Below are 112100 nucleotides of genomic sequence, written 5' to 3' on the forward strand. Positions count from 1 at the left end.
CGCAGTGTCCCCACACTGCCTGTCAGCGCGCTCGCCACTCTCCCAAACGCCCCCGCAAGCGGGCTGCGCACTGGCTGTGTAACTGGCTGACCCGCGATTCGCTGACTCCCAGGACCTCACCGATTTCCTTGAGGTTCAGCTCTTCGTCGTAGTACAGCGCCAACACCAGTCGCTCACGCTCCGGCAAATTGGCAATCGCGTCCGCCAGCGCAGTCTGGAAGCGTTCATCTTCCAGATCGCGTGACGGTTCGAGATGGGCACTCGCGCCGTCCTCGTGCAGCCCTTCATGTTCGCCGTCCTGTAAAAGGTCGTCGAAACTGAACAGGCGGCTGCCCAAGGTATCGTTCAAAATCCCGTAGTAATCGTCGAGACTCAATTGGAGTTCGGCCGCAACTTCGTGATCTTTAGCGTCGCGACCGGTTTTTGCTTCAATTGAGCGAATTGCGTCACTCACCATCCGCGTATTGCGGTGCACGGAACGCGGCGCCCAATCACCTTTACGCACTTCATCGAGCATGGCCCCACGGATACGGATACCCGCGTATGTCTCGAAACTTGCGCCCTTGCTCGCGTCGTACTTGGTCGACACTTCGAGCAAGCCGATCATCCCGGCCTGGATCAAGTCCTCGACCTGGACGCTGGCTGGCAGGCGTGCCAGCAAGTGATAGGCAATTCGCTTGACCAGAGGCGCGTAGCGCTCGATCAACTCGACCTGACTGTCACGTGCCGACTTCTTGTAAAGGTTGTAGCCGCTGGCTGTCATAGCACCGGTCCTGCGCTCGTCTGATGCACCAAACGCTCGACGAAAAACTCCAGATGCCCCCGGGGATTGGCGGGCAGCGGCCAGGTATCGACCTTCTGGGCAATAGCCTTGAACGCCAATGCGCACTTCGAACGGGGGAACGCTTCATAGACCGCACGCTGCTTTTGCACGGCCTTGCGTACGCACTCGTCATAGGGAACTGCGCCGACGTATTGTAAGGCGACATCGAGGAAGCGATCCGTGACCTTGGTCAACTTGGCGAACAGATTTCGCCCCTCTTGCGGGCTTTGGGCCATGTTGGCCAGTACGCGGAAGCGGTTCATGCCGTAGTCACGGTTGAGCAGTTTGATCAGGGCGTAGGCGTCGGTGATCGAGGTGGGTTCATCGCACACCACCAGCAGCACTTCCTGGGCTGCGCGCACGAAGCTGACCACGGACTCGCCGATCCCGGCGGCGGTGTCGATCACCAGCACGTCGAGGTTGTCGCCGATGTCGCTGAACGCCTGAATCAGGCCGGCGTGTTGCGCCGGGCTCAGGTGCACCATGCTCTGGGTGCCGGAGGCAGCCGGCACGATACGAATCCCGCCGGGGCCCTGCAACAGCACGTCGCGCAGCTCACAGCGGCCTTCGATCACATCGGCCAGGGTATGTTTGGGCGTCAGTCCCAGCAGAACGTCGACGTTCGCCAGACCCAGGTCAGCATCCAGCAGCATGACCCGACGGCCAAGCTCTGCCAGGGCCAGGGACAAATTCACTGACACGTTAGTTTTCCCGACGCCACCTTTGCCGCCGGTCACCGCGATCACCTGTACGGGATGCATGCTGCCCATTTTATTTCTTTACCTTGTCTTGCTTAGACGCAGGCTACATAAGTTGGCCGCGGGAACTGCTGGCAGACCATCGATGTAGATACTTTGCACTGTGTTCATGTTGACCTCAGCCGACTCGTTTGTTCGGGCTGTGGTAGAGGTCAGCGAACATGTCGGCCATCGCTTCCTCACTGGGTTCTTCCTGCATTTGCACGCTGACAGCCCGGCTGACCAACTGATGACGGCGCGGCAGATGCAAATCATCCGGGATCCGCGGCCCGTCGGTCAGGTAGGCGACCGGTAATTCATGACTGATCGCCAGGCTCAATACTTCACCCAGGCTCGCCGTTTCATCCAGTTTAGTCAGGATGCAGCCCGCCAGCCCGCAGCGCTTGTAGCTGTGGTACGCGGCGGTCAATACCTGCTTCTGGCTGGTGGTGGCAAGTACCAAATAGTTTCTGGATTTGATCCCGCGCCCGGCGAGGCTTTCCAGCTGCATGCGCAGGGCCGGGTCGCTGGCTTGCAGGCCGGCGGTGTCGATCAGTACCACGCGCTTGCGCAGCAGCGGGTCGAGGGCGTTGGCCAGGGACTGGCCCGGGTCGACGTGGGTCACCGGAACATTGAGGATACGGCCCAGGGTCTTGAGCTGCTCCTGGGCGCCGATGCGGTAGCTGTCCATGCTCACCAGGGCGATATTCTGCGCGCCGTACTTGAGCACATAACGCGCCGCCAGCTTGGCCAGGGTGGTGGTCTTGCCCATGCCGGCAGGGCCGACCATGGCAATCACGCCGCCTTCTTCCAGGGGTTCGATTTCCGGGGTAACGATCATCCGCGCCAGGTGAGCCAGGAGCATGCGCCAGGCCTGCTTGGGGTCTTCAATCTGGGTGGTCAGTTGCAGCAGGTCGCGGGACAACGGGCCGGACAGGCCGATGCGTTGCAGGCGACGCCACAGGTTGGCCTGTTGCGGCTGGCTGCCCTGCAACTGGTTCCAGGCCAGGGAGCCCAACTGCACTTCCAGCAATTCACGCAGGCCGTTGAGCTCAAAACGCATCGAGTCGAACACACGCTGGTCCACCGTCGGCGCCGGGGCGGGCGCAGCAGGACGCGGCGGTTCAACGAAGGTCGGCTCTACCAGAGGCTCGGACGCCGTCAGCGGCAGGCCGGCAAACAGCTGGCGATTGGTGGTGGCATCGCTGTCGCCACGCATGCTCAGTTCGGCCTGGGCCGAGACAATGCGCGAAGCGGTCTTGCGCAGCTCGTCTTCCAGTTCCATGTTCGGCACACGCGGCGCCAGGGCCGAGGGCTTGTAATCCAGGGCAGCCGTCAGCTCGACGCCGCCGGCAATACGACGGTTACCGATAATCGCAGCGTCGGCGCCCAATTCATCACGTACCAGTTTCATGGCCTGACGCATATCGGCGGCGAAAAAACGCTTCACTTGCATATCCCACTACCTCAGCCGTTGGGCCCTACTGTCGCGACGATAGTCACTTGCTTATTGTCAGGAATTTCCTGGTAAGCCAATACATGCAAATTCGGAATAGCCAGGCGTCCAAACCGCGACAACATCGCCCGCACCGGCCCTGCTACCAGCAGGATCACCGGATGACCTTCCATTTCCTGGCGTTGGGCGGCGTCAATCAGTGAACGCTGCAGCTTCTCGGCCATGCTTGGCTCCAGCAACACGCCTTCATCAGCGCCCTGCCCTGCCTTCTGAATACTATTGAGCAATATTTGTTCCAACCTTGGTTCCAAGGTGATCACAGGCAGCTCGGAGTCAAGCCCTACAATGCTTTGGACGATTGCACGCGACAATCCGACGCGCACCGCGGCCACCAGCGCGGCAGTATCTTGACTCTTGGCGGCATTGTTGGCGATAGCCTCGGCAATGCTGCGAATGTCCCGCACCGGCACCTGCTCGGCCAGCAGCGCCTGCAGCACCTTGAGCAGTTGCGAGGTGGACAACACCCCCGGTACCAGCTCTTCGGCCAGCTTTGGCGAGGCCTTGGCCAGCAATTGCAAGAGTTGCTGGACTTCTTCGTGGCCGATCAACTCGTGAGAGTGCTTGTACAGAATCTGGTTGAGGTGGGTGGCAACCACGGTACTGGCGTCTACCACGGTGTAGCCCAGCGACTGCGCCTGGCTGCGCTGGCTGATTTCGATCCATACCGCGTCCAGGCCAAAAGCCGGATCTTTGGCGGTAATCCCGTTGAGGCTGCCGAATACCTGGCCAGGGTTGATCGCCAGTTCGCGGTCCGGGTAGATCTCGGCTTCGGCCAGGATCACCCCCATCAGGGTCAGGCGGTAGGCGCTCGGGGCCAAATCCAGGTTGTCGCGGATGTGCACGGTGGGCATCAGGAAGCCCAGGTCCTGGGACAGCTTCTTGCGCACGCCCTTGATCCGCGCCAGCAATTGACCGCCCTGGTTGCGATCCACCAGGGGAATCAGGCGGTAGCCGACTTCCAGGCCGATCATGTCGATCGGGGTCACGTCGTCCCAGCCCAACTCCTTGGTTTCCTGGGCCCGGGCCGGCGATGGCAGCAGTTCCTGCTGGCGCGCCACTTCCTGCTGGGCAATCACTTTGATGTTGTTTTGCTTTTTCCAGAACAGGTAGGCACCACCGGCGGCCATGGCGGCCATGCTCAGGAACGACACATGGGGCATGCCCGGCACGATCCCCATGATCGCCATGATGCCCGCCGCCACGGCCAGCGCCTTGGGCGAGGCAAACATCTGCCGGCTGATCTGCTTGCCCATGTCTTCGGAGCCCGAAGCACGGGTCACCATGATCGCCGCAGCTGTAGATAACAACAGTGATGGCAATTGCGCCACTAAACCGTCACCGATGGTCAGCAGGGCGTAAACCTTGCCCGCATCGCCGAAGGTCATGCCGTGCTGGAAAATACCGACCGCCATGCCGCCGATCAGGTTGATAAACAGAATCAGCAGGCCGGCGATGGCGTCACCGCGCACGAATTTGCTGGCACCGTCCATGGAACCGTAGAACTCGGCTTCCTGGGCGACTTCAAGACGGCGGGTCTTGGCTTGGTTCTGGTCGATCAAGCCGGCGTTGAGGTCGGCGTCGATGGCCATCTGTTTGCCGGGCATCGCGTCGAGGGTGAAACGTGCGCTCACCTCGGAAATCCGCCCGGCGCCCTTGGTTACCACCACGAAGTTGATGATCATCAAGATGGCGAAAACTACGATACCGACCACGTAGTTACCGCCGATCACCACCTCACCGAAGGCCTGGATCACCTTGCCCGCGGCGGCGTGGCCATCCTGGCCGTGGAGCATCACCACCCGGGTGGAGGCCACGTTAAGCGCCAGCCGCAACAGGGTGGCAATCAGCAGAATCGTCGGGAACACCGCGAAATCCAGCGGTCGCAGGGCGTATACGCACACCAGCAGCACCACTACGGACAGGGCGATGTTGAAGGTGAAGAACACGTCCAGGAGGAACGGCGGCATCGGCAACATCATCATTGCCAGCATCACCAGCAACAACAACGGCACACCCAGATTGCCTCGCGAGAGGTCAGTCAGGGTGCCACGGGCCGTGCTGAGCATTTGAGAGCGATCCACCGGTATTCCTCGTGTCCTTGAAGCAAACTTTTGACGCCGGGAGGCGTCCTGGAGGCGCTATTGCAAGAAGCCTTCCAACTTTTGCTTGGGGAGGCAGATCGGTCCCACGGACAGCAAAGAGCTACCGCCATACACACATCACCTGTGGCGAGGGAGCTTGCTCCCGTTGGGCTGCGCAGCAGCCCCAGAACGGCTTACGCGTTTTGCCTGAATAACCGCGATAGCTTTATTGGGGGCGCTTCGCACCCCAGCGGGAGCAAGCTCCCTCGCCACACACGCTCGTTCGCGGGTGATGGCGAAACGTCCGACAGGTACGCAGCGGGCGGGCGTCGAGCGTCCTCGTCTGCGACTTAAACGTTGCTAGATGCAATTGCGGGAGCGCTCAGGAGATTTTTGTTGCCTGGGCGGACGCCATCGCGGGCAAGCCCGGCTCCCACTGTTGAGCGAGTTGGCTGGAAGAACGCGGTCAACAGGTGGGAGCCGGGCTTGCCCGCGATGAGGCCGGGGGCGGCGCAACAAGATCAGGAATCCCGACGTAAGTCCGGCGGAATCGGCAGATCCTTGAGCGGATCCGGCCGCTTGCCCTTGCCCGCGCGGTACTGGCGGATCTGGTAGACGTACGCCAACACCTGCGCCACCGCCAGATACAACCCGGCCGGGATCTCCTGGTCCAGGTCGGTGGAGTAGAAGATCGACCGTGCCAACTCCGGCGACTCCAGCAGCAAAATGTCGTTGGCCACGGCAATCTCACGGATTTTCAACGCCGTGAAGTCGCTGCCCTTGGCCAGCAACATCGGCGCCCCACCCTTCTCCGGGTCGTATTTGAGCGCCACGGCGTAGTGGGTCGGGTTGGTGATGACCACGTCGGCGTCGGGCACCGACGCCATCATCTTGCGCTGGGACATCTCGCGCTGCAGTTGGCGAATCCGCTGTTTGACCTCGGGGCGACCTTCCTGGTCCTTGTGCTCGTCGCGCACTTCCTGCTTGGTCATCAGCAGTTTCTTGTGGCTCTCCCATAGCTGGATCGGCGCATCAACCGCAGCAATGATGATCAGCCCGCAGGCCATCCACAGCGAACTCCAGCCCACCACTTGCACGCTGTGGATGATCGCCAACTCGATTGGCTCGTGGGCGATGCGCAGCAGGTCGTCGATGTCGGATGACAACACCGTCAACGCCACAAACAGGATAAGAATGAACTTGGCCAACGCCTTGAGCAGCTCCACCAGGGCCTTGGTGGAAAACATCCGTTTGAGCCCGGGGCCCGGGTTCATGCGGCTGAACTTGGGCGCCATGCTGCCAGCAGCAAACAGCCAGCCGCCGAGGGAAATCGGGCCGATCAAGGCCGCCAGCAGCAAGGTGATCAGGATCGGCTGTACCGCCAGGATCGCGATCTTGCCCGAATGCAGCAGGTACAGGCCCATGGCACCCGGGCTCAGCAGCACGTCACGGGGCAGGGAAAAATTCAGGCGCATCAACTCCATCAGGTCCAGGGCCAAACCACCGCCATAGATCAGCAGGCCACCGGAGCCTGCGAGCATGATCGCCAGGGTGTTGAGCTCTTTGGAGCGAGCAATCTCGCCCTTTTCCCGGGAGTCCTTTTTTCGTTTCTCCGTGGGGTCTTCTGTTTTGTCCTGGCCACTCTCGCTCTCGGCCATGGCTTACCGCGCCCGCGCCAAGTCACGTAAAAACTGCAAGGCGTCGGTGGCCAGCGGCTGATACTGATTGAGAATGTCAGCCATGCCGACCCAGAAAATCCCCATGCCCAGCACCAGGGTCAACGGGAAACCGATGGAGAAGATGTTCAGTTGCGGCGCCGCCCGGGTCATCACGCCAAAGGCGATGTTAACCACCAGCAGCGCGGTGATCGCCGGCAATACCAGCAACAACGAGGCACCCAGCACCCAGCTCATGCGCCCCACCAGTTCCCAGAAATGATTGACCACCAGGGCGCTGCCCACCGGCAAGGTGGTAAAGCTTTCGGTCATCACCTCGAACACCACCAGATGACCGTTCATGGCCAGGAACAGCAAGGTCACCAGCATGGTCAGGAACTGCCCGATCACCGCCACCGACACGCCGTTGGTGGGGTCGACCATGGACGCGAAGCCCATGCCCATCTGGATCGAGATGATTTGCCCGGCGATCACGAAGGCCTGGAAGAACAGCGTCAGGGAGAAGCCCAGCAAGGCGCCGATAATGATTTGCTCGGCGATCAGCATCAGTGCGCTGAGGTCCAGGGCATTCACCGGCGGCATCGGCGGCAAGCCCGGGACGATGACCACGGTGATCGCCACCGCGAAGTACAGCCGAATGCGCCGCGGTACCAGGGTGGTACCGAACACCGGCATGGTCATCAGCACGGCCGTGACCCGGAACAGCGGCAGGATGAACGACGCCACCCAGGTGCTGATCTGGGTGTCGGTCAACGCCAGCATCGAATTCACGGGGTCAGCCGATCAACTGCGGAATACTGCCGTACAACTGCAGGATGTATTCCATGAAGGTTTGCACCAGCCACGGGCCGGCGACGATCAGGGTGATCAGCATCACCAGCAGGCGCGGCAGGAAGCTCAAGGTCTGTTCGTTGATCTGGGTCGCGGCCTGGAACATCGCCACCAGCAGGCCCACCAACAGACTGGGCACCACCAGCACGGCAACCATCATGGTGGTCAGCCACAGGGCTTCGCGAAACAGGTCGACCGCTACTTCTGGCGTCATGCGCTAAACCCCACCGAAACTGCCGGCCAGGGTGCCGATAATCAGCGCCCACCCGTCCACCAACACGAACAACATAATCTTGAACGGCAACGAAATGATCAACGGCGAGAGCATCATCATACCCATGGCCATCAGCACACTCGCCACGACGAGGTCGATGATCAGGAACGGGATGAAGATCATGAAGCCGATCTGGAACGCGGTCTTCAGCTCCGAGGTCACGAACGCCGGCACCAGGATGGTCAACGGCGCCATGTCGGGGCTGGCGATGTCGGTACGCTTGGACAGCCGCACGAACAACTCAAGGTCGCTGGAACGGGTCTGCGACAGCATGAAATCCTTGATCGGGCCTTGCGCCTTGTCGATCGCATCCTGGGCGGTCATTTTCTCCGCCAGGTACGGTTGCAGGGCTTGCTGGTTCACCTTGTCGAACACCGGCGCCATGATGAACAACGTCAGGAACAGCGCCATGCCGGTGAGGATCTGGTTCGACGGCGTCTGTTGCAGGCCGAGGGCCTGACGCAGGATCGAGAACACGATGATGATGCGCGTGAAGCTGGTCATCAGCATCACGAACGCGGGGATGAAGCTCAGCGCGGTCATGATCAGCAGGATCTGCAGGCTGACCGAATACTCCTGCGCGCCCGCCGCATTGGTACCCAGGGTGATCGCCGGGATCGACAACGGGTCCGCCGCGTACGCCAGCGGCGCCGCGAGCAACAGCATGAGCGTCAATAAAACGCGCATTACTTCTTATCCTTCTGATCCTTGCCCAGCAACTCCATGAGGCGTTGGGCGAATTCCGGCGTGGCCGCTTGAGTCTGGGCCACTTCCACAGGCGTCTTGAGCACGTGCAACGGGGTGATGCGGCCGGGGGTGATGCCCAGCAGAATCTGCTCGTCGCCTACTTGCACCAGCACCAGCCGGTCCCGCGGGCCAAGGGCACGCGAACCTACCAGCTCGATGACCTGGGCATTTCCCGGGCCGATGCGCTGTACGCGGCGCAACACCCAGGCGAGCACGAAGATCAGCCCCACCACCAGCAACAAACCCAGCACCAGCTGGGTCAGTTGCCCGCCCACGCCACTGCCCAGCGCCGGCGCGGCCGCCTGGGCGACCGGCTCTGCTGCCATTACGCTCAAGGGCAGCGCCGATAACAGTCCTACCAGTGAGCGCTTCATATCAACGCAACTTCTTGATGCGTTCGCTCGGGCTGATCACGTCGGTCAGGCGAATGCCGAACTTCTCGTTGACCACCACCACTTCGCCATGGGCGATCAGCGTGCCGTTGACCAGCACGTCCAGCGGCTCGCCGGCCAGGCGGTCGAGCTCGATCACCGAACCCTGGTTGAGTTGCAGCAGGTTGCGGATGTTGATTTCGGTACTGCCGACTTCCATGGAGATCGACACCGGGATGTCGAGGATCACGTCCAGGTTCGGACCATCCAGGGTCACCGGCTCGTTGTTCTTCGGCACGCTGCCGAACTCTTCCATGGGGATGCGATTACCGACCGGGGCGGTGGCCGCATCGGCCGCCAGCAGCGCGTCGATATCGTCCTGGCCGACATCGCCGGTTTCTTCCAGGGCAGCCGCCCACTCGTCAGCCAGGGCCTGGTCTTCGGCGGAAGTGTTTTCGTGTTCAGTAGCCATTACATGTCCTCGGCGGAGCAGAAATTAGTGTGGATCAGCGACGGTTGATCGGTTCAATCACTTGCAACGCCAGGTTGCCTTTGTGAGAGCCGAGCTTGACCTTGAACGACGGCACGCCGTTGGCGCGCATGATCAGTTCTTCCGGCAGTTCGACGGGAATCACGTCCCCCGGCTGCATGTGCAAAATATCCCGCAAACGTAGCTGGCGACGGGCCACGGTGGCGCTCAGAGGCACGTCGACGTCCAGCAGGTCTTCGCGCAGGGCCTTGACCCAGCGTTCGTCCTGGTCGTCGAGGTCGGACTGGAAGCCCGCATCGAGCATCTCGCGCACCGGCTCGATCATCGAGTACGGCATGGTCACGTGCAGGTCGCCGCCACCGCCATCGAGTTCGATGTGGAAGGTGGAGACCACAATGGCTTCGCTGGGGCCGACGATGTTGGCCATGGCCGGGTTCACTTCCGAGTTGATGTACTCGAAATTGACTTCCATGATCGCCTGCCAGGCTTCCTTCAAGTCGATGAAGGCCTGTTCCAGCACCATGCGCACCACGCGCAGTTCGGTGGGGGTGAATTCACGGCCTTCGATCTTGGCGTGACGGCCGTCACCGCCGAAGAAGTTGTCCACCAGCTTGAACACCAACTTGGCGTCGAGGATGAACAGCGCCGTACCGCGCAGCGGCTTGATCTTCACCAGGTTGAGGCTGGTGGGCACGTACAGCGAGTGCACGTACTCACCGAACTTCATCACCTGCACGCCGCCCACCGCCACGTCCGCCGAGCGGCGCAGCATGTTGAACATGCTGATGCGGGTGTAACGGGCGAACCGTTCGTTGATCATTTCCAGGGTCGGCATGCGTCCACGGACGATGCGATCCTGGCTGGTCAGGTCGTAGCTTTTGACGCTGCCGGGCTCGGCAGCCATTTCGGTCTGTACCAGACCATCGTCGACGCCATGGAGCAGCGCATCGATTTCATCCTGGGACAGCAGGTCCTGCACGGCCATGTCGTGATCCTACTGCAATACGAAATTAGTGAAGAGCACCTGCTCGATCACAGGTTTGCCGACTTCCTTCTGGGCCACTTCCTGCACGCTGGCAGTGACCTTCTGGCGCAGCATTTCCTGGCCCACCGGGGTGACGAGGGTGTCGAAGGGCTGGGCGGAGAACAGCATCACCAGGTTGTTGCGGATCACTGGCATGTGCACCTTGAGGGCATCCAGGTCTGCCTGGTTACGCGCCAGCAGGGTAATGCTCACCTGCAGGTAGCGTTGACGGCCGTTCTGATTGAAGTTGGCGACAAACGCCGGAAGCATCGGCTCGAAGATTGCCGGTTGCTTGACGTTGGGGTTGATCTCGGCAGTCGCTGCCGGTTTGCTTGCGGCACTGTGCATGAAGTACCAGGTAGCCCCCACGGACACGCCGATCGCCAGGAACAGGCCCAGTACGATCAGCAGGATAAGCTTGAGCTTGCCCTTGCCTGCGGGTGCTTTTGCTGCGTCGTCGCTCTTCGCCATGCCAATAATCCGTCACTATTCGGGGATTCATAGTTCTGGGGAAAGGCAAGAGCAAGTGTTATGCCAGAGTTGTCACGAAGACTGACGAAACAGGGACGACCCCTGTGGCGAGGGAGCTTGCTCCCGCTGGGCTGCGAAGCAGCCCCAAATCAGAGAGCAAGGTTTAAACAGGTGTGCGGCGGCGAAAAGCCTGGGAGGGCTTCGCCCTCCAACGGGAGCAAGCTCCCTCGCCACAGGATGTTTGCCAACCTCAGGTCAGGCGTAGTAGTCCACCGCGCTGGAGCCGACCACGGACTGCACAACCGGCGCCGCAACTTCAGCCACTTCACCGATACCGCCGCCATCAGCCCCATCACCCCGCCCGCCATTGCCACTGACGCCGCGTGCCTGGTTCTGCTGTTGCTGGTCCTGGCCCTGCTGACCCTGCCAGCCACGGGACTGGTCGGATACGTTGACGTCGACCTGGCCCATGCCCTGCTGGGCAAACATCTCCCGCAGGCGGCCCGACTGGCTTTCCAGGGCTTCACGGACCACCGCGTGGCCGCTCATGAAAGTGACCTGGGCCTGTTGGTCGGCGGACATTTTCACGCTGATGTCCAGGCGGCCCAGTTCAGCAGGCTGCAACTGGATTTCGGCCGACTTGAGGTTGGCGCTGGACAGGTACATAACGCGGTTCACTACCTCGTCGGTCCAGCCGCTCTGGTGCATCGCCAGGGGCGCATTGGCCACCGGTGGCAGGGCATTCGCGGTTTTCGGCGTGGCGGCCTGGGTCAGCGCGGCGAGGCGGTTGGCGAAGTCATCGACACGGGTGTCGCTGCTGGCGCTCTTCAAGTCCTTGAGGCCGCCGTCGATCAGGCTGCCGAAGGCTTTGTCGCCGCCCTGGTCGGTGCTGTCCTTGGACGCTTGCTGATCGACCATATTGGCCAGGCCAGTGGCAAAGTTTTGCGCGAGGGTGGGCTGATCGTCGGTCGAGGCCTGCACCGGGGCATTTTTTGCGGTGCTCTGACTGCTGGCGGAAACGTGTCCGCCCTGCTCCATGGCCAGGCGCACGGCGGGCATCGCGTCCAGCGGGTCGGCTTCGGGGTCGAAGGCGGGCTTGGCGTCGTCGGTCGCGGCAACCGGTGGGGCCACGACAGGCTGGGACTTGTCGTCTTTCGTCGCGGTTGCGGCCGGGGCCGGGGTTTCGACGGGCGCCGGCGTTACAGGGACCGGAACCGGGACAACCGCGGCCATCAGCGCCGGGTCGACGGCTGGGTCGGCCGGGGGTTGCTGGGCCAGGGTTGGGTCGTCTGCCGGGGCTGTGTCGTCGGTCTTGGCGGTGGTGTCCGGGGTGTCGGACTTGGCCGGCGGGGTGGCAGGCAAAGTCTTGCCGTTATCGGCAACCGATGGGGTGCCGGCGGCAGGCTTATCGTTGGTGGCGACGGGCTTGGCGCTGTTGTCCGCCGGCTTGTCGCGGGTCGACCTGGTGGTGTTGTCGGCAGGTTTTGGCGCCGGCGCGGAAGCCTGGTTGGCGAACACCTGAGCGAAGCCCGGGGCCTTGTCCCGCGGGTCCGCAGCCGCTACCAGTGGATTGGCAGCGGGCGCTTGAGGCTTGGCCGCAGGGGCCGCCTGAAGAAGCGAATTCGGGGTGATTGCCATATATAGAGTCTCCGCCGCACAGGGGTCGAGGGTGCGGTTACTGGAGGTAGAGCAAGAGTTGGGCCAGGTTTTGGTTTTGGGGTGTATATCCGTTATTTCGTTGTTGCTGATATGGGTTCCGCGCTTACACCGGCCTGCCGGCCGGCTTGAGTGTTAGAAGCCAGATCAAAAGCCAAAGCAGAGCTGCTTTTCTGTGGGAGCTGGCTTGCCTGCGATGCAGACAACTCGGTACATCAGACACACCAAGGTGATGCCATCGCAGGCAAGCCAGCTCCCACAGTTGACCGTGCCAGTTAAAAAACTGTTACCTATGTGCGTGAACTAATTTGTAACCCATGTGGTTGAGTCATACCGGGCAGAGCGTTTTGGTGACTTTTGACTGGGACGGATATACACACCAACAGCGTCAAAGCCCAAACCGCTCCCGCTCATGCTCATACAACGGCCTGACCAGCGCGAATTCATGGTCAATTTCATCCACCAACTGCCCCAAATCCGCAACCACAGGCTTGGCCGACTTATCCTCAAGCAACTGACAAAGCTCAGCCAACCGCACAGCCCCAAGATTACCGCTGCTGCCTTTAAAGCTATGCGCAATCCGCCCCAGGGCCTTGGCATCATCCCGCGCCCTGCGCAGCGCCTCTACCCGCTTTTGCGAGTCATCGAGAAAGGTGTCGAGCAACTTCGGATACTCGCCCTCCATGACCTCCTGCAAGCCGGTCAGCACATCGGGGTCCAGATGAATCTCTGCCACTTGTTCGCTCCTTGATCAAGAATCGGCGGATTATGCCAGAGCCTTCCATGAAAACTCCACGCACACACACCGCCCGCCGTCGGACCAGCCTACATCGCTGCTCAACTGGCGCACCAGGCTCAACCCCCTACCAGACAGACGGTCAACATCCAGCGGCCTGGCCAGCACCTTATCCACATCAAACCCCGCCCCACTGTCCTCGATTCGCAGCGTCAGGCAACCGCCCTCCCCGGTCGGCACCACATTCAGGTGCACCCGCACATACCCGCTGTTCAACTGCGCCAGCCGCTCATTGCGCTCGCGGTAATAGGCGGCAAACCCCTGGGCATCGCGCTTGAGCCGCGAATCCAGCCCCAACACGCCATGCTCCAGGGCATTGGAATACAACTCCGCCATCACGCTATACAACGCACCGCTTTGCTCCCGCAGCCCATGAATCTCCAACAACAGTTGCAGTAAATAGGGCAAAGGGTTGTAGGACTTAAGCGTCTCAGCCCGAAATTCAAAGCTGACCGACCAATCCAGCGGAGACGACTGGCCGCTGTCGGAATACACCACCGACGGCGAACGCAAAACCTCGCCCGCCTGCAGGCTGATCTCCACCATGCTGATGTCATCGCGCACCTCGCCGCGAAAACCAGCCAGGGCCTGTTCGATCTCTTCAAACAACCGATCCGGCTCGCGGTTGGCGGCGAATACCTGCTGCAAGCGCTCGGCGCCAAACAACTGCTCATGGGCGTCGGCCGTATCCAGCACGCCATCCGACAGCAAGAACACCCGGTCGCCCAACGCCATCGGCCAGACTTCCGTGCGGTCATCAAACGCCTCGGCCGCCAGCACACCCAATGGCAAATGCCGCGACACCAGCGGCGTGCGCTTGCCGGTGGTGACTTCATGCACGTAGCCCTCGGGCATCCCGCCGTTCCACACTTCCACCGCCCGTCGCTGGGCACTGAGGCACAGCAAGGTGGCGCAACAGAACATGTCCACCGGCAGGATGCGCTTGAGCTTGGCGTTCATCTCCCGCAGCGTCTGCGCCAGGCCGTAGCCCTTGGCGGTCATGCCGTAGAACACTTCCGCCAGCGGCATGGCGCCGACCGCCGCCGGCAAGCCGTGGCCGGTAAAATCCCCCAGCAGCACATGCATATCCCCCGACGGCGTGTAGGCGGCCAGCAGCAGATCGCCGTTGAACAGCGCATAGGGTGATTGCACGTAGCGAATATTCGGCGCGGCATTGATGCAGCCGGAGTGGGCCACCTTGTCGAACACCGCCTTGGCCACCCGCTGTTCCTGCAGCAGGTAGTCATGATGCCGGGCGATCAGGTCGCGTTGCTGCAACACCGTGGCCTGCAAGCGACGCAGGCGGTCCATGGCGTTGATCTTCGCCGCCAGGATCACCTGGCTGTAGGGCTTGGCCAGGAAGTCGTCGCCGCCGGCATCCAGGCACTGGGCCAGGGCTTCGCTCTCGCGAAGGGAAGTGAGAAAGATGATCGGCACCAGCGCCTCCCCCGCCAGCTGCTTGATTTGCCGGGCCGCCTCGAAGCCGTCCATCACCGGCATCAGCGCGTCCATCAGCACCAACTGCGGCCGCTCGCGGATGAACACGGCCACCGCCTCTTCACCGTTGCTGGCCGTGATCACCTGGTGGCCCTGTCGGCGTACGATGGTCGACAGCAACAGCAGGTCGGCGGCGCTGTCTTCGGCGATCAATACCGTCAGCGCCTCAAGGACCGGGGCCAGGACGCTCAAGTGAGGTCGAACAGTTTGTCGAAGTTGGAAATGGCGAGGATCTTGCGCACATCGGAGTTGCTGTTGATCACCTGCACTTCGGCATTGTCGCCACCGGCATGGTCACGCAACAGCAGGAGCATGCCCAGGGCCGAGCTGTCCATGTAGGTGGTTTCCTTCAAGTCCACCACGTAGATCTCGGGCACCTTGTAGAACCGCTCGTAGGCATCACGAAAGGCCTGGTGGCTACCGAAATCAAATCGCCCCCTGACGGTGATCGTCAACTTCGTCCCGTCCAGGGACACTTCTGATTCGACTGACATACGACTGCTTCCTTGTCATTGGCAATGTGCAACAAGGTTTAGCAGGTGATGGGGCAGTGGGCAAATCCATGTAGGAGCGGCGGCGTGGTTAATAGGGGTTTTGGCGAGGAAGACGCTGGGACAGCTCATCGAGCAACTTCTGCTCGCGCTTGTCTTCCAGCGCCCGGGCTTCGTCGATGTAGCGCTGCACCAGTTTGCGCAGGCCCTCGACCCGGGCATAGGCCTGTTGCCAGCTGTCGCGGGCCTTGTCGACGTTGGCCTGGTGCCAGGCCAGGCTCTGGCGCTGCTGGCCCACGGCGGTCTCAAGCTGGTTGAGAAAGCCCTGGTAACCCATCAGCCATTGACCGGAGACGCCCTTGCTGCCGCGCTCGATCCACTGCTGCTGATACTCGCCGCGAAAGCGCTCCAGGTCACCCAGCTTGCTTTCCGCCAGGCGAACCTGGCCCTGGAAGTAACCCAGACGCTGGACGGCGGTCTTTTCGGCTTTTTCGGCCATGTCCACCACCGGGGCAAGGCGTGCGGCGCGGGTGTTGGCCATGGCTTATCCGCCCGGCGCCGGCGCGAAGATGGTGCCCAGGTGCGCCTCGCTTTCACCCATGCTGATCTTGTCGTTGAGCCCCTGGCGCAGGTAGGTCACCAGTTGCGGTTGCAAGGCGATCGCAAGATCAGTCTCGCGATCACCGCCGGCCACGTAGGCGCCCACGCTGATCAGGTCGCGGCTCTGTTGATAGCGCGACCACAGCTGCTTGAACTGCTGCGCGCGCATCATGTGCTCAGGGGTGACCACCGACGGCATCACCCGGCTGATGGAGGCTTCGATGTCGATGGCCGGGTAGTGTCCTTCCTCGGCCAAGCGCCGGGACAGCACGATGTGCCCGTCGAGTACGCCCCGCGCCGAGTCGGCAATCGGGTCTTGCTGGTCATCGCCTTCCGACAGCACGGTGTAGAACGCGGTGATCGAACCCCCACCGGCCTCGGCATTACCGGCGCGCTCCACCAACTTGGGCAGCTTGGCGAACACCGACGGCGGATAGCCCTTGGTGGCCGGCGGCTCGCCGATGGCCAGGGCGATTTCCCGCTGGGCCTGGGCGAAACGGGTCAGGGAGTCCATCAGCAACAGGACGTTCTTGCCCTTGTCGCGAAAATATTCGGCGATGCGTGTGCAGTACATCGCGGCACGCAGGCGCATCAGCGGCGCGTCATCCGCCGGTGAGGCGACCACGACAGAACGCTTGAGGCCTTCTTCGCCCAGGCTGTGCTCGATGAATTCCTTCACCTCGCGGCCCCGCTCGCCGATCAGCCCTACCACGATGATGTCGGCCTCGGTAAAGCGCGTCATCATGCCCAGCAACACTGACTTACCCACGCCGGTACCGGCGAACAGGCCCAGGCGCTGGCCGCGACCCACCGTCAATAAACCGTTGATGCTGCGAATGCCCACGTCCAGCGGCACGCTGATAGGGTTGCGCTTGAGCGGGTTGATGGTCGGGCCGTCCATGGGCACCCAGTCTTCGGCCTTCATCCCGCCCTTGCCGTCGAGGGCGCGACCGGCGCCATCCAGCACGCGGCCGAGCATGCTCATGCCCATGGGCAGGCGGCCGGTGTCGGCCAGTGGCACCACACGGGCACCGGGGGCAATCCCGGCAACACTGCCGACGGGCATCAGGAATACTTTGCTGCCGGAGAAGCCCATCACTTCGGCTTCGACCTGCACCGGGTGGTAGCTGTCGTCGTTGATCACCATGCAGCGGCTGCCCATGGCGGCGCGCAGGCCTTCGGCTTCCAGGGTCAGGCCGACCATGCGCAGCAGGCGGCCCTCCAGGATCGGCTGGCCCGGCAACTCGGTGACTTCGGCATAGCCACCCAGGCGCTTGGCGAAGCTGGTGCGATCAAGGCGCATCGGGGGTGTCCAGTTCGACGCTCAAGTCCGGCTCTGCGGGGTGCAGCGCCTGCTCGTGCAACTGGTCGAACAGCTTGGCCATGATCTGAGTGATGCGCGTCTCTACCGTGGCGTCGATGCGGCTGTGTTCGGTCTCCACCCGGCAACCACCGGGCAGCAGCGCGGCGTCTTCGACGATGCGCCAGGTTTCTTCATGGCGCTCGCGCAGGGCTTTGACCTGTTCGAAATCCTGGGGGTTGATGTACAGCCGCACGTTGCCGACGCCCAGGGGCAGCAGCTTGAGCGCTTCGCGCATCACACCTTCGATTTGCGTGGAGTCCAGGGCCAGCTCGCGCTGGATCACCTGGCGGGTGATGTGCTCCACCAGCCCGACCATGGCTTTTTCGATCTGCGAATCCTGCTCGGCAATCGGATCGAACAGGCTGCCCATCAGGGTTTCCAGGCTGGCGAGCTTGACGCTGAGCGCCGCCTCGGCTTCCTGGCGGACCTTCAGCGTGGTGCTGCGAAAACCGTCTTTCTCGCCGGTGGAAAAGCCTTCGTTGTAGGCTTCCTGGCGAATGCTTTCCAGCTCTTCCAGGGTCAGTGGCTGGACTTCTTCCAGCGGCACCTCTTCCATCTCGGCCGGGGGCTCTTCTACCGGCTCGGGCTCAGGCTCCGGGCGATGCGGGTCGAAACTGGGCAGCGACCAGACGTCGAACCCTCCGACGTCCCGTGCGCGAATCAGATCGCTGGGCGTCTCATCTTTGTTCGACATGCGCGGCGCCTTAAATCATTTCTTCGCCGCCCTTCCCGCCGAGAACGATTTCTCCGGCTTCGGCCATACGGCGGGCAATGGTGAGGATTTCTTTCTGCGCGGTTTCCACGTCGCTGACGCGCACCGGGCCCTTGGCCTCGAGGTCGTCGCGCAGCAGTTCGGAAGCCCGCTTGGACATGTTCTTGAAGATCTTTTCCTTGACGCCTTCATCGGAGCCTTTGAGGGCCAGCACCAGCACGTCGGAGGAGACCTCGCGCAGCAACGCCTGGATGCCACGGTCGTCGACATCGGAGAGGTTGTTGAACACGAACATCAGGTCTTCGATCTGCACCGACAGGCTGTCGTCGATCTCGCGGATCGAGTCCATCAACTGGCCTTCTACCGAGCTGTCGAGGAAGTTCATGATGTCGGCCGCACGCTTGATGCCGCCCAACGTGGTACGCGAAGCGTTGGAATTGCCCGAGAACTGCTTCTCGAGAATCGTGTTCAGTTCTTTCAAGGCCGCCGGCTGCACAGTGTTCAGCGACGAAACGCGCAGGATGATGTCCAGGCGCACCTTGTGGTCGAAATGGCCAAGCACTTCACCGGCCTGGTCGGGGTCGAGATACGCCACCACGATCGCCTGGATCTGCGGGTGTTCGTAGCGGATCACGTCGGCCACGGCCCGCGGTTCCATCCATTTGAGGCTGTCGAGGCCGCTGGTGTTGCCACCCAGCAGGATGCGGTCGATCAGGCCGTTGGCCTTGTCTTCGCCCAGGGCCGAGGTGAGCATCTTGCGAATGTAGCTGTCGGAGCCGACGCCCAGGCTGGTCTGGTCGCCGACGATCTCGACGAACTCACTCATCACCTGCTCGACCTGCTCGCGGTGCACATTGCGCATCTGCGCCATGGCCACGCCTACCCGCTGAACCTCTTTGGGGCCCATATGACGCAGCACTTGGGCTGCATCGGTTTCCCCAAGGGACAGCAACAGCACGGCGGCTTTGTCGACCCGGGAGAGTTTGGCTACGGCGACTCGAGCATCACTCATCTGCGTTAATCCACTCTTTCACGACCTGGGCCACACGACCCGGGTCTTCGGCCACCAGGCTCTTGATTGCGTTCAACTGAGCGTCATAACCCTCGCTCGGGCTCGGCAACAGAATGCTTTGCGGGCCACCAAGGCTTACGCGGTCGTTGGCCAGTTCGCCATCGAGACCACCCATGCCACCCAACTCGACGTCGCCACCGGCCAGGGCCAGCTGTTTTTTGCCATGGCCGGTGATGTTGTTGAGTACCGGACGCAGCACGCCGAACACCAGCACCAGGATAAACAGCACACCCAGCACTTGCTTGACGATGTCCCAGAACCACGGCTGAGTATAGAACGCTGCCTCGGCGATGACTTCGCCACGCTCGGCGGAGAACGGCATGTTGATCACGCTGACGCTGTCGCCACGGCTGGCATCGAAGCCCACCGCGTCCTGTACCAGGCGAGTGAAGCGCGCCAATTCATCGGCGCTCCACGGTGCACGGGTGACGGCGCCGTCAGCGGCGTTGACCTTGACCTGGTCATCCACCACCACCGACACCGACAGGCGATTGATCCGGCCCTGTTGCTGTTTGGTGTGGCTGATGGAACGGTCAAGTTCGAAGTTCTTGGTGGATTGTTGACGCTTGTCGGCCGGGTACGGCGCCAGCATCGGCTGGCCGGTGGCCGGGTCCATGATCTGCTGGCCGTTGGCGTCCAGCAGCGGCTGGCCAGGTTGCACTGCGCCTGCGGTAGCGGCAGCGCCACCGGTGGTTTGCGGGGCGGTAGCCGGGGTTGGCGGCTGGTTGCTCAGGGCACCCGGCACGCCTTGCGGGCCATTGCTGGCGGTGCGTTGTTCGGTGGTCGACTGCTCGCTGCGCAGGGCCGGCTGGTCCGGGTTGAACTGCTCGGAGGTCGATTCGACCGCGCTGAAATCCACGTCGGCCGACACTTCAGCCTTGTAGCGATCATTACCCAACACCGGTTGCAGGATGTTGTGCACGCGCTGGGTCAGCATGCTTTCCATGCGACGGCTGTAGTCGAACTGCTTGCCGGCCATGGTCAGCGAAGAGTTCTCTGCCATGTCGGACAGCAGGTTGCCCTTCTGGTCGACCACGGTGATTTGCGACTTGCTCAATTCGGGAACGCTGGTGGCCACCAGGTTGATGATCGCCAATACCTGGCCAGGCTCCAGGGAGCGGCCGGCAAACAGTTCCACCAGTACCGAGGCGCTGGGCTTGCGCTCGTCGCGCACAAACACCGAGCTTTTCGGAATCGCCAGGTGCACGCGGGCGCCCTTGACGTTGTTCAACGCGGAAATAGTACGCGCCAGTTCGCCTTCCAGGCCGCGACGGTAGCGGGTGGCTTCCATGAACTGGCTGGTGCCCAGGCCCTGGTCCTTGTCGAGGATCTCAAAGCCGATATTGGCGTCGGACGGGGTGACACCGGCTGCCGCCAGTTTCATCCGCGCCCGAGCCACGTCATCAGCCTTGACCAACAGGGCGCCGGAATTCGGTTCGACGGTGTAGGCAATATCTGCTGCCGCCAGGGTTTCCATGATCTGCTTGGAATCCATGCCCGCCAGGCTACCGTACAACGGGCGGTAATCCGGTTGCTGGGACCACAGCACCACGGCAAAACCAATCGCCACGCTGGCAGCCAGGCCGACCATCAGGCCCACCTGACGCAGCATGGTCATCTCGGAGAGGTTTTCCAGGAACGACAGGCCAAACAGCGGCGGCTTGCCGTCTGCCTTGGCGGGTGCGTTATCCACGACTGCTTCTGCCATGACTCAAATCGTCCTTAAACCGGCATCTGCATGATGTCTTGATAGGCTTGAACCAGCTTGTTGCGCACCTGGGTCAAGGCCTGGAATGAAACGCTGGCTTTTTGCGAGGCGACCATCACGTCGGTGAGGTCCACGCCGCTTTTGCCGATCTCGAAGGCAGTCGCCAACTGATTGGAAGCCTGCTGGGTATCGCTGACCTTGTTGATGGCCTGGCCGAGCATGTCGGCAAAGCTGCTCTGGCCCAATTCCGGTACGGCTTGCGCGGCGGATTTCGGTTGAGACATGGCATCCATTTGCATGGACCGCATATCCAACATCAACCGATTGAATTCAACACCTTGGCTCATGAACGTTCTCTCCGACGACCCGCAATTTTTTGACACTACGCAACGGTTACTGGGGTGGTAGCAACAAGGGTGCCAGCTCCGTGGCAATTCGTAAGAAAAGGCGACTAACCCTGTCGGCTTCGAGAATTCTCAAGTGGCGTAAAGATAGGCTTCCACGTCCATCCCGGCATCGCGCATCTGTGCCAGCTTGTAGCGCAAGGTGCGCGGGCTGATGCCCAGGCGCTCGGCGGCCTCTTTGCGGCGGCCGCGCTCGGAGCGCAGCGTGTCGATGATCATCTGGAATTCGCGGCGGCGCAGGTCGTCGCCCAAGGCACCGGCGGACTCGGCAGGCACGGCCTCAACGTGCGGCGCGGTCGCCAGCGTGGGGAGCGGCGCGCCGCCTGTGCCCATGGCCAGGCAGAAATCCTGAGGCTGGATCAAACCGCCCTGCTGCAAAATCAACGCCCGCTGGATCGCATTGTCCAGTTCCCGCACATTGCCGGGCCATGGGTAGCTGACCAGGCAGGCCTGGGCGTCGGCCGAGAGGCGCGCCTGGGCATGCTTCATTTTATTGACGTGCTTGCTCAGCAGGCGCTCGGCCAGCGGGATGATGTCGGCCGGGCGCTCGCGCAACGGGCGCCAGGCCAGCGGGAACACCGAGAGCCGGTAGAACAGATCCTCACGGAAGCGCCCCGCCGCCACTTCGCCCGCCAGGTCGCGGTTGGTGGTGGCAACCACGCGGATGTCCAGCTGGATCGGCTTGCGCGCGCCCACCCGCTCCACTTCGCGCTCCTGCAATACCCGAAGCAATTTGGCTTGCAGGCCCAAGGGCATTTCGGAAATTTCGTCCAGCAGGATGGTGCCGCCGTCCGCCTGTTCGAACTTGCCGGCCTGGGCCGCGATGGCGCCGGTGAACGAGCCCTTTTCATGGCCGAACAAAGTGGCTTCGAGCATGTTGTCGGGGATGGCCGCGCAGTTGATCGCAATGAACGGCTGGCTGGCACGGTGGGATTGCTGGTGAATGTAGCGCGCCAGCACTTCCTTGCCGGTGCCGGATTCGCCGGAGATCAACACCGTGGAATCGCTGCGGGCGACACGGGCCGCCAGCTCCAACAGTTGCGCACTGGCCGGTTCGAAGGCGATCGGGCCTTCGCCGTCGGCAACGCCCAGGGTGCCCAGGGCATGCCGGGTAACCAGTTCGATCAAGGCTTTGGGCTCGAAGGGTTTGACCAGATAATCCGCGGCGCCCTGGCGCATCGCGTCGACGGCACGCTCTACGGCGCCGTGGGCGGTCATCAACAGCACCGGCAATTGCGGCTGGCGTGCACGCAACAGGCCGAGCAACTGGTGGCCATCCATGCCCGGCATGTTCACGTCACTGACCACCAGGCTGAAGGACTCCTGCTCTACCGCGTCCAAGGCCTCTTCGGCAGAACCGACCGCCCGGTAGTCATGGCCCGCCAGCAACAGCGTGTCAGCCAATGCTTCACGCAGGGCGCGATCGTCTTCAACCAATAGAACCTTGATAGCCATGACCTTTTACTCCGCGCCGACAGCGCATGAAAACAGCGGCAGCGTGATCATCGCGCACGTGCCGCGACCCAACCGGGAACGCAGCTGCAATTCTCCCTGATGTGCACGGGCGACGGCCTTGACCACGGTCAGGCCCAGGCCGGTACCGTTGGTTTTGGTGGTGAAAAAAGGCTCGCCCAGGCGTTGCAGCACCACCGGATCAATCCCGCTACCGCTGTCGCTGATACCCAGGCGCAGGGTGTCGCCGCGGTTATACAGGTGCACTTTGAGCCGCGCCCCGGGGCCACTGGCTTGGGTCGCGTTTTCGATCAGGTTGAGCAGCGCGCCCACCAGGGTGTCGCGGTTGCACAGCAACTCGCCGTGATGGCTGTCGCACTGCCAACGGACTGACGCTTCCTGGATGTGGGTGGCGGCAGCAGCTTGCAGCGATTGCATCAACGCGGCCGGGGTGACGCGGTCGGTCAGCGGCAATTCGCCACGGGCAAACACCAGCATGTCGCGAACCTGGTGCTCCAGTTCATGCAGGCGCTCCTTGAGGCGACCGGCAAAACGCTGGTGAGTGGCGACCGGCAATTGCTCATCAGTCAAATGACTGGCGTAAATCAGCGCGGCGGACAACGGCGTACGAATCTGATGCGCCAGAGAAGCAACCATCCGCCCCAGCGATGACAAGCGCTCATGGCGTGCCAGTTGGTCTTGCAGGTGACGGGTTTCGGTCAGGTCGTTGAGCAGCACCAACTGGCCGGGCTCGGCATCCAGGGAGCGGGTGGCGATGGACAGGCGGCGCCCGTCCTTGAGGGAGATTTCGTGGCCGTCGTCTTCTCGCGGCGCGAAGCAGCGGGTGATGACCTCACGCCACAACTCGCCTTCCAGCGGCAGGCCCAGCATGTCGCAGGCTGCCGGGTTGGCTTCGCGCACGCGGCCCTGGTCGTCGATGACGATGACGCCACCGGGCAACAGGTCGAGGAGGTTTTGCAGACGGTTGGCCAGGCGCTCTTTTTCGGCCAGCTCTTCCATGCGCTGGGCGCTGACCACCGCCAACTCGCCTTTAAGCTCGGACACCCGCGCTTCCAACAGGCTGTAGGAGTCAGTCAACTGGCTGGACATCTGGTTGAACAGGGAAAACGCCTGCTCAAGTCCAAGGCGGCTGATCTGTTCCACGGAGGGGGCAGGCCCCTGGGTGTCGGGGACCGAAGATAGTTGGGCGGCGTGGGGCATCATGCTCTCTCGCTTGGCTGACCGTCAGTTAAACGGAACGTTGCGAGTGCTGTAGCAATACCCGTGCCGAAAAAAAACCGCTGAAAATTCAGCGGTTTGAAAAACAGGCGTCAATCATCCGCCTGTTCATCACCTTCTTTTCGGCTCATGCCGTACTTGCGCATCTTTTCCACCAGGGTGGTACGGCGGATGCGCAGGCGTTCGGCGGCACGGGCGACGATGCCATTGGCGTCGTCGAGCGCCTGCTGGATCAGGCCTTGCTCGAGACTGCCGAGGTAGTCCTTCAAGTCCAGGCCTTCCGGCGGCAGCATGGCGGTTGAACCGAAGTCCGGCGTATGGCCGTTGATGGCCACGCGCTCTTCCAGGTCGCTGCGCAGGCTGTCCACCAACTGCTCGTCTTCGTCGTCGACGTAGCGGAATTTCTTCGGCAGCTCGACCACGCCAATCACCCCGTACGGGTGCATGATCGCCATGCGCTCCACCAGGTTGGCCAGCTCACGGACGTTGCCCGGCCAGCCGTGGCGGCACAGGGACATGATCGCCGCCGAGTTGAAACGGATCGAGCCGCGCTTTTCGTGCTCCATGCGCGAGATCAGTTCGTTCATCAGCAGCGGGATGTCTTCGACGCGCTCGCGCAGGGGCGCCATTTCGATCGGGAATACATTGAGGCGGTAGTACAGGTCTTCGCGGAAGCTGCCGACCTCGATCATGCTTTCGAGGTTTTTGTGGGTGGCGGCAATGATGCGCACGTCGACGCTTTGGGTCTTGTTGCTGCCCACACGCTCGAAGGTACGCTCCTGCAACACCCGCAGCAGCTTGACCTGCATCGGCAGTGGCATGTCGCCGATTTCGTCGAGGAACAGGGTGCCGCCGTTGGCCAGCTCAAAACGCCCGGCACGGCTGGTGATCGCCCCGGTAAAGGCGCCCTTCTCGTGGCCGAACAGTTCGCTTTCCAAAAGCTCTGCCGGGATCGCCCCGCAGTTGACCGGCACAAAGGGCCCGTCGCGACGCTTGGAATGGTAATGCAGGTTGCGCGCGACCACTTCCTTGCCGGTACCGGACTCGCCGAGGATCAGCACGCTGGCGTCGGTGTCGGCCACTTGCTGCATCATCTGGCGCACGTGCTGGATCGCACGGCTGGTGCCGACGAGGCTGCGGAACAGGTTGGGTTCGCGGTGACGGCCGCGCTCGCGGGCCTGGTCGTACATCTCGCGGTACACCTGGGCACGGTGCAGGGAGTCGAGCAATTTGCTGTAGCTGGGGGGCATTTCGAGGGTGGAAAGAACACGGCGGCGCTGATCTTCCGGAAGGTCCACAGAAGAAATATCGCCCATCAGCAACACCGGAAGGAACTCATCCCAGGTTGACAGTGTCTTTAACAAGCCCAGCAATGCGCCAGGAGCGTTTACCGTCCCGATCAGCACACAAATGACTTCACGGCTCGACGACAAAGAGCTGACCGCCTGCTGCCAGTCATGGCTGCCGCAGGGTAGATTTTCTTCGCCAAGAAAATTCAGGATCACCGCCAGGTCGCGGCGCCGAACGCTATCGTCATCGATCAGCAGAATTTTGGTTTCACGCCACATGCAATAGCAACTTCCCTAGTAAAACTTAATGCCCTCGAGTTGGGGCAATCTAGATTGCTGTAGGCATTTTCTGCGCTACGGCTTTCTGACGTCTGAAAATAGCACTAGTTAAGTCAAAAAATCGTGCACAGTCAAATTTATGACGCGCTTTGTTCGGATTAACTGAGCCTTCAGCCGAACAGATGGTAAACCTTTGACGCGCTTTCCGCTCGGTTGATCTGCGACATCTCCTCGAAAATCGCCTGACGCTCCCCGGTCGTCACCTCAAGCAGCTGCTGATACACCGCCAGCAGGCTCTCCAGTTTTTCCCGCAGGGCATCCTCGTCCACCGGCGCGTTCACCAGCGCCTCATCAATCACTGCACGACACCCCAGGTCCAGTTCGCCAATGGCGTCCCAGTTACGTGCGGCCAATGCGTCCATCAAGGCTTCGCGGGTCTCGTCAATCCGTTGCAGGGCGTGACTCATAACATCTTCCTCAGGCCAGCAGGCCTACAGTGTTGCAATACCGTCCCAGCCTTCCTTGAGTGTAATCATCAAGCCGGCCACTTCGTCGATCATCGCGACATCGCTCTTGGTATTGGCTTCGAGCAAACGCGTGGTCATGTAGGCGTACAGGTTATCCAATTGCTGCAAGGCGGCCGGATCATCGGTTTTTTCCGGGTTCAGGCCGTCACGCAAACCAATCAAAATATCGATCGCCTTGCCCAGCAACAGGCCCTTTTGCGCGATATCGCCACGAGCCATGGCGCCCTTGGCCTGGGCCATGCGGTCCAGCGCGCCTTCCATCAGCATTTGAACCAGACGGTGCGGGCTAGCCTCGGAGACCTGGGCATGGGAATTGACCTTCTGGTATTGGCGAAGGGCTCTCATGGGATTCATGTTTCTACCTCGTGACAGGCAACAGCTAAAAAGAATGGGCTCTGACCAATATGTCGACGGCGTCGCAAAAAACTTTAAGCCGGCGGTCTGCTGGAGGTCGCGCCCGCTAAAGCCTTCACTTCAGCGGGCGACCTCACCGAGGATCAGGTGGTCTTGGGATTGTTCAGCGCGTCGAGGGTGGTCATTACGCTGGAGCGTTGAGCGGTGAGCTGTGCCACCAGGCTGTTCATCGTGGTGTATTTGGCCGTCAGGCTGGTCTTCAGGGCGGCCATGCGCGCGGTCAGGGTGTCCTGCTGGTTTTGCAGGTCCTTGAGGTTTGCCGACAGAGTCGAAGAACGTGTAGCCAGGACGCCGGTGTTGGTCACTGCATAGCTGTCGGTCGCGGTTTTCATACGCGCCAGCAGGCCATTGTCACCGTTGAAGATACCGCCGATGTCGGTGGGGTTGGTCAAGATAGCCGCACCGAACAGCTTGTCGTCGATGCTCAGCTTGCCGGTTGTCTGGTCAGTGTTCACGCCAAACTGGGCCAGGGACTTCAGCGTGCCAGTGCCCGCCAATGCGTTCAACTGAGTACGCACGGCGGTCTGCAGGCCGCGCAGGGTGGAATCGCCGGTCAGCGCAGCCGCCGTGGTGGAACCGTCCGCGTTGGTGGTGACGGCGGTCTCCGTGTTCATCGCGGTGATCAAGGCGTTATAGGTGTCGACAAAACCCTTTACCGAACTCTTGAGGGTGTCGGTGCTGCGCGTGACGCTGATGGTCGAGGCTGTCCGATTGGCGTCTCCTGTCTGCCCCGTGGGCAAAGGCGACACGGCAGTCAACTTGATACTCACGCCACTGATCGCTTCGGTCAGGGTATTGCTCTTGGATTCCTGGGCGGTACCGTCGATGGTGTATTTCGCATTGACCGGTGGGCCGTTGACGACCGTAGTGCCGGTTTCCAGGCCGGTATTACCGCCAAGGGTAATGTCCGTGCCGGCGCCGGTATTGGACGACGTCACGACCAGGCGCGAACCGGTGGCGTCAGTCAGGATGTTGGCACTCAGGCCTGCGCTGCTGTATTGCGCGTTGATCGAGTCACGCACTTGTTGCAACGTCGCGCCCGGTGCAACGCTGACCCCATAACTCTGACCCGACTGGGAAATCTCCAGGGTCGTCGCGGTAGAACCTTTATTGACGACGCTATTGGCCCCACCCGCGAACGTCGTGGTAGCAATCTTCGAGGCCGTTGCCAATTGAGTGACCACCAATTGGTAGCTACCCGTGGAGGCACCCGCGCCCAACGTGACGGTGGAAACACTGGCATCCGAGGTCGCTGCCGTCAGGCCGCCGATACTGGCGTCCTTGGCCATGGTGTCCATGGCACCGCGGAACGCATCCAGAGCCGCTTGAATCTTGCCAATCGAGGACAACTGGGCGGTCTGCGTCTGCGTCTGCTTGTTGATCTGCGACTGCTTGGGCGCCTGCTCAGCGTTCACCAAGGCCGTAACGATAGACTGGGTGTCAATGCCCGTGACCGGGCCGCTGACGGATATATCACCCATGATGTTTCTCCTGATACGGGGCTGGCGCTTTCTTGACGGACGGCGCCTCAAGCAGCTACAGCAACAAAATTCATGCCAGCTCAGACTTTGGCGTCAAACAACAAGCTGCTGGCGTCGTGAAGACTTTGTGCGAGTTTCAATGCGGTTTCCGAAGGGATCTGGCGAATGACTTCGCCGCTCTCGGTTGCAATGACTTTGACCACCACCTGATGGGTGGAGTCATCAATGGTGAAATCCAGTTTGCGCTGGGCAGCCTGGACGAATTCTCGAATATCCTTGACGGCCTTTTCCAGGTCATCCGGTTTCGTTTCCTGCTTGGGCTTTACTGCTGCGACGGTTGCGTCGACCTTGGGGGTCTGCGCGTCGGCAGTCACAGGCGCAGGCGCACTCTGTGGCGTTGGGGCAGCAGGATAAGACAGGTTCAACTTGACGCTCATGTCCATGTCCAATCTCCTCATCACGCAAAAGACAAAAGGGCACGTAAACGCGCCCTTCCGTCATTCATCTACCGATGGCTATTACTGAAGCAGCTTCAGTACAGCGGATGGCAGTTGGTTGGCCTGGGACAGGATCGCAGTGGAAGCCTGTTGCAGGGTTTGTTGCTTGGTCAGTTGAGCAGTTTCAGCAGCGTAGTCAACGTCCTGGATCTGACCGCGAGCGGCGCTGGAGTTGTCCGAGATGCTCTGCAGGTTGGCAACGGTGTTGTCGAAACGGTTTTGTACAGCACCGAGGCCGGCACGCTGGGAGTCGATGTCCGAGATCGCCTGGGTGATCACGTCGATCGAGTTCTGTGCGTTGGCAGCAGTGGTGATGTCAGTGTTGTTGACGGTGGTTTTGGTGGAGTTGGCAGCGTTGGTACCGGTTGCTGCGAAGATACCAGCCACACCAGTGCCGCTCAGCGAGTAGCTGCTGGAGGAGTTCAGCGAAACTGCACCAGTGGCGATGATCGGACCAGCGTCCAGAGCAACGGCAGTACCGGCAACACCGCTACCATCCAGGGTCGCAACCTTGATACCGGCAACAGCACCGGCGTCGCCAGCGTTGAAGGTCAGGTTCTCACCGGTATCGGACTTGACCGACAGGGCTTGAGTGGTCGAATCGTAGTTAACGGTGATGCCCAGCTTGGCAGCGTTGGACTTCAGTTGGTCTGCCAGGTCGGAAGCACTGGTCACGCCAGTGAACTGGACCGCAGTACCGGAGCCTACTTTCAGGGTGAAGTTGGCGCTGGCAGGCGTTGCAGCAGCAATGGCAGCGTCGTCAACGGTGAACTGGGCAATGGTGCTGGCAGTTGCAGCCAGGCCACCGACAGCGCCGTTCATTTGAGCAGCAATCTGCTTGGCAGAAGCACTAGGAGCGATGGTTACGGTGGTGCTCTGGCCGCCACCGGTAACGGTGATCGGGCCGCCAACAACGCCAGCAGCGCTTGGCGGAACGCCTACCGATTTCAGTTGCTGCGAACCAATGTTGTTGGCTGCAACGTTACCGATGCTCATGTCGATGGTCTGGTTGGCGTTGGCGCCGACCTGGAACGACGTGGTACCGAAAGAACCGTCCAGCAGGTTCTTGCCACCGAAGGTGGTGGTGGTAGCGATACGGGTCAATTCAGCAGTCAGTGCTGCGTATTGAGCCTGGTTCGACTTACGGTCTTCAGCGCTTGGCGAGCCGTTGGCGGATTGCAGAGCCAGGGTACGCATGCTTTGCAGGATGTTGGTGGACTGCTGCATGGCGCCTTCAGCGGTCTGAGCAATCGAGCTGCCGTCGTTGGCGTTTTTGATTGCAACGCCCAGGCCGTTGATCTGGCTGGTCAGACGGTTGGAGATTTGCAGGCCGGCCGCATCGTCTTTGGCGCTGTTGATACGCAGGCCGGAAGACAGACGCTGCATGGAGGTTTGCAGGGCGCCGGAAGCCTTGTTCAGGTTGTTCTGAACGTTCAACGAAGCAAGGTTAGTGTTTACTGTTAAAGCCATGACGAAATCCTCGTGGGGTTGTTTACTGCGGCTTCCGGCCCTGGCAACCGCCGGGTGTGGCCTAGAGAACCTTCGTAATAGTTATCGTCGTGAAAGCAGGTTGCTTGAGGACTTTTTTGATTTTTTTTACTAGCACCGTGCCACCCCTTTTAATTCAAGCATTTACGATAGCCCAAACCCCAGCAAATGCTGGGTTTTCTGGCGCCAAATAAAAAACGCCCATGATCTTTCGATCATGGGCGTTTTTGTGTGCAGCGCCTTTAAAGCTTCAAGGGCGGTGCAGAATCGCCGAACCCCAGGACAAGCCCACACCAAAACCACTGATGGCTACGCGCTTCCAGGTGGAGTCGAGCATGTGCTTTTCAAGCAGGAGCGGAATGCTCGACGACACCGTGTTGCCGGTCTCGACCATATCCTTGATGAACTTGTCCACCGGTGCATCTTCGAAACGCCGGGCCACGGCGTCGACAATCGCCGCGCTGCCCTGGTGAATGCAGAAGGCGTCAATCTCGTCAGCCTTGAGGTCCGATTCGTTGAGCAGCTCGTGCAAATGCGCCGGCACCTTGAGCAAGGCGAAGTTGAACACCTGGCGGCCGTTCATGAAGAACACACCGTCGCTGACCTTCAGGTGCGGCGCACCGGAACCGTCTGTGCCGAACTTGGACTTGCCCAACTGCCAGGGCGCATCTTCACCCATCCAGGTGGCGGTTGCGGCATCGCCGAACAGCATGGTGGTGTTGCGATCTTCCGGGTCGACGATCTTCGAGTACGGGTCGGCAGTCACCAACAGGCCGTTTTTCAGGCCGGTGGCTTCCATGAAGCCCTTCATCGCATAGATGCCGTAGACGTAGCCCGAGCAGCCCAGGGAAATATCAAAGGCCGCCACGTGCGTCGGCAGGCCCAGTTTGTCCTGGACGATGGCCGCGGTGTGAGGCAAACCCTCTTCGTCGCCGTTCTGGGTAACGACGATCAGCGCGTCAATGGATTCGCGCTTCAAATCGGGGTTGTTGGCAAACAAGGCGTTGACCGCCTCGACGCACAGATCGGAGGTTTCCTGCGCGGCATCCTTGCGCGGCAGGAACGCCGACCCGATCTTGCCAATGATGAACTCTTCATCCTTGGCGAATTTGGCACCCTGGGCGTAGTTATCGATCCCGTCTGCCGGCACGTAACTGGCGATGCTTTTTATGCCAATCATTGTGGCTTCCCAATACTAAATAGCTGGAGAACACCCCGCGAAACACGTCGCCGGGCGCTGACAATAATGGGGATAACCCCGCAAAAAACTCGCCGAAAACCGCCTTTATACCTTGGCGGCAGGCCCTCGCAGAGACCTGGCGACGACCTATCCTTTTCACACGATACAGTGAAGATGCGCTTTATGACTCACAGGTCACTCAATTTTCTGCGCTTTGTGCGAAACACGGAGACATACAAGCCCCAAAAACAACAACGGCCCACCCCGTTTCCAGGGTGAGCCGCCGGGTGCCGCCGCCGAAAATCACATCTTGCTGAACAGGCTCAGTTGGGAGATTTTCACGAATGCCAGTTGCGAAGCCTGCAGCATGGTCTGCTGCAAGGTCAGGTCAATGGCGGCCTGCCCCATATCAACGTTCGCCAGCGACGACATGGTGGAGGTATTGGCCAGGCCCAGGCTGGTGTTTTCCGTGTCCTGTATATCGATCGCATTCTGGCGCGCACCAATGGAGCCGCGCACCTGGTCGATCTGCGCCGAAGCGTTGCCCAGGTTGCCAATGCTGGTGGCGACCACGTCCTTGAGGTTGTTCAAGGCGACCGGGTTGCCGTCTGCCGGGGTTTCCAGGGCCTTGCGCAACTGGCTCAAGGTGTCCAGGGCATTCATGTTCTTGTTGCTGGTGGCACCGACCGAGAACTGGTCACCGGCGCCCGGCGTGCCGCTCACCCCAAAGGTCACGCCGGCCGTGGTGATCGACGTCGCGCCGGCCGCCATGGTCCCGGAGGCAATGGCCTTGCTGTTGGCGCTGTACGGCTGGGCGAACACCTGGTAATCGGTGCCGCTGGTGAACCGGATCACCGCTCCCGAGTTGGGAAAGGTGTTGGTATACGCCGCCTGGTCCGTGACGCTGCCACCGGTCAGTTGCGCGGTGGACGCATTGCTGGCCGTGCGCGAGACACTGAAGCTGTCCGGCTTGGTTGCCAGGCTGAATTCCTTGCCTGCCACCAGCGCATCAGAAGCCGCGCCCGGCGCAACGTCCTTGCCCAGGTTCAGCCGAATGTCGAACGTGACGCCCCGCAGGCTGATGCTGGAGGAGCCTTCCTTGGTGGAGTCGAACGTACCGTTGCCGGTGATCTCCGACGTGACATCGTTGCCGTCCTTGTCGGTCACGCTGTACTGGGTGCTGCTGGCGAAGGTCAGCTTATACGGCTGGCCATCGGAAAAGCTCTTGGCAAACGTCGTACTGGAGGTGATCAGGCCCGCCGAGATGCCCACCGTGCCGTCATTCACGGCAGGCGGCAGCAACGTGGCCTGGGTGCGACCGGTGTTGGATGAACTCTCAAGCAGCGCCTTGCCGGTATCGCCCATGGAGATCGACAGGTTGTTCGAAATCTGCAGGCTCAGGGGCGTCTCGTCACCCTGGTAGCTGTAGGTGCCATCGTTGTTGCGAGTGTACGGCGGCGTATCGGTCTTGGCACCGGAGAACATGTAGTTGCCGCTGGAGTCCTTGGAGTTGAGCAAACCCAGCACCTGGTCCTCAAGCGCGCCGACCTGGGCGGCAAGCGCCTTGCGATCGTCATCGCTCTTGCCGATGTTACCGGCCTGCTGCGCCAACCCCTGGGCTGTCTGCAGCGCGGTATTGATGCTTTGCAGCACACTTTCTTCGTTGGTCAGCGAGTTATTCAAGGTGGTGATGTTGGTGTTGTACTGCCCCAGCATGTCTTTCTGCTGTTGCAACATCAGCAACTGGGCGGCGGCCACCGGATCATCCGCGGCCGTCTGCACCCGAACCCCGGAACTCGCCTGGTCCTGGGCCTTCACCACGCTCGAATAGTTATCCTGATACTTGCTGGAGCTGGTGTCGTAATACTGCTGTGTCGAAATACGCATCGTCCCAGACTCCCTTAAAGTGCGTTGATCAGTGTGCTGAAGGTTTCCTGCGCCGCCTTGATGATCTGCGACGAGGCGGTGTAGTACTGCTGGAACTTGATCATGTCGCCCGCCTCTTCATCCAGGTTGACCTGGGACACCGAGTTGGCAGCCGCCTTGTTCGCGGTCAGCAGCGCACCGGTAGCGGTGCTGTCGGTAGTGGCCTGGGCGGCCTTGGAACCCACTTGGGATACCAGGCGGCTGTTGGCACTGACCAGGCTCACGCCCCCGTTGCCGTCCGTCACGCCGACGGTTGACTTGGTTTGCAGGTCCAGCAGCGACTGGGCGTTGCGGCCGTCGGAGGTCGCGCCACTGTTGAAGGAGAACGTGGTGCTGTCGTCCTTGGCAGGCGAGCCGCCAACGGTGGTATCAAAACTGAAGCTCTTGCCCGGGATCACGGCGCCGGTGGCATCGCGCATCGGCACGTTGATGGTGATCTTGTTGCCCTGGCCCGGGATGATGCTGCCGCTGCCGATCGGGTTACCCTGGGCATCGCTGACGGTGTACGGCTGGGTGCCGTCCGCGGCCTTATCGCCGAACACCATTTTCACCGGCATCGAGTTTTCGATCCCGGTGCGCAATTGGGCGGTATCGGCACCGCCGTGGATATCCAGAGGCACAGTCAACTGCGGCGGCGTGAACGTGCCGGTACCGCTGTTCTTGCCGGCAACACCTGCCAATGGCGCGGCAAACGCGAGTTTATTCGGGTCTGTCAGATCAACACCGATCCCGCTGGCGCCATTGCTGGTCGGGCTGACCTTGAAGCTGTCACCGGCCGCCATCGGCCCATTGCCATTCAATGCCAGGGTAAAACCGTCAATCACCGGCGGCGGGGTGGTGTTGGTGTCGAACGAGCCCATGGACTGGCCGTCGGACCGGGTCACGTTGTACAGGTTGCCACTGGTAAACGTGACCTTGTAGTCGTAGGTGGTCAGCTTGCTGCTGTCGGCAATCGACACGTTCAGGTTGCCGGAGCCGGCACTGTTACCCGCTGCCCCCTGGCTACGCTGGGCAATGGCGGCGGCGCTGTTGATATCGGTGAACAGCGAGGACCCAAAATCACCGTTGAGGTCCAGGCCCTGGCCCAACTGGTTGTTGATGGTATCGGAGGCGACAATGGCCAGGCGACCCAAGTCATTGATGGCCGGCATCAACACATCGCTGCGATAGCGCATCAGGCCGCCAATGCTGCCACCGCTGACCACCGAACCGATGTCCATGGACGTGCTGCCCATGTTGATCTGGATGGTGTACTGGCTGTTGTCGGTCTTGCTCGGCACTGCCGAAATGGTGTTGGCTATATCACCTTCGACCAGTGATTGCCCGGTACCGGTGGTCACACTGAGCTGGCCGTTCTTTTCAGTGGCCGTGACACCGACCAGCTCATTGAGCGAGCGGACCGCTTCGGTGCGCGCATCCAGCAGGTTGGCAGGTGCGGTGGTCGCCGTGCCCTGGGCCTGGGCGATCTGTTTGTTCAGGGACGCAATCGAGGAGGTCAGTTTGTTGACCTGATCACTCATGGTGCTCAATTGGCCGTTGATGCTTTCTTTCTGCTGGTTCAACTGCGAGGAAATCGCGTTGAAGCGGTTGCTCAAGGTCTGGGCGCTGGTCACCAGCAGTTGCCGGGCCGACACATCACTTGGGGTGGCCGCAGCGGTCTGCACAGATGCAAAAAAGGCACTGAGCACGGCCGACATGCCGGTGCTCTTGTCCGACAGGGTCTTGTCGATCGCACTGGCCTGGCCCAGGTAGGCGTTGGCATCGCTATTGAGGGCGGTGCTGTTCTGGTAAGCGGTGTTCAGGTAGTCGTTGTACACCCGGCGCACATCCGCCAGGGTTGTACCGGTGCCAATGAAGACGCCGCCGAACGCATTCGACGCACTGGCGTTCTGGGTGGTCTGCTGACGCGAGTATCCCGGGGTGTTGACGTTGGCGATATTGTTACTTAAGACCGACAACGATCCCTGGGCGGCATTGAGCCCCGACATCCCGATATTGAGCAAACTCATGATTCAGACCTTATAAATGAGTGGAAGCGCCCGCGGCAGCGTAGTTCTGGTAGCTGTTCATCGTTTTTGCAATCTGCGAAATCTTGCTGGCGTAATCCGGGTCGGTTGCATAACCGGCTTTTTGCAACTCGCGTACAAACTGTTCCGGGTTGTCGGCTGACTTCACAACTTCTTTATAGCGATCATTGCTTTGCAGCAACGTCACGAGGTCATGGAAGCTGTCCTGGTAGGAGTTGTAGGAACGGAACTGCGCCGTCTCCTTGACCATCGCGCCATCACGAAACTCGCTGGTGATCGCACGGGCCTGTTCACCCTGCCAACTCTGCCCGGCCTTGATACCGAACAGGTTGTGGCTGCTGGTGCCATCCTCGGCACGCATCACCGATTTACCCCAACCGGTTTCCAGGGCGGCCTGGGCCACCAGGTAGCGTGGGTCGACGCCAATCCGCGCAGCGGCCTGCTTGGCCATCGGCAACATGGTGGCGACAAATTCATCCTGCGAACTGAAGGCTTTTTTCGCCGGTGCCAACGGTGGCTGGGCCACGGCACGGCCGTAAACCTGCATTTGCCCGTGCGGTATCGCGGCCATGCTGCGGGCGGTGCTGTTGACCACACCGTCATCGGCGGCGCTGTTCCGCAGCGGCGCGGCCTTGGCGACGGTGGTGGCATCAGTGCCCGGCACGATGCCAGCCAGCAGGCGATCGGTGAGTTTGCTCGGCAACGAGATGCGCCGCTGATTCATCAGCGCCATGTCGTTGGCGTGGCTGTTGGTGCCTTCCGGCACCGCCACACGATAGGCCCACAATGGCCGCTGACCATTGCTGCGGCCCAACGGGCCATCGGCCTTGGTACCTGCGGCAATTTCCGTAGGCACATCCACCTTCTTCGCCGGCGTGGCCGGACCTTGCAAGGTGGCCGCCTGGGCGTCCACCGGCTTGTTCTTCTGCATCTGGCGCAGCAACACGTCGGCCAGGCCGATACCACCGCCCTCGCGGGACAGCGAGACCGCCAACTGCTGGTCGTACATCTCCTGATACTGCTTGGCCGCCGGCGTATTCAGCGGGTTGTCCTTGCCCAGGGCCTCGGTGGCCGAACGCATGGACTTGAGCATCTCGCCAAGAAACAGCGACTCGAATTCCTGCGCAACCTTGCGCATGTTGCCATCGCTGTTCTTATCGCCGAACTTCAACTGGTTCAGCCGGTTGAGGTCGGAATAGGAACCCGAGTCCGCCGTGCTGGTCAGGCCGCTCTTGCGCATGTCCATGGCCATGGCGTCAGATCACTATCAGGTCGGCTTGCAAGGCGCCGGCCTGTTTCAATGCTTCGAGGATCGCCATCAAGTCGCCGGGCGCTGCGCCCACCTGGTTCACCGCACGGACAATCTCATCCAGGGTGGTGCCGGGGCCGAACTTGAACATCGGCTTGGCTTCTTGCTGGGCATTCACCCGCGAGCGTGGCACGACCGCGGTCTGGCCGTTGGACAACGGGCCAGGCTGGCTGACGATCGGGTCTTCGGTGATGGTCACCGTCAGGCTGCCGTGGGTTACGGCCGCCGGCGAAACCTTCACGTTCTGGCCGATCACGATGGTGCCGGTACGCGAGTTGATAATGACTTTGGCCACCGCCTGGCCCGGGTCGACCTCAAGGTTTTCGAGCAACGAGAGGTAGTCGACACGCTGGCTTGGGTCCAGCGGCGCGGTGACGCGGACCGAGCCGCCGTCGATGGCCTGGGCCACGCCCGGGCCGAGCAATTCATTGATCTTGTCGACCACGCGCTTGGCAGTGGTGAAGTCCGAACGGTTGAGGTTCAGGGTCAGGCTGTTGCCCTGGTTGAAACCGCTCGGCACTGTGCGCTCCACCGAGGCACCACCCGGAATCCGGCCGGCCGACGGCACGTTGACGGTGATCTTCGAACCGTCACGGCCTTCGGCGTCAAAACCACCCACCACCAGGTTGCCCTGGGCGATGGCGTAGACGTTGCCGTCGATACCTTTGAGTGGCGTCATCAGCAAGGTGCCGCCCCGCAGGCTTTTCGAGTTGCCCATGGACGAGACGGTGATATCGACCACCTGCCCCGGCTTGGCGAACGGTGGCAAGTCCGCGCTGATGGACACCGCCGCGACGTTCTTCAGTTGCACGTTGCCCGAACCCGCCGGAACCTTGATACCGAACTGCGAGAGCATGTTGTTGAAGGTCTGCAAGGTGAACGGGGTCTGGGTGGTCTGGTCACCGGTGCCGTTAAGCCCCACCACCAGGCCGTAGCCGATCAATTGGTTGGACCGAACGCCGGAAATGCTCGCGATGTCTTTCAAGCGCTCAGCCTGGGCGCCAGCGCTCAGGGCCAGCAGCAACATCGTAGCCATCAGCTGTTTGAAGTTCAAAGTGATCACCTAGAAAGGGAACAGCGGGCTAAGGAAGAAACGGTCAAACCAGCCCGGCTGACTGGCGTCAGCAAACGAACCCGTACCCGAGTAGGTGATGCGTGCATCGGCAATCCGTGTCGACGGCACGGTGTTGTCGGTAGAGATATCGTCTGCGCGAACCATGCCCGCAATACGCACCAGCTCGTCACCGGTGTTGAGGGTCATCCACTTCTCGCCGCGTACGGCGATGATGCCGTTGGGCAGCACGTCGGCCACGGTCACGGTGATCGAACCGGTCAGGCTGTTGCCCTGCCCCGCCGCACTCTTGCCGTTGGTGGCGCGGTCGCCGCTGTAGCCGGCGTCCAGGCTCAGGTCACCGCTGCCCAGCGGGTTGTTGGTGTTCGGTACACCGCCAAACAACGAGGTCAGGCCGATGCTGGTCTTGCTGGTCTTGCCGATCTGCGAGTTGGCGTTCTTGCTCGCCTGGGTCTTCTCGTTGAGGGTGATGGTGATGATGTCACCGACCCGGAAGGCCTTGCGGTCGCTGTACAGGTTCTGTTCGAAACCGGCCTGGTAGATCGAGCCATTGTTGGCGGCCGCCGGCAGCGGCGTGCGCGGCAACACCGGCGCATAGTACGGGTCATTGGGCTTTGGCGACGGGGCGACACAGCCCGCGAGCGCAGCAATCCCACTCAGTGCCAAAACAGAAACATAGCGATTCATGACCCATACCTCACGGTGTTGCAGGCGCCTTCAAGGGCGCCCCATAGACTTGATTACAGATTCTGCGTTACGAACGAAAGCATCTGGTCGGCGGTGGAAATCACCTTGGAGTTCATCTCGTAGGCGCGCTGAGTGGTGATCATGTTGACCATCTCTTCAACGGTGCTGACGTTGGATGTTTCCAGGGTGCTTTGCAGGGTGGTACCAAAACCGTTGAGGCCCGGGGTGCCGATTTGCGGCGCGCCGCTGGACGCGGTTTCCAGGAACAGGTTGTTACCAATCGCCTGCAGGCCGGCCGGGTTGATGAAGTCGGCGGTTTGCAGGTTGCCGATCACCTGGGACGCCGGGTTGCCGGCCACGGTGATCGACACGGTGCCGTCGTTGCCGACGGTGAAGGTCTGGGCGTTGTTCGGCACAACAATCGCCGGCTCCAGCGCGAAACCGTTGGCGGTTACGACCTGGCCGTTGGCGTCCAGGTGAAACGTACCGTCGCGGGTGTAGGTGGTGGTGCCGTCCGGCTGCAGGATCTGGAAGAAGCCCTTGCCGTTGACCGCCAAGTCCAGCGGCTGGCCGGTCTGCTGCAGGTTGCCGGCGCTGAAGTTCTTCTGGGTGCCAACAATCGCCACACCGGTACCCAATTGCAGGCCCGACGGCAATTCGCTGTCCTGGGTCGACTGGGCGCCCGGTTGTTTCTTGATCTGGTAGAGCAAGTCCTGGAACTCGGCGCGGTCACGTTTGAAACCCGTGGTGGACACGTTGGCCAGGTTGTTGGAAATGGTGGTCAGGTTGGTGTCCTGGGCGGACAAACCTGTTTTGGCAACGTATAGAGCCGGAAGCATGTTCTTCTCCTTCGTGCGCCTGTTTTATGGCGCCGCGCTACAAAAATTAGGGTGTGGCTGCTATCAGCTCATCGCCAGGACGCGGGTCATGGCCTGGTCGTCTTCTTTGGCGCTGTTCATCATCTTGATGTGCAATTCGAACTGCTTGGACAGAGCCAGTACTGCCGTCATCTCTTCCACGGCGTTCACGTTGCTCGCCTGCAGGAAGCCCGACGTCAACTTGACGTTGGCATCGGCCTGGGCCGGTTGGCCATCCTTGGTGTGGATGGTGCCGTCGAGGCCCTTGGTCATGTTCTTGAGGTCGGGCTGCACCAGCTTGATCCGGTCCACCTCAGCCATCACCCGCGGGCCTTCGCCCATGGCGCGGATGCTGATGGTGCCGTCCTGGCCGACTTCGATCTGCTGCTGGGGCGGCACGGCAATCGGGCCGCCGTTGCCCATGATCGGCATGCCGTTGCCGGCCCGCAGTACGCCCAATGCATCAACGTTCATGCTGGCGCTGCGCACGTAGGACTCGCCGCCATCCGGGTTTTGCACGGCCATCCAGCCGTCGCCGCTGACGGCCACGTCGAGGTCACGGCCGGTTTCAATCATCGCGCCAGGGGAAAAGTCGGTGCCTGGGCGTTCGGTCAAGGCAAAGGCCCGCGCCGGAAAGCTGTCACCAAACACCGGCATCGAGCGCGCCTGCTCGAGGTCACGCTGGAAACCATTGGTGGAAACGTTCGCCAAGTTGTTGGCGTGGGCCTTCTGCGCCAGTGCATTCTGGCTGGCGCCGGTCATTGCCACGTAAAGGTACTTATCCACGCTCTATCCTCTTTCTGACGGACGCTTGCCGCCCACCGCTGTACTGATGAGGCTTAAGCAATTTGCGAACCAACTTTTTGAAATGAGGGAAAGTCCAGGCGGGGCGGGGGTTTGCTGGCGGAGTGCGGCTTGAGGCGGTAGGGAGAGAGTCGAAAAAACGGCGGACTTATGCCGCTTACGGCAAGTGCAGGTATCAAGAACGACAAAGATCAACTGTAGGAGCTGGCTTGCCTGCGATGGCGGTGGGTCAGCAAAACAGGTGGTAGCTGATACACCGCTATCGCAGGCAAGCCAGCTCCTACAGTTTTAACCGCGTTCGGCCTTGAGCACTTCGTAGTCCCGCAACTTGTTGGCAATGGTGGTGTGGGACACGCCCAGCCGCTTGCCCAACAGCCGACTGCTGGGATGCTCGGCATACAACTGCGCAAGCACCGCCTTCTCGAAGCGCCCGACGATCTCTTCCAGCCCGCCTTCCAGGGAAAAATCCCCCAGCGGCTGGCGCACGCCATAGTCCGGCAGGCGAATGTGCTCGGCCTTGACCGTGCCGCCCTCACACAGCGAAACCGCCTGGAACAGCACGTTCTCCAACTGCCGCACATTCCCTGGCCAGTGGTAATGGCTGAGCCGATCCATCGCCGCCGGCGCCAGCTTGGGCAGCGGGCAGCCGATTTGCCGGCTGGCCTGATCCAGAAAGTGGTCCACCAGTGGCGGCAACCCGTCGAGGCATTCGCGCAGTGGCGGGATATGCAGCGAGAGCACATTGAGACGATGGTAAAGGTCCTGGCGGAATTCACCCCGGGCGCACAGCTCGGAAAGGTCCACCTGCGTCGCGCAGATCACCCGCACATCCAGGTACACCTCTTCATCACTGCCTACCCGGCGAAAGCAGCCATCCTGCAAAAACCGCAGCAACTTCACCTGCAGCCGCGCGCTCATTTCCCCGACGCCATCGAGAAACAGCGTGCCGCCCGCCGTCAGCTCCAGCAGCCCCAACTTGCCTTCCGCCCTCGCCCCTTCAAAGGCACCCGGGCCATAACCAAACAACTCGGTCTCGGCCATGGACTCCGGCAAACCGGCGCAGTTGAGCGCCATCAACGGCGACTGTCCGCGCGGGCTGGCCAGGTGACAGGCGCGGGCCAGCAGTTCCTTGCCGGTACCGGTTTCGCCTTCTATTAATAGAGGCGCATCCAGCGGTGCCATGCGCCGGGCTTCACGGACCACGGCGGCCATGACTTTGGAGCTTTGGAAGATGCTGTCGAAGCCGCGCAGCTCTTGCTTGCGCACATTATAGATACGCTCACCGACCCGATCGGCGCGGTGCAGGGTCAGCACGGCGCCGGCCATGGCTTCGCTGTCGTCATGTTCGGAGGATTGCAGCGGCGCGATATCAGCCAGGAATACGTCACCCTTGACCTTGACCCGCAGGCCATTGATCCGCGATTTACTGGCCCGCACCAGCTCCGGCAAATCAAAGTCTTCGGCGTAACGCGACAACGGAATACCGGGCACCTCATCCACCCGCACCCCGAGCAACTGCGCCGCCGCACGGTTGGCGGCGACGATGGAGCCGCCCATGTCGATGGACAGCACCGGAAACTCCAGCGCGCCCAACAATGCATTGAGCTCCATATGCCGACGCTCGCTGGGCATCAGCCCTACCCGCTTGACGCCAAATACCCCGGCAATCGCTTCGAACTGCGGGCGCAGCGCCTGGAATTGCAGGTTCACCAGGTTCGGGCAGTACAGGTAGATAGCGTTGCCATGCTCGCCACCGACCTCGCCCTTGGCGACGTTCACGCCGTACTCCACCAACAGGTTGAGGATGTCCCGCAGGATGCCGATGCGGTTCTGGCAATGCACTTTGATACGCATAAGGAGGCCCGAAAAGATGGAGGCGCTGCGTCTTTTTGCCGCTGGGCGCAGATAATCGTCAAGATTATGTGACAGCTGCAAGACTTTTCACACCGACAAATCACTGCGCACAGCGTTAAAGCGCAAAACCGTAACGAAAACTTTACGAAATTCGGTAACTTTTCCTACATAACCCCGGCAACCCTGGATGGCTTCCCGGCCCAAGGCGCGTATCAATAGGCTCATCCCAGGACATAACAAGAACGAATGCCTAGCAGGAGAGCAGCATGAAGCAGACGCAGTACGTGGCCCGCGAGCCCGACGCGAACGGTTTTATCGACTACCCGCCCGAAGAACATGCGGTGTGGAACACCCTGATCACGCGCCAGTTGAAAGTGATCGAGGGCCGCGCCTGCCAGGAATACCTGGACGGCATCGACAAGCTCGGCCTGCCCCACGACCGCATTCCGCAACTGGCGGAAATCAACAAAGTGCTGGCCGAGACCACCGGCTGGCAAGTGGCCCGGGTACCGGCGCTGATCCCCTTCCAGACCTTTTTCGAATTGCTCGCCAACAAACAGTTTCCGGTGGCGACGTTTATTCGTACCCGCGAAGAGCTGGATTACCTGCAGGAACCGGACATTTTTCACGAGATCTTCGGCCACTGCCCACTGCTGACCAACCCCTGGTTCGCAGAATTCACCCACACCTACGGCAAGCTCGGCCTGGCCGCCACCAAGGAACAGCGCGTGTACCTGGCGCGGCTGTACTGGATGACGATCGAGTTCGGCCTGGTGGACACGCCCGAAGGCCGGCGCATCTACGGTGGCGGCATTCTGTCTTCGCCCAAGGAGACGGTGTACTGCCTCTCGGACGAGCCCGAGCACCAAGCCTTCGACCCGCTGGAAGCCATGCGCACGCCGTACCGCATCGACATCCTGCAACCGCTGTACTTCGCCCTGCCCAACCTCAAGCGCCTGTTCGAAGTGGCGCAGGAAGACATCATGGGCATGGTCGAGCGCGGGATGCAGCTGGGGCTGCACGCGCCGAAATTCCCGCCCAAGCCCAAGGCGGCGTGAACCGCGGCTTTTAAGGCCAGGTGAGTCTGTTCCCTGGCCGCGCGTTGCTTTAGGGTGACGCCACTGACGACCGTTTTCCAAACACTCGATTTCAGGAATACCCACATGACCACGTTGAACCAAGCCCACTGCGAAGCCTGCCGCGCCGATGCCCCGCAAGTCAGCGACGAAGAGTTGCCGGTGCTGATCAAGCAGATCCCCGACTGGAACATCGAAGTACGCGACGGCGTGATGCAGCTGGAAAAGGTTTTCCTGTTCAAGAATTTCAAATTCGCCCTGGCGTTCACCAACGCGGTGGGCGTGATCTCCGAGGCTGAAGGCCATCACCCAGGCCTGCTCACCGAATGGGGCAAAGTCACCGTGACCTGGTGGAGCCACTCCATCAAGGGCCTGCACCGCAACGACTTCATCATGGCCGCGCGCACCGACGAAGTAGCCAAGGATGCCGAGGGCCGCAAGTAATGCATTTTGACGCGATTGGCCGGGTGCCCGGAGACCCGATCCTCGGGCTGATGGAGCTGTATGCCCAGGACCCGAACCCGAACAAGTTCGATCTTGGCGTGGGCGTGTACAAGGACGACCAGGGCCTGACACCGATCCCGCAATCGGTAAAGCTGGCCGAGCAGCGCCTGGTGGAGCAACAAACCACCAAGACCTACATCGGCGGCCACGGCAATGCCGCGTTCGGCGCGCTGATCAGTGAGCTGGTGCTGGGCGCCGGTTCGCCGCTGCTGAGCGCACGCCGTGCCGGCGCCACCCAGACGCCAGGCGGCACCGGCGCGCTGCGCCTGAGCGCCGACTTTATCGCCCACAGCCTGCCCGGCCGTGGCGTGTGGCTGAGCAACCCGACCTGGCCGATCCACGAAACCATCTTCGCCAAGGCCGGGCTCAAGGTCAGCCATTACCCGTATGTGGGCAGCGACAACCGCCTGGATGTGGCGGCGATGCTGGCCACGCTGTCTACGGTGCCAAAAGGCGATGTGGTGTTGCTGCATGCCTGCTGCCACAACCCGACCGGCTTCGACCTGTCACAGGACGACTGGCGCCAGGTGCTGACCATCGTCCGCGAGCGCGAGCTGCTGCCGCTGATCGACTTTGCCTACCAGGGCTTTGGCGACGGCCTGGAACAGGATGCGTGGGCGGTGCGGTTGTTTGCGGCTGAGCTGCCTGAGGTGTTGATCACCAGTTCGTGCTCGAAGAACTTTGGCCTGTACAGCGACCGCGTGGGCGCGCTGATTGTGTGCGCGACGAACGCCGAGAAACTGACGGATGTGCGCAGCCAACTGGCGTTTATTGCGCGCAACCTGTGGTCGACGCCGCCGGATCATGGTGCTGCGGTAGTGGCGACCATTCTGGGTGATGCCGGGTTGAAAAAGCAGTGGGCCGAGGAAGTTGAAGCGATGCGGGCGCGGATTGCACAGTTGCGTTCCGGGTTGGTGGAAGCCTTGGCGCCGCATGGTTTGTCGGAGCGGTTTGCGCATATCGCGGCGCAACGCGGGATGTTTTCCTATACCGGGTTGAGTGCCGAGCAGGTGAAGCAACTGCGGGAGAAGCACAGCGTGTATATGGTCAATTCCGGGCGTGCAAACGTGGCGGGGATTGATGCGACGCGGTTGACGTTGCTGGCTGAGGCAATCGCCGATGTCTCCAATACCTAACTGAAGAAACCCGATAAAAATGTGGGAGCTGGCTTGCCTGCGATAGCATCAACTCGGTTTTACAGACAGACCGAGGCGTCTGCATCGCAGGCAAGCCAGCTCCCACATTCGGACCGCGCCAGTCTTTAGCCCACAACCATCTCGGCCTTGAGCTGCGCCTCCTTGGCCTGGGCATCCGCCAACCGATACAACTCGATATGCCCGTCCCAGTGCTCGATCAATGCCGTGCACGACTCCACCCAATCCCCGCAATTGAGGTAATCCACCTCGCCCACCTTGCGTATCTCCGCATGGTGAATATGCCCGCACACCACGCCGTGCAATTCTCGCTTGGTCACTTCGTGGGCAATCGCTTCTTCGAAATCACTGATAAAGCTCACCGCCGTCTTGACCTTGTGCTTGAGGTACGCCGACAACGACCAATAGCCGTAGCCATAACGCGCCCGCCAGTGGTTCAACCAGCGGTTGAGGGTAAGGGTGAACTCGTAGGCCGAGTCGCCAAGGAACGCCAGCCAGCGGTGATATCGGGTGATCACGTCGAACTGATCGCCGTGGATCACCAGCAAATGCCGGCCATCGGCAGTCACATGCACCGCTTCGTCGACCAACTGGATGTTGCCGAGGATCAGCTTCGAATAGCGCCGCAGGAACTCATCATGGTTGCCGGTGACGTAGATCACCTCGGTGCCGCGCTTGCTCATGGTGAGCAGGCGGCGGATCACGTTGGTGTGGGCCTGGGGCCAATACATGCCGCTGCGCAGCTTCCAGCCGTCGATGATATCGCCCACCAGGTAGACCTTGTCGGCGTGGTAGCCCTTGAGAAAATGCGAAAGGTGTTCGGCCTGGCAATCCCGGGTGCCCAAATGCACGTCGGAAATCCACAGGGTACGCACGCGTTGCTTACGGCTGGGCTTGGCGAGTTCGGCGCTGGTCATGGGCATGCCTCACGGTGTTTTCGCGAGCTTGCGCCCATGGAGTTAATAGCCCATGACAGTGTTGCGTCAGTCTGATGACAGCGCTCACAGACGGCGAAGCGATGTAAACTGCGGGCCTGCCCAGGAGATTGCGATGAGACCCAACCTCACGCTACGCCACTACGTCGAAGAGCCCATCGCCCACAGCCACGACCACGCACAGCTGGTGTTTGGCCTGTCCGGGCATCTGGACTTCGAGGTGGATGGCCGAGGCAGCCAGGTGCAGCACAGCAGCGTGATGGTGCTGCCCTACGCCGCCCACCACGCGTGCATCAGTCGCGATGGCAGCCGCTGCCTGGTGCTGGACGTACCCGATGAACACTGGTTGGCGCAGTCCCTGGGCGAGCATGCCGACGCCAGCCGCCGCTTGCTCGACCAGTGCGCACACCTGACCCTCGACCACCGCCAAAGCCAACTGGTGCAGTGGCTGGCGAGCAGCCCGGTGGACGATCCGCTGATCGTCCAGCAAGGTGCGGTATTGTTGCTGGCCAGCCTCAATCTCGCACAACCGCCGGTGGGCAAGCGCCTGCCGTATGCCGCGTTCAATGCGCATATCCAGCGGCACGCCGCGCACCCGTTGCAAGTGGCAGATCTGGCGAAGATCGCCGACCTGTCCGTCGCCCGCCTGCATGCGCGGTTTGTGGCGGAATGCGGGCAGACGCCGATGGACTACATCCGCAGCCGGCGCTTGCAGATGGCCCGTGGCTTGCTGCGCGACAGCCAGTTACCCATCGGCGAGATTGCCGTGCGGGTTGGCTATGGTTCGCAAAGTGCTTTTGCCGCGGCGATGTTGCGGGAGTTTGGCAGCTCTCCCGGAGCCATTCGACGAGCGCGGTCTCCTGTAGGAGCTGGCTTGCCTGCGATAGCAGTGGATCAGCTAATAATTGATTGACTGACCCTCCGCTATCGCAGGCAAGCCAGCTCCCACATTTGATCTCCTCGGCTTTTGAAACAAGAGTCCTGCGACAAAACCCGCGAGCTCGACGACAGACGCGAATGCCTGCAACCCTCTAGACTGCGATCCTGTAAACAACCCGTTGCCTAAGGATCGCAATGACTCCCCGCACAGCCCTCGGCGCCCTGCATATCGGCGCATTGATGTTTGGCCTCACCGGCGTGTTCGGCAAACTGGCGGCCGCTTCGCCGGCGATTATCGTGTTCGGCCGCGCCGCGTTCGCGGTGATTGCCCTGGCGATCTTCGCGCGTTTTGCCAGCAACACCACCTGGCAAAAGCTGCAAGCCCGGGACTGGCGCCGCCTGCTGGTCAGCGGCCTGCTGCTGGCCGGGCATTGGGTGAGTTTCTTTATTGCGGTAAAGATTGCAGGCGTGGCCATCGCCACCCTGGGCTTCACCACCTTCCCGGCATTTACCGTGATCCTCGAAGGCCTGATTTTCCGCGAGCGGATCCGCGCCAATGAAATCCTGCTGGTGGTGCTGGTGAGCATCGGGCTGGTGCTGGTCACCCCGGACTTCAACCTCGCCAGCCAAGCCACCAGCGGGCTGTTGTGGGCGGTCGGTTCCGGTTTGCTGTTCTCGCTGCTATCATTGAACAACCGCGCCAGCGGGCGCATTCCACCGGTGCAGGCAGCCCTGTGCCAGAACGTAGTAGTGGCGCTGTGTTTGTTACCGGTCGCGGCGCCCGGGCTGTCCGAGGTGCGTGCGCTGGACTGGCTGTGGATCGGCTTGCTCGGGGTGTTCTGCACCGGCCTGGCGCATAGCCTGTTTGTCGCCAGCCTCGCGGTGCTCAAGGCGCGCACAGCAGCGGTGGTATTCGCCATGGAGCCGGTGTACGGCATCACGGTGGCCTGGCTGCTGTTTGCCGAAACCCCGACCTTGCGCATGCTGATGGGCGGCGCGCTGATCATTGTCGCCATCGTGGTGTCCGGGCTGATGGGCAGCGCCAAACCCGCCAAGCAACCCGCCGCTGCGGCCTGATCTATACTTTGTGGGTCCGTGACAGTGTGTGGTCGTTCAACGGATCCAGACTTCTCGACGACAGCCCGGGTGCTTTTTGAAGTTGCTGCAAGCGAGTGGTCATTCCATCAACGCGATGCAGGGGTTGCACCATGGAAATCTTCATCAGCCTGGTTCTTCAGATCATCAGCGGCGCCATCGGCGGGCAGATCGCGGGCCTGGGCAAACAAAGCCTGGGCACCGGGCTCAATACGCTGGTCGGCGGGGTTGGCGGCCTGGTATTGGGCCAACTCGTCTCGCTGATCACCGGTACCGAAACCGCCACCGACCTGACGCTGGCCGCCCTGGCCAGCAACATCATCGGCGGCGGGGTCGGCGGGTTGGTGCTGACGGTGGTCGTCAGTTGGATCAAACAGCGCATGGCCAGCAAATAGCCGTCTTTTTATTGCACGCGGTCGTTATGCCCCAGGTCCCGTTGCGGGTCGATCTGGTCGCGCACCCGTTGCTTGAGCACCTTGGCTTCCGGGAAGCCACCGTCGGCCTTGCGCTCCCAGATCTGCACACCGTCGCAGGTAATCCGAAACGCGCCGCCGGTGGCCGGTTCCAGGGCCACTTTGCCCAGGTCATCGGCAAAGGTGCTCAACAGCTCCTGGGCCAGCCAGGCGGCGCGCAACAGCCACTGGCACTGGGTGCAATAGGTGATGACAATTTCGGGTTTGGCCGCTGACATGAATTGACAGGCTCCTGCTTGGCGGGTTGAAAGGATCGAGTGGCTATAATACCGGCCTTTATCGCTAAGCCTTGAGATTGATGATGCGCCGCCTGTTGTCCTGCCTGTTGCTGTGCCTGTTCCCTGTCCTTGTCCAAGCCGTCGAAAACCCGCGCCCGAAGATCGGCCTGGTGCTCTCCGGCGGCGCCGCCCGTGGCCTGGCGCACATTGGCGTGCTCAAGGCCCTGGAAGAACAGGGCATCCACATCGATGCAATCGCCGGCACCAGCATGGGCGCGGTGATCGGCGGGCTGTACGCCTCGGGCTACAAGATCGACGAGCTGGAAAAACTCGCGTTGAACATCGACTGGAAACTCGCCCTGTCCGATGCGCCGCCACGGGAAGACGTGCCGTTCCGGCGCAAGCAGGATGACCGGGATTTCCTGGTCAAACAGAAACTCAGCTTTCGCGATGACGGAAGCCTCGGCCTGCCGCTGGGGGTGATCCAGGGCCAGAACCTGGCCTTGCTGCTGGAAAGCATGTTCGCCCACACCAGTAACGTGCGGGATTTCGACAAGCTGCCGATCCCCTTCCGCGCCGTGGCCACCGACATTACCAGCGGCGAAAAGGTGGTGTTCCGCAAAGGCCACTTGCCCCAGGTGATCCGCGCCAGCATGTCGATCCCGGCGGTGTTTGCCCCGGTGGAACTGGACGGCCGGCTGCTGGTGGACGGCGGCATGACCGATAACATCCCGCTGGATGTGGCGCGGGAAATGGGGGTCGACATCGCCATCGTCGTCGACATCGGCACCCCGCTGCGCACACGCAAGCAACTCAATACCGTGGTGGACGTGCTCAACCAGTCCATCACCCTGATGACCCGGCGCAACTCCGAGGAACAACTCAAGGCCCTGGCGCCCCGCGACGTGCTGATCCAGCCGCCGTTGGCCGCCTACGGGGTGACGGATTTCGGGCGGGCCAAGGACATGATCGACGCCGGCTACCGCGCCACCCGCGCCCTCGACGTGCGCCTGGCCCACCTGCGCCCGGCCGAGCCGGTGGACCCTTCGCTGGTGGCCGCCCGCACGCCCGGCGAGCGCAACCCGGTGATCACCGCGATCAAGGTGGAAAACGACTCCAAGGTGGGCGACGAGGTGATCCGTTACTACATCCGCCAGAACCTCGGCGAGCCGCTGGACCTGGCCCGCCTGCAAACCGACATGGGCACCCTGTACGGCCTGGACTACTTTGAGCAGGTGCAATACCGCGTGGTGAAAAAGGGCAAGGACAACACCCTGGTCATCAGCGCCCGGGGCAAACGCAGCGGCACCGACTACCTGCGCCTGGGCCTCAACCTGTCGGATGACATGCGCGGCGACAGCGCCTTCAACCTCGGCGCCAGCTACCGCATGAACGGCATCAACCGCCTCGGTGCGGAATGGCTGACGCGGGTGCAGATTGGTGACAAGCAGGAACTGTACAGCGAGTTCTATCAGCCGATGGACACCGGCTCGCGCTACTTCGTCGCGCCCTATATCAGTGCCCAGGCGCAGAACGTTGAACTGATTGAAGACAACAACCCGATCTCCGAATACCGCCTGGAACGCTACGGCTTCGGGCTGAACGTGGGCCGGCAGATCGGCAACAGCGGCGAGATTCGTTTCGGCGTGGGCGAGGCCTGGGGCAAGGCGGACGTGCGCATTGGCGACCGGGATTCGCCGAGCATCAACTTCAGCGAAGGCTTCTACGAACTGAAGTACTCCTTCGACTCGTTCGACAACGTGTACTTCCCCCACACCGGTGAAGACATCGGCCTGGCCTTCCGTGAGTTCGAACCGGGGCTGGGCTCCGACCAGCGCTATCGGCAGTGGGAGTTCAAGCTGGACAAGGCCATGAGCAGCGGGCCGGACACACTGATCCTCGGCGGGCGCTACGGGCGTACGCTGGACCAGTCGGACGTGGTGATTTCCAGCTTCCTGCTGGGGGGCGCGCGGCAGTTGTCGGGGTTCCGCGAGGATGCGATTGCCGGGCAGAACATCAGCCTGATGCGCGCGGTTTACTATCGCCGGCTGACGCCACGGTCTTATCTGCCGCTGGATTTCCCGTTGTACCTCGGGGCGTCACTGGAACGTGGGCGGGCGTGGAACAACGACAATGAGTACGACAGCGGATACATCAACGCGGCCAGTGTTTTCCTGGGGTTTGATACACCGCTGGGGCCGTTGAATTTCAGTTATGGGTTTAACGATGACAACCAGAAGGCGGTGTATCTGAACCTGGGGCAAACCTTCTAACCAAACGCCTCCCCCGTAGCAGCTGTCGAGCTTTAGCGAGGCTGCGTCAGCCGCACCACAGTTTTCAGACCGAGGCGCGCCCGACGCAGCCTCGCTAAAGCTCGACAGCTGCTACGCAAGGCAAGGCGCAAAGCAATCGAAACGGGATCAGGACTTCTCGAGGTTCCCGAGGATGTGCTCATGAACCCGCATGCACACCCGCAAATCCTCTTCATCGACGCCCACAAACAGCTCATGGCGCAAGGCCGTGGCGATGGTTTCGATCTGTTCGATCAATGGCTTCGCGGTGTCACACAGCACGATACGCTTGGCGCGGCGGTCTTCCACCACGGCCTGGCGTTCCACCAGGCCCTGGCCTTCCAGGCTGTCGAGCAAACGGGCCAGGGTAGGCCCTTCTACCCCGACGCTCTGCGCCAGCTCACGCTGGGTAGGCGGCTCGGTAAAACGGGCCAGGTGCAGCAGCACCAGCCAGCGTGCCTGGGACAGGCCCAAACCTGCCAGGCGACGATCCAGCTCGGCACGCCAACCTCGGGACATCTGTGCCAACTGCATGCCAAAACGGTGTTGATCGGTTAACGGCATAAAAAACTCATGGGTTAGACTGAAAATAAAGTGTGGCTAATTATTAGTCAGCTAAGCATGACCCATGCCAGTAGGCAAGACCTGGTATGTACTGTTTCGTTACATTGTCCTAACTACGGCATCAAATCTCGAATTCAGACTGCAAAGCAGCCCTGACGCAGTACAAGACACCCTCGGGAACACGGCCGGTAAACAGTGGCGCGATCTCGGAAACAGGTGGCAATTCGCCTTCCCCATCCAGGAACGCATCCTGGATTTCGCCGAGCAAATCTTCCGGCAAATCAAGGGCCTGCTCCAATGACAACTGCTGCTTGCCGATGGACTCGGCGAGCAAGGTGTAGACGTTCTTTTCCGAGCACTGCAACTGCCCGGCGATCTGGATCGGGGTCATGCCGGCACGAGCGAGGCTGATCAGCTCGTGGCGAATATCGGCGACCTCTTTCGGCGCCTCCACCTGGCCGCCGAGCACTTCGAGGAAGGCCTGGCCATAACGCTCCAGCTTGCGCGCACCCACACCGCTGACCCTGGCCATTTCGCCCAGGGTAGTGGGATGGTCGCGGAGCATCTCCAGCAAGGTGGAGTCGGGGAAGATGACGTAAGGCGGCACGCTGTGTTCCTGAGCGAGCTTTTTACGCAGCGCGCGCAAGGCTTCCCACTGTTCGCGCTCTTCGAAGCGCACCAGTTGGCTGGCCTGGCTGGTGCTGGATTTGGCGGTGGTCTGCGGCTTGAGGTCGCGGCGCAGCTCCAGGCTGACTTCGCCCTTGAGCAGTGGCCGGCAACTGTCGTTCAGGCGCAGGCCGCCGTAGCCTTCCAGGTCGATATCCACCAGGCCGCGGGCGACCATCTGCCGGAACAGCGAGCGCCATTCGCCTTCGGCGCGAGCCTTGCCGACGCCGTAGACCGAGAGTTTTTCGTGGCCGAAGCTGCGGATCTTTTCGTTGTCCTTGCCCAACAACACATCCACCAGATGGCCGACGCCATAGCGCTGGCCGGTGCGGTAGATAGCCGACAGCGCCTGGCGCGCCGGCTCGGTCGCGTCCCAGGTCTGCACGCCGTCCACGCAGTTGTCGCAGTGGCCGCAAGGCTCGGGCATGTCTTCGTCGAAGTACGCGAGCAAGGTCTGGCGACGGCAGCGGGTTTCTTCGCACAGCGACAGCATGGCGTCGAGCTTGTGCTGTTCCAGGCGCTTGTGGCGCTCGTCGCCTTCGGAGTTCTGCAGCATCTGCTTGAGCATCACCACGTCTTGCAGGCCATAGACCATCCAGGCATCCGCCGGCAGGCCGTCACGGCCGGCACGCCCGGTTTCCTGGTAGTACGCCTCGAGGGACTTGGGCAGGTCCATGTGGGCCACGAAGCGCACGTTGGATTTGTCGATGCCCATGCCGAACGCGATGGTGGCGACCATGATCAGGCCTTCCTCGTTGAGGAAGCGCTTCTGGTGGTAAGCCCGCAGGTCATTGGGCAGGCCGGCGTGATACGGCAGCGCCGGGTAGCCTTGTTCACTGAGGAACGCGGCGACCTCATCCACCTTCTTGCGCGACAGGCAGTAGACAATGCCGGCGTCGCTGCGCCGATCGGAGAGAAACGCCAGCAACTGCTTGCGCGGCTGTTCCTTGGGCACGATGCGGTAAAAAATATTCGGCCGGTCGAAGCTTGAGAGGAAACGCTCGGCGTCCTGCAGGTGCAGGCGGTCGACGATTTCTTCGCGGGTGCGTTTGTCGGCGGTGGCGGTCAGGGCGATGCGCGGGACGTTGGGGAACAGCTCCGCCAGTTGGCCCAGTTGCAAGTATTCACGCCGGAAGTCGTGGCCCCATTGGGACACGCAGTGGGCTTCGTCGATGGCGAACAGGGCGATTTCCAGGCTCTGCAGGAACGCCAGCATCCGCGGCTGCACCAGGCGCTCGGGCGCCAGGTAAAGCATCTTCACTTCGCCACGCTTGATCCGTGCGGCGAGGTCGCGCTGCTGTTCGGCGCTGAGGGTGGAGTTCAGCGAAGCGGCAGCCACGCCGAGTTCTTCAAGGGTGGCCACCTGGTCGTCCATCAAGGCGATCAACGGCGATACCACCACCGCGAGGCCGTCGCGCAGCAAGGCCGGCACCTGGAAGCACAGCGACTTGCCGCCACCGGTAGGCATCAATACCAGGGCGTCGCCGCCGTTGGCCACGCGCTCAATGATCGCACCCTGGCGGCCACGAAAACTGTCGTAGCCGAAGATGTCCTTGAGGACGCGTTGAGCCTGCTCGAGCATGAAAAACTCCAAATATCGCCGAAATCCCTCTGTACAGGCTGGTCGAAAAAGCGCGCTTGAGCGGGAAATAATCCGTAAGCGAACTTTTCCCGCGACTGGCGCTTGGCCTGTAGGGGCATCACAAAACGCGGCAGTATACCCGAGGGTCACCCGGCAAAGGGTGCCGTTGAGGATATAGCCAGGACGGGAGATGCTGACGTTGCATTCCGTCAGATAGACCCATTTGATCCCTTCGCGGGCAAGCCCGCTCCCACAGAATCTGTGCTGCGGCTGGCCTGGGCGCTCAAGAAAGCCTAGAATTGCCCATCGTTTATTCCCAAGGTAGTCCGTCAATGTCCTTCGCTGAGCAACTAACCCGCCTGCAAGCCTTCCTCGATGCCGATGAGCTGCACGACGAGGCGCTGGACTACGTGGCCGCCCACGGCTATCTGACCGCGCTGTCGATCTGCTCCGACGTCGTGCCCGACCGTGAATGGATCGACGCCCTGTTCTCCGAAGAGCCTCACTACAGTGACGCCGCCCAGCGCGAAGAAATCGAATCCACCTTGCTGGCCCTCAAGGCTCACATCGGCCGTCAACTGGCTTCCGATGAAGAGTTCGAACTGCCTTGCGACCTGGACCTGGGTGAAGACCCGGACGACTCCGAACTGCGCGGCTGGTGCATCGGCTTCATGGAAGGCGTGTTCCTGCGGGAAGAGGCCTGGTTCGAGACGGCTGAAGAAGAAGTCAGCGAAATGCTGCTGCCGATCATGGTCGGTTCCGGCCTGTTCGACGAGCAACCTGAATTCTCCGACATTGCCTCGGACGCCAACCTGATGGACGACATGATCGTTCAGATCCCGGAAGCGCTGACCGCCCTGTACCTGCTGTGCAACGCACCTGACGAAAAGCCGGCGATCCTCAAGCCTCGCCACCACTAAGACCGTTGCCCGTGGCGCCCATGGGCAACCGCTCTGTGATTACGCGCTACGTTCTGCTGGCCATCGGCTGGTTGAGCGTGGCGCTCGGGGTGATCGGCATCTTCCTGCCGGTACTGCCCACGACCCCCTTCCTTCTGCTGGCTGCCGCCTGCTTTGCCCGTAGCTCCCCGCGCTTCTACCAATGGCTGGTGGAACACCCGCGCCTGGGGCCGTGGATTCGTGACTATCTGGATGGCAACGGGATTCCGCTCAAGGGCAAGGTGTATGCCATTGGGTTGATGTGGGTGAGTATCGGGTTTTCCTGCTACCTGGTGCCGCTGATCTGGGCGCGGGGGTTCATGCTGACCAGTGCGGTGTTGGTGACGGTGTATATTTTGCGGCAGAAGACGCTGCCCAAGGCACCGCAGGACTGATGTGAAACCTGTTTGTGTGGGAGCTGGCTTGCCTGCGATAGCGGTGTGTCAGCCAACACATCCATGCCTGATACACCGCTATCGCAGGCAAGCCAGCTCCTACAGTTTGATCGCTGTTTATTCAGAGGGATTAGCGCATCGGCGGCAAGCCATACGCCGCCAGGTCAAACTCCGCCAGCTTGCGAATGATCTGGTCGGCATGCGCGTACTTGCTGTCCGCCATCGCTTCATCCGGCACCGCAATCGCGGTCATGTGCGCAGCCTTGGCCGCCGTCACGCCAAACGGCGAATCCTCAAACACCAGGCAATCCTCAGGCGCTACACCCAACCGGCGTGCAGCCGTGAGGAAGATATCCGGCGCTGGCTTGGCCGCCCCCACTTCCGGGTCATCCGCTGTCACGATGGTGTCGAACAGCCCAAACCACTCACGGTGCAACGTGGTCTTGTGGCCAAACGAGTTGCGCGACGAGCTGGTGCCCACGGCAATCGGAATGTTATGCGCCTTCAAGTGCCGCACCAGCGCTTCAGCGCCCGGCATGCCCAAGGCCTTGGGGAAACGCTCGCTCATCAGCGGCTCGCGGATCACCAGGAATTCTGCCGGGGTAATCGGCAGGTCCAGCGCCTTGACCACGTAGTCGGCCAGGTCCTGGGCACCGCGACCAATGATGTGCTGCTTGATCCCCCAGTCATACGTGCGGCCGTAGCGTTCGGCGATGATCTGTGTGACTTCGGTGTAGATGCCTTCTGTGTCCAGCAACAACCCGTCCATATCGAAAATCACAGCCTTGATCGGGACAGCGGTACGCGGTGCATTCATCACTACAGATCCGTGGGCAAAGAACTAAAAGGATTCAGCACAATAACGGCCCGCCTGCGCTGCAAGCAACCGTTAAAGGTCGGTATTGATAATTAATCTCAACTAACTTGCCGTCGCGGCGGTTTCGGCTCTGATCCTACGTCACCCAGGAAGCCAACAGCGCAGCCAAGTTCTTCAAGCCCGACAGCGAAGTGTTCAACACCTCCAGCGACACCGAATCCGTGCTGCCCTCGCCCGACCAGGCGCTGGAGTTGACCTACCGCTACACCGACGGTGAATATGGCGAAGTGATGCCGTCCCAGGTAATCCCCAATACCTCCGGCAGCGTGCCGCAATGGCAGCCCGGCACCATGCGCATCAACGCCTACACCGTGCGCTACACCTTCAAGCCCGAAGACAACCTGTTGATTGATTTCAGCGCCAACGCCTGGACCACCAAGGTCCAGAGCTAAGCGTTCAACGGCCCAGTGACGGTGACGCCTTTGTACGGCCATGACGACGACGCCGACCCGCTCGGTGAAACCTACCAGGACGCGTTGCGCAACCGCACCAAGGACAAGCGTTGGGGCATGGACCTGAACAACACCTCGCGCTTCGACTGCTGGCGCATCTGGAGCGATTCAAACGTTACCCGCAAAACGCCCGGGATCGTGGTGACCGCGGCGTGGCGTACTTGCGGTTTGAAATCGACAGCAACGGGAAGGTGCTGAGTGCGAGCATTGTTCGCTCGGCGGGTTTCGCGGAGTTGGACGCGGCGACGCTGGACATGATCAGCCGCTCCTCCCCCGTACCGCGCCCTCCGCAGGGCAGCAAACTGCGGTTTACGGTACCGGTGGTGTTTGCAAAATAAGTCGTCATGCAACGCAACAGTTTTAAAAGCTGCGTTTTGCAGCAGCGGTCTAGGGTTTGTAGAGACACGTAACCTGCAGCTCATCTGCTGGTTAAAATACCTCTTGCAAGACTTATAAAAGACTTATTAATCTCTGATGAACTCAATCCTTTGGACCCGTAAAGCAGTGAAGCAGTTATTGCGCTTGCATTCACAACATCAAAGGCAAGTTCGCGATGCAGTGTCTGCTCTCGAATACATGCCTGATGTCGCCAACGTCAAAACGCTGGTGAACCACAGCAAGGGTTATCGATTGCGTGCAGGCAACTATCGAGTACTTTTCGACTGGGACGGGGAAATCCATGTGATCAGCATTCAAGAGGTAAAGAAACGTGACGAACGTACCTACTGACATACAAATCATTAACGACCTCGAGGGGAACCCTGCCTTTGTGGTGATCCCTTACGAGCAATACTTGGCTCAGCAGAACCACCAGGATCTCATTCCACATGCGGTCGTCAGCCGTGTCGTAGAGGGTGCCACGCCCATCCGGGCCTGGCGCGAACACCTCAACCTGACACAAGAGGAAGTAGCCAAACGCCTTGGCATTTCCCAACCGGCGTATGCCCAACAGGAGGCGGTCAACAAACCGCGTAGGGCGACACGGGAAAAGATTGCAAAGGCATTCGGCATCAACGCAGATCAGTTGGAACTATAAGACTTACTCAGGAAAATCAGCGCCCTCGGTCACGTCAGCCCACGCATCAAAATCCGTACTCAGCGCCTTCACCTTGACCCGCGCAAAGTTCAACGCAGCCTTGCCCAGCAGCAAGCGCAATGGCGGTTGTTCAGCCTCCACCGCCTTGACGATGGCAATCGCCGCGCGCACCGGATCACCCGGCTGCTTGCCGCTGTAGTTGCGGACCATGTTGGCCCGAGCCACTGCCGTCTCCTTATAGTCGGCAATCCCGTGAGCCGCCTCGTTGGCCGAACGCCCGGCCCAGTCGGTGCGGAACGGACCTGGCTCAACCAGCAACACCTTGATCCCCAGCGGCGCGACCTCCTGGGACAACGCCTCGGAAAGGCCCTCGACCGCAAACTTGGTCGCGTTGTAGAAACTCAGCGACGGGAATGCCGCAATGCCGCCAACCGACGAAATGTTCACCACGGTGCCTGAACGCCGGGCGCGCATGCCTGGCAAGGCCGCGCGGGTCATGGCGCTCAAGCCCCATACGTTGATTTCGAACATGTTGCGCACATCATCCAGGTCGCTTTCTTCGAAGGAGCCGAAATAGCCGACACCGGCGTTGTTGACCAGCACATCGATATGCCCGAAGCGCGCTTCAGCCGCTTTGACAGCCGCCTCGACCTGGGCCTGGTCGGTCACGTCCAGCTTCAGGACCAGGGCGTTATCTTCGTGGCCGGCGACGATATCCTGCACCTGTTGCGGATTACGCGCGGTGACCACGGTCGGGTAGCCGAGGCTCAAGGTGTGCAACGCCAGTTGGCGGCCGAAACCGGTGGAGCAGCCAGTGATGAACCAGACGGGGTTTGCGGTGGAAGTCGTCATAAAGGGCCAATCCTCGTGTGTGTAGGAAAAGTATGCGCGCCGCTGTTCTTGCTAAAAAGATGCATAATCCGCAAGGCCCTTTCGGAAATACCACACAATGGATACGCCCGATTTCCAGCAACTGCGCCTGTTTTTGCAGGTTGCCCGCTCGAAAAGCTTCACCCAGGCAGCCGACGCCAGCAGCCTCTCGGTGTCGACCGTCAGCCATCGCGTGCGCGCCCTGGAGAAACAGCTGGGCGTGCAATTGCTCAACCGCACCACCCGCAGCGTCAGCGTGACCGAAGCCGGCGAGCAGTTGATCCAGAAGATCACGCCGCTGCTGGAAGAACTGCAAACCAGCCTGCACAGCGTAGCCGCTGCCACGGTCGACGCCGCCGGCACCTTGCGCCTGAACATTCCCTCCACTGCCAGCAGAATGGTCCTGCAACCGTTACTCCAGCGCTTCCTACGCAAATACCCGGGGATCAATCTGGAAGTGGCGGTGGACAACAGCCTGGTGGACATCGTCGCCCAGGGTTTTGACGCGGGCATCCGTTACGACCACGTGCTGGCCGAAGACATGGTGGTGGTGCCGGTGGCGACGCAGCTGCGATTCGTCATCGTGGCGACGCCGGAGTATTTGCAGGGGCGCAAGCTGCCTACTCATCCCCACGATTTGCTCGAGCATGAGTGCGTCAACTACCGCAGCGCGCAGACCGGCTCGCTGCATCGCTGGGACTTTGAAAAGGCCGGCAAGCAGATGCGGGTCACGGTAAAAGGCCGGCTGGCGACCAATGACGTGGAGTTGATGGTGCGGGGCGCGCTGGATGGGTTCGGCTTTGCCTACGTGGCCCGCTCCAGCGTCGAGCAGTACCTGCAACGCGGTGAGCTGGTGGAGGTTTTGGACGACTGGATTGCCCACAGTGCGCTGTATTTGTATTACTTCAACCGTACGAACACGCCGAAGAAGTTGCGGGTGTTTATCGAGTTCCTGAAGGAAGAATTCGGGACCTGATCCATTCACAAAGCGAACCCCATCATGCTCTACCGTTTTGCCGCCGACGGCCTGGTGCTGTTTCATTTGTCGTTCATTTTGTTTGTGCTGTTTGGCGGCCTGCTTGCGCTCAAATGGCGACCGGTGATGTGGCTGCATTTGCCTGCTGCCGCGTGGGGTGTTGCCGTTGAAGTATTCCACCTGCCCTGCCCGCTGACCCGCTGGGAAAATCTGTTTCGTCATTTGGCCGGGCAGGACGGTTATGGCGGCGGGTTTATCGAGCATTACATCCTGACCCTGATCTACCCGGCCGGGCTGACTCCCGAGATCCAGTTGGGTTTGGGCGCGCTGGTGCTGCTGATCAATATCGCGGTGTATGTGCGGTTGATCAGGCGCCGTTAGGCAGACAGCCGATGTCAGCCAACGTCGCCTCGACCGCTTCATCCAAAGGTGTGTGCGGTTCGCTGCCCAATGTTTGCACGAGACGGCGGTTATCCATGCGCACCTCGGTTTGCCACAGGTAACGCATTTCCTGCATCTCACGGAAGGTGGTGACAAAGGGTGCGGCCAGTTTCAGCAGCCACCACGGGAAAGCACGCACAGCAGGTTGCTGGCCGGTCCTGCGTGACACCACCCGCTGAATCGCCAGGCTCATCTGCCGGCCATCGGCGTCGATATGGCCCGCCATATGAAAACGGGCAAAGGCATCCAGAGAGTCTCGGCGTGCAATCAACGCCACCATGGTGCTTGCCACGTCAGGCAGATAAGCCCACTGATGCCCCACGCCGGGCGTGCCTGGATAAGTCACGCTGGTCACCGGCTTTGCGGGCTTGACCAAGCCTTGGGAAAACCAGCTGCTGCCAGCCTTGGCACCGAAGAAATCGCCAGCCCGCACGATCAATACCCGAGCGCCGTGCTGGCTGGCCTCGCGCAAACGCTGCTCCATCTCCACCCGGATCGCGCCCTTGCGGGTACGCGGGTTCTGGGGTGAGTCCTCTTCTAACCGCGCAAATGCATCGGGACCGTAGTTGTAAACCGTGCCCGGCAAGACAATCGTCGCCCCTTCAGCGATAGCCGCCGCAATGCTGTTGTCGATCATCGGCAACACCAGCTCCGCCCAGCGCTGATAGCCGGGCGGGTTCACCGCATGCACGATCACCGAACAGCCCTTCGCCGCCGCAACAACCTCCTCACGATTCAGCGCATCGCCTTTTATCCATATGAAATCGGCGCTCTGTTTGTGGGCCTTATCCACATCCCTCGTCAGGGCGCATACCTGCCAACCGGCGGCAAACAGCTGCCGCGCCACCTCACCACCAATCCCGCCTGTCGCGCCCAACACCAGAACCTTGTTCATGCTTTTTCCCCTGAGGGTTACTTGATGGGGCGATTCTGTTCGTCGCCGGGCTATAGAGGAATTGCCGAAGATCATCCAGACGCTATACATTTATGCATGGCATCGAATATTGGTTGGGAGCTTTACCGGTCATTCCTCGGCGTACTCAAGGAGGGATCACTGTCGGGGGCCGCACGGTTGCTCGGCATTACGCAGCCCACGGTGGGCCGGCACATCGCTGCGCTGGAGAAAGCCCTGGGTGTCGTCCTGTTCACCCGCTCCCCCAGCGGCCTGCTGCCCACGGCCGTCGCCCTCACCCTGCGCACCCACGCCGAGACCATGGAAACCACCGCCGCCGCCCTCGAACGTGCCGCTTCACCTCAAGGCCCGGAAGTGCGAGGCGTGGTGCGGGTGTCTGCCAGCGAAGTGATCGGCGTGGAAGTCCTGCCGCCGATCATCACCCGCCTGCGCCAACAGCACCCGCACCTCAAGGTCGAACTGGTACTGAGCAACCGCCTGCTGGACCTGCTGCAACTGGAAGCCGACATCGCCGTGCGAATGGTCCGACCCAGCCAGGAACAACTGCTGGCGAAACGTATCGGCGTGATCGAAGTCGGCCTGCACGCACGCAACGACTACCTGCAACAACACGGCACACCCCAGAGCCTGAACGACCTCACCGCCCACTCAGTCATCGGCTACGACCAGGAAAGCGCCTTCATCCGCAGCCTGGCCGTCAAAGGGTTCGAGCGCAGCGCCTTTTCCCTCAGCAGCGACAGCGACCTTGCACAACTCGCCCTGATCCGCGCCGGCGCTGGCATCGGTGGCTGCCAGGTCAAACTGGCCCGGCAAGACACCCGCCTGAGCCGGGTCCTGCCCGACGCATTCGCGCTGCAACTGGACACCTGGGTCACCATGCACGAAGACCTGCGCAACAGCCCGCGTTGCCGCGTCACCTTTGATGCCCTGGTGGCCGGTTTGCAGCATTACGTACAGGATTGAGACAGCTTCGCTGGTGAAGAATCAGAGTCCCTCAAACCCTTCATAGACGCCCCCATGTCCGAAGCCTTCGAAGTCCCCAGCCCCCACGAAAAACACGTCGAACACACCACCGAACATGCCCACAGGCAGGGCGACAATTTCGCCAGCCGCATTGCCGTGATGACCGCCATCATGGCCACTGTCGGCGCCATGCTCAGCTACCAGGCCGGCTCCACCGAAAGTGAAGCGGCGATGGACAAAAACAACGCCGCCATCTTCAAGACCGAAGCCGCCAACCAGTGGAACTACTACCAGGCCAAATCCAGCCGGCAGAACCTGGCGGAGCTGGCGACGCATATTCCGGGCGTTGATGCCAAGCACTACACCGATGAGATCGAGCGTTATAAAACCCAGAAGGAAGACGTGCGCAAACAGGCGGAAAAGCTTGAAGCGACGTCAAAGGAATGGGATGAAAAGTCAGAGCAGGCACTGCATCAACATCACCGCTGGGCACAGGCGATGACCGCGATTCAGATCGCGATTTCGTTGGCGGCGATTACGTTGCTGACAAGGAAGGAATGGTTGAAGCGCATGGCGTATACCGCTGGGGGTGTGAGTGTGGTGCTGGGTGGGATGGCGTGGTTGCATATTTGAGAGCTGGATTCTCATCGCCCCTCGAAAGCAGAAATACGACGTCACGTATCGTCGTATTTCGCTGATAGCTATCACCAAACCAAACCGACTATAAAACTCGCCATCGCTCGCAACCTGGAAAGTTGACTATTGATGGGAGAAAACGAATTCAGTCAGTGCGTCTCGGATGCCAGAAGCGCTGAAACGTTGAACACCTCACTGAATGATTACTTCGCGGCAGAATGCCTTCAGATCTTCGCTCAAGTGGAGGACCTGTTTCTCTACCAGACCAGCAGTACCAAATACCTGACTGAGTTAATGCCGGAAGTGAGCCTCGGCACCAAATTTGTCGGCCTTGAGGTTGAGAAAATCTATTCCGATACGGAGGTTTATACCTTTCGTACGGAAGGGATGAATGGAAACTACTTCTCCGTGATGGTGAAGCCAAAAAAGGTTTGGATTGATGTAAGTTGGGTTGAGCCAGGCAGAGGTGGTAACGGTATATACGCCGCTGTGGGGGCCTTCGCAGCCAATACAAAGCGCGAATTTATCGGCGACCCGGACGGGCTATCGGACATAGCAACGCGCCGCAGAACCGATGCAATGCTTTCATCCGCCCTCAAACACAAAACAACTGACCATGTCCGACCACATCTGCGACAAATTGACGGTGATGAACAACTGGGCATTCCGTCGCTGAGCTGGGTTGACGGTGACACGCTTGGCAATATCCAGCGTATGATTAAAACGACCTATGAATCCCTGACCTTCTACGTGCCGGAGGTACGAAATGCTTATTACGACTTCGCAAACAAAACCTTCCGAGACACTGCGGGCCGACAGCTTCTGGATGGAAATCTGGCAAAGTGGAGCTTTGAGCATCCAGGAAGCCGAAAGGCGGGCGCAGGGCTCGCGACGCTTAAAAGAGGCCTACTCGTCGGTACCCTTCTACGCGAAGAAGGCAGCTCGAGACTCTCAATTCTGGAGCAAATTTTACGCGAGCCGCGTGAATTCGTAGAAAAAGGCAATCTTGCGGGAATCTTCTACTGACCATCTGATGCCCGCTCCTCCCTAACTCACTCATATTCACCAGCCTCCTCGCGCCAGAAAACATCGGCATATTCTGGCATATCGGCTTGGGGTCCCACCTCTACTCGCTATATAGTAAAACGCATAACGCCTGACACTATAAAGCCGAGGAAAAGCCGGTGACCGCACAATCATCCAAGGAAGCTGTGGGCGTCGCCTACAGCCTCGACTCAATGCGCTACGCCCAGGCCATGACCTGGCGCGCCATCGAAGCACTGTCCAAACTCATCCGCCCCGGCATGCTCGAATCCGAAGCTCGCGAACTCGGCAAAAAAGTCCTCGCCGACCTCGACATGCAACGCATCTGGCACCCGCTGCTGGTGCGCTTTGGTGCCAACACCCTCAAAACTTTCAAGGAACGCTCCGACGGCGACCCGGTTCTGGGGGAAAACGACATCTACTTCATCGACATGGGCGCCGTGTGGCAAGGGCATGAAGGGGATGCCGGGGCGACATTCAGCACCGGTAGCAATCCCGAGATGGCCGCGTGCGCGAGCGCAGCGAAAGAATTGTTTGACCGGGTTGAACAGCGCTGGAGGAACGACAAAGTCGTCGGCCTGGAGCTGTATCGTTTTGCCGAAGAGCAAGCGAAGGAAATGGGCTGGGTGTTGAACCTGGACATCAAAGGGCACCGCGTCAGCGATTTCCCCCATGCGATTTATCGGGGCGGTGACCTTGGGGATTTTGACCAGTATCCGAATGAAGGGTTGTGGATTCTTGAGATACAAATTGCGCACCCGAGCGGAGCTTATGGTGCGTTTTACGAAGATTTGCTGGCTTAACTTTTTCAAGGAATAAAGATGGAACGCTCGACCGAATTTCCCGTGCTGTTGTTTTCCTACGGCACATTGCAGGACAAGGCTGTGCAACTGTCCAACTTTGGCCGGGAGCTGGTGGGTCAGCAGGATGCGATGCTGGGGTACTCGAAAAGCTGGGTGGAGATTACGGACCCTGAGGTGTTGGCGGCCAGTGGCAAGACCCATCATCCGATCGTTGCGCCGAGCGGGCGGAATGAGGACAGTGTCGAGGGGATGGTGTTTCAGATTACCGAGCAGGAACTGGCGGCGGCGGATGCGTATGAGGTGTCGGACTATAAGCGGGTTTCGGTGGGGTTGGCTTCGGGGTTGACGGCTTGGGTTTATGTGCAGGCTTGAGAGCGTGCAGCTCGTCACCCGGGGTGATTTCCTACAGATCAATCGGAAGGCATGCCCTGCCAGGTTTGTGAGGTGGGGCATATAGTTCGCCGGTCGCTCTCAAAGCGACCGGGTTTGGCGACTCGACTATAAAGACGGCAGAAGCCTCCCGGCTAATTTGCGGGATGCTCCTGCGCGCAATAAGCTACCCAATGGTAGCTGTGCGCGGGAGACCTTCGGGTCTGCCGGCATTGTCCGTCTTTTTCCGGTTCGCCAACCCGCGTACAGCTGCCACCTTTTGTTTGGCGACAAATGTGTGGCTACTCTCCTCCTTAAGAGAACGGACATCACATATGAATCAATACATGGCCCTCACCAGCAACGATTGCGAGACACCTGCCCTTTTTGTAGATACCACTGCGCCGCTGGACGTTTTGCTGGACGCTGCTGGTTATCGAATTCGTGCTGTTACGCAAGTTCTTGAAAATCTGGCACTGCGTGCGGAAATCAGCAGCGATACAGTTGTGCTCAGTGACTTTTCACTGCTTTGCTCGATTCCGTTGCGCGATGGTTGTGATTTGCTGGATGTTATAGGGCGGCGTATGGCTACGCAGTGTTCCTAAACCCATTGGCTTAATTTTCCCTGGCACAACCACCTATTCAAACCCCAGAAACCACAAAACCCCTGATTTCTCTCGAAATCAGGGGTTTTGTTTACATCGAATTTGGCGGTGAAGGAGAGATTCGAACTCTCGATACAATTTCTTGTATACACACTTTCCAGGCGTGCTCCTTAAGCCACTCGGACACTTCACCGTATCTCGTCAAACTGATTCAGTCTGTCGAGGCGCGCTAATGTAGTCGAAAGCTTTTCCGATGGCAAAGGTTTTTTTCAGAATTTTCATGCGCTTAGGCGGTTATGCCGTTCCAGCCCTCTGCGGCGCCATGCACACCACGGCGATTCTGCCATTCTCGGGCACTCGCGGCGCTTGTCTATAGTAGCTGCTGCGCCCTGCTGAAGGCCGCCTGCGGGCGGGCATGCGGGAAAAGTCTGACTGGGTAGTCAGTCATGGCGCTTTACCAGGACGGGCGCGGTGGGTAACGTCTGCCGTCTGTCCTTCTATTACAAGCATTACAAGGAATCGCGTCATGAGTGAGTTGATTGCCTACCACCTCGAAGACGGTATCGCGACCCTGACCCTGAGCAACGGCAAGGTGAATGCCATTTCGCCGGCCGTGGTCAGTGCGTTTAATCAAGCGCTGGATCAGGCCGAGAAGGATCGGGCGGTGGTGATCATCACGGGCACGCCGGGGATTTTGTCCGGGGGCTATGATTTGAAGGTGATGACCGCCGGCCCTAAAGAAGCGGTGAGCCTGGTGACGTCGGGTTCCACCCTCGCCCGCCGCCTGTTGTCGCACCCGTTCCCGGTGATCGTGGCGTGCCCCGGGCACGCAGTGGCCAAGGGTGCGTTCCTGTTGTTGTCGGCGGATTACCGGATTGGTGTAGACGGGCCGTTCAGCATTGGCCTGAATGAAGTGATGATCGGCATGACCATGCACCACGCCGGGATCGAGCTGGCACGGGATCGTCTGCGCAAGTCGGCCTTCCACCGCTCGGTGATCAATGCCGAAATGTTTAACCCGCAGGACGCATTGGGCGCCGGGTTCCTGGACAAGGTGGTCGCACCGGAAGAGTTGCAGGCCGCTGCGCTGGAGGCGGCTCGCCAACTGAAGAAGATCAATATGAACGCCCACAAGCACACCAAGCTGAAGGTGCGTAAGGCGCTGCTGGAAGCCCTGGATGACGCGATCATTCAGGATCAGGGGCACTTGGGTTAATCAAACCTGCGCCTGCTGAATCGAAGCCCGACCTTGAGTCGGGCTTTTTCTTACAAAGAATTCTGGATTGCCTACAACCGCTCTAGACAGTGTCTGTCACGTCTTGTTGAAACATGCGCTTAAACATCGCCTATCTCCTGACTCTATAGGGGCAATTGCCGAATACAGTGCACATCCGTACACTGCGCCACCTTTTGTCCCGATGGGCTGTGTCGATGCTTTTTTTGTTACGCATGTTGTTGATGGGCCTGCATTTTATGATTGCGGGCGTGCTGGGCGTGCTGCTGGGGATCTGCCGGCCGTTTAACCCGGACAACAGTCGTTACTGCGCGCGCCTGTATGCCGTGCCGGCGATGTGGCTGTTGCGCCTGCGGGTCAAAGCGGATGTCGACTCGTTGCGCAACAAGCCCAGCAGTTGCGTGATCATCGCCAACCATCAGTCCAACTATGACCTGTTTGTGTTCGGCACGGTGGTGCCCTACCGCACGGTGTGTATCGGCAAGAAGAGCCTGAAGTGGGTGCCGCTGTTCGGCCAGTTGTTCTGGCTGGCGGGCAATGTGTTGATTGATCGGGGCAACGCGCACAAGGCGCGGCGTTCGATGCTGACCACCACCCACACCTTGCAGCATAAGAACACCTCGATCTGGGTATTCCCGGAAGGCACGCGTAACTTCGGCGAAACCCTGCTGCCGTTCAAGAAAGGCGCGTTCCAGATGGCTATCGCCGCGGGCGTGCCGATTGTGCAGGTGTGTGTCAGCACGTATGTGAAGCAGATGAAGCTCAACCGCTGGAACAGTGGCGATATTCTGATTCGCTCGTTGCCGCCGATTCCTACGAAGGGGCTGACGATGGATGACATGCCGCTGTTAATGCAGACTTGCCGCGAGCAAATGAAAGACTGTATTGAGGCCATGGATCGAGAACTGGAAATGGTCCCCTGTAGGAGCGAGCTTGCTCGCGAAGGACGTTAACGATTACGCGACCTTTCTGGATTAAAGCGCCGCTCTCAGGTTTTTCGCGAGCAAGCTCGCTCCTACAGAGGGCGCGTTCAGGCTAAGCTGCCCAGCAACTGTCATCCAATAAAGAAGCGATCAGCACTATGGGTAGAGTTGTTGCGGCCGCCGTCTATAGCGCCGGAAAGAAAGTCACCGATATCACCCTCGACGAAGGCGCCGCCTGGGCCGCCAAGCCCGACCACTTTGTGTGGATCGGCCTAGAGGAGCCCAGCGCCCTGGAACTGGCCAACCTGCAACGCCAGTTCAACCTGCACGAACTGGCCATCGAAGACGCCCTGGAAAAACACAGCCGCCCCAAACTTGAAACCTTCGGCGACGCGCTGTTTATCGTGACCTACTCACCGGTTCGCGATAACGGCAAGCTGGAGTTTATCGAGACCCATATCTTTGCCGGCAACGGCTACATCATCACGGCCCGCAACGGCCATTCGGCGTCCTACGGCTATGTGCGCCAGCGCTGTGAGGCGCGGCCGCTGTTGCTGGAGCATGGGGAAGATTTCGTACTCTATGCGCTGCTGGATTTTGTCACCGAGAACTACCAGCCCGTGAGCGAGGCGATTCATGCCGAGGTCGATGAGTTGGAGCGCAATGTTCTGTGCAACTCCCTGAATGAACACGACATCCAAAAACTCCACGGCTTGCGCCGCGATGTGCTGCGGCTGAAGCGTTATGTGGCGCCGATGGTGGAAATCAGTCAGGAGCTGCAGAAGCTGAGTTTTCCGTTTATCGACAAGAACATGCGCCCGTACTTTCGCGACGTGCAGATTCACGTCACGCGGCAGATGGAAGACCTGACCACCCTGCGGGATATTGCCAGCCAGACCATTGAGATTGGGGTGTTGCTGGAAGCCCAGCGCCAAAGCGTGGTGCAGCGCAAGTTTGCCGCGTGGGCGGCGATTCTGGCGTTCCCGACGGCGGTGGCCGGGATTTACGGGATGAACTTCCAGAACATGCCGGAGCTGCAATGGCACTACGGCTATTTTGCGGTGCTGGGGTTTATTGCGGTGGGGTGTACGGGGTTGTGGGCCAGTTTCAAGCGTTCAGGCTGGCTGTAACACGCTCTTCAATGTGCAGAAGATCAAACTGTGGGAGCTGGCTTGCCTGCGATAGCATCACCTGGGTTTTACTGAAAAACCGAGGTGTCTGCATCGCAGGCAAGCCAGCTCCTACATTATTGTGCGTCAGGCCGCGCCGGCTTCTGGTTTGTGCGCCACAAACCGCATCATCCATTCCGCCACGGTGACGCCGTGGTGGTCTCGTTCCAGGCTGGCCACACCGTTGGTGTAAACCTTCTCCCCCAGGGTTGTCTGAAGAATCTCCAGCAACTCGCGGGAATAGTCGTGGATAAATTCCGGGTGGCCCTGGAAGCACAGCACCTGGTCTTCAATGTGGTACGCCGCAAACGGACAGAATTCGCTGGACGCGATCACGGTGGCGTTTTCCGGCAAGGTGGTGACCTGGTCCTGGTGGCTGATCAACAGCGTCAGTTCTTCCACCACCGGGCTCATCCACGGGGCCTTGGCGTTCAGTTTGTAGTCATGGATGCCCATGCCCCAACCCTTGGTCGCCCGCTCGGTCTTGCCGCCCAACAGTAGCGCCAGCAACTGGTGGCCGAAGCAGATGCCGATCAGCTTGTCGCCACGGGCATGGCGGTCGAGCAGGTAGGTCTTGAGGGTCTGGATCCACGGATCGGTGCCAAAGGAGTCGGCCTTGCTGCCCGTCACCAGGTAGGCGTCGAACACTTCTTCATCCGCCGGGTATTCACCCTGCACCACGTTATAGATGACGAACTCGGCGGCAATCGGCTGCTTGGAGAACAGGCGCTTGAACATCTGCCCGTACCCTTGGTACTGATCGATCAGCCCGGGACGCAGGATATCGGTTTCCAGGATGCACACGCGTAACGACATAAAAAATACCTGACACGGCGATGGGAATAATGAACACCCCCAGAGCCTGCCTTGAAATACCCTTCCAAGGCAAGCCCCACATTTGGTCACCGAAACACTTCACCTTGTGCAGCTTTCTCCAACAACAGCGCCGGCGGCGTGAAGCGCTCACCGTATTGCTCGGCCAGGTAACGCGCCCGGGCGATGAAGTCGTTCAGGCCGTACTGGTTGATGAATTGCAGCGCCCCACCGCTCCAGGCGGCAAAGCCGATACCGAAGATCGAGCCAACGTTGGCATCGGCCGTCGACATCAACACGCCCTCCTCCACACAGCGCACGGTTTCGATGGCCTGGATGAACAACAAACGGTCGCGCACGTCTCGCGGCGAGATCTGTTGACCGGGCTTTTCAAAGCGGCTTTTCAGCTCCGGCCACAAGTGTTTCTGCCCGCCCGCCGGGTAATCGTAGAAACCACCACCCGCCGCCTTGCCGGGACGTTTGTATTCGTTGAGCAACAAATCGATCACCGCAAACGCCGGATGCTGGGGTAACGGCTTGCCCTCGGCCTGCAGGTCCTTGGCCGTCTGCTGGCGGATATGGCTCATCAGGCTGAGGGAAACTTCGTCAGAGACCGCCAGCGGTCCCACAGGCATGCCCGCTTTGCGAGCCTCGGTCTCGATCATCGGCGCGGCCACGCCTTCGCCGAGCATGGCGATGCCTTCGTTGGTGAAGGTGCCGAACACCCGCGAGGTGAAGAAGCCACGACTGTCATTGACCACGATCGGGGTTTTCTTGATTTGCAGTACGAAATCAAAACCCCGAGCCAGGGTTTCGTCGCTGGTGCGGGCGCCCTTGATGATTTCCACCAGGGGCATTTTGTCCACCGGGCTGAAGAAGTGCAGGCCGATAAACTTGCCCTGGTCAGGCACCGCCGTGGCCAGGCCGCTGATGGGCAAGGTGGAGGTATTGGAGGCGATTACCGCGTCGGCACCCACCACGCTTTGCGCGGCAGCCGAGACCTTGGCCTTGAGTTCCCGGTCTTCGAAGACGGCTTCGATGATCAGGTCGCAGCCGGCGAGGTCGGCATCAGACTCGGTAGGAACAATCCGCGCGAGGATGGTTTCCCGCTGTTCGGCGGTCAATTGCCCACGACTGACCTTCTTGTCCAGCAACGTTGCCGAGTGGGCCTTGCCCTTCTCCGCTGCCGCCAGGTTGACGTCCTTCAGCACCACCTCAACGCCCGCCGAGGCGCTGACGTACGCAATGCCCGCGCCCATCATCCCGGCGCCAAGCACGCCAACCTTGCGTGTCACATACGGCGCAAAGCCCTTGGGCCGCGAGCTGCCGGCGTTGATTTCATTGAGCTGGAACCAGAAGGTGCCAATCATGTTCTTCGCCACTTGCCCGGTAACCAGCTCGGTGAAGTAGCGCGTTTCGATCAGGTGCGCGGTGTCGAAATCCACCTGGGCGCCTTCCACGGCGGCGCAGAGGATTTTCTCCGGGGCCGGGAAGCAGCCATTGGTTTTGCTACGCAATACAGATGGCGCGATGGCAAGCATTTGCGCGACTTTCGGGTTGGACGGCGTACCGCCAGGGATCTGGTAACCCTTGATGTCCCAACGCTGTTTCGCGTCCGGATTGGCCAGGATCCACGCCCGGGACTTGGCCAGCAGCTCGTCACGGTCTGCCGCCAGTTCGTCAATCAACCCCGCTTGCAACGCCTGCTGCGGCGTAATCTTTTTACCTTCCAGCAAGTAGGGCAAGGCCTTTTCCAGGCCCAGCATACGCACCATGCGCACCACGCCACCGCCGCCCGGCAAAAGCCCGAGGGTGACTTCCGGCAGGCCGATCTGTACCGACTTGTGGTCCAGCGCCACGCGGTGCTGGCACGCCAGGCAAATCTCCCAACCTCCGCCCAACGCCGCGCCGTTAATGGCGGCCACTACCGGCTTGCCGAGGGTTTCCAGGGTGCGCAACTGCGCCTTCAACAGCAACACGCTGTCGTAGAAAGCCTTGGCGTGGGGCTTGTCGACCTTGATCAATTCATTGAGGTCGCCGCCGGCGAAGAAGGTCTTTTTCGCCGAGGTGATGATCACGCCGGCAATCGAATCCTTCTCGGCGTTCAGACGGGCGACCGTGGCCGCCATGGCCTCGCGGTACACCCCGTTCATGGTGTTGGCGCTCTGGCCGGGCATGTCGATGGTCAGCACCACGATCTGGTCCTGGCCTTTTTCGTAACGAATGGCATCGGTCATGACTGATTCCTTAGGCTCAGAGGCGTTCGATGATAGTGGCGATACCCATGCCGCCGCCGACACACAAGGTGGCCAGGCCATACCGCTGCTGGCGCACCTCCAGTTCGTCGAGCAAGGTGCCGAGAATCGCGCAGCCCGTGGCGCCCAGCGGGTGGCCCATGGCGATGGAGCCGCCGTTGACGTTGACCCGGGCGGCGTCGATGCCCATGTCCTTGATGAACTTGAGCACCACCGAGGCAAACGCTTCGTTGACCTCGAACAGGTCGATGTCTTCCACCCGCAGGCCCGCCTTGGCCAGGGCCTTGCGGGTTGCCGGCGCCGGGCCGGTGAGCATGATGGTGGGGTCGGTGCTGGTGACCGCCGTGGCGACGATCCGCGCCCGGGGTTGCAGGCCGAGTTCGCGGCCCTTCGCTTCAGAGCCAATCAACATGAGCGCCGCCCCGTCGACGATCCCGGAACTGTTGCCCGGTGTGTGCACATGATTGATACGCTCGACATGGCTGTAGACCCGCAAGGCCGTGGCATCGAAACCCATCTGGCCCATCATTTCGAAGCTGGGTTTGAGCTTGCCCAGGCCTTCGAGTGTGGAATCGGCGCGGATGAACTCGTCCTGGTCCAGCAGCACGATGCCGTTCTGGTCCTGCACCGGGATCAGCGACTTGTTGAAGGAACCGTCTGATCTGGCCCGTGCCGCTTTCTGCTGGGAGTGCAGGGCAAAGGCATCGACGTCGTGGCGGGTGAAGCCTTCCAGCGTGGCGATCAGGTCGGCGCCGATGCCCTGCGGCGTGAAGTGGCTGTGCATATTGGTTTGCGGGTCGAGCACCCAGGCGCCGCCGTCGCTGCCCATGGGCACGCGGGACATGGACTCGACACCGCCGACCACCACCAGGTCTTCAAACCCTGAACGCACTTTCATCGCGCCGAGGTTCACCGCCTCCAGGCCCGAGGCGCAAAAGCGGTTGATCTGCACGCCGGCGACGCTGACGTCCCAGTCCGCCACCAGGGCAGCGGTCTTGGCGATGTCGGCGCCCTGGTCGCCAACCGGTGTGACGCAACCGAGGACGATGTCATCCACTTGCCGCGTATCCAGGCCGGTGCGCTGTTGCAGCGCCGTCAGCAACCCGGCCACCAGGTTTACCGGCTTGACGCTGTGCAAGGCGCCATCCGCCTTGCCTTTGCCACGGGGCGTGCGTATCGCATCAAAGATCAAAGCTTGGGTCATGACGTCCTCGAATCACTGGGCAACGAATCGTGCCCCTACCTTAGGCGCCGGGGCGCCGGATTCAATGACCGAACCGCTCATTGACCTTGACGTGCGCGCTCAGACGAACGGTAGGAGGCTACGAGAATCGGCTGATTAATCGTTTTAGCTGTCTAGCCGTAGGGCTGGCGTCTGGCTGGCAATTGGCCTCATGCCTTTTTAATAAGAAACCGCAAGGTGATGAGATTAAATGGATCTAAGCCATGCAGAACGGGGGCTCTAAGGTTGAATCTGTAGGAGAAGTAAAAGGTTGCTGCCGGGTTTTGCTGGAGCACCTGTAAGAACTGTAAGAAAAGAGTCATGTAGCACCGTCATAGTTAAATCGACCGGCACGCATTTGACGCTCAGGAATAACAACAAAAGGCAGTCAGCCATGTTCAAGCATTCGAAAGTTCGTCAGGCGGGACTTATTCTCTTCGCCACTACCCTGATTCTGATCTTGCCCAACCTGACCAAGGTTATTGGGTGATCTCTTCCACTCCACATTCTGCGCAGACACAGCGCCAGGATCGCAGCCTTTGGCAGCACCTTTCGGGATATTGCGCATAGCGATCCCGTCAGGGGCTGCCGTTTTGCGCGCCGATTTCAAGTTGTTTTGCGGTATCTTTAACCCGTATCGCCACTCCAGAACGGGCCCTTCCTTGAAACAGATCATCGTCCTCCTGACCCTGCTGCTGGCTCTGCCGGCGCACGCCGCGCAACTGACCATCGAGCTGGATCACGCCAGCAAAACCTGGGAAACAGCCGAGCTGCTCAAGCGCCCGGACGTGCAGACGGTGCAGATCGTTGATGACGTTTCCTACAAGCGCAACATGACGTATCGCGCGGTGCCGCTGGCAGCTCTGCTACCGGGTATCCAGCCGGAAAACCATCTGCAGGCGGTGGCCCTCGACGGCTTTGCTGCTGAATTGACGGCGGCGCCGCTGTTGTCAAAAAGCGGCGCGCGGGCGTGGTTGGCAGTGGAGGATCCGGCGCATCCCTGGCCGCCGCTCGCAGATGGCAAACCCGGCGCCGGGCCGTTTTACCTGGTGTGGACGGACCCGCAGGCCGGAAATATCAGCCCTGAGCAATGGCCGTTTCAGATCTCCGGGATCAAGCAATTGAAGACGGTTGCGGAGCGTTTTCCGGCGTTGTTACCGGACCCGAAACTGGCGGCGAATGATCCGGTGAACCAAGGGTTCGCGCTGTTTCAGAAGAACTGCCTGGCGTGTCATCGCCTGAACGGCGCGGGCGATGCGCAGGTGGGGCCGGACCTGAATATTCCTTACAACCCCACCGAATATTTTTCCGGTGATTTCCTCAAGCGCTACATCCGCGACCCGCAAAGCATGCGCCACTGGCCGCAAGCCAAGATGCCGGCGTTTGCTGCCAGTGTGCTGCCGGATGCGGACCTGGACCTGCTGGTGGGGTATTTGAAGCATATGGCAGGCAGAAAGCAGCCTTAAGGCTCGGGTAAACCTGTGGCGAGGGAGCTTGCTCCCGCTGGGCTGCGCAGCAGCCCCCAATCAGACAATCACATTTCTCCAGATAGAACTCGGGGGCAGGTTTTGGGGCCGCTTCGCAGCCCAGCGGGAGCAAGCTCCCTCGCCACAAAAAGCTTTCCTGGCACAGAGAGCTTTCCTGCTGCAGAAAGCGCCCTCTCTCTCCCGGAATCCTACTGCTGCTGCACCGAAATCACCGGCGTCGGCGCCACAAATACCTTGGCATGCATCTGCTCATGCCCGCCCCCACGGCGCATGCCCCGCACCGGGCAAGCGTCGAGGTAATCCAGGCCCACCGCCAGCTTCAAATGCCGCTCCGGCCGGGCCAGTTGGTTGGTCACGTCAAAGCTGTACCAGGCGTCATCCAGCCAGGCTTCGGCCCAGGCGTGGCTGGCCAGGTGCTCGCAGTCTTCACTGTACAAGTACCCCGACACATACCGCGCCGGAATCCCCAGGCTGCGGGCGCAGGCCAGGAAGGCGTGGGTGTGGTCCTGGCAGACCCCGGCGCGCCCGGCAAATGCTTTGGCCGCACAGGTGTCGACTTCGGTGGAGCCCGGCGAATAGGTCATGTACTGGTTCAGCGCGTGCATCAGGTCGATCAGCGCGCTGCGGTCGCGGCGTTGATGGCAGTGCTTTTCGGCAAAGCTGCGCAGGGCGTCGTCCGGCTCGGTCAAGCGGGTACAGCGCAGGAACGGGAAGGCCGACTGGCTTTCATGCTCGGCCTCGCGCAATTCGTCGATGTCCACCTGGCCACGGGCGCCGATGATGATGGCTTCGTGGGGCTCGTCCAGGGTCAGCACATGCAGGATGTTGCCGAACGGATCGAGTTGCGCCCGCACCGGCCGGGGCAGGTCCAGCTGCCAGCTGAGGACATGCTGGCGCTCGCTGTCGTGGGGCGTGAGGCGCAGGTACTGGATGCTGGCGCGCACCTGGTCTTCGTAGTGGTAGGTGGTTTCGTGGCTGATGGAAAGTCTCATGCCGCCTCCAGGTAGGAACTGTAAATAGCATCACCCAGCTCGCGCACGAGGGGGATGAAGTCGGTCAGCCAAGCGTGCAGGCCTTCCTCGAGAATTTCGTCGATGGCGGTATAGCGCAGGCGCGCGTCCATCTCGGCTGCCAGGCGCTGGGCCGGGCGACCGTTGATGCCGGGCAGGCTGGCGAGGATCTGGTCGATCTCTTCACTGCAGGCCCGCAGCGAACGCGGCACATCGGCGCGCAGCAGCAACAGCTCGGCGACTTGCCGGGCGCCGGGGGCGTCGCGGTAGATCTCGGTGTAGGCCTCGAACGACGACAACGCCCGCAGCAACGCACTCCACTGATAGTAGGCGTGGGCCGTGCCATCGGTGACCGCTTCGGCCTGGTCGCCGGCCATTTCGTAGCGGGCATCCAGCAGGCGCAGGGTGTTGTCGGCGCGCTCGATAAAGGTACCCAGGCGAATAAAACGGAAGGCGTCGTTGCGCATGATGGTGCCGTAGGTGGCACCGCGGAACAGGTGGGAGCGTTCCTTGACCCATTCACAGAAACGGCTCATGCCGTAGCGGCTCAGGCCTTGCTGGGCGATGTCGCGAATTTCCAGCCAGGTGGCGTTGATGTTTTCCCACATGTCGGCGGTGATTCGCCCACGCACGGCATGGGCACTGGCTCGTGCAGCGCCGAGGCAACTGTAGATGCTGGCCGGGTTGGCAGCATCCAGGGCAAAGAAGTGCAGCAGGCGCTCGGCGTGCAGTTCACCGTGGCGCTCGCGATAATCGTCGAGGGTGCCGGTGATCAGCAACGGCATCGCCAGTTCATGCAGGCCATCACCGCGCCCGTCCTGGGGCATCAGCGACAGCGAATAACTGACATCGAGCATGCGCGCGAGGTTTTCCGCGCGCTCCAGATAGCGCGACATCCAATACAAATCCGAGGCAGTTCTACTCAACATATTTCAATCCTCGACCACCCAGGTGTCTTTGGTGCCGCCGCCCTGGGACGAGTTGACCACCAGCGAACCTTCCCGCAGCGCCACACGAGTCAGGCCACCGGGGACTACGCGGGTTTCCTTGCCTTGCAACACGAACGGGCGCAGGTCGATATGCCGCGGGGCGATGCCGTTTTCGACAAAGGTCGGACACGTCGAGAGGCACAGGGTTGGCTGCGCGATGTAGGCGTGGGGCTTGGCCTTGATGCGTGCGCGGAAGGCTTCGATTTCTGCCGCCGTGGCTGCCGGGCCCACCAACATGCCGTAACCACCGGAGCCTTGGGTTTCCTTCACCACCAGTTCCGGAAGGTTGGCCAGCACGTGGGACAGTTCGCTGGGATTACGACACTGGAACGTCGGAACGTTCTTCAGGATCGGCTCTTCATCCAGGTAAAAACGGATCATCTCGGTGACGAAGGGGTACACCGATTTGTCATCCGCCACCCCGGTGCCGATGGCATTGGCCAGTACCACATTGCCCGAACGATACGCCGCCAGCAGGCCGGGCACGCCGAGCATGGAGTCCGGGTTGAAGGCCAGCGGGTCGAGGAACGCGTCGTCGAGGCGACGGTAGATCACGTCCACCGCCTTGGGGCCGTCGGTGGTGCGCATGAACACCCGGTCATCGCGCACGAACAGGTCGGCGCCTTCCACCAGTTCCACGCCCATTTCACGGGCCAGGAACGCATGTTCGAAGAACGCACTGTTGAAACGCCCCGGAGTGAGTACCACCACACTGGGGTTATCCAGCGGGCTGGAGCTTTTCAGAGTGTCGAGCAACAGGTTGGGGTAGTGATCGATCGGGGCGATGCGCTGGGCGGCAAACAGTTCGGGGAACAGGCGCATCATCATCTTGCGGTCTTCGAGCATGTAGCTGACACCGCTGGGGGTGCGCAGGTTGTCTTCGAGGACGTAGTAAGTGCCGTCGCCATCGCGTACGAGATCGACGCCGGAGATGTGGGAATAGATATCGCGGTGCAGGTCCAGGCCCTGCATCGCCAACTGATATTGCTCGTTGGCCAGCACTTGCTCGGCGGGGATGATCCCGGCCTTGATGATGCGTTGTTCGTGATACAGGTCGGCGAGGAACATGTTCAGCGCCTTGACCCGCTGGATGCAGCCGCGCTCGACGATCCGCCATTCACTGGCCGGGATGCTGCGGGGGATCGTGTCGAAGGGAATCAGGCGCTCGGTGCCTTGCTCGTCGCCATACAGGGTGAAGGTGATGCCGGCCCGGTGAAACAGCAAATCGGCTTCGCGCCGGCGCTGGGCCAGCAGTTCAGGGGGCGTCTCGGCCAACCAGCGGGCAAATTCGCGGTAATGGGGGCGCACCTGCCCTGCCCCGTCGTACATCTCATCGTAATAAGTGCGGATCATGCCGTACTCCTTGTCACCCGGACGCAAGAACCATCGCAAGGCCCGTGCCAGCGGCATAAACACTTAAGTATCAATCAGTTGGATATAGGCTCAGCGCTCACCGCACCGTCCCGGTGCAGCAAATACCCGCTGTCATGGGCGGCGCCTCATTGCAATGCAGGCCATGACTATCAACAGCATAGTCAGAGTTGATTTCACTGCCCGGCAAACCCTGGGGATAATCGCGCTCATCAGCTGAACAGGACACCTCCTACAGCTAAATCTTTTTCTCAAGGGGTAACGTGATACGGGATGTACCGATCGGTTCCCCTTCTGCCCGATCTTCCCTTTGGCCACCCTGCTCGGGTGGCTTTTTTTTGTGCAGGATTTTTCCCGCGCCAGAAACAAAAACGGCCGACCCAAAGGTCAGCCGATACGCTGTGTTGTTGTTCATGCCGCTACATGGGTAACCCACGCACCTCCTGTTTCACGCCCCATCCCTCGATGATTCCGCCCAAGGGCTCGACCACCGCCTCAAAGTCCTGCTCGAAGTCTCCTATGCCGTCGTAGGTGGCGAACATGATTTTGCTCAGTTCCAGGTACCAGGCGCCGTCATCCCGCGCGCTGACCTGGGCATTCAGCGATTCCCCACGAAACCGACCCGCAGCCCGGCGCGCACGTTCCTCATCCGGGAAAATGGCGTAGAACTCGATGGGGTGGAAACGAGAGAAGTCAAAGCCGCCCTCTTTCATGCGGCGCAACACGTTGGTGCTGATGTCTTCTTGATAGGCTGTGCTCATGAAACGTCCTCCTCAAACCGATGGATAGACTTTCCGTGCTTCCCAAGGCCCGCGCTGCAAGGGCGCGGGTGTTACGGCAATGAAGTCGCCGCCGGGAGACAAGCATGTAGCTGACAAGACCAGACCTTAGCGATTCATTCGCTGATCTCCATTGCAGAGTAGCGCGAAGCTATCAGCTCCACCAGAGGCTGTTTAAACACGTACAGGAAATGTTCAGGCGGCGGGAGAAATGTCGAGGATCTGAATACTGTTCTGGTCTTTCAGACTTTTTACCGTGGGCTCGGCCGTGCGGCCTTCCAGGTCGTTGAGGTCCAGTTCGGCAGCCACTGGCAGCAACTTCGCCCGGATCATATGGGCAGCCTCTTCAAGGCTTGGCTTTTCGCCGCAGACGAACTGCTCTACGGACTTCACGCCATGATCATCAACGAAGGTAATTTTCCACGTTTGCATCAGTGCCTCCTCGATAAAACCCATGGGTGGGCTTACATCTATCTGGACCTTGAGGGCTCGAAGATCGTTCCACTCAAGGCAGGAGGCACCTGATCAGCTGTTGTTATTTCTCAGCGTGTTCCTTCAGGGCTTTCAAGGTGTTGAACGGGGCGTCCACCACAAATTTGTTGGCCAGCCACGACGGCACGCTGCCACCTGGCTCGGTGTGCACCTGGTAGGTGACTTCGGTCAGGTTGTCGCCCTTGGGCACCAGTTTCCAGTAACCGTCCACCTGGGCCACGCGCACATAGCCTTTGACTTCCGGCTGGTAGGTCGGCACTTCCAACAGCTTGCGGGTCACGCTGCCGTCGGCGGCCTTGGTGGTGGTGATTTCCAGGATCGAGTCACGATCGGTCACCGGGAACGGTGCCTTGAACTGGGTGTAGGTCCAGCTCTTGTCGCCTTCCTGCTTGAGGAGTTTCTGCGACTTGCATTCGTGGATCCAGGAACAGGCCCCCGCCACGTCTTCCTGCAATGCCTGGATCTTGGCCAGCGGTGCCTTGATGGTGGTCACACCGCGATAAGCCTTGTACTTGGAGCCGGCGATTTCGCTCAAGGAGACTTTGATACCGTCTTCATCCTTGGCCGTCTGCCAGTCTTCAGCGTGTGCAGCAGCAGCAAACAAAACGGTAAAACCGCACAACACCGCAACTCGTTTCAGTGAACCCATGGTCTTATTCCTTATTGTTGAAGTTCAGTACTTTGAACAGCCCACTAAGCCGCCGTCATCTGTTCCCACCAGCCGATCAACCTGATCGCTTCTTCCTGGCTGTTGCCACAGACCTCGAGATCCGCCTGGAACGAACTGCACACCGCCGGCCGCTCAGGCTGGCCAAACAACTGGCACAGTTGTTCGACCGACAGATGCAGGCAGCGTTCGCCCGCAGGTTTGCCAGCCGGCATTCCCGGTAATGGAGAGCTGATGGATGGGGCAATGCAGCAAGCGCCACAGCCTTCACGGCATTTCATGACGAACAGATCCTCGACAACTCAGTGTTGATGGCCACGTAAGACTACGCCCTTAAACAGACGTTTTAAATTGGCTTAACAGGGGTTTTTAACCGAAAACAAAAGTGACTGACCAGTCTGCGACAGAAGGTCAGGAGTACGCGTCACGTTTACTCGTCGGGTTTATTGCTTGAACTGGAAATCCAGTGCCGCGCCTTCCACTTCGCGCCGTTCTTCGTTGCGCAGTTGCAGCTGCATTTCATTGCTGAGCAGGCGCCCGTTGATCTGGAACGCGCTGTTGTCAGTGGGCTTTTCGGCAAACATCGGCGGCAGCAGCGGCACATTCTTCGGCTGCGGCATGGTGCCGAGGGGTTGCAGGTGGCGAACCATGTTCGACGGCAGGCTCAAATCCAGCTCTGCTGGCGGCAGCTGAGTCTTGGCGACTTCGTGGGCCGATTTGGATTTGCTGGCGATAGGCGCACGCTTTTTAGCCGGTGCGGCTTTCTTTGCCGGTGCTTTCTTGGCCACCGGCGCCTTCTTTGCGGGAGCCACTTTTTTCGCCGGCGCCTTTTGCTGAGTGCTGGCAGCAGGCGCTGTTTCACTGGCGGGAGCCGCCACGACGGCACCAGCGTTACACAGGCTTAACACGCAGATCAGCAGTGCAGCAGGAAAGGTATAAGTCATATCGCCAGCAGCATTAACGGCAGAAGGCCATATGCTCGCTTGTTGGGGCCAGCATGACAAGCATGCTAAATAGCCAGCTACCCTTTATGTCCCCTTTCCACGCCTCAAAAACCGGCAGCAGTCTCCTGACACAACTGGCTCGCCAGCATGCCGAGGGTCATCAATGCGCGCTCGGCCTCGCGGTTCCACGGCGTGCCGCAGTTCAAGCGAATACAGTGGTTGAACTGTTCCGTATTACTGAAGATCAGCCCCGGTGCAATGCTGATGCCCTGCTGCAAGGCGCGTACGTGCAGTTCCTGGGTATTGACCCGCCCTGGCAAACTGACCCACAGGATAAAACCGCCGGTCGGACGGGTCATCTGGGTGCCTTCGGGGAAGTACTGCTGTACCGCGAGCTGGAAAGCGCTGAGGTTCTTGCGGTATTCCTGGCGGATATAGCGCAAATGCCGGTCATAGCCGCCGTTTTCCAGATACGCCGCGGTGCCCATCTGGGTCACGCTGCAGGCAGAATGGGTGCTGAACATTTGCAGGCGCTGGATTTCCTGCTGGTACTTGCCGGCGATCATCCAGCCGATGCGGATGCCCGGTGACAAGGTCTTGGAGAAGCTGGAGCAATAGATGACCCGGTCCAGGCGGTCGTAGGCTTTCAGGGCCTTGGTGCGGCCCAGCTCGAACATCAGCTCGCCATAGATGTCGTCTTCAACCACCTGGATATCGAAATCCGACGCCAGGCGCAGTAACTGTTTCTGCCGCTCTTCGGGCATGGTGCCGCCCAGGGGATTGCTCAGGCGCGTGGTCAGCACCAAGGCCTTGATCGACCATTGGTTGGCCGCCAGTTGCAGGGCTTCCAGACTCATGCCGGTGGCCGGGTCGCTGGGGATTTCAATGACCTTGAGGCCCAGCAGATCCGCCAGTTGCAGCAGGCCGTAATACGTCGGCGATTCGGCGGCGATCAGGTCGCCGGGCCGCGTCAGCACCCGCAACGACATCTGCAACGCATCCACGCATCCGTGGGTGATCACCACTTCGGACGGGTCGACCACTACGCCGGCATCCCGCATACGGATCGCCACCTGGCGCCGCAGCGGCTCAAAGCCGGGGCTGAACATGTAGCTGAACGCCCGCGGGCTCTGAAAGCGCGTGACCTTGGCCAGTTGCTGATGCAGCGCACGCACGGGCAAGTAGTCAACGCTGGGCACGGCGGCGCCCAGCGGGAACACGCCTTCGCGACGGGACTCCACCAACACCTGTTGAATGATGCTGCTGCGGGTGACCAACCCTGGACGCTCGACCCGTGCGATGTCCGGCGTGGGCGCGGTAAGCGCCGGCGTCTGGTGCACGTAGTACCCGGACTGCGGCCGCGCGCGAATCAAACCCTGGTCTTCCAGGTTCGCGTAGGCCTGCAACACGGTGGCGTGGCTGACGTTGAGCTGGGAGCTCATTTTGCGCACCGAAGGCACGCGCTCGCCCGGTTGATAGACACCGCGGCGGATATCCTCAGCCAGTTGCTGGGCGATACGTTGGTAAAGCAACAGATTGGTCATGACGCAGCACTCGATTTCACGGGTATTTTATTTTTGTGTGAAACATACCGGCACAGTTTAGAAGTGTACGGGGACAGTTGCCACAATAGTCGAGCACGGGCGGCAGTGATAGAAAAAACTGTAAGGGTGGTGAACTGAATTGCGGGCACAAAAAACCCGATCATTGATCGGGCTTTTTGAAACGCCATCTCTCGTACACCACAAAACTCTTGTAGGAGCTGTCGAGCTTTAGCGAGGCTGCGAAGGGATCGCCACGGTGTACCTGGAAGACCGCAGCGCCTGCATCGCGGGCAAGCCCGGCTCCCACAGGGATCAGTGTGCAGCCTGAGCATCTGGTTCAGCGGGCTGCGCCCAGCTGGCCTTTCTCGTCGGAGAACACAATCTCTACCCGGCGGTTCTGCGCCCGGCCCCGCTCTGAAGCGTTGGCTTCAACCGGGTACTGGTCGCCGTAGCCTTCTACCTGGATGCGGCTTTCATCGATGCCCAGGTCATTCAGCACGTCCGCCACCGCCTGGGCGCGGTCCCGGGACAGTTTGAGGTTTTCCGGCCCGCCACCGGTATTGTCGGTGTAACCCTCGATACGCACCCGGCGCTTGGGGTTCAATTGCAGGAACTGTACGACCTTGAGCACCGTGCGGTTGGCCGAGTTTTGCAGCTCTGCCTCGCCCGTGTCGAACAGCACGTCGCCCAGGGTCATCACCAACCCACGATCGGTTTGCACGGTGGTCAGGCTGGCGATCTGTGCCTCAAGCCATTTGCCCTGTTGCTGCACGCTGCTCAGCTTGGCTTCCCGCAGGGCCAGTTGCAGACGCTGGCGTTCCAGCTCGAGCTTGACCCCGCGCTCCTGGTTGAGCGCCTGCTCGGTGTGTTCCCGGGCAATCGCGCTATAGCGCTGGCTCAGGTAGGCGTAATGCGCCACATCGGCGCCGCTGCCCCAGAAGCTGGAGAAACGCTCGGCGCGGGCCAGGGATTCACCGGCGCGTATCACGTCCTTGGGCGCGATACGCAGCACATTCGAATCTTCCTTGACCTTCTGGAAGTCACCGCTCGCCTGTTGCAAGGCGAGGTTACTGTCGGGATGCGTCGCGCAACCGCCAAGCACACTGCCCAGCAACGCCACACAGCTCAACCCTCGGATCAGCGAGCTCATTGGGCATCTCCCAACTGCAGTTGCTTGCGCAGGCGGGTGATACGGGTGTTGAGCACGTTCAGTTGCTCCTGGCTTTTGCGGGTCAGCACCCGGGCTTCTGCCAGGCGGGCGTCCAGCTCGGCTTCTTCAGCCTGCATGCGGGCGTCCTTATAGGATTGATCGGCCATGTCGGCCTGGGCCTGGGTAAATTTGTCTTCAGCCAGTTTCAGCTCGGGCGAGTCAGCAGCGACGGCGCCCACGGCGTTGGCTTGTTCCAGGGCTTGCTGGGTCAGGCGCATTTGTTCATTCGGCGCAGGATCGGCTGCACATCCCGCCAGAGCTACAACGGCGAGGGCCGCGAAAAGAGGTCGAATAGTCACTGAAAATCCCTACTTTGTTGGGGTGCCGACGGGTTGCTGCAACTGCGCTTTCCAGCGCGCAAGATTGCTCTGCAGCGCGGTTTCCGCCAGACCGGACGCGGGCAATTCTGTCATCTTTTTGGCGAGCTGTCCGCGCAACCACGGATCGTTGCAGGCGGAGTTGTGGGAAATCGCCAGGTACAGGCCCGGCTGGTCGATGGGCACTTCGCGCGCCATCAGGTCGTTGCTCATGCCCAACGTCTGGGCCATGGCCATGCCGGAATAACGTCCGGCGAGCACGTAGTCCACTTCCCCCAGCAGCAGTTTCTGGAACGCCGGGGTCAGGCTGGGCAGGCGTTGCAGGCTTAGTTGCTCACCGGCGAAAGTTTCGAAGTCACGGCTCAGGCGCGCCCGTTCCGACACCGCGCCCTTGTAGCCATGCAGGTCGCTGGCCTGGTTGTAGGCCAGGGCCGAATCCTTGCGGGTCCAGACCAGGTAATCGGTTTGCACCAGCGCCGGGTGGATGTAGTCGAGGGCGTCCAGGGCGTCGAGGGTCAACGGCGCATCGGCGAGGATGTCCATGCGCCCGCTGCGCACTTCCTCCAGCGCCAGGGAGCGTTTGCCGCCGTACAGCAGGTCGATTTTCACGCCGATGTCCTTGGCCACTTGCTGCAATATGTCGGCGGTGGCGCCGATCAGGTGCGTGGGGTCCTGGGGATCGCGCCACAGATAAGGCGGTGCGTCCGGGCTGCCGGTGATCACCAGGCGATCACATTTGCCGGCGGCCTGCGACACTGTTGGCAGCAGCGACAGTCCCAGTAGCAGGGCCCAGAGGCGCAATTCCATGGCGTGGTTCTCCGTCAGTTATTTGTAGGAGCGAGCTTGCTCGCGAAGGTCGTTAACGATAACGCTGGGTGCCTGGCTTAACGCGGCGCTCTCAGGTTTTTCGCGAGCAAGCTCGCTCCTACAGAAAGTCGTGGTTGGGGCAAAAAAAAGCCCGGTCAAAAGACCGGGCTCTTTATAAGTGAAGCGGCTGGATTAGACCAGCTTCTCCAACTCGGGTACGGCTTCGAACAAGTCCGCCACCAGGCCGTAATCAGCCACCTGGAAGATCGGCGCTTCTTCGTCCTTGTTGATCGCAACGATCACTTTGGAGTCCTTCATACCGGCCAAATGCTGGATCGCGCCGGAGATACCGACCGCGATGTACAGCTGTGGCGCGACGATCTTGCCGGTCTGGCCGACCTGCATGTCGTTCGGTACAAAACCTGCGTCGACGGCAGCGCGGGAAGCGCCGACCGCAGCGCCCAGCTTGTCGGCCAGGGCGTACAGGTGCTTGAAGTTGTCGCCGTTCTGCATGCCGCGACCGCCGGAAACGACGATCTTGGCAGCGGTCAATTCCGGACGATCGGACTTGGCCAGTTCTTCGCCAACGAAGCTGGAAGTGCCAGCGTCGTGGGCAGCAGCCACAGCTTCAACCGCAGCCGAACCACCTTCGGCAGCAACCGGGTCGAAACCGGTGGCACGCACGGTGATGACTTTTACCGAAGCAGTGGACTGCACGGTAGCGATGGCGTTACCGGCGTAGATCGGACGCTTGAAGGTGTCGGCGCTTTCGACCGAAACGATCTCGGAGATCTGGTCAACGTCCAGCTGCGCAGCAACGCGCGGCAGGATGTTTTTGCCGTTGGAAGTGGCGGCAGCCAGGATGTGGCTGTAGCCAGCGCCCAGCTCTGCAACCAGCGGGGCAACGTTTTCCGGCAGCTGGTGAGCGTAGGCCGCGTTGTCGGCAACCAGTACTTTGCTCACACCAGCGATTTTTGCAGCGGCTTCAGCCACGGCGCCAACGTTCTGGCCGGCGACCAGGACGTGGACATCACCACCGATTTTGGCGGCAGCGGCCACGGTGTTCAGGGTGGCCGGGGCCACAACCTTGTTGTCGTGTTCTGCGATTACCAAGATAGTCATGATTAGATTACCTTCGCTTCGTTTTTCAGTTTCTCGACCAGTTCAGCCACCGACTTGACCTTGATGCCCGCGCTGCGTGCAGCCGGCGCTTCGACTTTTACGGTCTTGTTGGTGGAGGCGGTGGAAACGCCCAAAGCATCCGGAGTCAGCACTTCGAGAGGCTTCTTCTTGGCTTTCATGATGTTTGGCAGGGACGCATAACGCGGCTCGTTCAAACGCAGGTCGGTGGTGACGATGGCTGGCAGTTTCAGGGAAACTGTCTGCGCGCCGCCGTCGATTTCGCGGGTCACGGCAACCTTGTCGCCGCTCACTTCGACTTTCGAGGCGAAGGTGCCCTGGCCGTAACCGGTCAGTGCAGCCAGCATCTGGCCAGTCTGGTTGTTGTCGCTGTCGATGGCTTGTTTGCCGAGGATCACCAGCGATGGCTGTTCCTTGTCGACAACAGCTTTCAACAACTTGGCAACGGCCAGGGAAGTCAGCTCTTCAGCGGATTCGACGAGGATGGCGCGATCGGCACCCAGCGCCAGGGCGGTACGCAACTGCTCTTGAGCAGTGGTCGGACCGATGGAAACGACGACGATTTCAGTCGCAACGCCTTTCTCTTTCAGGCGTACGGCTTCTTCCACGGCGATTTCGCAGAAAGGGTTCATCGACATCTTGACGTTAGCGAGGTCGACGCCGGAATTGTCCGCCTTGACGCGAACTTTCACGTTGTAATCGACAACGCGTTTGACAGCTACAAGAACCTTCATGGATTCCTCGTTACTCTCCGGTGAAAAGAAAGTCGCCTAGGCGAACCTGGCGGTTGATGCTCATCGGCACACAAGGGCACCTCCAAAAACTTCGGCGGATGACCTTGCTCACGGGAAGTGATGACCGTTCGTCAGTGGTGACCAAGAAGTCATTCTTTATCGCAGCGTGTAAACTGCGCGCCATCGTTTGGGCGCGCGTCACCTGTCTTGCTTTTGGACGTGCTCTTGAAACCTGCAGTCTGCCTACGGTAAGCGCAAAACCGACCGTATATTGACCGGAACACCTATTCTGGTCAATACGGCAAAATAGCCAGTCATAAGCCGCGCCTCTTTGATTTACCTAGCCTGCGGGCAATTCAAACAAACGTTTGTATTGGACGCTGGGAGTGGTGTAGATATAATGCGCCACCTAGAGAGAAAGGTGGGTCGTCCCCTGCCCCTTGCATGAGATTTCTGCAGGCATTGTGGGACGAATCACCGAACCTCCACCCATTAGAAAAAAAGCCGTTGAGCCTTGAGTAGGAGATAGCCTGTGGAACGCGAATACATGGAATTCGACGTGGTCATCGTCGGCGCTGGCCCGGCAGGCCTGTCTGCCGCCTGCCGATTGAAGCAGAAGGCCGCCGAAGCCGGTAAGGAAATCAGCGTCTGCGTGGTCGAAAAAGGCTCCGAAGTCGGCGCTCACATCCTGTCCGGTGCCGTGTTTGAACCCCGCGCCCTGAACGAATTGTTCCCGGACTGGAAAGAACTCGGTGCGCCGCTCAACACTCCTGTTGTGCGTGATGACATCTATGTACTGCGCTCCAGCGAAGCTTCCACCAAGGTGCCAGACTTCTTTGTGCCCAAGACCATGCACAACGAAGGCAACTACATTATCTCCCTGGGCAACCTGTGCCGCTGGCTCGCCCAGCAGGCCGAGAACCTGGGCGTGGAAGTCTACCCGGGCTTCGCCGCCCAAGAAGCGCTGTTCGACGAGAACGGCGTGGTACGCGGGATCATCACCGGTGACCTCGGCGTCGACCGTGAAGGTCATCCAAAAGAAGGCGTCTACACCCCGGGCATGGAACTGCGTGGCAAATACACGCTGTTCGCCGAAGGTTGCCGCGGGCACATCGGCAAGCAACTGATCCAGCGTTTCAACCTGGACAGCGACGCCGACGCCCAGCACTACGGCATCGGCCTGAAGGAAATCTGGGAAATCGACCCGGCCAAACACCAACCGGGCCTGGTGGTACACACCGCCGGCTGGCCGCTGGACATCATGAGTGCCGAGAACACCGGTGGTTCGTTCCTCTATCACCTGGAAAACAACCAGGTGGTGGTCGGTTTGATCGTCGACCTGTCCTACAGCAACACCTTCCTGTCGCCGTTCGACGAGTTCCAGCGCCTCAAGCATCACCCGGTGCTGGCCCAGTACCTGGAAGGCGGCAAGCGCATCAGCTACGGCGCCCGCGCTATCTGCAAAGGCGGCCTGAACTCGCTGCCGAAAATGGTCTTCAAGGGCGGCGCGCTGATCGGTTGCGACCTGGGCACCCTGAACTTCGCCAAGATCAAGGGCAGCCACACCGCCATGAAGTCCGGCATGCTCGCCGCTGACGCCGTGGCCGACCGCCTGTTCGCCGAATCCGAAGGCGGCGACGAACTGACCGCTTACGTCGACAGCTTCAAGAACAGCTGGCTGTACGAAGAACTGTTCGCCAGCCGCAACTTCGGCCCGGCGATGCACAAGTTCGGCCCGATCATCGGTGCCGGCTTCAACTGGTTCGACCAGAACATCCTCGGCGGCAAAATGCCGTTCACCCTGCACGACACCAAGCCGGACTACGCCTGCCTGAAGCTGGCCAAGGACAGCAAGAAAATCGACTACCCGAAACCCGACGGCAAGCTGAGCTTCGACAAGCTGAGCTCGGTGTTCATCTCCGGTACCAACCACGAAGAAGAACAGCCGTGCCACCTGAAGCTGAAAGACCCGAGCATCCCGATCGGCACCAACCTGCCGCTCTACGATGAACCGGCGCAGCGCTACTGCCCGGCCGGCGTGTATGAAGTGATCACCAAGGAAGACGGCGAGAAGCGCTTCCAGATCAACGCCCAGAACTGCGTGCACTGCAAGACCTGTGACATCAAGGACCCTTCGCAGAACATCACCTGGGTGACACCGGAAGGTGCGGGTGGGCCGACTTACCCGAATATGTAAGGTATTGGCTTGAACAAAAGGCTCCCGAATGGGGGCCTTTTTTGTGGCCCATTGTTCGTAGCAGCTGTCGAGCCCCGGCGAGGCTGCGTCGGGCGCGCCACTGATCTGGAACCGAGTCGCGGCTGACGCAGCCTCGCTAAGGCTCGACAGCTGCTACGGGAATCAACAAGAGTTATGCCGCCCGCTCATCCCCGGGGCTGCGCTCGAAGTAGCGCTTGTATTCCCGGCTGAACTGCGACGTGCTCTGATACCCCACGCTGTGCGCCGCCTGCGCCACGCCCATGCCTTCCACCAGCAGCAACTGCTGGGCCTTGAGCAACCGCAACCGCTTGAGGTACTGCACCGGCGACAACAGCGTGCAGCGCTTGAAGTGCTCATGAAAAGTCGAAGCACTCATGTGCGCATAACCCGCCAGCGTCTCGATGTTCAGCGGCTCGGCGTAATGCGCATGCAGGTGGTTCAACGACGTCGCCACCCGGGAAAACTGCCCCTGCTGCTCCACCAGCGCCCGCAGCACATCCGCCTGTGGCCCGCGCAACGCGGTGAACAACAATTCCCGCACCCGCGCCGGGCCCATGATCCGACTCTCCAGCGGATCGTGCAGGCACTGCAACAGCCGTTCGACACAGCCACGCATCGCGTCATCCAGCACCACCGAACTCATGGACTCCAACGTCTGCGCCGCCGGCGGTGGCCCGCTCTGAATGCCCATCGCCATCACCAATTCGCCGAGCACCACCCGGTCAATCCCCACCGTCACGCCCAACAGCGGCGCATTGGGCATGGCAAAGGTCTCGCATTCGAACGGCACCGGCATCGCCTGGATCAGGTAATGCCCGGCGCCATATTCCAGGGTACGCGGGCCCAGGTAGGCGACCTTGCTGCCCTGGGCCACGATCATCAGGCTCGGCTCATAAATCTGCGGGCCGCGCGCCACGTCGCAACTGGCGCGCAATACCTGCACGCCGGGCAGGTTCGTGGGCGAGAAACCATCGCGGGGCGTCAACGGTTCGATCAGGGCAACCAACGCGGCATTGGCGTCGACATGGCGGGTCAACAGCATGGCAAAAACTTCGCGGAAAAGGGGATGTGACCATCATCGCAGGTCTGGCGCCACAGTGATCCAATCCGGGGGCACTCCCGGACGAATAGGCATGAGACTCGGAGCAATCGCCATGGCCGCCCCCAGGCACGGCGCGGAGAATGCGCCACCTCACCTGTCACTGCTCCTGCGAGGTTTCTGCATGTACACCGCTATCGGTTACGCCGCTCAATCGGCCACCACTCCCCTCGCCCCCATGTCCTTCGAACGCCGCAGCCCGCGCGCCGATGACGTGGCGATCGAAATCCTCTACTGCGGCGTCTGCCACTCCGATATCCACCAGGCCCGCAACGAATGGGGCATCGCCGTGTACCCGCTGATGCCGGGCCACGAGATCGTCGGCAAAGTCACCGCCGTCGGCGCCAATGTCACCGCGCATAGAATCGGCGACCTGGTGGGCGTTGGCTGCATGGTCGACTCCTGCCGTCATTGCGACGCCTGCCACGCGGATCTTGAGCAATACTGCCTCGAAGGCCCGACCATGACCTACGCCACCCCGGACCGGGTCGATGGCAGCAACACCATGGGCGGCTACTCCGACAGCATCGTGGTCAGCGAGCACTTCGTGGTGAAGATCCCGGCCAAGCTCGACCTGGCCAGCGCCGCGCCGATCCTTTGCGCCGGCATCACCACCTACTCGCCGCTCAAGCACTACGGCGTGAAGGCCGGCGACAAAGTTGGGGTGCTGGGCATGGGCGGCCTGGGCCACATGGGCATCAAGTTCGCCAAGGCCATAGGCGCGGAAGTGACGCTGTTCACCCGCTCCGCGAGCAAGGCTGAAGAAGGCCGTCGCCAGGGCGCCGATCACGTGATCGTGTCCACCGACGAGGCCCAGATGAAAGCCGCTGCCGGGCACTTCGATTTCCTGCTGGACACCATTCCGGTGCAGCACGACTTGAACCCGTACCTCGACGTGCTGCGCTTTGACGGCGTGCATATCCTGGTGGGTTTGATCGAGCCGGTAGACCCGCCCGTCAACGCCGCCAAGCTGGTGCTGGGCCGCAAGGTACTGGCCGGTTCGTTGATCGGTGGCATTGCCGAAACCCAGGAAGTCCTGGATTTCTGCGCCGAGCACGGCATCACCTGCGACATCGAAATGCTCGACATCCGCCAGATCAACGAAGCCTACACCCGCATGATTGCCGGTGATGTGAAGTACCGCTTCGTGATCGACATGGCGACCTTGAAGGCCTGACAAACCGCCCCCGCCGCCGCCCCCGCCCCGTAGCAGCTGTCGAGCCTTGGCGAGGCTGCGTTCGCGGTGTACCTGATACACCGCAGACGCAGCCTCGCCAAGGCTCGACAGCTGCTACGGGGGGGGGGAAGATCAGGCCTTCGCGCCCAACTCCGCTGACAGCCGCGCTGCGACCTGTTTGATCACAGGGATCAGCTCGGCCATTTTTTCCAGTGGCATGTAGGGCACGGTACTGGCGATGCTGATGCCGGCGACGATTCGCCGGCTGGCATCGCGCACCGGTGCCGCGACACAACGGATCGACGGTTCGTTGTCTTCCAGATCGAACGCATAACCGCCCGCCACGTATTCCTGCATGCGCTGTTCAAACTGCGCCCAGGATTGCTCGGGGTGCTGCGGCCACTGCAGGTTCTTGCCGCCCGTGGGCAGGCTGACCTGATACAGGCGCTGCCACTCTTCCACGCTGTCATCCAACAGCAACGCCTTGCCGATCCCCGTGCGCGCCAGCGGCATGCGATGGCCTACCCGCGAGCGCATTTCCGGGCCGTTGCGGCCTGGGTTCTTGTGCAGGTAGAGCACATCGTCGTATTCGCGAATAGCCAGGTGGATGGTATCGCCGGTCAACGCCGACAACTCGTCCAGATACGGCACCGCGAGGCTTACCAAAGGCAACTCTTCACGGGCCTGGAAACCCAGCTCGATCAGCTTGGGGCCCAGCAGGTAGCCAACTTGCGGCACCACGCGCAGGTAGCGTTCTTCCACCAGGCAACTGGCCAGGCGGTGGGTGGTGCTGCGGGTGGTGCCGATGCGCTTGGCAATCTCCTTGAGATCCCGCGCGCCAGCCGCCACGGCCTGCACCACACCCAGGCCACGCAGCAGGGTCTGGGTGCCGGTGGGCGTGGCTTCTTTGACGGGAGTTTGGGCGTTTTCCTGCATATCGGGCCTATTGGGAAGTACGAAAACGGCGAGCATTATGGTCGGTCGCGACTGTTGTGGCGAGGGAGCTTGCTCCCGCTGGGGCGCGAAGCGGCCCTGAAACAGGCGACCGCGTTTTGCCTGGATGGGTGAGGTGTTTGGTATTGGGGCTGCTACGCAGCCCAGCGGGAGCAAGCTCCCTCGCCACAGCAAGCTTTATCACTCCCGAAGTCAGCGTTGTTTCATGCGGTCGATAATCACCGCCAGCAACAGGATCGAGCCGCGAATCACGTATTGGTAGAAGGTGTCGATGTTCTTCAGGTTCATCGCGTTTTCGATGATCGCCAGAATCAGCACCCCGGCAATCACATGCCGGATCATCCCGATCCCGCCGCTCAGCGACACCCCGCCCAGCACGCACGCCGAGATCACCGTCAGCTCGAACCCCTGGCCAATCATCGGTTGCCCCGAGGTCATCCGCGACGCCAGGATCACCCCGGCCAACGCCCCGATCACCCCATGCACGGCGAAGATGATGATCTTGGTGCGGTCAACGTTCACCCCGGCCAACAACGCGGCTTCCTGGTTGCCGCCAATGGCCATGGTGTTGCGCCCGTAGGTGGTGTAGTTCAGCAGCCAGCCAAAAAACACAAAGCACAGCACGGTGATGATGATCGGCACCGGCACGCCAAACAGCTGGCCGTTGCCGAAGACGAAGAAGCCTTCGTCCATCACGCCCACCGCCTTGCCGTTGGAAAAGATATACGCCAGCCCGCGCACGATCTGCATCGTCGCCAGCGTCGCAATCAACGCGTTGATCCGCAGCTTGGCGATCACGATGCCGTTGATCAGCCCCACCACCAGGCCCATGGCCAACGCCGCCGACACGCCGAAAAACACGCTGTCGGTGTCGCGGATCACGATCCCCGCCACCACGCCCGAACAGGCGATCACCGAGCCCACCGACAAGTCGAAGTGCCCCGATGCCAGGCAAAACAGCATGGTGCAGGCCGCAATGCCCACGGTGGAAATCGCCAGCCCGAGGCCGCGCATGTTCAGCGGCGAAAGGAAGTTGTCGATGAAAATGGCACTGAGCACAAAGATGCTCAAGGCCGCCAGCAGCATGACCCAATCATCGAGAAACTTGCGCTGGTTGAAGCCCGGCCAGAAGCCTTTCGCGGTTTTTGCCTGTGACATACCTACCTCTCGTATTCTTCAGTCCCGCGTACGCGGAAGAGCCAGTTGCAGCAGCCGTGCTTCGTCCGCTTGATCGCGGGTCAATTCGCCTGTCAGGGCGCCTTCGCTCATCACCAGGATGCGGTCGGAAATGCCCATCACTTCCATCAGGTCGCTGGACACTACGATCACCGCAATGCCACTGGCCGCCAGGTTGTGGATGATCTGGTAGATCTCCGACTTGGCACCGATATCGATGCCGCGCGTCGGTTCGTCCAGCAGCAAGACTTTCATCGGCATCGACAACCAACGTCCCAGAATCGCCTTCTGCTGGTTGCCGCCCGACAGGAACAGAATCGGTTGGTCGGCAGACGGCGTACGCACGTTCAGCGCGCTGATCTGTCGCTGGGCGTTGGCACGCTCCCAGCCGCCCTGGATCAGCCACCCGAAGCGGGCATGGTCACGGCGCGCACTGATGTTGATGTTCTCCGCGACACTGGCGCGGGGCACGATGCCTTCCTTCTTACGGTCCTCGGGGCACAGCAGCACACCCGCTGCAATCGCATCCCGCGGCGACTTGAACGTCTGCGCTTCACCATGCAACACCAGCGCACCCTGGGTACTGCGGGACAGCCCGGCCAGCAGGCGCAACAGCTCCGTACGCCCTGCCCCGACCAGGCCGAACAGCCCAAGGATCTCGCCCTTGTTCACCTGCAGGCTCACCGGTTCCTGCAACCCCGGCCCGAGCAAACCTTCCACCCGCAGCGCTTCGCCGAAGTGCTCGCGAGGCCGGTAGTTGTAGATGTCCTGGATGTCGCGCCCGACCATGCAGTTGACCAACTGGTCGACGTTCAACTGCGCCATGTCTTCGAACGTGCGCACAAAGCGCCCGTCCTTGAACACCGTCACCGCATCGCAAATCCGGAACACTTCTTCCATACGATGCGACACATAGAGGATCACCCGGCCTTCATCCCGCAGCCTTGCGATGATCACCATCAGCCGCTCGATCTCACGGGCCGAGAGGCTGCTGGTGGGTTCGTCGAAGGCAATCACATGCGCGTTGCGCGACATGGCCTTGGCGATTTCCACCAGTTGCCGCTGGCCGAGGGACAGGCTGCCCAGGCGCATGTTCGGATCGATTTCATCCGCCAGGCCCTTGAGCAATTCCCGTGCCTTGCGCACCATCGCGCCGCGATTGACCACGCCAAAGCGCGATGGCATATGCCCCAGCAGCAGGTTCTCGGCGACGGTCATTTCCGGCACCAGTTGCAGCTCCTGGTGAATCACCGCGATGCCGCTGGCGATGCTGTCGGCCGCCGATTTGAAACTCACGCTGCGCTCGCCCAACTGCAAACTGCCGCTGTTGGGCGGATAAAAACCGCCGAGGATTTTCAGCAAGGTCGACTTGCCCGCGCCGTTCTCGCCCATCAGCGCATGCACCGAATGGGGCCGCGCTTCAAAGCTGATCTGCGCCAGGGCTTTCACCCCGGGAAACTCCTTGCCGATGCCGTTAAACCGCAGGGCTTCGCTGTTCATTTCCACAGACCAATCTTGCTCAACTCTTCCTTGAAGTTGGCGCGGGTGATCAGGGTGACGTTATCCAGTGCGGTGAACTTGGCCGGCTCCGTGCCCTTGGTGACCCACTCGTACATCGCCGTGGCGGTTTTATAGCCGGAGGCGTCGGGGCTGAGCAGCATCGAGCCGTAGAAACCGGTGTCGGATTTTTTCAGCTCTTCGATAGCGTCAGTGCCGTTGATGCCCACGCCGATCACATTCGGCGCCTTGAAGCCGGCGCTTTCGGTGGCGCGCACGCCGCCCAGTACGGTGCTGTCGTTCATGCCGCCGATCAGCAGGTTTTTCGCGCCGCTGGGCAGCTTCACCAGGGCCGAGTTGGTGGAGTCCATGGCGCCCGGCACGTCGAGGGTTTTCTGTGCGGTGAACAGGATATGGTCCACCGGCAGGCCGGCGGCCTTGAGGCCCTCTACCGAACCGTCGGTGCGTTTCTTGCCGGTTTCCAGTTCGTCAAAGGTATTGATGACGGCGTAGGTGTCCTTCCAGTCCCAGTTGCGATGCTTGGCTTCGGTGGCCATGGCTTCGCCTTGTTTCTGGCCGATCTTGTAGGCGTCCAGGCCGACGTAAGGCACGTCTTCCATGGGCTTGCCCTTGGCGTCGACGAAGCGGTCGTCCACCGCCAGCACTTTCAGGTTATTGAGCTTGGCCTTGGCCATGATTGCCGGGCCGAGGGACACGTCCGGCGGGCAGATCACAAAACCCTTGGCGCCGTTGGCGGCCAGGGTGTCGATGGCGGAAAGGGTTTTCTCACCGTCGGGCACGGCGATCTTGATCACGGTGAAACCATGGTCCTTGCCGGCTTTTTCAGCGAAGGCCCATTCGGTCTGGAACCAGGGTTCTTCGGCTTGCTTGACCAGGAAGCCGATCTTCACTTCTTCGGCAGAAGCCAGGCCGCTGAGTGCCATCGTGAGTGCCAGGGTGCCTAGTGTCTTCTTGAACATGAACCACCTCTTCTTGTTATTTGGAAAAGTTTTAATCGTGGTACATCACCGACCGCCCGCCATCGATCATCAGGCAGGTGGCATTGATAAAGGGCGCCTCGTCGGTCGCCAGAAACAGGGCCGTCATTGCCACTTCAATCGGCTGGCCGATGCGTTTGGGCGGGTGCAAATCGAAGGCGCGCTGACGCTCGGCGTGGGGGTCGGCAAAGCCGTTCCAGTAATCGACGTTGAGTTGGGTTTCGATATAGCCCGGCGCGATGGCATTCACGCGGATGCCCTTGGGCGCGTATTCGATGCCGAGTGCGCGGGTCAGGCCGAGCAGGCCGTGCTTGGCCACCGGGTACGGGAAGCAGCCGGGAATGATGTGGCTGGAATGGGTGGAGGCGATGTTGATGATGTTGCCGATGCCCTGCTCGATCATGTGCGGCAACACGGTGCGGCAGCCGTACCAGGCGCCGTCGAGGTCGATGGCGAAGCAGCGGCGCCAGTCTTCGTCGGTCATTTCCAGCGGGTCGCGGAACACGTTGACGCCGGCGCAGTTGACCAGCACATCGACACGGCCAAAACGTTCGATGGCCACGTCCACCAGGGCACGCCATTGATCCTTGGAGGTGATGTCGACGGGTTGCGCGTAGATCTCGGCGCCGCGTTCGCGCCAATGGGCGGCGACTTGCTCGACCTTTTCAGCCTGGATATCACCGATCACCAGCCGCGCCTGCTGCGCCTGGAAGCAAGCCACGATGGCCTCGCCAATGCCTTGTGCAGCGCCGGTGATGACCACGACCTTGTTCTTCAGTCGCTCGCCGTAAGTCGGCTCGGGCACCGGGGGTAACGACAACGGTTGTGCCTGCATCGCTTCACCTGTTTTGTTTTTGGTAGTGAGTGCTGATGCAGAAGACTATAAACCCAGAAACCCGAATATCTCAATATATAAATTATCATCCCATATAGTGAGCAAAATCATAAAAAAACCGGCTGAGATAGCCGGTTCTTCAGGCGCGTTTAACCCTGCGCGAAATCCCGCAAGGCGTCGCCTTCCATACGGTAGCGCACCCACTCTTCCTGGGGCTGGGCACCGATGGATTTGTAGAACGCGATGGCCGGTTCGTTCCAGTCCAGCACACTCCACTCGAAACGCCCACAGCCGTTGTCGCAGGCGATTTTCGCCAGGTGGCGCAGCAATTTCTTGCCCGCCCCGCCGCCGCGTTGTTCGGGGTTGATGTACAGGTCTTCAAGGTACAGGCAGTTGCTGCCGAGCCACGTGGAGTAGCTGAAAAAGAACACCGCAAAGCCGATCGGCAAACCATCCCGCAGGCAGATCAGGCCATGGGCGGTGGCGCCTTCGCTGAACAGGCTGCGCTCGATGTCCACCACGCTGGCAATCACTTCGTGACGGGCTTTCTCGTAGTCGGCCAGCTCGGTGATGAAGGTCAGGATCTGCGCAGCATCGCTGGGCACGGCGGGGCGAATCTCGATGGTCATGGACTGGCCTTGTCAGGGAAAAGAGCACACATACTAAGGCGGTTTAATGACCGATTGCAGTGCAATTTGCTTCGCGGCTAACCTGCAGGCTATCGACCATTGAGAATCCCCATGCCCTTCACGCCACTGACCGACCTCGCCGCGACTTTATTGCCCCACGCCCTTGAGCCTTCGGAAGACGGCGCCCACGACCTGTCACACTTGCAGCGGGTGTGGCACAACGTGCGCTCGATCCAGACCGAGGAAGGCGGCGAACTTGAAGTGCTGCTGGCCGCGGTGCTGCTGCATGACTGCGTGGCGGTGGAGAAGAATTCGCCGTTGCGGTCCAAGGCATCGAAACTGGCGGCGGACAAGGCCGGTGAAATTTTGCAGGGGCTGGGATGGCAGCCCGAGACGATTGCTGCGGTGACCCACGCCATCGAGACTCACAGCTTTTCGGCGGGCCTGACGCCGCTGACCCTTGAGGCGAAGATTGTGCAGGACGCCGACCGTTTGGATTCCCTCGGCATGATCGGCGTGGCCCGCACGTTTTACATCGCCGGGCGCATGGGCAGCGGGCTGTATGACCCGGCAGACCCAACGGCACGGCACCGCGAGTACGACGACAAACGCTTTTGCCTCGACCATTTCCAGACCAAGCTTCTGCATCTGGCGGACGGATTTCAGACGCCGACCGGGCAACGCCTGGCGCTGATCCGGCATGAGCGGCTGAAGGGATTCATGGACCTGTTCATCGAAGAAATCGGCACGCCATACTCCGCTGCGAGCTAATGCAAGAACCGCTAACCACAGAACAAACCCTCGGGCTGTGCATGGTAAAAAGTTGGCCATAAATCCAACAGACGCAAGGCCTCTTCATGCACTCCTCCCCTGCGGTTGGCGGGAAACTGTTCGCCCTTTTCTGCCTCGCCAGTTACCTGCTTTCCTTGTCATATGGTTCGACATTCTTGCTGTCGCTGCTGATCCATGCCCGTGGCGGCAACGAACACGACGCCGGCAGCGTGATCTCCATGGCGATGCTCAGCACCTTTGTAGCGGTGCTGGTTTCCGGCCATCTGGCGGACATGCTGGGGGCTGCCCGCTCGATCGCCCTCCTCGGCATATTGCTGGTGGTGGCGTGCCTGGGCTTTGCATTGGCGCCGGGGTTTGGCGAAGGGCTGATGTTTTTTGGCTTGTCGCTGGGCTTGGGCTGGGGCGTGTTCTACACACTGGGGCCGATCATCGTGGCGATGCTGGTGGAGCCGGCGCAACGGGCCAGGTATTTCGCCCTGCTGTCGGGCAGCATGATGACCGGGATCGGCTCCGGGCCGCTGCTGGGGCGGGCGGCCAGTGCCCTGGATTTCTCGCTGACGGCGGCGTTCCACATCGCAGCGCTGGCGAGCCTGGTGGGTGTGGTGATTTTCTGGCGGCTGGGTGCGGCACTCAGTCAGCACACTGCGCCGGTGTCGAAGATTTCGTGGTCGGCCACGCGCAAGGTGCTGTCGTCCAGGGCGGTGTTCGCGATCATCATGGTGGGCCTCGGCGGTTGTGTGTTTGGCGGGTTGTCGAGTTTCCAGACCAGCTACGCGGCGCTGCACGGGCTGGACTATTCGCTGTTCTTCCTGGGCTTCATGAGCGCGGCGATTACCAGCCGCCTGCTGATCGCCAGCATCGTGGTCAGGCGTGATCCGTATTGGGCGGCGTGTGTGTTGTCCGGGTTGATGCTGGTGTCGATTTTCCTGTTCGGGTTCAAGGTCAGTGGCAACTTCAGCTACCTGCTGGCGGCGGTCACCCTGGGCGTGGGTTATGGCCTGACGTATTCGGTGATCAACGGGTTGGCGGCCAACGAGGCACCTGCCGGCACTACGTCCCAGGCGTTGCTGTTGTTCAGCCTGGCGTACTTTATCGGGGTGTTCGGTTTCCCGTTGCTGGCGGGCAAGGTCATCGTCGAATACGGCATGCCGACCCTGTTGATGAGCGTGCTGGCCGTGGCGTCGCTCAACTGGTTGATCACGGTGGCGCGCTTGATCTGGCGTCGAATCGCATCACACAAAATCTTACAAGCGACCTAAGACCGTTCGTCGGTATCGAGGCACGAATCGCAAACAGGGGCGGACCAATATCAGGTAAGGACATTAATCATATGGAGACACCATCATGACGACTTCCAAATTTGCCGCCCTCGCCCTCACCGGTTTGCTGTCTGCGGTTTCGCTGAGCAGCTTTGCCGCCTCCACAGGTTCCAGCACTGGCCCGACAGACCCGGTCGGCAGCCCGCCCAACCCGGCCACCCAGGAGTCGAAGGACTCGATGGGCACCGGCATGGACACCAACGGCGGCGCCATCATCGACAACAGCAAAGACCCGCACACCCAAGGCAACGATACCAATCGCAACAGCGGTGCGGTGCCTAACGGCAAAATGGGCCCGGGCGCCACTTCACCATCGATCAACAAAGGTGATGACTCAAACATCCCCGGCGCGCCAAAACAGCCAGCGCCTTAACGCGCAGCAAAGACGAACACCCAACCATTTCCCAGTGAAGAGGTATGCATGAACGTCGATCACAATCTCGAAAAAGAAGTCCTCACCCGCCTGCTCCACGCCCATCCCAGTGGGCTGGGCAAGGAAGTGCTGGACAACTACCGAGGTGAAAAAGTGGTGGCCAGCGCCCTGGCCACCTTGCAGGACCGCGGGTGGATCAAGGAAGGCCATGTGACCTGCAACGATGCCGGGGAACATGCGCTGAACCTGCCGATCAAGCTCACTGCGTCCGGCGTGGAAGCGGCCCGCAAGCTGGAAAGCGAAGCAGGCCAATAGCGGTGTCAGCGGTGAGCGGCGACCAATAGCATCATCGGCCGTTCCAGTTCTTCGGCCAGTGCCGGGCGGGCCTTCAGGTCCGCCTCGCTCGGGCCCCACTCGTCGACATGGCTCAAAGTAAAACCCGCCTCGATAAACAACGTCAGCAACGTGCCCAAGGTGCGATGTTGCTTGATCACGCCATCCGCCAACCAGTTGGTCACCCGTGGTCCTTCCAGCTGGTAACTGTCCACCGGCCAGCTCTTGCGCCCTTGCTCATCAATCAGCCAACCCGGTTGCCGGGGCGCCATGAAGATCGGGTGCTCGATGGAAAACACCAACCGCCCGCCCGGCACCAGCGCTTGATGGATACGCGCGAACAGGCCTTTGAGATCGACGATGTAATGGAAGGCCAGCGAGCTGTAGGCCAGGTCGAAAGTGGCGGTGGGAAGCTCAAGTTGCTCAAGGTCGGCAATGGCGTAAGTGATGCCCGAAGAGGACGTCATCTCCTTCGCCCGCGCCAGCATCTTGTGGGACACGTCCAGCCCCAACACCTGCTCGGCGCCCTGCTCCCGGGCCCAGCGACTGAACCAACCGTAGCCGCAACCCAGGTCCACCACGTTCAGCCCCGACATCGGCGGCAGCATGGCCTGCAACGCCGGCCACTCCGGGGCGCCGGCGAGGCCTTCCACCGAGCGGCCCATCTTGCTGTAGCCCTCGAAGAAAACCTCGGTGTCGTAGATGTTCTGGGTCATGGCGTCGCTCCGTGCTCAATGCCGGCTATTCTGCCGAATCAGCCCGCACTCAACAACGCGTCCACTTCCGCCGTGCCCGGTGAGGTGGCCGGGCCCCAGCGCGTGACCGCCAGTGCTGCCGCCGCATTCGCGCGACGTGCCGCAGCCGCCGGTGCCAGGCCGTTGGCCAGGCCCGCGATAAACACCCCGGCATGGGCATCGCCCGCACCGTTGCTGTCCACTGCCTTGACCTTGAAACCCGGCACATGCTCGGCCTGGCCGTGACGGCTGACCCAGCAGCCATTCGGCCCGTCGCGCACCACCAGCAAGGTCTCGGCGGGCAGATGCCCGTTGAGTTTGAGCAAGGCGCCGGCCAGATCGCTGGCGCCGGTAAACGCCAAAGCTTCCGGGCCGTTGCTGGTCCAGATATCGATGCGCGGCAACAGGGCGACCATCAAGGCCGAGTCCGGCGCCTTCACCAATGGGCCCGGGTCGAACACTACTGTGATCGCCCTCGGCAACGCCAACAGCCAGTCGAGCAACGCCTTGGCCTTGCCCTCCAGCAGCAGGCTGTAACCACTGACGTACACATAGTCGTCGGCACGGGGCACGGCATTGGCCAGGTCTTGCGCCAGCAAGTCGCCTTCGGCGCCGATATGGGAAATGAAGGTGCGCTCGGTGGTGGCTTCGGTCAGGGACACGCACAGGCCGGTGTCCTTGTCGTCGCTGGCGGCCAGGGCCATTTCAATGCCCTCGGCCTGCATCGCCGCACGGGCCAGGTCGCCGAAGCGGCCGGTGCCATGGCGGCCCAGGTAGACCACCGGCAAGCCGTTGCGCCGGGCGGCGGCCATCACGTTGAAGCCGCCGCCGGCTTCGAAGCTGGCGGAATTGGCCAATACATCGCCGCCAGTGGCGGGCAACGTGTCGAGGGACATGACCAGGTCAACGATGACCTGACCGCTGTGCAGCAATCTAGACATTAGCGCTCTCTACCAAAGCCGGGCGACGATCAGCCGCGCCACCCAGTACCGCATAAATCCCGCCGGCCACCAGGAAGGTGACGATCCAGCCCAGGCCGTTGTGGCCCAGCCACGAATCGGACAGCGGCCCGGCGAACCAGATGTTCTCGGCCGTGGTGCCGATGGTGGTGAAGCTGAAGCCCAGCACAATCGCAATCGCCCAGGCGCCAAATGCACGCCACTCAACCCCGCCGCGGTACCAGTAGGCACTGCTTGGCGTCACGTCGAGCAGGTCTTTGGGGCTGTAGTAGTGGCGATGAATCAGGTCGACCACGAAGATCCCGACCCAAGCGGTGATCGGCACGGCCAGCAACGAGATGAAGGTGATGAACGGGCCGTAGAAGCTGTCGGCGATCAGCATGAAGTAGATCGAACCGGCGAAGATCGCGACGATGTCGACGATCACCGCGTGCACGCGCTTGACCTTCAAGCCGAGGGTCAAGGTGGTGAGGCCTGCCGAGTACACCGACAGGTTATTCGACAGCAGCAGCCCGCCAAACGCGGTGATCAGGTACGGCACCGCCATCCAGGTCGGCAGCATGTCGCGGATCGCGATAATCGGGTCAGTGGCCGACGCCAGGTCGTTGTTGCCCACGGACAACAGGCCGCCGAGGGTGATCAACAGCACCAGCGGAATCCCCGCACCAAAGGCCGCCGACGCCACCAGGCGCACGGCCTTGACGCTGCGATGCTGGTAGCGCGACATATCCGCGCCGGCGTTGGCCCAGCCGATACCGGTACCGGCGGCCATGGTGCCGACGCCGATGATCATCGCGCTCAACGGTGCAGGCGTGGCGTTGAACACCGCGCTCCAGTCGATGGTGGCGCAAAGGAAACCGCCCACCAGGATATTCAGCGCGCCGAACACGTAGGTGGCCCACTTCTGGATCACCAGCAAGGTGGCATGGCCCAGGCCGGAGACGGCGAGGGTCAGCAGCACGAAGATGCCGATGAACAGCAGGGTCAGTACCGGCGCGCTTTTGGCCGCAACCGGCGAGTTGAACAGGATCGAGCACAACGACAGCAGCACGAACGCGGCGGTGGTGGTGTTGACGGTTTCCCAGCCGAGGCGCGACATCAGCGACACCAGCGTTGGCCCGATATTGCCGCGTACGCCGAAGATCGCCCGGGACAGGGTCAGGCTCGGGGCACGACCACGACGGCCGGCGATGGAGATGATGCCGACCACCGCAAATGAACCGGCGGCGCCGAGGACCGCAACGATGATCGCCTGCCAGATTGCCAGGCCGCGAAACGCCACGAGGGTCGCGCCCAAGGGCAAGCCGAGGATGCTGATGTTGGCCGCAAACCAGACCCAGAACAGTTGCAGCGGATGGCCGTTGCACTCGCCTTCCGGGACCGGCTCGATGCCGCGTGTTTCCAATTGCCCGGCGCTTTGGCCGGAAGAGGACGTACTCATGGTGGGGTGCTCCTGATGCCTGTTTTTTTGTGGTTGTGGCAGGTTGGCAAGTTGAATCTTTGTTCCGGTCTTCCTGACTCGGTGCGATCAATGTGGGAGCTGGCTTGCCTGCGATAGCGTGGTGTCAGTCGATGATTCATCAACTGATCGACCGCTATCGCAGGCAAGCCAGCTCCTACATTTTTTGATCTGCGGTGCTCAGCGCAGATCGAGCAGCCCCTGGACCAGCGGCTCCAGGTCCAGGCCATTGACGCGTTTGACCTGTTCGATCATCGCCTCCGGCCAGCACTGCATCCCCAGGCACGCACCGAGCATCGCGCCGAGAATCGCGGCGATGGTGTCGGTGTCGCCGCCAAGGCTGGCGGCCATGCACAGGGCTTCGAAGGCGTTCACTTCACCCACCGCGACCTGCTGCGCGAGGGCAAACGACACCACCACCGATTCCTGGGACGCCACGGAGGTGCCGATCAATTCGTAGAGCAGGTCGGTAAACAGGGCCTTGTCGCCGCTGTCGACGCTCAAGGTGCGGGCCCAACTGATGCGTGTGGCGATACGCCCACCGGCAATCCAGTGGCCATGATTTTCCGCCTGTTGGGCGATCTGGGTGCCGATGTTCAGCGCCTCGCCCAGGTCGACACCGTTGATCCCGGCAGACACCACCGCCGCCACCGCCGCAGCACTGGAGATGCCCAGGTTGGTGTTGTGGGTGACCTGGCAGGCCTGGATCACCGCCTGGATAAACTGCGCCGGGTCGTTGACGTCGGCCGCAATGCCCACCGGGGTGATGCGCATGGCGGCGCCGTTGGTGGTGCCGTAGCGCCCGGACTCTTCCGGGGTATGGCCGGCCAGGATCATGTCGATCGCACGCTTGGTGGACGGGCCGAGCAAGTCCTGCGAGCCCTTGGCGCGCATCACGGCTTCCCAGTCGATCAGGCGTTGGGCCAGTTCAGCAGGTTCAATCTTGCCCTGCCCGTCCACCAGCAACTGGCCGACAAGGATCGCCTGTTCGGTGTCATCGGTGATCGAGCCCTTGGGCATGTTCGGCGCGATCGGCTGATCGGCGTCGGCATCTTCCAGGGCGGTGATCGCACCGAAACGCGCCTTGACCTGCTCGCGGCTCAGGGACTGGGTGGGCATGCCCAACGCATCGCCCAGGGCCAGGCCGTAGAAGGCGCCGAGGGCGCGGGTAGTGGCAGTCATGTGGGTGTTCCAAATTGAAGGTGCAGGCGAAAGTGCAGCGGGTCGAGCAGGCTTTCGACGGATTCCATGAAGCGGTCCTGGCGGTCGTAGGTGGTGCGCAGGGCCTTGAGGAACACGGTGCCCACCGGGCGATCGAGCAACCGGGCGTCTTCCTCGCTCAAGGGTTCGGCACCGATCCACTGATTGCCGGTGGCGCCGACGTAACCGTAGGCGGCCAGGGTGATGGTCAGGGAGTTATCGATCAGGCCGACTTGGGGCAGGCTTTCGAGGCCGCCGGAAGCGGGCATCAGCGAGCGTTCCAGGGATACGAACGTGCCGTCGGCGGCGCGACGGCGGCGGTCGAGGGCGACGAATTGGTCGGTACCGTGGCTGCTGAGCAGGTCCGGGCGAGTGACCGTTTCCAGGCGCAGGATTTCCGAGGTCACCACCGCACCAGTGTCGGCCAGGGCTTGGGCCCAGCCGCTGCGCTGGTCCAGCACCATGCCGTCGAAGGTGACGATGGAGCCGACACCGCTCTGGGTGGCGATGTAGCTGCGGCGCTTGAGCTCAGCCAGGGCTTCACGCAGGGTGCCGCGGCTGACGGAAAACTCTTCCGCCAACTGGTGCTCACCCGGCAGCAGGACGCCGTCGGCCATCACTCCGCCCTCAATCCGGCGGATCAGCTCGTCGACGACGCGTTTTTTCTTATCAAATCGGACATGTCTAATCATGTACAAATTGATAACCGAAAGCGCCCGGCTACAGCAAGCGAATTATTTCAGGGAAAGGGAAAAATCAGCCTCAGGGCTCCAGGCCGATGGGGAAAAATACCCCGCCGCTCCAGACGCCAAGCCAGTTCTTACCGTTGATCGGACGGGTTACCGCCAACTCCACCAATTGGTAGAACGCGTTGCGGTGAACCAGGGCTTCGAGGTTGGTGCGCACCCGCAGGTACGGCGAGGGTTCCTGGGTGTCCGGGTCGATCACCACCCGCAGCGGGTGCTCGATATCGGCCTCCACCTGTTCATCCACGTTGGTGGTAAAGCGCAACACCTGGCTTTCGCCCTGCCCTTCGACTTCCAGGGTAACGGCGACGAAGGGCGCGTCATCGACCTTGATCCCGACCTTTTCCACTGGAGTGATCAAAAAGTAATCATCGCCATCGCGGCGGATGATATTGGAGAACAGCTTGACCATCGGCTTGCGGCCGATCGGGGTGCCCATGTAGAACCAGGTGCCGTCGCGGGCGATGCGCATGTCGATATCGCCGCAAAACGCCGGGTTCCACAGATGCACCGGTGCGGGCCCCTTGCCCTTGGGCAATTGCGCCAACAGGTCGTTGGCCTTGGCCGAGTCGGTCATGCAGCTCTCCTTGTGACTTACTGATCGCTCATGCCCAACAGGCTGCGCGCGTACTGCGCCAGGGGCTTGCCGATCAGATCTTCAGGCTTGTTGTCGTGGAACGTCAGTAAACCGCCACGACTGCGAATCCGCACAGTATCAATCAAATACTGGGTGCTGGTCTCGATCAACATCACCTGAATGGTCCCGGTGTCGAGGCCCAGGCGATCCACCGCCTCCTGGTCGGACCATTCATCGGCGTTGCCGATACGGTCATCCGCCTGGGCGAAGCGGCAGTACAACAGGTAATGCGCGCCGGCCGCGCGGGCTTCAGACATCGCTTGTTCCAGGCCTTCCGGCTTGCGGGCGCGGCGGACCATCGGGAAGTATTCGACAAACCCGTTGAAGGCTTCCTCGGCCACGATGTTAGGCCGTGGATAGGCACTGCCTGGCGGGGTGAACGCGCCTTGGGCGATAAACACAAAGGAGTCCGGCTGTATGCGGATCGAATTGACGCGGCGGGTATCGCTGTGGTCCAGCAGCCCGGCATCGCTCATCTGATAGCGCGTGCCTTCGGCCATATCACTGACGGTCATGCAGCCACCCAGCGCGAGTGACGCCAGCACCAAAACCAGACTACGCATCCTAATTCTCCAGAGGCCGGTGACGGAAAACCGGCGAATGGGCACGAGATGCAGATTTTGCGCCAGCTTGCGGGACTAGCCGCCGATGATCTTCATGATGGTGGCGCCGCCGGAGAATGCGACTTCCTGCTTGTCGCCCAGGGCCTTGACCAACAAGCGCTGCAAGGCCGGCAGGGCCTGGTGGCGGGGTTTGTCCAGCAGGTCGCCGACGTAGTGGCGGTTGCTCGACGACAGGCAGCCATGCAACCAGCCAGTGGACGACAGGCGCAGGCGCGAGCAGGTGCGGCAGAACGGCACGCTTTCATTGGCGATCACGCCAAAGAAACCCTTGCCGGGCACTTCGTAGCGCACGGCGGTGGCGTCTACCGGGGCGTTGGCTTGCAGGTATTCGTGCTGCTCGCCGATCAGGCTGAGCAATTGCTGCAGGCTGACGAATTGCTGGAGGAATGCGTTGGAGTCGCTGGCCAGGTGGCCCATGCGCATCAGTTCGATAAAGCGCAGTTCGTATCCACGCTCCAGGCAGTAGTCGAGCAGCGGCATCACCTGGTCGAGGTTTTGGCCACGCAACGGCACCATGTTGACCTTGATCTTGATTCCGGCGGCGCTGGCCTGGTCCATGCCGTCGAGCACGGTAGCCAGGTCGCCACCACGGGCGATGCTGCGGAAGGCATCGGCGTCCAGGGTGTCGAGGGACACGTTGATCCGGCGGATCCCGGCGTCCACCAGCAGCGGCAGTTTGCGCGCGAGCAGTTGGCCATTAGTGGTCAGGCTGATATCACTCAAGCCCATCTGCCCCACCGCGCCCATGAAAGCTTCCAGCTTGGGGCTGACCAGCGGCTCACCGCCGGTAATACGCAGGCGCTCGATGCCCGCCGCCTCGATCAGGTACTCGACGCCCCGCGCCATCGCCTCGGCCGACAGTTCATCCTGCGCAGCCACCAGCCGCTTGCCGTTGGGCACGCAGTAGGTACAAGCGTAATTGCAGGCTGAGGTCAGGCTGATCCGCAAATTGCGGAATCGCCTGCCTTGACGATCAACGATCATGGATCACTCCGGCAGAGGATAATGTGGGGGCGCGCTAAAACCTGACTGAAAAATCAAGTTTTAGCAAGAGTCCTTGCCTGAGTATATTCCTGGGTTACTGCGCTGGGCAGGAAATCATATCGCCATCACGCTGGCGAATGATTCAAGTGGCCGGCGTTTCGGCGTTCGGCAGATCGGTGCTGTGCTTGCGCTTGTTGCCCATGCGCACGCCGATATCCATCAGGAACTGGAAGAACCCTTCCTGGTCTTCCAGCACATTGCTCCAGAACGGCGAGTGGTACAGCGCCACGGCGCCGTGCACCAACGCCCAGGCGGCGCAGTAGTGGAAATACGGCGGCACGTCTTCCAGCTTGCCTTCGCTGATGCGGCCCTTGATCAGCAGGGTCAGGCGTTCGAAGTTCGAGGCACGGATCTTGTGCAACTCCTCGACCATTTCCGGTACCTGATGGCCCTTCACCACTTTTTCTTCCAGGCGGTCGAACAGGCGGTAGCGCTGCGGGTCACGCATGCGGAACTCGAAGTAGGCGCGGGACAGCGCTTCCTTGTCCTTGTCGACATCGGCCGAGTGCAGCAGCTCGTTCAGGTCGCGCTCGTAGTCGAGCATCAGGCGCAGGTAGATCTCGGCCTTGGACTTGAAGTGCTTGTAGATGGTGCCTTTGCCGATACCCACGGCATCCGCAATCATCTCGACGGTGACGCTGTCTTCACCCTGGTCGAGGAACAGCTTGAGTGCGGTGTCGAGAATTTCCTGCTCGCGGCGGCGAAACTCACGGACCTTGCGGGGTTCTTTGTGCATAAGAAAAAGGTCTGCAGAGGTGGATATTGGGAGGGTGGCGTGCCCCAAGCCATGCTTGTCGGAACGTTTTACCCGGTGCGCGGGATTATCCCGACTGAACGGTCGTTGGGCAACGCCTATATGAACAACCTTTGCACTTAACTTACAGCGCGCCAACGAATAAGCCGATTTGAGTCAGAAATAAAACAGGTGATGGCCGCCTGTGCATCGCAATCAATGAGAACTCAACCGAAGCGGGCGTATTCCAAATCTGTTTAAAAAACGATCAGATGTGGCTGGACTGAATCAGATACTGATCAATACTTGAAATGTCGACGTGGCATCTCCCCCAAGTGACGCGTCGACCTGGGTACCGACGGACTGTGTGCCCTTGTTTTACTCCTAATGGTCTTAACCCGGATTCACCCCCCAGAACCCGGGTTTTTTTTGCCTGAAATTCAGTGGCCGAGGTGGGCCAGCGGGAACAGGCGCTTGAAGTTTTCGGTGGTCTGTTCGGCAAATCGCTCGTAGGACTCGCCCCGCAGCATCGCCAGGTAATCCGCCACATCCCGTACGTATTCCGGCAGGTTGGGCTTGCCGCGATGGGGAATCGGCGCCAGGTACGGCGAATCGGTTTCCACCAGCAGGCGGTCGGCCGGCACTTGGCGCGCCACATCCCGCAGGGCTTCGGCGTTGCGGAAGGTCACGATGCCCGACAGGGAGATGTAGAAACCCAGGTCAAGGGCGGCCTTGGCCATGTCCCAGTCTTCGGTGAAGCAATGCAGCACACCGGCCTGGGGCAATGCGGCTTCGCGCAGCAGGGTCAGGGTGTCGGCGCGGGCGCCACGGGTGTGGACGATCACCGGCTTGCCGGTTTGCTGGGCGGCTTGCAGGTGCAGGCGGAAGGAGGCCTGCTGCAACTCGGCGGCTTCCGGTTCGTAGTGGTAATCCAGGCCGGTCTCGCCGATGGCCACCACGCGCGGGTGATTGAGTTCGCCGAGCAGCCAGTCGAGGGCCGGGGCTTCGCCGGGCTTGAGGTCCAGCGGGTGAATGCCCACCGAGCAGTCGACGTCGGCATAACGATCGGCCAGGGCTTTGACGTCGGCGGCGTTTTGCGCGCTGACGCCGATGCACAGGAAGTGCCCTACTCCGCGCTGGCGCGCTGCTTCAAGGGCGGCATCGAGGGAACCGCCGTGCTGGGCCAGGTCGAGGCGATCAAGGTGGCAATGGGAATCTACGAGCATGGGCATCTACAACTTGAGTCACGGGAAGTGTCTGGCCAACGATACACCCGTCGGCCACTGAAATTAACGCCGGCCGAGCAAGCCGACCCACTGCACCAGCAGGGCCTCAAGCAACAACACACGGTTGAGGTTGGCCTTGCCGAGTACCTTCTGGCGTTGGGCGAGGATCCAGTCCTGAATGTTCAGGACCTTGTCCTGGGCGCTCTTCTGCGCCAGGTATTGCACGACTTTGCGCATGTCCGGAAGGCCCAGGCCGTTTTCGTCCTGGGTCAACTGGTAGCGCAGGATCAGGCTCGACCAGTCGCAGAACCAGTCGAACAGCAGCAGCAAGGGAATGTCTTTCCAGGCGGTCTCGGCCAGTTGCGTGGCCGAGACTTCCTGCTTGAGCAGCTTCTTCACACCGTCCACCACCAGCGCACGTTGTTCACGCACGCCCTGGGCCTGGAGCTTGACCGCCGCCAGGGGCGAACCCGCCGCCAGGGTCAGCAACTCGACACGCTCGGCCTCGCCGCACTCCGGCAACGCCTGGGCCAGCCACTGCAGGCTCATGGCTTCGCTGGGCAACGGGCAAGCCTGCTGCACGCAGCGGCTGCGGATGGTCGGCAGCAGGCGGCTGGACTGGTGGCTGACCAGCAGCAACACAGTATCGCCGGACGGCTCTTCCAGGCTCTTGAGCAAGGCGTTGGCGGCGTTGATGTTCATCGACTCTACCGGCTCGATGAGCACTACTTTGCGCCCGCCCATCTGCGCGGTCTGCACCACGAAACCGACCAGGTCACGCACCTGGTCGACCTTGATCGCCTTGTCGGCTTCTTCCGGTTCCAGCAGGTAGTTGTCCGGGTGGCTGCCGGCCTTGAGCAACATGCAGGATTTACATTCACCGCAGGCTTCGAGGCCGTTGGGCCGCTGGCACAACAAGCTGGCCATCAGCCGCTCGGCCAGTGCGCGCTTGCCGATGCCCGCCGGGCCGTGGAGCAAGTAGGCATGGGCGTGCTGGGCACGGCCTGCCAGTTGCTGCCAGAGGCTGTCCTGCCACGGGTAGGCTTCAGCCACGGACACGCTCCACGAGTTTCGGCAACAGGGCGTCAATCGCCTGTTGTACTTGAGTCAGGGGCTGCGCGGCATCCAGCAGGTAATACCGGGCAGGGTCGGCTTCAGCACGCTTGAGAAACGCACTGCGCACGGCCTCAAAAAAAACCTGGGTTTCCAGTTCGAAACGGTCCAGGCGGCCACGGGCAGAGGCGCGGGCCATGCCGACGTCCACCGGCAGATCGAACACCAGGGTCAGGTCGGGACGCAGGTCGCCCTGGACGAAGGTCTCCAGGGTCGCAATGCGCTCCAGGGACAAACCCCGGCCGCCGCCCTGATAGGCGTAGGTCGAATCGGTAAACCGGTCGCAAATCACCACCGCGCCACGGGCCAGGGCCGGGCGGATGACTTCGGCCAGGTGCTGGGCGCGGGCGGCGAACACCAGCAGCAGCTCGGTGTCGGGGTTCATCTGTTCGTCGCCCGGGGTCAGCAGCACTTCACGGATGCGCTCGGCCAGCGGCGTGCCGCCGGGCTCGCGGGTCAGCAGCACTTCGATACCTTCGGCGCGCAGGCGCTCGGCCAGGTATTCGCGGTTAGTGCTTTTGCCGGCGCCTTCCGGGCCTTCCAGGGTAATAAACAAGCCAGTCACAGGCAGTCCTTAGTCAGAGTCATTGCGGGCTTTGCGGTGCGGCGTCGTCGGGTGCGGGAGACGGCTCGGCGGGCGTATCCACGGGCGCGTCCGCAGGTTTTGCCGCCGGCGCGGGCGCCGGGCTGGAACGGTAATCGGCGCGACGCTTCATCTGGAACTCACGCACCGCGGCGTTATGCGCATCCAGGTTGTCCGAGAAAATATGGCTGCCGTCGCCACGGGCGACAAAATACAGGCTGCTCCCGGCCACCGGGTTCAGCGCGGCATGGATCGCCTCGCGCCCGACCATGGCAATCGGCGTCGGCGGCAGGCCGGCGATCACGTAGGTGTTGTAGGGCGTGGCTTCCTTGAGATGGGCGCGGGTCAGCTTGCCGGTATAGCGCTCGCCGAGGCCGTAGATCACCGTCGGGTCGGTTTGCAGCAGCATGCCGATCTGCATGCGCCGCACGAACACCCCGGCAATCTGGCCGCGCTCTTCCGGCACGCCGGTCTCTTTCTCCACCAGCGAGGCCATGATCAGCGCTTGATAGGGTTCGGTGTACGGTGCATCGGCCGCGCGTTTGCTCCACTCCTGGGCGAGGACATCGTCCAGACGGTTGTAGGATTTTTTCAGCAACTCGACATCGCTCATGCCACGCACGAAGCGGTAGGTGTCCGGGAAGAAGCGGCCTTCCGGGAACACGCCTGGGTGGCCGAGTTTTTCCATGACTTCGCTGTCCGTCAGGCCGGACAGGGTTTGCTCGATCTTTTCATGCTTGGCCAGGGCGGCGCGCACCTGGCGGAAGTTCCAGCCTTCCACCAGCGTGATGCTGTACTGCACCACTTCGCCACGTTGCCACAGGCCGATCAGGCCTTCGGCGGTGAGGCCCGGGGTCATGCGGTATTCGCCGCTGTGCAGCGGCTGGCCGTCGAGGTTGAAGCGCCAGTAGAGACGCAACCAGAACGCATCCTTGAGCACGCCGTCATTTTCCAGGCGATTGAAGGTGCCGGTGGGCGTCGCACCGGCCGGTACGTCCAGCAATTGCTCCTGGGTCAGGTTCAGGGGCTGTTCAAGGGCCGAGTTCAGCTTCCAGGCCGAAGCGCCCAGCAGCAAACCCGCCAGGACCAGACCGATCTCCAGCAGCAATACAAATTTACGTCTCAAATCAAATATCCAATAGTGCGCGAACAATGCCCTGCAGTTTACGGGTGAGCGGCCCAACCGGCCAGCTCATCGCAGCACATCCACGCACCGGCCAAATGCCATATACGCTGTTGCACACAAAGACTTCGTCGGCCTGTTGCAGCTGCTCAAGGCTGATATCGGCCACGCTCGTCGGGATGCCCAACGCCTGCGCCTGGGCCAACACCTCGGCCCGCATGACGCCGGCGACACCGCAGCGATTCAGATCAGCGGTCAGCAACACGCCGTCACGCACCAGGAACAGGTTGCTGAACACGCCTTCGATGACCTGGCCGGACATATCCAGCATCAAACCTTCGGCGTGCTCGGCATCCTTCCACTCGGCGCGGGCGAACACCTGTTCCAGGCGATTGAGGTGCTTGAGGCCGGCGAGCAACGGCTGCTCGGACAAACGGGTGGTACACGCAAACAAGCGAATGCCTGAGGCTGCATGTTCCGGGGGATAAATGGCAGATGGACTGCCTTGCAGAATGCGCCGCGCGGGAGCGCCAGCGCTGATGCCATAACCGCGCTGGCTGTCGCCACGGGTCAGGATCAACTTGAGTACACCGTCACCGAGGGCGGCGGCATAGGCCAGCAATTCGCTGCGGATCAATGGCTGATCCGCAACAATCGCCAACCGCCTGCAACCCTCTTCAAGGCGCCGCAGGTGGCGGTCGAGCAGCACGGGCTGCCCGGCCTTGACGGCAATGGTCTCGAACAACCCATCACCGTACGCCAGGCCACGGTCTTTCAGGGGCACTGCGCCCGCCGGCTGACCGTCGACCCAGCTCTCCATCACTCGGCGAACCGGCGGAACACCAGGGAACCGTTGGTACCACCGAAACCGAACGAGTTGGACAGCACCACGTCGATCGGCATCTTCTGCGCTTCGTGCGGCACGAAGTTCAGGTC

General features: G+C 61.0%; 117 protein-coding genes and 1 tRNA gene (1 of these 118 only partly in view). 32 read left to right on the forward strand and 86 right to left on the reverse strand.

Going from position 1 to position 112100, the window contains the following annotated elements; genetic code table 11:
• Positions 1–22: 22 nt before the first annotated feature.
• The 39 genes from fliA to V3W39_RS11760 form a co-directional block, all read right to left on the reverse strand.
• Positions 23–763 carry an RNA polymerase sigma factor FliA gene (gene fliA, locus V3W39_RS11570; RefSeq protein ID WP_010166121.1) on the reverse strand — a complete coding sequence of 247 codons (741 nt, stop codon included), beginning with the start codon at positions 761–763 and terminating at the stop codon, positions 23–25.
• Positions 760–1593, reverse strand: coding sequence for a flagellar synthesis regulator FleN (fleN, locus tag V3W39_RS11575; protein WP_003192912.1), 834 nt, complete (start codon positions 1591–1593; stop codon positions 760–762). Before fleN ends, fliA begins: the two co-directional genes overlap by 4 nt.
• Before the next feature lie 106 nt (positions 1594–1699).
• Positions 1700–3016 carry a flagellar biosynthesis protein FlhF gene (flhF, locus tag V3W39_RS11580; RefSeq protein ID WP_177043042.1) on the reverse strand — a complete coding sequence of 439 codons (1317 nt, stop codon included), beginning with the start codon at positions 3014–3016 and terminating at the stop codon, positions 1700–1702.
• Positions 3017–3027: 11 nt separating this feature from the next.
• Positions 3028–5142, reverse strand: coding sequence for a flagellar biosynthesis protein FlhA (gene flhA, locus V3W39_RS11585; protein ID WP_218170939.1), 2115 nt, complete (start codon positions 5140–5142; stop codon positions 3028–3030).
• Between the two features lie 536 nt (positions 5143–5678).
• Positions 5679–6815: a flagellar biosynthesis protein FlhB gene (gene flhB, locus V3W39_RS11590; RefSeq protein WP_177043040.1), complete on the reverse strand. Its 1137-nt coding sequence runs from the start codon at positions 6813–6815 to the stop codon at positions 5679–5681.
• Positions 6816–6818: 3 nt separating this feature from the next.
• On the reverse strand, positions 6819–7595 hold the full coding sequence (gene fliR / locus V3W39_RS11595) for a flagellar biosynthetic protein FliR (protein ID WP_177113804.1): 777 nt from the start codon (positions 7593–7595) through the stop codon (positions 6819–6821).
• A gap of 13 nt (positions 7596–7608) precedes the next feature.
• Positions 7609–7878, reverse strand: a complete 270-nt coding sequence (gene fliQ / locus V3W39_RS11600; protein WP_003214552.1) for a flagellar biosynthesis protein FliQ — start codon at positions 7876–7878, stop codon at positions 7609–7611.
• Positions 7879–7881: 3 nt separating this feature from the next.
• A complete protein-coding gene (fliP, locus tag V3W39_RS11605) occupies positions 7882–8625 on the reverse strand; it encodes a flagellar type III secretion system pore protein FliP (protein WP_003214554.1) in 744 nt (247 codons plus the stop codon).
• Complete coding sequence (fliO, locus tag V3W39_RS11610; RefSeq protein WP_177077266.1) at positions 8625–9059, reverse strand: flagellar biosynthetic protein FliO; 435 nt, start codon at positions 9057–9059, stop codon at positions 8625–8627. Before fliO ends, fliP begins: the two co-directional genes overlap by 1 nt.
• Before the next feature lies 1 nt (position 9060).
• Complete coding sequence (fliN, locus tag V3W39_RS11615; protein WP_010166093.1) at positions 9061–9528, reverse strand: flagellar motor switch protein FliN; 468 nt, start codon at positions 9526–9528, stop codon at positions 9061–9063.
• A gap of 34 nt (positions 9529–9562) precedes the next feature.
• Positions 9563–10531: a flagellar motor switch protein FliM gene (fliM, locus tag V3W39_RS11620; RefSeq protein WP_010166091.1), complete on the reverse strand. Its 969-nt coding sequence runs from the start codon at positions 10529–10531 to the stop codon at positions 9563–9565.
• A gap of 9 nt (positions 10532–10540) precedes the next feature.
• Complete coding sequence (fliL, locus tag V3W39_RS11625; RefSeq protein WP_294737276.1) at positions 10541–11041, reverse strand: flagellar basal body-associated protein FliL; 501 nt, start codon at positions 11039–11041, stop codon at positions 10541–10543.
• A gap of 255 nt (positions 11042–11296) precedes the next feature.
• The gene (locus tag V3W39_RS11630; protein ID WP_330212666.1) at positions 11297–12679 is read right to left on the reverse strand and encodes a flagellar hook-length control protein FliK; all 1383 of its coding nucleotides are present in this window, start codon (positions 12677–12679) and stop codon (positions 11297–11299) included.
• Positions 12680–13085: 406 nt separating this feature from the next.
• The gene (locus tag V3W39_RS11635) at positions 13086–13433 is read right to left on the reverse strand and encodes an Hpt domain-containing protein (RefSeq protein WP_177077272.1); all 348 of its coding nucleotides are present in this window, start codon (positions 13431–13433) and stop codon (positions 13086–13088) included.
• A gap of 30 nt (positions 13434–13463) precedes the next feature.
• Entirely contained in the window at positions 13464–15182 is a 1719-nt protein-coding gene (locus tag V3W39_RS11640; protein ID WP_330212667.1) for a SpoIIE family protein phosphatase, read from the reverse strand.
• Positions 15179–15484, reverse strand: a complete 306-nt coding sequence (locus tag V3W39_RS11645; RefSeq protein ID WP_177043034.1) for an STAS domain-containing protein — start codon at positions 15482–15484, stop codon at positions 15179–15181. The genes V3W39_RS11640 and V3W39_RS11645 overlap by 4 nt, the downstream gene beginning before the upstream one ends.
• Positions 15485–15572: 88 nt before the next feature.
• Entirely contained in the window at positions 15573–16022 is a 450-nt protein-coding gene (gene fliJ / locus V3W39_RS11650; RefSeq protein WP_008434833.1) for a flagellar export protein FliJ, read from the reverse strand.
• Positions 16023–16025: 3 nt separating this feature from the next.
• Positions 16026–17384 carry a flagellar protein export ATPase FliI gene (gene fliI, locus V3W39_RS11655; protein ID WP_087694334.1) on the reverse strand — a complete coding sequence of 453 codons (1359 nt, stop codon included), beginning with the start codon at positions 17382–17384 and terminating at the stop codon, positions 16026–16028.
• On the reverse strand, positions 17374–18138 hold the full coding sequence (gene fliH / locus V3W39_RS11660) for a flagellar assembly protein FliH (protein ID WP_177077274.1): 765 nt from the start codon (positions 18136–18138) through the stop codon (positions 17374–17376). The genes fliI and fliH overlap by 11 nt, the downstream gene beginning before the upstream one ends.
• A 10-nt stretch (positions 18139–18148) precedes the next feature.
• Positions 18149–19168: a flagellar motor switch protein FliG gene (gene fliG, locus V3W39_RS11665; RefSeq protein ID WP_177043031.1), complete on the reverse strand. Its 1020-nt coding sequence runs from the start codon at positions 19166–19168 to the stop codon at positions 18149–18151.
• Positions 19161–20936: a flagellar basal-body MS-ring/collar protein FliF gene (gene fliF, locus V3W39_RS11670; protein ID WP_010166051.1), complete on the reverse strand. Its 1776-nt coding sequence runs from the start codon at positions 20934–20936 to the stop codon at positions 19161–19163. Before fliF ends, fliG begins: the two co-directional genes overlap by 8 nt.
• Positions 20937–20950: 14 nt before the next feature.
• Positions 20951–21283, reverse strand: coding sequence for a flagellar hook-basal body complex protein FliE (gene fliE / locus V3W39_RS11675; protein WP_010166049.1), 333 nt, complete (start codon positions 21281–21283; stop codon positions 20951–20953).
• 129 nt (positions 21284–21412) lie between these two features.
• Positions 21413–22795: a sigma-54-dependent transcriptional regulator gene (locus tag V3W39_RS11680; protein WP_177043030.1), complete on the reverse strand. Its 1383-nt coding sequence runs from the start codon at positions 22793–22795 to the stop codon at positions 21413–21415.
• Positions 22796–22801: 6 nt separating this feature from the next.
• Positions 22802–24013: a sensor histidine kinase gene (locus V3W39_RS11685; protein WP_259196046.1), complete on the reverse strand. Its 1212-nt coding sequence runs from the start codon at positions 24011–24013 to the stop codon at positions 22802–22804.
• A 110-nt stretch (positions 24014–24123) separates the two neighbouring features.
• The gene (locus V3W39_RS11690) at positions 24124–25599 is read right to left on the reverse strand and encodes a sigma-54 dependent transcriptional regulator (RefSeq protein ID WP_177043028.1); all 1476 of its coding nucleotides are present in this window, start codon (positions 25597–25599) and stop codon (positions 24124–24126) included.
• 170 nt (positions 25600–25769) lie between these two features.
• Positions 25770–26066 (reverse strand): flagellar protein FliT, encoded by a 297-nt coding sequence (locus tag V3W39_RS11695; protein WP_259195953.1) that lies wholly within the window; start codon positions 26064–26066, stop codon positions 25770–25772.
• Positions 26067–26090: 24 nt separating this feature from the next.
• The gene (gene fliS / locus V3W39_RS11700; RefSeq protein ID WP_026077955.1) at positions 26091–26480 is read right to left on the reverse strand and encodes a flagellar export chaperone FliS; all 390 of its coding nucleotides are present in this window, start codon (positions 26478–26480) and stop codon (positions 26091–26093) included.
• A gap of 143 nt (positions 26481–26623) precedes the next feature.
• Positions 26624–28021 (reverse strand): flagellar filament capping protein FliD, encoded by a 1398-nt coding sequence (gene fliD, locus V3W39_RS11705; RefSeq protein WP_259195954.1) that lies wholly within the window; start codon positions 28019–28021, stop codon positions 26624–26626.
• A gap of 80 nt (positions 28022–28101) precedes the next feature.
• Complete coding sequence (locus V3W39_RS11710) at positions 28102–28464, reverse strand: flagellar protein FlaG (protein WP_259195955.1); 363 nt, start codon at positions 28462–28464, stop codon at positions 28102–28104.
• Between the two features lie 75 nt (positions 28465–28539).
• Positions 28540–29988 (reverse strand): flagellin N-terminal helical domain-containing protein, encoded by a 1449-nt coding sequence (locus V3W39_RS11715; protein ID WP_259195956.1) that lies wholly within the window; start codon positions 29986–29988, stop codon positions 28540–28542.
• A 268-nt stretch (positions 29989–30256) separates the two neighbouring features.
• A complete protein-coding gene (locus V3W39_RS11720) occupies positions 30257–31186 on the reverse strand; it encodes a ketoacyl-ACP synthase III (protein ID WP_003214601.1) in 930 nt (309 codons plus the stop codon).
• A 303-nt stretch (positions 31187–31489) separates the two neighbouring features.
• Entirely contained in the window at positions 31490–33073 is a 1584-nt protein-coding gene (locus tag V3W39_RS11725) for a flagellar hook-associated protein 3 (RefSeq protein ID WP_330212668.1), read from the reverse strand.
• A 14-nt stretch (positions 33074–33087) separates the two neighbouring features.
• Positions 33088–35121, reverse strand: a complete 2034-nt coding sequence (gene flgK, locus V3W39_RS11730) for a flagellar hook-associated protein FlgK (RefSeq protein WP_330212669.1) — start codon at positions 35119–35121, stop codon at positions 33088–33090.
• A gap of 10 nt (positions 35122–35131) precedes the next feature.
• Positions 35132–36391, reverse strand: coding sequence for a flagellar assembly peptidoglycan hydrolase FlgJ (gene flgJ, locus V3W39_RS11735; RefSeq protein WP_330212670.1), 1260 nt, complete (start codon positions 36389–36391; stop codon positions 35132–35134).
• Between the two features lie 4 nt (positions 36392–36395).
• Positions 36396–37484, reverse strand: a complete 1089-nt coding sequence (locus V3W39_RS11740; RefSeq protein WP_032868578.1) for a flagellar basal body P-ring protein FlgI — start codon at positions 37482–37484, stop codon at positions 36396–36398.
• Positions 37485–37511: 27 nt separating this feature from the next.
• Positions 37512–38207 (reverse strand): flagellar basal body L-ring protein FlgH, encoded by a 696-nt coding sequence (gene flgH, locus V3W39_RS11745; RefSeq protein ID WP_177043021.1) that lies wholly within the window; start codon positions 38205–38207, stop codon positions 37512–37514.
• 53 nt (positions 38208–38260) lie between these two features.
• Positions 38261–39046 carry a flagellar basal-body rod protein FlgG gene (gene flgG / locus V3W39_RS11750; protein WP_017477441.1) on the reverse strand — a complete coding sequence of 262 codons (786 nt, stop codon included), beginning with the start codon at positions 39044–39046 and terminating at the stop codon, positions 38261–38263.
• A gap of 63 nt (positions 39047–39109) precedes the next feature.
• Positions 39110–39850, reverse strand: a complete 741-nt coding sequence (locus V3W39_RS11755) for a flagellar basal body rod protein FlgF (RefSeq protein WP_003214611.1) — start codon at positions 39848–39850, stop codon at positions 39110–39112.
• A 306-nt stretch (positions 39851–40156) separates the two neighbouring features.
• Positions 40157–41722, reverse strand: a complete 1566-nt coding sequence (locus tag V3W39_RS11760; RefSeq protein WP_177043020.1) for a sigma-54-dependent transcriptional regulator — start codon at positions 41720–41722, stop codon at positions 40157–40159.
• A gap of 266 nt (positions 41723–41988) precedes the next feature.
• Here V3W39_RS11760 and phhA point away from each other — a divergent pair, with 266 nt between their 5' ends.
• The 3 genes from phhA (at position 41989) to V3W39_RS11775 (ending at position 44438) form a co-directional block, all read left to right on the forward strand.
• Positions 41989–42780 carry a phenylalanine 4-monooxygenase gene (gene phhA / locus V3W39_RS11765; protein WP_177043019.1) on the forward strand — a complete coding sequence of 264 codons (792 nt, stop codon included), beginning with the start codon at positions 41989–41991 and terminating at the stop codon, positions 42778–42780.
• Positions 42781–42885: 105 nt separating this feature from the next.
• Positions 42886–43242 (forward strand): 4a-hydroxytetrahydrobiopterin dehydratase, encoded by a 357-nt coding sequence (locus tag V3W39_RS11770; protein WP_003214616.1) that lies wholly within the window; start codon positions 42886–42888, stop codon positions 43240–43242.
• A complete protein-coding gene (locus tag V3W39_RS11775) occupies positions 43242–44438 on the forward strand; it encodes an amino acid aminotransferase (RefSeq protein ID WP_330212671.1) in 1197 nt (398 codons plus the stop codon). The genes V3W39_RS11770 and V3W39_RS11775 overlap by 1 nt, the downstream gene beginning before the upstream one ends.
• A 125-nt stretch (positions 44439–44563) precedes the next feature.
• On the opposite strand, the gene V3W39_RS11780 is transcribed toward V3W39_RS11775, so the two are convergent.
• Complete coding sequence (locus tag V3W39_RS11780) at positions 44564–45373, reverse strand: UDP-2,3-diacylglucosamine diphosphatase (protein ID WP_177043017.1); 810 nt, start codon at positions 45371–45373, stop codon at positions 44564–44566.
• A gap of 133 nt (positions 45374–45506) precedes the next feature.
• Between V3W39_RS11780 and V3W39_RS11785 the strand changes: the two genes are divergently transcribed.
• The 3 genes from V3W39_RS11785 (at position 45507) to V3W39_RS11795 (ending at position 47760) form a co-directional block, all read left to right on the forward strand.
• Positions 45507–46304 carry an AraC family transcriptional regulator gene (locus V3W39_RS11785; RefSeq protein WP_330212672.1) on the forward strand — a complete coding sequence of 266 codons (798 nt, stop codon included), beginning with the start codon at positions 45507–45509 and terminating at the stop codon, positions 46302–46304.
• A gap of 161 nt (positions 46305–46465) precedes the next feature.
• Positions 46466–47347, forward strand: a complete 882-nt coding sequence (locus V3W39_RS11790) for a DMT family transporter (protein ID WP_294739921.1) — start codon at positions 46466–46468, stop codon at positions 47345–47347.
• A gap of 131 nt (positions 47348–47478) precedes the next feature.
• On the forward strand, positions 47479–47760 hold the full coding sequence (locus V3W39_RS11795; RefSeq protein WP_177043014.1) for a hypothetical protein: 282 nt from the start codon (positions 47479–47481) through the stop codon (positions 47758–47760).
• Between the two features lie 8 nt (positions 47761–47768).
• On the opposite strand, the gene V3W39_RS11800 is transcribed toward V3W39_RS11795, so the two are convergent.
• A complete protein-coding gene (locus V3W39_RS11800) occupies positions 47769–48056 on the reverse strand; it encodes a SelT/SelW/SelH family protein (RefSeq protein ID WP_093207434.1) in 288 nt (95 codons plus the stop codon).
• Positions 48057–48139: 83 nt separating this feature from the next.
• On the opposite strand from V3W39_RS11800, the gene V3W39_RS11805 reads away from it, so the two are divergent.
• A complete protein-coding gene (locus V3W39_RS11805) occupies positions 48140–50329 on the forward strand; it encodes a patatin-like phospholipase family protein (protein WP_177043013.1) in 2190 nt (729 codons plus the stop codon).
• A gap of 147 nt (positions 50330–50476) precedes the next feature.
• Here V3W39_RS11805 and V3W39_RS11810 read toward each other — a convergent pair whose 3' ends face one another.
• A complete protein-coding gene (locus tag V3W39_RS11810; RefSeq protein ID WP_010166006.1) occupies positions 50477–50911 on the reverse strand; it encodes a MarR family transcriptional regulator in 435 nt (144 codons plus the stop codon).
• Between the two features lie 121 nt (positions 50912–51032).
• On the reverse strand, positions 51033–53159 hold the full coding sequence (gene recQ, locus V3W39_RS11815) for a DNA helicase RecQ (protein WP_177043012.1): 2127 nt from the start codon (positions 53157–53159) through the stop codon (positions 51033–51035).
• A gap of 332 nt (positions 53160–53491) precedes the next feature.
• Between recQ and V3W39_RS11820 the strand changes: the two genes are divergently transcribed.
• Positions 53492–54079, forward strand: coding sequence for a UPF0149 family protein (locus V3W39_RS11820; protein WP_017477430.1), 588 nt, complete (start codon positions 53492–53494; stop codon positions 54077–54079).
• Between the two features lie 20 nt (positions 54080–54099).
• Positions 54100–54492, forward strand: coding sequence for a YbaN family protein (locus V3W39_RS11825; RefSeq protein ID WP_177043011.1), 393 nt, complete (start codon positions 54100–54102; stop codon positions 54490–54492).
• Between the two features lie 130 nt (positions 54493–54622).
• Here V3W39_RS11825 and V3W39_RS11830 read toward each other — a convergent pair whose 3' ends face one another.
• On the reverse strand, positions 54623–55309 hold the full coding sequence (locus tag V3W39_RS11830; protein ID WP_177131618.1) for an HAD-IA family hydrolase: 687 nt from the start codon (positions 55307–55309) through the stop codon (positions 54623–54625).
• 191 nt (positions 55310–55500) lie between these two features.
• Here V3W39_RS11830 and V3W39_RS11835 point away from each other — a divergent pair, with 191 nt between their 5' ends.
• The 5 genes from V3W39_RS11835 to V3W39_RS11850 all read left to right on the forward strand — a co-directional run bounded on the left by V3W39_RS11835 (position 55501) and on the right by V3W39_RS11850 (position 56857).
• Entirely contained in the window at positions 55501–55761 is a 261-nt protein-coding gene (locus V3W39_RS11835) for a hypothetical protein (protein WP_330212673.1), read from the forward strand.
• 30 nt (positions 55762–55791) lie between these two features.
• Positions 55792–56019, forward strand: a complete 228-nt coding sequence (locus tag V3W39_RS11840) for a hypothetical protein (protein ID WP_330212674.1) — start codon at positions 55792–55794, stop codon at positions 56017–56019.
• On the forward strand, positions 55974–56159 hold the full coding sequence (locus V3W39_RS33775; protein WP_442968400.1) for an energy transducer TonB family protein: 186 nt from the start codon (positions 55974–55976) through the stop codon (positions 56157–56159). The genes V3W39_RS11840 and V3W39_RS33775 overlap by 46 nt, the downstream gene beginning before the upstream one ends.
• Before the next feature lie 136 nt (positions 56160–56295).
• Complete coding sequence (locus V3W39_RS11845) at positions 56296–56550, forward strand: type II toxin-antitoxin system RelE family toxin (RefSeq protein ID WP_177043007.1); 255 nt, start codon at positions 56296–56298, stop codon at positions 56548–56550.
• Complete coding sequence (locus V3W39_RS11850; protein ID WP_177077302.1) at positions 56531–56857, forward strand: helix-turn-helix domain-containing protein; 327 nt, start codon at positions 56531–56533, stop codon at positions 56855–56857. Before V3W39_RS11845 ends, V3W39_RS11850 begins: the two co-directional genes overlap by 20 nt.
• A 3-nt stretch (positions 56858–56860) precedes the next feature.
• Here the strand turns inward: V3W39_RS11850 and V3W39_RS11855 are convergent, their stop codons facing one another.
• Positions 56861–57709, reverse strand: coding sequence for an oxidoreductase (locus V3W39_RS11855; RefSeq protein WP_330212675.1), 849 nt, complete (start codon positions 57707–57709; stop codon positions 56861–56863).
• A 97-nt stretch (positions 57710–57806) separates the two neighbouring features.
• Here V3W39_RS11855 and V3W39_RS11860 point away from each other — a divergent pair, with 97 nt between their 5' ends.
• Both V3W39_RS11860 and V3W39_RS11865 read left to right on the forward strand, forming a co-directional pair.
• Positions 57807–58703: a LysR family transcriptional regulator gene (locus V3W39_RS11860; RefSeq protein ID WP_177045126.1), complete on the forward strand. Its 897-nt coding sequence runs from the start codon at positions 57807–57809 to the stop codon at positions 58701–58703.
• Between the two features lie 24 nt (positions 58704–58727).
• Entirely contained in the window at positions 58728–59084 is a 357-nt protein-coding gene (locus tag V3W39_RS11865) for a DUF2784 domain-containing protein (protein WP_177120723.1), read from the forward strand.
• On the opposite strand, the gene V3W39_RS11870 is transcribed toward V3W39_RS11865, so the two are convergent.
• Positions 59071–60039, reverse strand: a complete 969-nt coding sequence (locus V3W39_RS11870; protein ID WP_330212676.1) for an SDR family oxidoreductase — start codon at positions 60037–60039, stop codon at positions 59071–59073. The genes V3W39_RS11865 and V3W39_RS11870 overlap by 14 nt on opposite strands.
• Positions 60040–60135: 96 nt before the next feature.
• Here V3W39_RS11870 and V3W39_RS11875 point away from each other — a divergent pair, with 96 nt between their 5' ends.
• The 6 genes from V3W39_RS11875 to V3W39_RS11900 all read left to right on the forward strand — a co-directional run bounded on the left by V3W39_RS11875 (position 60136) and on the right by V3W39_RS11900 (position 64477).
• The gene (locus V3W39_RS11875; RefSeq protein ID WP_177113637.1) at positions 60136–61020 is read left to right on the forward strand and encodes a LysR family transcriptional regulator; all 885 of its coding nucleotides are present in this window, start codon (positions 60136–60138) and stop codon (positions 61018–61020) included.
• A gap of 54 nt (positions 61021–61074) precedes the next feature.
• Positions 61075–61653 (forward strand): DUF4337 domain-containing protein, encoded by a 579-nt coding sequence (locus tag V3W39_RS11880; protein ID WP_177120726.1) that lies wholly within the window; start codon positions 61075–61077, stop codon positions 61651–61653.
• A gap of 132 nt (positions 61654–61785) precedes the next feature.
• Complete coding sequence (locus V3W39_RS11885) at positions 61786–62682, forward strand: hypothetical protein (RefSeq protein ID WP_259195971.1); 897 nt, start codon at positions 61786–61788, stop codon at positions 62680–62682.
• A 158-nt stretch (positions 62683–62840) separates the two neighbouring features.
• Complete coding sequence (locus V3W39_RS11890) at positions 62841–63503, forward strand: M24 family metallopeptidase (RefSeq protein ID WP_330212677.1); 663 nt, start codon at positions 62841–62843, stop codon at positions 63501–63503.
• A gap of 18 nt (positions 63504–63521) precedes the next feature.
• Positions 63522–63875 (forward strand): gamma-glutamylcyclotransferase family protein, encoded by a 354-nt coding sequence (locus V3W39_RS11895; protein ID WP_177042999.1) that lies wholly within the window; start codon positions 63522–63524, stop codon positions 63873–63875.
• Between the two features lie 332 nt (positions 63876–64207).
• Positions 64208–64477, forward strand: coding sequence for a hypothetical protein (locus tag V3W39_RS11900; protein WP_004371186.1), 270 nt, complete (start codon positions 64208–64210; stop codon positions 64475–64477).
• Between the two features lie 103 nt (positions 64478–64580).
• On the opposite strand, the gene V3W39_RS11905 is transcribed toward V3W39_RS11900, so the two are convergent.
• Positions 64581–64670, reverse strand: a tRNA-Ser gene (locus tag V3W39_RS11905).
• 333 nt (positions 64671–65003) lie between these two features.
• Between V3W39_RS11905 and V3W39_RS11910 the strand changes: the two genes are divergently transcribed.
• From V3W39_RS11910 to V3W39_RS11920, 3 genes are all read left to right on the forward strand, one after another.
• The gene (locus V3W39_RS11910; RefSeq protein WP_102369687.1) at positions 65004–65693 is read left to right on the forward strand and encodes a crotonase/enoyl-CoA hydratase family protein; all 690 of its coding nucleotides are present in this window, start codon (positions 65004–65006) and stop codon (positions 65691–65693) included.
• 215 nt (positions 65694–65908) lie between these two features.
• Positions 65909–66664, forward strand: a complete 756-nt coding sequence (locus tag V3W39_RS11915) for a lysophospholipid acyltransferase family protein (protein WP_177120727.1) — start codon at positions 65909–65911, stop codon at positions 66662–66664.
• 128 nt (positions 66665–66792) lie between these two features.
• The gene (locus V3W39_RS11920) at positions 66793–67764 is read left to right on the forward strand and encodes a magnesium and cobalt transport protein CorA (RefSeq protein ID WP_177042996.1); all 972 of its coding nucleotides are present in this window, start codon (positions 66793–66795) and stop codon (positions 67762–67764) included.
• Between the two features lie 126 nt (positions 67765–67890).
• Here V3W39_RS11920 and V3W39_RS11925 read toward each other — a convergent pair whose 3' ends face one another.
• The 3 genes from V3W39_RS11925 to V3W39_RS11935 all read right to left on the reverse strand — a co-directional run bounded on the left by V3W39_RS11925 (position 67891) and on the right by V3W39_RS11935 (position 72075).
• On the reverse strand, positions 67891–68619 hold the full coding sequence (locus V3W39_RS11925) for an amidotransferase (protein WP_169385989.1): 729 nt from the start codon (positions 68617–68619) through the stop codon (positions 67891–67893).
• 86 nt (positions 68620–68705) lie between these two features.
• A complete protein-coding gene (locus tag V3W39_RS11930) occupies positions 68706–70853 on the reverse strand; it encodes a 3-hydroxyacyl-CoA dehydrogenase NAD-binding domain-containing protein (RefSeq protein WP_330212678.1) in 2148 nt (715 codons plus the stop codon).
• 16 nt (positions 70854–70869) lie between these two features.
• On the reverse strand, positions 70870–72075 hold the full coding sequence (locus V3W39_RS11935; RefSeq protein WP_330212679.1) for an acetyl-CoA C-acetyltransferase: 1206 nt from the start codon (positions 72073–72075) through the stop codon (positions 70870–70872).
• Between the two features lie 680 nt (positions 72076–72755).
• Between V3W39_RS11935 and V3W39_RS11940 the strand changes: the two genes are divergently transcribed.
• Complete coding sequence (locus tag V3W39_RS11940; protein WP_177077320.1) at positions 72756–73559, forward strand: c-type cytochrome; 804 nt, start codon at positions 72756–72758, stop codon at positions 73557–73559.
• A 209-nt stretch (positions 73560–73768) separates the two neighbouring features.
• On the opposite strand, the gene V3W39_RS11945 is transcribed toward V3W39_RS11940, so the two are convergent.
• From V3W39_RS11945 to V3W39_RS12010, 14 genes are all read right to left on the reverse strand, one after another.
• Positions 73769–74572 carry a transglutaminase family protein gene (locus V3W39_RS11945; RefSeq protein WP_010165966.1) on the reverse strand — a complete coding sequence of 268 codons (804 nt, stop codon included), beginning with the start codon at positions 74570–74572 and terminating at the stop codon, positions 73769–73771.
• Positions 74569–75519: an alpha-E domain-containing protein gene (locus V3W39_RS11950; RefSeq protein ID WP_177042992.1), complete on the reverse strand. Its 951-nt coding sequence runs from the start codon at positions 75517–75519 to the stop codon at positions 74569–74571. The genes V3W39_RS11945 and V3W39_RS11950 overlap by 4 nt, the downstream gene beginning before the upstream one ends.
• A 3-nt stretch (positions 75520–75522) precedes the next feature.
• The gene (locus tag V3W39_RS11955) at positions 75523–76932 is read right to left on the reverse strand and encodes a circularly permuted type 2 ATP-grasp protein (RefSeq protein WP_177042991.1); all 1410 of its coding nucleotides are present in this window, start codon (positions 76930–76932) and stop codon (positions 75523–75525) included.
• A gap of 437 nt (positions 76933–77369) precedes the next feature.
• Entirely contained in the window at positions 77370–77711 is a 342-nt protein-coding gene (locus tag V3W39_RS11960; RefSeq protein ID WP_003193463.1) for a ribonuclease E inhibitor RraB, read from the reverse strand.
• Positions 77712–77924: 213 nt separating this feature from the next.
• On the reverse strand, positions 77925–78161 hold the full coding sequence (locus tag V3W39_RS11965; RefSeq protein WP_177042990.1) for a hypothetical protein: 237 nt from the start codon (positions 78159–78161) through the stop codon (positions 77925–77927).
• Positions 78162–78264: 103 nt separating this feature from the next.
• On the reverse strand, positions 78265–78870 hold the full coding sequence (locus V3W39_RS11970; protein WP_177042989.1) for an START domain-containing protein: 606 nt from the start codon (positions 78868–78870) through the stop codon (positions 78265–78267).
• 44 nt (positions 78871–78914) lie between these two features.
• Complete coding sequence (locus tag V3W39_RS11975; RefSeq protein WP_201125060.1) at positions 78915–79169, reverse strand: YkgJ family cysteine cluster protein; 255 nt, start codon at positions 79167–79169, stop codon at positions 78915–78917.
• 162 nt (positions 79170–79331) lie between these two features.
• Positions 79332–79832 carry a translation initiation factor 2 gene (locus tag V3W39_RS11980; protein ID WP_177042988.1) on the reverse strand — a complete coding sequence of 167 codons (501 nt, stop codon included), beginning with the start codon at positions 79830–79832 and terminating at the stop codon, positions 79332–79334.
• Positions 79833–79936: 104 nt separating this feature from the next.
• Positions 79937–81376 carry an aminotransferase-like domain-containing protein gene (locus tag V3W39_RS11985; protein ID WP_008434911.1) on the reverse strand — a complete coding sequence of 480 codons (1440 nt, stop codon included), beginning with the start codon at positions 81374–81376 and terminating at the stop codon, positions 79937–79939.
• 337 nt (positions 81377–81713) lie between these two features.
• Positions 81714–82526, reverse strand: a complete 813-nt coding sequence (locus V3W39_RS11990; RefSeq protein WP_177042987.1) for an OmpA family protein — start codon at positions 82524–82526, stop codon at positions 81714–81716.
• Positions 82523–82885, reverse strand: a complete 363-nt coding sequence (locus tag V3W39_RS11995; RefSeq protein ID WP_177042986.1) for a DUF4398 domain-containing protein — start codon at positions 82883–82885, stop codon at positions 82523–82525. The genes V3W39_RS11990 and V3W39_RS11995 overlap by 4 nt, the downstream gene beginning before the upstream one ends.
• Positions 82886–82894: 9 nt before the next feature.
• Positions 82895–83710 (reverse strand): substrate-binding periplasmic protein, encoded by an 816-nt coding sequence (locus V3W39_RS12000; protein ID WP_177042985.1) that lies wholly within the window; start codon positions 83708–83710, stop codon positions 82895–82897.
• 192 nt (positions 83711–83902) lie between these two features.
• Positions 83903–84832 carry an electron transfer flavoprotein subunit alpha/FixB family protein gene (locus V3W39_RS12005; RefSeq protein WP_169385996.1) on the reverse strand — a complete coding sequence of 310 codons (930 nt, stop codon included), beginning with the start codon at positions 84830–84832 and terminating at the stop codon, positions 83903–83905.
• Between the two features lie 2 nt (positions 84833–84834).
• Positions 84835–85584: an electron transfer flavoprotein subunit beta/FixA family protein gene (locus V3W39_RS12010; protein WP_004371224.1), complete on the reverse strand. Its 750-nt coding sequence runs from the start codon at positions 85582–85584 to the stop codon at positions 84835–84837.
• A gap of 532 nt (positions 85585–86116) precedes the next feature.
• Here V3W39_RS12010 and V3W39_RS12015 point away from each other — a divergent pair.
• A complete protein-coding gene (locus V3W39_RS12015; protein WP_177077323.1) occupies positions 86117–87781 on the forward strand; it encodes an electron transfer flavoprotein-ubiquinone oxidoreductase in 1665 nt (554 codons plus the stop codon).
• Between the two features lie 172 nt (positions 87782–87953).
• On the opposite strand, the gene V3W39_RS12020 is transcribed toward V3W39_RS12015, so the two are convergent.
• A complete protein-coding gene (locus tag V3W39_RS12020; protein ID WP_004371227.1) occupies positions 87954–88844 on the reverse strand; it encodes an AraC family transcriptional regulator in 891 nt (296 codons plus the stop codon).
• Positions 88845–89025: 181 nt separating this feature from the next.
• Here V3W39_RS12020 and V3W39_RS12025 point away from each other — a divergent pair, with 181 nt between their 5' ends.
• On the forward strand, positions 89026–90078 hold the full coding sequence (locus V3W39_RS12025) for an NAD(P)-dependent alcohol dehydrogenase (RefSeq protein ID WP_330212736.1): 1053 nt from the start codon (positions 89026–89028) through the stop codon (positions 90076–90078).
• 132 nt (positions 90079–90210) lie between these two features.
• Here V3W39_RS12025 and V3W39_RS12030 read toward each other — a convergent pair whose 3' ends face one another.
• The 6 genes from V3W39_RS12030 to V3W39_RS12055 form a co-directional block, all read right to left on the reverse strand.
• Positions 90211–91014: an IclR family transcriptional regulator gene (locus tag V3W39_RS12030; protein WP_330212680.1), complete on the reverse strand. Its 804-nt coding sequence runs from the start codon at positions 91012–91014 to the stop codon at positions 90211–90213.
• A gap of 210 nt (positions 91015–91224) precedes the next feature.
• Complete coding sequence (gene araH / locus V3W39_RS12035; protein ID WP_177042983.1) at positions 91225–92190, reverse strand: L-arabinose ABC transporter permease AraH; 966 nt, start codon at positions 92188–92190, stop codon at positions 91225–91227.
• An 18-nt stretch (positions 92191–92208) separates the two neighbouring features.
• Positions 92209–93708: an L-arabinose ABC transporter ATP-binding protein AraG gene (gene araG, locus V3W39_RS12040; RefSeq protein WP_177042982.1), complete on the reverse strand. Its 1500-nt coding sequence runs from the start codon at positions 93706–93708 to the stop codon at positions 92209–92211.
• Positions 93705–94685 (reverse strand): substrate-binding domain-containing protein, encoded by a 981-nt coding sequence (locus V3W39_RS12045; protein WP_177042981.1) that lies wholly within the window; start codon positions 94683–94685, stop codon positions 93705–93707. The genes araG and V3W39_RS12045 overlap by 4 nt, the downstream gene beginning before the upstream one ends.
• Positions 94686–94716: 31 nt before the next feature.
• Positions 94717–95538 carry an SDR family oxidoreductase gene (locus tag V3W39_RS12050; protein WP_177042980.1) on the reverse strand — a complete coding sequence of 274 codons (822 nt, stop codon included), beginning with the start codon at positions 95536–95538 and terminating at the stop codon, positions 94717–94719.
• Positions 95539–95687: 149 nt separating this feature from the next.
• Positions 95688–96167 (reverse strand): GNAT family N-acetyltransferase, encoded by a 480-nt coding sequence (locus tag V3W39_RS12055; protein WP_004371239.1) that lies wholly within the window; start codon positions 96165–96167, stop codon positions 95688–95690.
• A gap of 111 nt (positions 96168–96278) precedes the next feature.
• Here V3W39_RS12055 and V3W39_RS12060 point away from each other — a divergent pair, with 111 nt between their 5' ends.
• The 4 genes from V3W39_RS12060 (at position 96279) to V3W39_RS12075 (ending at position 98966) form a co-directional block, all read left to right on the forward strand.
• Complete coding sequence (locus V3W39_RS12060) at positions 96279–96938, forward strand: HD domain-containing protein (protein ID WP_177077333.1); 660 nt, start codon at positions 96279–96281, stop codon at positions 96936–96938.
• Between the two features lie 86 nt (positions 96939–97024).
• Entirely contained in the window at positions 97025–98218 is a 1194-nt protein-coding gene (locus V3W39_RS12065; RefSeq protein WP_330212681.1) for an MFS transporter, read from the forward strand.
• A gap of 85 nt (positions 98219–98303) precedes the next feature.
• Positions 98304–98651, forward strand: a complete 348-nt coding sequence (locus V3W39_RS12070) for a hypothetical protein (RefSeq protein ID WP_177042977.1) — start codon at positions 98304–98306, stop codon at positions 98649–98651.
• Positions 98652–98699: 48 nt separating this feature from the next.
• Positions 98700–98966: a hypothetical protein gene (locus V3W39_RS12075; RefSeq protein WP_017475797.1), complete on the forward strand. Its 267-nt coding sequence runs from the start codon at positions 98700–98702 to the stop codon at positions 98964–98966.
• A gap of 5 nt (positions 98967–98971) precedes the next feature.
• Here the strand turns inward: V3W39_RS12075 and V3W39_RS12080 are convergent, their stop codons facing one another.
• The 15 genes from V3W39_RS12080 to fabF form a co-directional block, all read right to left on the reverse strand.
• On the reverse strand, positions 98972–99700 hold the full coding sequence (locus V3W39_RS12080) for a class I SAM-dependent methyltransferase (protein WP_177113671.1): 729 nt from the start codon (positions 99698–99700) through the stop codon (positions 98972–98974).
• A 38-nt stretch (positions 99701–99738) separates the two neighbouring features.
• Positions 99739–100659, reverse strand: a complete 921-nt coding sequence (locus V3W39_RS12085; protein WP_177042975.1) for a PfkB family carbohydrate kinase — start codon at positions 100657–100659, stop codon at positions 99739–99741.
• On the reverse strand, positions 100652–102118 hold the full coding sequence (locus V3W39_RS12090; RefSeq protein ID WP_177042974.1) for a purine-cytosine permease family protein: 1467 nt from the start codon (positions 102116–102118) through the stop codon (positions 100652–100654). Before V3W39_RS12090 ends, V3W39_RS12085 begins: the two co-directional genes overlap by 8 nt.
• 198 nt (positions 102119–102316) lie before the next feature.
• Complete coding sequence (locus tag V3W39_RS12095; RefSeq protein ID WP_177042973.1) at positions 102317–103318, reverse strand: ADP-ribosylglycohydrolase family protein; 1002 nt, start codon at positions 103316–103318, stop codon at positions 102317–102319.
• On the reverse strand, positions 103315–104028 hold the full coding sequence (locus V3W39_RS12100; RefSeq protein WP_259195987.1) for a GntR family transcriptional regulator: 714 nt from the start codon (positions 104026–104028) through the stop codon (positions 103315–103317). The genes V3W39_RS12095 and V3W39_RS12100 overlap by 4 nt, the downstream gene beginning before the upstream one ends.
• A gap of 70 nt (positions 104029–104098) precedes the next feature.
• Positions 104099–104659 carry a DUF1285 domain-containing protein gene (locus V3W39_RS12105; protein WP_177120734.1) on the reverse strand — a complete coding sequence of 187 codons (561 nt, stop codon included), beginning with the start codon at positions 104657–104659 and terminating at the stop codon, positions 104099–104101.
• Between the two features lie 17 nt (positions 104660–104676).
• A complete protein-coding gene (locus V3W39_RS12110; RefSeq protein ID WP_177042970.1) occupies positions 104677–105282 on the reverse strand; it encodes a DUF4823 domain-containing protein in 606 nt (201 codons plus the stop codon).
• Between the two features lie 75 nt (positions 105283–105357).
• Entirely contained in the window at positions 105358–106326 is a 969-nt protein-coding gene (locus V3W39_RS12115) for a GTP 3',8-cyclase MoaA (protein WP_177042969.1), read from the reverse strand.
• A gap of 142 nt (positions 106327–106468) precedes the next feature.
• Positions 106469–107122 carry a TetR/AcrR family transcriptional regulator gene (locus V3W39_RS12120; RefSeq protein ID WP_004371278.1) on the reverse strand — a complete coding sequence of 218 codons (654 nt, stop codon included), beginning with the start codon at positions 107120–107122 and terminating at the stop codon, positions 106469–106471.
• 437 nt (positions 107123–107559) lie between these two features.
• Complete coding sequence (locus V3W39_RS12125; protein WP_330212682.1) at positions 107560–108345, reverse strand: TatD family hydrolase; 786 nt, start codon at positions 108343–108345, stop codon at positions 107560–107562.
• A gap of 63 nt (positions 108346–108408) precedes the next feature.
• Complete coding sequence (locus tag V3W39_RS12130) at positions 108409–109398, reverse strand: DNA polymerase III subunit delta' (protein WP_294736653.1); 990 nt, start codon at positions 109396–109398, stop codon at positions 108409–108411.
• On the reverse strand, positions 109391–110023 hold the full coding sequence (gene tmk, locus V3W39_RS12135; protein ID WP_177042966.1) for a dTMP kinase: 633 nt from the start codon (positions 110021–110023) through the stop codon (positions 109391–109393). The genes V3W39_RS12130 and tmk overlap by 8 nt, the downstream gene beginning before the upstream one ends.
• Before the next feature lie 19 nt (positions 110024–110042).
• Positions 110043–111167, reverse strand: a complete 1125-nt coding sequence (mltG, locus tag V3W39_RS12140; protein ID WP_259195995.1) for an endolytic transglycosylase MltG — start codon at positions 111165–111167, stop codon at positions 110043–110045.
• Between the two features lies 1 nt (position 111168).
• Positions 111169–111984 (reverse strand): aminodeoxychorismate lyase, encoded by an 816-nt coding sequence (gene pabC, locus V3W39_RS12145; RefSeq protein ID WP_330212683.1) that lies wholly within the window; start codon positions 111982–111984, stop codon positions 111169–111171.
• Positions 111984–112100, reverse strand: the 3' portion of a protein-coding gene (fabF, locus tag V3W39_RS12150; protein ID WP_010165889.1) for a beta-ketoacyl-ACP synthase II. It continues 1128 nt past the right edge of the window; the window shows 117 of its 1245 coding nt (coding positions 1129–1245); the start codon falls outside the window, past its right edge; the stop codon is at positions 111984–111986. Before fabF ends, pabC begins: the two co-directional genes overlap by 1 nt.

Origin of the sequence: Pseudomonas sp. Z18(2022) (genome assembly GCF_036346535.1) — a bacterium.
In the GTDB taxonomy this organism is placed as follows: Bacteria; Pseudomonadota; Gammaproteobacteria; order Pseudomonadales; family Pseudomonadaceae; genus Aquipseudomonas; species Aquipseudomonas yamanorum_A.

Bases quoted from the DNA above. Each gene is read 5' to 3' on its own strand.
- fliA (WP_010166121.1), bottom strand. From the start codon at position 763: ATGACAGCCAGCGGCTACAACCTTTACAAGAAGTCGGCACGTGACAGT.
- fleN (WP_003192912.1), bottom strand. From the start codon at position 1,593: ATGGGCAGCATGCATCCCGTACAGGTGATCGCGGTGACCGGCGGCAAA.
- flhF (WP_177043042.1), bottom strand. From the start codon at position 3,016: ATGCAAGTGAAGCGTTTTTTCGCCGCCGATATGCGTCAGGCCATGAAA.
- flhA (WP_218170939.1), bottom strand. From the start codon at position 5,142: ATGCTCAGCACGGCCCGTGGCACCCTGACTGACCTCTCGCGAGGCAAT.
- flhB (WP_177043040.1), bottom strand. From the start codon at position 6,815: ATGGCCGAGAGCGAGAGTGGCCAGGACAAAACAGAAGACCCCACGGAG.
- fliR (WP_177113804.1), bottom strand. From the start codon at position 7,595: ATGCTGGCGTTGACCGACACCCAGATCAGCACCTGGGTGGCGTCGTTC.
- fliQ (WP_003214552.1), bottom strand. From the start codon at position 7,878: ATGACGCCAGAAGTAGCGGTCGACCTGTTTCGCGAAGCCCTGTGGCTG.
- fliP (WP_003214554.1), bottom strand. From the start codon at position 8,625: ATGCGCGTTTTATTGACGCTCATGCTGTTGCTCGCGGCGCCGCTGGCG.
- fliO (WP_177077266.1), bottom strand. From the start codon at position 9,059: ATGAAGCGCTCACTGGTAGGACTGTTATCGGCGCTGCCCTTGAGCGTA.
- fliN (WP_010166093.1), bottom strand. From the start codon at position 9,528: ATGGCTACTGAACACGAAAACACTTCCGCCGAAGACCAGGCCCTGGCT.
- fliM (WP_010166091.1), bottom strand. From the start codon at position 10,531: ATGGCCGTGCAGGACCTGCTGTCCCAGGATGAAATCGATGCGCTGCTC.
- fliL (WP_294737276.1), bottom strand. From the start codon at position 11,041: ATGGCGAAGAGCGACGACGCAGCAAAAGCACCCGCAGGCAAGGGCAAG.
- V3W39_RS11630 (WP_330212666.1), bottom strand. From the start codon at position 12,679: ATGGCAATCACCCCGAATTCGCTTCTTCAGGCGGCCCCTGCGGCCAAG.
- V3W39_RS11645 (WP_177043034.1), bottom strand. From the start codon at position 15,484: ATGTCAGTCGAATCAGAAGTGTCCCTGGACGGGACGAAGTTGACGATC.
- fliJ (WP_008434833.1), bottom strand. From the start codon at position 16,022: ATGGCCAACACCCGCGCCGCACGCCTTGCCCCGGTGGTGGACATGGCC.
- fliI (WP_087694334.1), bottom strand. From the start codon at position 17,384: ATGCGCCTTGATCGCACCAGCTTCGCCAAGCGCCTGGGTGGCTATGCC.
- fliH (WP_177077274.1), bottom strand. From the start codon at position 18,138: ATGTCGAACAAAGATGAGACGCCCAGCGATCTGATTCGCGCACGGGAC.
- fliG (WP_177043031.1), bottom strand. From the start codon at position 19,168: ATGAGTGATGCTCGAGTCGCCGTAGCCAAACTCTCCCGGGTCGACAAA.
- fliF (WP_010166051.1), bottom strand. From the start codon at position 20,936: ATGGCAGAAGCAGTCGTGGATAACGCACCCGCCAAGGCAGACGGCAAG.
- fliE (WP_010166049.1), bottom strand. From the start codon at position 21,283: ATGAGCCAAGGTGTTGAATTCAATCGGTTGATGTTGGATATGCGGTCC.
- V3W39_RS11680 (WP_177043030.1), bottom strand. From the start codon at position 22,795: ATGGCTATCAAGGTTCTATTGGTTGAAGACGATCGCGCCCTGCGTGAA.
- V3W39_RS11685 (WP_259196046.1), bottom strand. From the start codon at position 24,013: ATGCCCCACGCCGCCCAACTATCTTCGGTCCCCGACACCCAGGGGCCT.
- V3W39_RS11690 (WP_177043028.1), bottom strand. From the start codon at position 25,599: ATGTGGCGTGAAACCAAAATTCTGCTGATCGATGACGATAGCGTTCGG.
- V3W39_RS11695 (WP_259195953.1), bottom strand. From the start codon at position 26,066: ATGAGTCACGCCCTGCAACGGATTGACGAGACCCGCGAAGCCTTGATG.
- fliS (WP_026077955.1), bottom strand. From the start codon at position 26,480: ATGAATCCCATGAGAGCCCTTCGCCAATACCAGAAGGTCAATTCCCAT.
- fliD (WP_259195954.1), bottom strand. From the start codon at position 28,021: ATGGGTGATATATCCGTCAGCGGCCCGGTCACGGGCATTGACACCCAG.
- V3W39_RS11710 (WP_259195955.1), bottom strand. From the start codon at position 28,464: ATGGACATGAGCGTCAAGTTGAACCTGTCTTATCCTGCTGCCCCAACG.
- V3W39_RS11715 (WP_259195956.1), bottom strand. From the start codon at position 29,988: ATGGCTTTAACAGTAAACACTAACCTTGCTTCGTTGAACGTTCAGAAC.
- V3W39_RS11720 (WP_003214601.1), bottom strand. From the start codon at position 31,186: ATGATTGGCATAAAAAGCATCGCCAGTTACGTGCCGGCAGACGGGATC.
- V3W39_RS11725 (WP_330212668.1), bottom strand. From the start codon at position 33,073: ATGCGTATTTCGACACAGCAGTATTACGACACCAGCTCCAGCAAGTAT.
- flgK (WP_330212669.1), bottom strand. From the start codon at position 35,121: ATGAGTTTGCTCAATATCGGGATGTCGGGGCTCAATGCCGCCCAGGGA.
- flgJ (WP_330212670.1), bottom strand. From the start codon at position 36,391: ATGGCCATGGACATGCGCAAGAGCGGCCTGACCAGCACGGCGGACTCG.
- V3W39_RS11740 (WP_032868578.1), bottom strand. From the start codon at position 37,484: ATGGCTACGATGTTGCTGCTGGCCCTGAGCGCTGGCGCCCAGGCTGAG.
- flgH (WP_177043021.1), bottom strand. From the start codon at position 38,207: ATGAATCGCTATGTTTCTGTTTTGGCACTGAGTGGGATTGCTGCGCTC.
- flgG (WP_017477441.1), bottom strand. From the start codon at position 39,046: ATGCTTCCGGCTCTATACGTTGCCAAAACAGGTTTGTCCGCCCAGGAC.
- V3W39_RS11760 (WP_177043020.1), bottom strand. From the start codon at position 41,722: ATGCGTATCAAAGTGCATTGCCAGAACCGCATCGGCATCCTGCGGGAC.
- phhA (WP_177043019.1), top strand. From the start codon at position 41,989: ATGAAGCAGACGCAGTACGTGGCCCGCGAGCCCGACGCGAACGGTTTT.
- V3W39_RS11770 (WP_003214616.1), top strand. From the start codon at position 42,886: ATGACCACGTTGAACCAAGCCCACTGCGAAGCCTGCCGCGCCGATGCC.
- V3W39_RS11775 (WP_330212671.1), top strand. From the start codon at position 43,242: ATGCATTTTGACGCGATTGGCCGGGTGCCCGGAGACCCGATCCTCGGG.
- V3W39_RS11780 (WP_177043017.1), bottom strand. From the start codon at position 45,373: ATGACCAGCGCCGAACTCGCCAAGCCCAGCCGTAAGCAACGCGTGCGT.
- V3W39_RS11785 (WP_330212672.1), top strand. From the start codon at position 45,507: ATGAGACCCAACCTCACGCTACGCCACTACGTCGAAGAGCCCATCGCC.
- V3W39_RS11790 (WP_294739921.1), top strand. From the start codon at position 46,466: ATGACTCCCCGCACAGCCCTCGGCGCCCTGCATATCGGCGCATTGATG.
- V3W39_RS11795 (WP_177043014.1), top strand. From the start codon at position 47,479: ATGGAAATCTTCATCAGCCTGGTTCTTCAGATCATCAGCGGCGCCATC.
- V3W39_RS11800 (WP_093207434.1), bottom strand. From the start codon at position 48,056: ATGTCAGCGGCCAAACCCGAAATTGTCATCACCTATTGCACCCAGTGC.
- V3W39_RS11805 (WP_177043013.1), top strand. From the start codon at position 48,140: ATGCGCCGCCTGTTGTCCTGCCTGTTGCTGTGCCTGTTCCCTGTCCTT.
- V3W39_RS11810 (WP_010166006.1), bottom strand. From the start codon at position 50,911: ATGCCGTTAACCGATCAACACCGTTTTGGCATGCAGTTGGCACAGATG.
- recQ (WP_177043012.1), bottom strand. From the start codon at position 53,159: ATGCTCGAGCAGGCTCAACGCGTCCTCAAGGACATCTTCGGCTACGAC.
- V3W39_RS11820 (WP_017477430.1), top strand. From the start codon at position 53,492: ATGTCCTTCGCTGAGCAACTAACCCGCCTGCAAGCCTTCCTCGATGCC.
- V3W39_RS11825 (WP_177043011.1), top strand. From the start codon at position 54,100: ATGGGCAACCGCTCTGTGATTACGCGCTACGTTCTGCTGGCCATCGGC.
- V3W39_RS11830 (WP_177131618.1), bottom strand. From the start codon at position 55,309: ATGAATGCACCGCGTACCGCTGTCCCGATCAAGGCTGTGATTTTCGAT.
- V3W39_RS11845 (WP_177043007.1), top strand. From the start codon at position 56,296: ATGAACTCAATCCTTTGGACCCGTAAAGCAGTGAAGCAGTTATTGCGC.
- V3W39_RS11855 (WP_330212675.1), bottom strand. From the start codon at position 57,709: ATGACGACTTCCACCGCAAACCCCGTCTGGTTCATCACTGGCTGCTCC.
- V3W39_RS11860 (WP_177045126.1), top strand. From the start codon at position 57,807: ATGGATACGCCCGATTTCCAGCAACTGCGCCTGTTTTTGCAGGTTGCC.
- V3W39_RS11865 (WP_177120723.1), top strand. From the start codon at position 58,728: ATGCTCTACCGTTTTGCCGCCGACGGCCTGGTGCTGTTTCATTTGTCG.
- V3W39_RS11870 (WP_330212676.1), bottom strand. From the start codon at position 60,039: ATGAACAAGGTTCTGGTGTTGGGCGCGACAGGCGGGATTGGTGGTGAG.
- V3W39_RS11875 (WP_177113637.1), top strand. From the start codon at position 60,136: ATGGCATCGAATATTGGTTGGGAGCTTTACCGGTCATTCCTCGGCGTA.
- V3W39_RS11880 (WP_177120726.1), top strand. From the start codon at position 61,075: ATGTCCGAAGCCTTCGAAGTCCCCAGCCCCCACGAAAAACACGTCGAA.
- V3W39_RS11885 (WP_259195971.1), top strand. From the start codon at position 61,786: ATGGGAGAAAACGAATTCAGTCAGTGCGTCTCGGATGCCAGAAGCGCT.
- V3W39_RS11895 (WP_177042999.1), top strand. From the start codon at position 63,522: ATGGAACGCTCGACCGAATTTCCCGTGCTGTTGTTTTCCTACGGCACA.
- V3W39_RS11900 (WP_004371186.1), top strand. From the start codon at position 64,208: ATGAATCAATACATGGCCCTCACCAGCAACGATTGCGAGACACCTGCC.
- V3W39_RS11910 (WP_102369687.1), top strand. From the start codon at position 65,004: ATGAGTGAGTTGATTGCCTACCACCTCGAAGACGGTATCGCGACCCTG.
- V3W39_RS11915 (WP_177120727.1), top strand. From the start codon at position 65,909: ATGCTTTTTTTGTTACGCATGTTGTTGATGGGCCTGCATTTTATGATT.
- V3W39_RS11920 (WP_177042996.1), top strand. From the start codon at position 66,793: ATGGGTAGAGTTGTTGCGGCCGCCGTCTATAGCGCCGGAAAGAAAGTC.
- V3W39_RS11925 (WP_169385989.1), bottom strand. From the start codon at position 68,619: ATGTCGTTACGCGTGTGCATCCTGGAAACCGATATCCTGCGTCCCGGG.
- V3W39_RS11930 (WP_330212678.1), bottom strand. From the start codon at position 70,853: ATGACCGATGCCATTCGTTACGAAAAAGGCCAGGACCAGATCGTGGTG.
- V3W39_RS11935 (WP_330212679.1), bottom strand. From the start codon at position 72,075: ATGACCCAAGCTTTGATCTTTGATGCGATACGCACGCCCCGTGGCAAA.
- V3W39_RS11945 (WP_010165966.1), bottom strand. From the start codon at position 74,572: ATGAGACTTTCCATCAGCCACGAAACCACCTACCACTACGAAGACCAG.
- V3W39_RS11950 (WP_177042992.1), bottom strand. From the start codon at position 75,519: ATGTTGAGTAGAACTGCCTCGGATTTGTATTGGATGTCGCGCTATCTG.
- V3W39_RS11955 (WP_177042991.1), bottom strand. From the start codon at position 76,932: ATGATCCGCACTTATTACGATGAGATGTACGACGGGGCAGGGCAGGTG.
- V3W39_RS11960 (WP_003193463.1), bottom strand. From the start codon at position 77,711: ATGAGCACAGCCTATCAAGAAGACATCAGCACCAACGTGTTGCGCCGC.
- V3W39_RS11965 (WP_177042990.1), bottom strand. From the start codon at position 78,161: ATGCAAACGTGGAAAATTACCTTCGTTGATGATCATGGCGTGAAGTCC.
- V3W39_RS11970 (WP_177042989.1), bottom strand. From the start codon at position 78,870: ATGGGTTCACTGAAACGAGTTGCGGTGTTGTGCGGTTTTACCGTTTTG.
- V3W39_RS11975 (WP_201125060.1), bottom strand. From the start codon at position 79,169: ATGAAATGCCGTGAAGGCTGTGGCGCTTGCTGCATTGCCCCATCCATC.
- V3W39_RS11980 (WP_177042988.1), bottom strand. From the start codon at position 79,832: ATGACTTATACCTTTCCTGCTGCACTGCTGATCTGCGTGTTAAGCCTG.
- V3W39_RS11985 (WP_008434911.1), bottom strand. From the start codon at position 81,376: ATGACCAATCTGTTGCTTTACCAACGTATCGCCCAGCAACTGGCTGAG.
- V3W39_RS11990 (WP_177042987.1), bottom strand. From the start codon at position 82,526: ATGAGCTCGCTGATCCGAGGGTTGAGCTGTGTGGCGTTGCTGGGCAGT.
- V3W39_RS12000 (WP_177042985.1), bottom strand. From the start codon at position 83,710: ATGGAATTGCGCCTCTGGGCCCTGCTACTGGGACTGTCGCTGCTGCCA.
- V3W39_RS12005 (WP_169385996.1), bottom strand. From the start codon at position 84,832: ATGACTATCTTGGTAATCGCAGAACACGACAACAAGGTTGTGGCCCCG.
- V3W39_RS12010 (WP_004371224.1), bottom strand. From the start codon at position 85,584: ATGAAGGTTCTTGTAGCTGTCAAACGCGTTGTCGATTACAACGTGAAA.
- V3W39_RS12020 (WP_004371227.1), bottom strand. From the start codon at position 88,844: ATGCTGTTGACCCGCCATGTCGACGCCAATGCCGCGTTGGTTGCCCTG.
- V3W39_RS12025 (WP_330212736.1), top strand. From the start codon at position 89,026: ATGTACACCGCTATCGGTTACGCCGCTCAATCGGCCACCACTCCCCTC.
- V3W39_RS12030 (WP_330212680.1), bottom strand. From the start codon at position 91,014: ATGCAGGAAAACGCCCAAACTCCCGTCAAAGAAGCCACGCCCACCGGC.
- araH (WP_177042983.1), bottom strand. From the start codon at position 92,190: ATGTCACAGGCAAAAACCGCGAAAGGCTTCTGGCCGGGCTTCAACCAG.
- araG (WP_177042982.1), bottom strand. From the start codon at position 93,708: ATGAACAGCGAAGCCCTGCGGTTTAACGGCATCGGCAAGGAGTTTCCC.
- V3W39_RS12045 (WP_177042981.1), bottom strand. From the start codon at position 94,685: ATGTTCAAGAAGACACTAGGCACCCTGGCACTCACGATGGCACTCAGC.
- V3W39_RS12050 (WP_177042980.1), bottom strand. From the start codon at position 95,538: ATGCAGGCACAACCGTTGTCGTTACCCCCGGTGCCCGAGCCGACTTAC.
- V3W39_RS12055 (WP_004371239.1), bottom strand. From the start codon at position 96,167: ATGACCATCGAGATTCGCCCCGCCGTGCCCAGCGATGCTGCGCAGATC.
- V3W39_RS12060 (WP_177077333.1), top strand. From the start codon at position 96,279: ATGCCCTTCACGCCACTGACCGACCTCGCCGCGACTTTATTGCCCCAC.
- V3W39_RS12065 (WP_330212681.1), top strand. From the start codon at position 97,025: ATGCACTCCTCCCCTGCGGTTGGCGGGAAACTGTTCGCCCTTTTCTGC.
- V3W39_RS12070 (WP_177042977.1), top strand. From the start codon at position 98,304: ATGACGACTTCCAAATTTGCCGCCCTCGCCCTCACCGGTTTGCTGTCT.
- V3W39_RS12075 (WP_017475797.1), top strand. From the start codon at position 98,700: ATGAACGTCGATCACAATCTCGAAAAAGAAGTCCTCACCCGCCTGCTC.
- V3W39_RS12080 (WP_177113671.1), bottom strand. From the start codon at position 99,700: ATGACCCAGAACATCTACGACACCGAGGTTTTCTTCGAGGGCTACAGC.
- V3W39_RS12085 (WP_177042975.1), bottom strand. From the start codon at position 100,659: ATGTCTAGATTGCTGCACAGCGGTCAGGTCATCGTTGACCTGGTCATG.
- V3W39_RS12090 (WP_177042974.1), bottom strand. From the start codon at position 102,118: ATGAGTACGTCCTCTTCCGGCCAAAGCGCCGGGCAATTGGAAACACGC.
- V3W39_RS12095 (WP_177042973.1), bottom strand. From the start codon at position 103,318: ATGACTGCCACTACCCGCGCCCTCGGCGCCTTCTACGGCCTGGCCCTG.
- V3W39_RS12100 (WP_259195987.1), bottom strand. From the start codon at position 104,028: ATGATTAGACATGTCCGATTTGATAAGAAAAAACGCGTCGTCGACGAG.
- V3W39_RS12105 (WP_177120734.1), bottom strand. From the start codon at position 104,659: ATGACCGACTCGGCCAAGGCCAACGACCTGTTGGCGCAATTGCCCAAG.
- V3W39_RS12110 (WP_177042970.1), bottom strand. From the start codon at position 105,282: ATGCGTAGTCTGGTTTTGGTGCTGGCGTCACTCGCGCTGGGTGGCTGC.
- V3W39_RS12115 (WP_177042969.1), bottom strand. From the start codon at position 106,326: ATGATCGTTGATCGTCAAGGCAGGCGATTCCGCAATTTGCGGATCAGC.
- V3W39_RS12120 (WP_004371278.1), bottom strand. From the start codon at position 107,122: ATGCACAAAGAACCCCGCAAGGTCCGTGAGTTTCGCCGCCGCGAGCAG.
- V3W39_RS12125 (WP_330212682.1), bottom strand. From the start codon at position 108,345: ATGCTCGTAGATTCCCATTGCCACCTTGATCGCCTCGACCTGGCCCAG.
- pabC (WP_330212683.1), bottom strand. From the start codon at position 111,984: ATGGAGAGCTGGGTCGACGGTCAGCCGGCGGGCGCAGTGCCCCTGAAA.